This window comes from Rhodococcus sp. P4_C10, assembly GCF_056402135.1.
On sequence record NZ_JBFUHZ010000009.1, the window covers coordinates 169,875 to 254,700 of the forward strand.

89 protein-coding genes and 3 pseudogenes (1 of these 92 running past the window's edge) are annotated in these 84,826 nt (G+C 69.0%); 36 read left to right on the forward strand and 56 right to left on the reverse strand.

The genetic code is table 11. The features are described from left to right. The 4 genes from AC1DWC_RS08065 to AC1DWC_RS08080 all read right to left on the reverse strand — a co-directional run. A protein-coding gene (locus AC1DWC_RS08065) for a TetR/AcrR family transcriptional regulator (RefSeq protein ID WP_477906990.1) crosses the window boundary here: on the reverse strand, nt 1-209 show its start. It extends 400 nt beyond the left edge of the window; the window shows 209 of its 609 coding nt (coding positions 1-209); it begins with the start codon at nt 207-209; the stop codon falls past the left edge of the window. Further along, nucleotides 209-1,453 carry a cytochrome P450 gene (locus AC1DWC_RS08070; protein ID WP_477906992.1) on the reverse strand — a complete coding sequence of 415 codons (1,245 nt, stop codon included), beginning with the start codon at nt 1,451-1,453 and terminating at the stop codon, nt 209-211. Before AC1DWC_RS08070 ends, AC1DWC_RS08065 begins: the two co-directional genes overlap by 1 nt. A 101-nt stretch (nt 1,454-1,554) precedes the next feature. After that, entirely contained in the window at nt 1,555-1,704 is a 150-nt protein-coding gene (locus tag AC1DWC_RS08075) for a hypothetical protein (protein WP_477840258.1), read from the reverse strand. A gap of 194 nt (nt 1,705-1,898) precedes the next feature. After that, entirely contained in the window at nt 1,899-3,431 is a 1,533-nt protein-coding gene (locus tag AC1DWC_RS08080; protein WP_477906994.1) for a SpoIID/LytB domain-containing protein, read from the reverse strand. Between the two features lie 186 nt (nt 3,432-3,617). On the opposite strand from AC1DWC_RS08080, the gene AC1DWC_RS08085 reads away from it, so the two are divergent. After that, a complete protein-coding gene (locus tag AC1DWC_RS08085; RefSeq protein ID WP_477906996.1) occupies nt 3,618-5,879 on the forward strand; it encodes an N-acetylmuramoyl-L-alanine amidase in 2,262 nt (753 codons plus the stop codon). Nucleotides 5,880-5,962: 83 nt separating this feature from the next. Here the strand turns inward: AC1DWC_RS08085 and AC1DWC_RS08090 are convergent, their stop codons facing one another. The 3 genes from AC1DWC_RS08090 to AC1DWC_RS08100 are packed head-to-tail and all read right to left on the reverse strand — an operon-like array spanning nt 5,963 to nt 8,513. After that, entirely contained in the window at nt 5,963-6,796 is an 834-nt protein-coding gene (locus tag AC1DWC_RS08090) for an HAD family hydrolase (RefSeq protein WP_477906998.1), read from the reverse strand. A gap of 54 nt (nt 6,797-6,850) precedes the next feature. Beyond that, complete coding sequence (locus AC1DWC_RS08095) at nt 6,851-7,636, reverse strand: polysaccharide deacetylase family protein (RefSeq protein WP_477907000.1); 786 nt, start codon at nt 7,634-7,636, stop codon at nt 6,851-6,853. Between the two features lie 55 nt (nt 7,637-7,691). Beyond that, nucleotides 7,692-8,513 (reverse strand): COG4705 family protein, encoded by an 822-nt coding sequence (locus AC1DWC_RS08100; protein WP_477907002.1) that lies wholly within the window; start codon nt 8,511-8,513, stop codon nt 7,692-7,694. 67 nt (nt 8,514-8,580) lie between these two features. Here AC1DWC_RS08100 and AC1DWC_RS08105 point away from each other — a divergent pair. After that, a pseudogene (locus AC1DWC_RS08105) lies at nt 8,581-10,031 on the forward strand (sensor histidine kinase). On the opposite strand, the gene AC1DWC_RS08110 reads toward AC1DWC_RS08105, so the two are convergent. The 6 genes from AC1DWC_RS08110 to AC1DWC_RS08135 form a co-directional block, all read right to left on the reverse strand. Then, complete coding sequence (locus tag AC1DWC_RS08110; protein ID WP_477907004.1) at nt 10,004-10,681, reverse strand: response regulator transcription factor; 678 nt, start codon at nt 10,679-10,681, stop codon at nt 10,004-10,006. The pseudogene AC1DWC_RS08105 and the gene AC1DWC_RS08110 sit on opposite strands and share 28 nt — an antisense overlap. 215 nt (nt 10,682-10,896) lie before the next feature. Beyond that, the gene (locus tag AC1DWC_RS08115) at nt 10,897-11,331 is read right to left on the reverse strand and encodes a DUF6632 domain-containing protein (RefSeq protein ID WP_477907006.1); all 435 of its coding nucleotides are present in this window, start codon (nt 11,329-11,331) and stop codon (nt 10,897-10,899) included. Nucleotides 11,332-11,856: 525 nt separating this feature from the next. Further along, nucleotides 11,857-12,528, reverse strand: coding sequence for a class I SAM-dependent methyltransferase (locus tag AC1DWC_RS08120; RefSeq protein ID WP_477907008.1), 672 nt, complete (start codon nt 12,526-12,528; stop codon nt 11,857-11,859). 81 nt (nt 12,529-12,609) lie between these two features. Further along, nucleotides 12,610-13,653: an alpha/beta fold hydrolase gene (locus AC1DWC_RS08125; RefSeq protein WP_477907010.1), complete on the reverse strand. Its 1,044-nt coding sequence runs from the start codon at nt 13,651-13,653 to the stop codon at nt 12,610-12,612. 217 nt (nt 13,654-13,870) lie between these two features. After that, nucleotides 13,871-14,518 (reverse strand): SanA/YdcF family protein, encoded by a 648-nt coding sequence (locus AC1DWC_RS08130; protein ID WP_371851146.1) that lies wholly within the window; start codon nt 14,516-14,518, stop codon nt 13,871-13,873. A 23-nt stretch (nt 14,519-14,541) separates the two neighbouring features. Further along, a complete protein-coding gene (locus AC1DWC_RS08135; RefSeq protein ID WP_477907012.1) occupies nt 14,542-15,300 on the reverse strand; it encodes a lysophospholipid acyltransferase family protein in 759 nt (252 codons plus the stop codon). Nucleotides 15,301-15,432: 132 nt separating this feature from the next. Here AC1DWC_RS08135 and AC1DWC_RS08140 point away from each other — a divergent pair, with 132 nt between their 5' ends. From AC1DWC_RS08140 to AC1DWC_RS08155, 4 genes are all read left to right on the forward strand, one after another. Beyond that, nucleotides 15,433-16,980, forward strand: coding sequence for a Rieske 2Fe-2S domain-containing protein (locus AC1DWC_RS08140; protein ID WP_477907014.1), 1,548 nt, complete (start codon nt 15,433-15,435; stop codon nt 16,978-16,980). A 303-nt stretch (nt 16,981-17,283) separates the two neighbouring features. Beyond that, nucleotides 17,284-17,550, forward strand: a complete 267-nt coding sequence (locus AC1DWC_RS08145) for a hypothetical protein (protein WP_477907016.1) — start codon at nt 17,284-17,286, stop codon at nt 17,548-17,550. Between the two features lie 174 nt (nt 17,551-17,724). Continuing rightward, nucleotides 17,725-18,876 carry a 3-ketosteroid-9-alpha-monooxygenase, oxygenase component gene (locus tag AC1DWC_RS08150; protein WP_477907018.1) on the forward strand — a complete coding sequence of 384 codons (1,152 nt, stop codon included), beginning with the start codon at nt 17,725-17,727 and terminating at the stop codon, nt 18,874-18,876. Nucleotides 18,877-18,879: 3 nt separating this feature from the next. After that, on the forward strand, nt 18,880-19,104 hold the full coding sequence (locus AC1DWC_RS08155) for a hypothetical protein (RefSeq protein WP_477907020.1): 225 nt from the start codon (nt 18,880-18,882) through the stop codon (nt 19,102-19,104). 73 nt (nt 19,105-19,177) lie between these two features. Here the strand turns inward: AC1DWC_RS08155 and AC1DWC_RS08160 are convergent, their stop codons facing one another. Both AC1DWC_RS08160 and serS read right to left on the reverse strand, forming a co-directional pair. Then, entirely contained in the window at nt 19,178-19,573 is a 396-nt protein-coding gene (locus AC1DWC_RS08160) for an ankyrin repeat domain-containing protein (RefSeq protein ID WP_477907022.1), read from the reverse strand. 74 nt (nt 19,574-19,647) lie between these two features. Then, nucleotides 19,648-20,907 carry a serine--tRNA ligase gene (gene serS, locus AC1DWC_RS08165; protein ID WP_072844458.1) on the reverse strand — a complete coding sequence of 420 codons (1,260 nt, stop codon included), beginning with the start codon at nt 20,905-20,907 and terminating at the stop codon, nt 19,648-19,650. Nucleotides 20,908-21,010: 103 nt separating this feature from the next. Between serS and AC1DWC_RS08170 the strand changes: the two genes are divergently transcribed. From AC1DWC_RS08170 to AC1DWC_RS08180, 3 genes are all read left to right on the forward strand, one after another. Continuing rightward, a complete protein-coding gene (locus tag AC1DWC_RS08170; protein ID WP_477907159.1) occupies nt 21,011-22,162 on the forward strand; it encodes a septum formation family protein in 1,152 nt (383 codons plus the stop codon). A gap of 1 nt (nt 22,163) precedes the next feature. Further along, nucleotides 22,164-22,514, forward strand: coding sequence for a metallopeptidase family protein (locus tag AC1DWC_RS08175; protein WP_072844457.1), 351 nt, complete (start codon nt 22,164-22,166; stop codon nt 22,512-22,514). A gap of 82 nt (nt 22,515-22,596) precedes the next feature. After that, complete coding sequence (locus AC1DWC_RS08180) at nt 22,597-23,226, forward strand: TetR/AcrR family transcriptional regulator (protein ID WP_477907024.1); 630 nt, start codon at nt 22,597-22,599, stop codon at nt 23,224-23,226. A gap of 60 nt (nt 23,227-23,286) precedes the next feature. On the opposite strand, the gene AC1DWC_RS08185 is transcribed toward AC1DWC_RS08180, so the two are convergent. After that, on the reverse strand, nt 23,287-24,069 hold the full coding sequence (locus AC1DWC_RS08185; protein WP_477907027.1) for an enoyl-CoA hydratase: 783 nt from the start codon (nt 24,067-24,069) through the stop codon (nt 23,287-23,289). 245 nt (nt 24,070-24,314) lie between these two features. Here AC1DWC_RS08185 and AC1DWC_RS08190 point away from each other — a divergent pair, with 245 nt between their 5' ends. The 5 genes from AC1DWC_RS08190 (at nt 24,315) to AC1DWC_RS08210 (ending at nt 29,072) form a co-directional block, all read left to right on the forward strand. Continuing rightward, the gene (locus AC1DWC_RS08190; RefSeq protein WP_477907029.1) at nt 24,315-25,118 is read left to right on the forward strand and encodes a crotonase/enoyl-CoA hydratase family protein; all 804 of its coding nucleotides are present in this window, start codon (nt 24,315-24,317) and stop codon (nt 25,116-25,118) included. Nucleotides 25,119-25,212: 94 nt separating this feature from the next. Then, on the forward strand, nt 25,213-26,406 hold the full coding sequence (locus AC1DWC_RS08195; protein WP_477907032.1) for a thiolase family protein: 1,194 nt from the start codon (nt 25,213-25,215) through the stop codon (nt 26,404-26,406). 29 nt (nt 26,407-26,435) lie between these two features. After that, nucleotides 26,436-27,197 (forward strand): 3-hydroxyacyl-CoA dehydrogenase, encoded by a 762-nt coding sequence (locus AC1DWC_RS08200; RefSeq protein WP_072844451.1) that lies wholly within the window; start codon nt 26,436-26,438, stop codon nt 27,195-27,197. 25 nt (nt 27,198-27,222) lie between these two features. Next, nucleotides 27,223-27,894 (forward strand): TetR/AcrR family transcriptional regulator, encoded by a 672-nt coding sequence (locus AC1DWC_RS08205; protein ID WP_477907034.1) that lies wholly within the window; start codon nt 27,223-27,225, stop codon nt 27,892-27,894. A gap of 20 nt (nt 27,895-27,914) precedes the next feature. After that, nucleotides 27,915-29,072, forward strand: a complete 1,158-nt coding sequence (locus AC1DWC_RS08210) for an acyl-CoA dehydrogenase family protein (protein ID WP_477907036.1) — start codon at nt 27,915-27,917, stop codon at nt 29,070-29,072. Between the two features lie 253 nt (nt 29,073-29,325). Here AC1DWC_RS08210 and AC1DWC_RS08215 read toward each other — a convergent pair whose 3' ends face one another. Continuing rightward, nucleotides 29,326-29,634 (reverse strand): hypothetical protein, encoded by a 309-nt coding sequence (locus AC1DWC_RS08215; RefSeq protein ID WP_477907038.1) that lies wholly within the window; start codon nt 29,632-29,634, stop codon nt 29,326-29,328. A 450-nt stretch (nt 29,635-30,084) separates the two neighbouring features. On the opposite strand from AC1DWC_RS08215, the gene AC1DWC_RS08220 reads away from it, so the two are divergent. Next, nucleotides 30,085-31,086: an LLM class flavin-dependent oxidoreductase gene (locus tag AC1DWC_RS08220; RefSeq protein WP_477907040.1), complete on the forward strand. Its 1,002-nt coding sequence runs from the start codon at nt 30,085-30,087 to the stop codon at nt 31,084-31,086. 97 nt (nt 31,087-31,183) lie between these two features. Beyond that, the gene (locus tag AC1DWC_RS08225) at nt 31,184-31,780 is read left to right on the forward strand and encodes a TetR/AcrR family transcriptional regulator (RefSeq protein ID WP_477907042.1); all 597 of its coding nucleotides are present in this window, start codon (nt 31,184-31,186) and stop codon (nt 31,778-31,780) included. Between the two features lie 30 nt (nt 31,781-31,810). On the opposite strand, the gene trxA is transcribed toward AC1DWC_RS08225, so the two are convergent. The 6 genes from trxA to AC1DWC_RS08255 form a co-directional block, all read right to left on the reverse strand. After that, on the reverse strand, nt 31,811-32,134 hold the full coding sequence (gene trxA, locus AC1DWC_RS08230) for a thioredoxin (protein ID WP_477907044.1): 324 nt from the start codon (nt 32,132-32,134) through the stop codon (nt 31,811-31,813). A gap of 50 nt (nt 32,135-32,184) precedes the next feature. Continuing rightward, nucleotides 32,185-33,180: a thioredoxin-disulfide reductase gene (gene trxB / locus AC1DWC_RS08235; RefSeq protein ID WP_477907046.1), complete on the reverse strand. Its 996-nt coding sequence runs from the start codon at nt 33,178-33,180 to the stop codon at nt 32,185-32,187. Nucleotides 33,181-33,593: 413 nt separating this feature from the next. Then, entirely contained in the window at nt 33,594-34,694 is a 1,101-nt protein-coding gene (locus tag AC1DWC_RS08240; RefSeq protein ID WP_477907048.1) for a nuclear transport factor 2 family protein, read from the reverse strand. A 15-nt stretch (nt 34,695-34,709) separates the two neighbouring features. Next, the gene (locus AC1DWC_RS08245) at nt 34,710-35,567 is read right to left on the reverse strand and encodes an aspartate/glutamate racemase family protein (protein ID WP_477907050.1); all 858 of its coding nucleotides are present in this window, start codon (nt 35,565-35,567) and stop codon (nt 34,710-34,712) included. Nucleotides 35,568-35,756: 189 nt separating this feature from the next. Next, entirely contained in the window at nt 35,757-37,415 is a 1,659-nt protein-coding gene (locus tag AC1DWC_RS08250) for a long-chain-fatty-acid--CoA ligase (protein WP_477907053.1), read from the reverse strand. A gap of 389 nt (nt 37,416-37,804) precedes the next feature. Further along, nucleotides 37,805-38,734, reverse strand: coding sequence for a TetR-type transcription factor C-terminal domain-containing protein (locus tag AC1DWC_RS08255; protein WP_477907055.1), 930 nt, complete (start codon nt 38,732-38,734; stop codon nt 37,805-37,807). A 390-nt stretch (nt 38,735-39,124) separates the two neighbouring features. Between AC1DWC_RS08255 and AC1DWC_RS08260 the strand changes: the two genes are divergently transcribed. The 3 genes from AC1DWC_RS08260 to AC1DWC_RS08270 all read left to right on the forward strand — a co-directional run bounded on the left by AC1DWC_RS08260 (nt 39,125) and on the right by AC1DWC_RS08270 (nt 40,612). Next, entirely contained in the window at nt 39,125-39,493 is a 369-nt protein-coding gene (locus AC1DWC_RS08260; RefSeq protein WP_477907057.1) for a nuclear transport factor 2 family protein, read from the forward strand. Between the two features lie 184 nt (nt 39,494-39,677). Then, nucleotides 39,678-40,247, forward strand: coding sequence for a VOC family protein (locus AC1DWC_RS08265; RefSeq protein ID WP_477907060.1), 570 nt, complete (start codon nt 39,678-39,680; stop codon nt 40,245-40,247). A gap of 5 nt (nt 40,248-40,252) precedes the next feature. Further along, a complete protein-coding gene (locus AC1DWC_RS08270) occupies nt 40,253-40,612 on the forward strand; it encodes a nuclear transport factor 2 family protein (protein ID WP_477907160.1) in 360 nt (119 codons plus the stop codon). A gap of 101 nt (nt 40,613-40,713) precedes the next feature. On the opposite strand, the gene AC1DWC_RS08275 is transcribed toward AC1DWC_RS08270, so the two are convergent. The 16 genes from AC1DWC_RS08275 to AC1DWC_RS08350 form a co-directional block, all read right to left on the reverse strand. After that, complete coding sequence (locus AC1DWC_RS08275) at nt 40,714-41,493, reverse strand: IclR family transcriptional regulator (RefSeq protein ID WP_477907062.1); 780 nt, start codon at nt 41,491-41,493, stop codon at nt 40,714-40,716. After that, complete coding sequence (locus AC1DWC_RS08280) at nt 41,490-43,079, reverse strand: long-chain-fatty-acid--CoA ligase (protein WP_477907063.1); 1,590 nt, start codon at nt 43,077-43,079, stop codon at nt 41,490-41,492. Before AC1DWC_RS08280 ends, AC1DWC_RS08275 begins: the two co-directional genes overlap by 4 nt. After that, a complete protein-coding gene (locus AC1DWC_RS08285) occupies nt 43,073-44,221 on the reverse strand; it encodes an alpha/beta hydrolase family protein (RefSeq protein WP_477907066.1) in 1,149 nt (382 codons plus the stop codon). Before AC1DWC_RS08285 ends, AC1DWC_RS08280 begins: the two co-directional genes overlap by 7 nt. A 2-nt stretch (nt 44,222-44,223) precedes the next feature. After that, nucleotides 44,224-44,799 carry an NADPH-dependent FMN reductase gene (locus AC1DWC_RS08290; RefSeq protein ID WP_477907068.1) on the reverse strand — a complete coding sequence of 192 codons (576 nt, stop codon included), beginning with the start codon at nt 44,797-44,799 and terminating at the stop codon, nt 44,224-44,226. Next, nucleotides 44,796-45,572, reverse strand: a complete 777-nt coding sequence (locus AC1DWC_RS08295; RefSeq protein ID WP_477907070.1) for an ABC transporter ATP-binding protein — start codon at nt 45,570-45,572, stop codon at nt 44,796-44,798. Before AC1DWC_RS08295 ends, AC1DWC_RS08290 begins: the two co-directional genes overlap by 4 nt. After that, nucleotides 45,565-46,374 carry an ABC transporter ATP-binding protein gene (locus AC1DWC_RS08300; protein WP_477907072.1) on the reverse strand — a complete coding sequence of 270 codons (810 nt, stop codon included), beginning with the start codon at nt 46,372-46,374 and terminating at the stop codon, nt 45,565-45,567. The genes AC1DWC_RS08295 and AC1DWC_RS08300 overlap by 8 nt, the downstream gene beginning before the upstream one ends. After that, a complete protein-coding gene (locus tag AC1DWC_RS08305) occupies nt 46,371-47,378 on the reverse strand; it encodes a branched-chain amino acid ABC transporter permease (protein ID WP_477907162.1) in 1,008 nt (335 codons plus the stop codon). Before AC1DWC_RS08305 ends, AC1DWC_RS08300 begins: the two co-directional genes overlap by 4 nt. Before the next feature lie 120 nt (nt 47,379-47,498). Then, nucleotides 47,499-48,380 carry a branched-chain amino acid ABC transporter permease gene (locus tag AC1DWC_RS08310; protein ID WP_477907074.1) on the reverse strand — a complete coding sequence of 294 codons (882 nt, stop codon included), beginning with the start codon at nt 48,378-48,380 and terminating at the stop codon, nt 47,499-47,501. 300 nt (nt 48,381-48,680) lie between these two features. Beyond that, nucleotides 48,681-49,889, reverse strand: a complete 1,209-nt coding sequence (locus tag AC1DWC_RS08315; RefSeq protein WP_477907075.1) for an ABC transporter substrate-binding protein — start codon at nt 49,887-49,889, stop codon at nt 48,681-48,683. Between the two features lie 341 nt (nt 49,890-50,230). Beyond that, the gene (gene phtC / locus AC1DWC_RS08320; protein WP_477907077.1) at nt 50,231-50,956 is read right to left on the reverse strand and encodes a 3,4-dihydroxyphthalate decarboxylase; all 726 of its coding nucleotides are present in this window, start codon (nt 50,954-50,956) and stop codon (nt 50,231-50,233) included. Next, on the reverse strand, nt 50,953-52,155 hold the full coding sequence (locus tag AC1DWC_RS08325) for an NAD(P)/FAD-dependent oxidoreductase (protein WP_477907079.1): 1,203 nt from the start codon (nt 52,153-52,155) through the stop codon (nt 50,953-50,955). The genes phtC and AC1DWC_RS08325 overlap by 4 nt, the downstream gene beginning before the upstream one ends. Next, on the reverse strand, nt 52,152-52,349 hold the full coding sequence (locus tag AC1DWC_RS08330; protein ID WP_031940479.1) for a ferredoxin: 198 nt from the start codon (nt 52,347-52,349) through the stop codon (nt 52,152-52,154). Before AC1DWC_RS08330 ends, AC1DWC_RS08325 begins: the two co-directional genes overlap by 4 nt. Nucleotides 52,350-52,389: 40 nt before the next feature. Continuing rightward, nucleotides 52,390-53,172 carry a 3-(cis-5,6-dihydroxycyclohexa-1,3-dien-1-yl)propanoate dehydrogenase gene (gene hcaB / locus AC1DWC_RS08335; RefSeq protein ID WP_477907081.1) on the reverse strand — a complete coding sequence of 261 codons (783 nt, stop codon included), beginning with the start codon at nt 53,170-53,172 and terminating at the stop codon, nt 52,390-52,392. Next, nucleotides 53,169-53,480 (reverse strand): hypothetical protein, encoded by a 312-nt coding sequence (locus AC1DWC_RS08340; RefSeq protein WP_072844410.1) that lies wholly within the window; start codon nt 53,478-53,480, stop codon nt 53,169-53,171. Before AC1DWC_RS08340 ends, hcaB begins: the two co-directional genes overlap by 4 nt. Next, nucleotides 53,477-54,064, reverse strand: coding sequence for a 3-phenylpropionate/cinnamic acid dioxygenase subunit beta (locus AC1DWC_RS08345; protein ID WP_477907083.1), 588 nt, complete (start codon nt 54,062-54,064; stop codon nt 53,477-53,479). The genes AC1DWC_RS08340 and AC1DWC_RS08345 overlap by 4 nt, the downstream gene beginning before the upstream one ends. A gap of 2 nt (nt 54,065-54,066) precedes the next feature. Next, on the reverse strand, nt 54,067-55,494 hold the full coding sequence (locus tag AC1DWC_RS08350) for an aromatic ring-hydroxylating oxygenase subunit alpha (protein ID WP_477907085.1): 1,428 nt from the start codon (nt 55,492-55,494) through the stop codon (nt 54,067-54,069). A 398-nt stretch (nt 55,495-55,892) separates the two neighbouring features. Between AC1DWC_RS08350 and AC1DWC_RS08355 the strand changes: the two genes are divergently transcribed. From AC1DWC_RS08355 to AC1DWC_RS08365, 3 genes are all read left to right on the forward strand, one after another. After that, on the forward strand, nt 55,893-56,201 hold the full coding sequence (locus AC1DWC_RS08355) for a PE family protein (RefSeq protein WP_477907086.1): 309 nt from the start codon (nt 55,893-55,895) through the stop codon (nt 56,199-56,201). A 24-nt stretch (nt 56,202-56,225) separates the two neighbouring features. Continuing rightward, the gene (locus AC1DWC_RS08360) at nt 56,226-57,491 is read left to right on the forward strand and encodes a PPE domain-containing protein (protein WP_477907088.1); all 1,266 of its coding nucleotides are present in this window, start codon (nt 56,226-56,228) and stop codon (nt 57,489-57,491) included. 125 nt (nt 57,492-57,616) lie between these two features. After that, nucleotides 57,617-58,294 (forward strand): ESX secretion-associated protein EspG, encoded by a 678-nt coding sequence (locus AC1DWC_RS08365; RefSeq protein WP_477907164.1) that lies wholly within the window; start codon nt 57,617-57,619, stop codon nt 58,292-58,294. Here the strand turns inward: AC1DWC_RS08365 and AC1DWC_RS08370 are convergent. From AC1DWC_RS08370 to AC1DWC_RS08390, 5 genes and pseudogenes are all read right to left on the reverse strand, one after another. Continuing rightward, nucleotides 58,292-59,473: pseudogene (locus tag AC1DWC_RS08370) on the reverse strand (lipase family protein); the annotation flags it as partial. The gene AC1DWC_RS08365 and the pseudogene AC1DWC_RS08370 overlap by 3 nt on opposite strands. 187 nt (nt 59,474-59,660) lie before the next feature. Next, nucleotides 59,661-60,275, reverse strand: coding sequence for a TetR/AcrR family transcriptional regulator (locus tag AC1DWC_RS08375; protein WP_477907090.1), 615 nt, complete (start codon nt 60,273-60,275; stop codon nt 59,661-59,663). 94 nt (nt 60,276-60,369) lie between these two features. Then, the gene (locus AC1DWC_RS08380) at nt 60,370-61,035 is read right to left on the reverse strand and encodes a histidine phosphatase family protein (protein ID WP_477907092.1); all 666 of its coding nucleotides are present in this window, start codon (nt 61,033-61,035) and stop codon (nt 60,370-60,372) included. A gap of 1 nt (nt 61,036) precedes the next feature. Continuing rightward, nucleotides 61,037-61,957 carry a prephenate dehydratase gene (gene pheA, locus AC1DWC_RS08385; protein WP_477907094.1) on the reverse strand — a complete coding sequence of 307 codons (921 nt, stop codon included), beginning with the start codon at nt 61,955-61,957 and terminating at the stop codon, nt 61,037-61,039. A gap of 16 nt (nt 61,958-61,973) precedes the next feature. Further along, entirely contained in the window at nt 61,974-62,708 is a 735-nt protein-coding gene (locus tag AC1DWC_RS08390; protein ID WP_477907095.1) for a hypothetical protein, read from the reverse strand. 108 nt (nt 62,709-62,816) lie between these two features. Between AC1DWC_RS08390 and AC1DWC_RS08395 the strand changes: the two genes are divergently transcribed. The 3 genes from AC1DWC_RS08395 to AC1DWC_RS08405 are packed head-to-tail and all read left to right on the forward strand — an operon-like array spanning nt 62,817 to nt 65,880. Beyond that, nucleotides 62,817-63,602, forward strand: a complete 786-nt coding sequence (locus AC1DWC_RS08395; protein WP_477907097.1) for a DUF2470 domain-containing protein — start codon at nt 62,817-62,819, stop codon at nt 63,600-63,602. A gap of 37 nt (nt 63,603-63,639) precedes the next feature. Further along, nucleotides 63,640-64,452, forward strand: a complete 813-nt coding sequence (locus AC1DWC_RS08400) for a CPBP family intramembrane glutamic endopeptidase (protein WP_072844601.1) — start codon at nt 63,640-63,642, stop codon at nt 64,450-64,452. Nucleotides 64,453-64,470: 18 nt separating this feature from the next. After that, nucleotides 64,471-65,880, forward strand: coding sequence for an LCP family protein (locus tag AC1DWC_RS08405; RefSeq protein WP_477907100.1), 1,410 nt, complete (start codon nt 64,471-64,473; stop codon nt 65,878-65,880). A 16-nt stretch (nt 65,881-65,896) separates the two neighbouring features. Here the strand turns inward: AC1DWC_RS08405 and AC1DWC_RS08410 are convergent, their stop codons facing one another. Beyond that, complete coding sequence (locus AC1DWC_RS08410) at nt 65,897-66,313, reverse strand: LLM class flavin-dependent oxidoreductase (RefSeq protein WP_477907102.1); 417 nt, start codon at nt 66,311-66,313, stop codon at nt 65,897-65,899. A gap of 209 nt (nt 66,314-66,522) precedes the next feature. Here AC1DWC_RS08410 and AC1DWC_RS08415 point away from each other — a divergent pair, with 209 nt between their 5' ends. Together AC1DWC_RS08415 and AC1DWC_RS08420 are read left to right on the forward strand one after the other, a co-directional pair. Continuing rightward, nucleotides 66,523-67,065 carry a ferritin gene (locus AC1DWC_RS08415; protein ID WP_477907103.1) on the forward strand — a complete coding sequence of 181 codons (543 nt, stop codon included), beginning with the start codon at nt 66,523-66,525 and terminating at the stop codon, nt 67,063-67,065. Between the two features lie 162 nt (nt 67,066-67,227). Beyond that, a complete protein-coding gene (locus tag AC1DWC_RS08420; RefSeq protein WP_072844384.1) occupies nt 67,228-67,776 on the forward strand; it encodes a ferritin in 549 nt (182 codons plus the stop codon). Here the strand turns inward: AC1DWC_RS08420 and pdxR are convergent. Next, entirely contained in the window at nt 67,773-69,230 is a 1,458-nt protein-coding gene (pdxR, locus tag AC1DWC_RS08425; RefSeq protein ID WP_477907106.1) for a MocR-like pyridoxine biosynthesis transcription factor PdxR, read from the reverse strand. The genes AC1DWC_RS08420 and pdxR overlap by 4 nt on opposite strands. Before the next feature lie 50 nt (nt 69,231-69,280). On the opposite strand from pdxR, the gene AC1DWC_RS08430 reads away from it, so the two are divergent. Further along, on the forward strand, nt 69,281-69,739 hold the full coding sequence (locus tag AC1DWC_RS08430) for a carboxymuconolactone decarboxylase family protein (RefSeq protein WP_477907108.1): 459 nt from the start codon (nt 69,281-69,283) through the stop codon (nt 69,737-69,739). Nucleotides 69,740-69,828: 89 nt separating this feature from the next. On the opposite strand, the gene AC1DWC_RS08435 is transcribed toward AC1DWC_RS08430, so the two are convergent. From AC1DWC_RS08435 to AC1DWC_RS08450, 4 genes are read right to left on the reverse strand one after another with little or no spacing between them, the layout of a single operon-like run. Continuing rightward, complete coding sequence (locus tag AC1DWC_RS08435; protein WP_477907109.1) at nt 69,829-70,743, reverse strand: DUF5926 family protein; 915 nt, start codon at nt 70,741-70,743, stop codon at nt 69,829-69,831. Nucleotides 70,744-70,766: 23 nt separating this feature from the next. Then, a complete protein-coding gene (locus AC1DWC_RS08440) occupies nt 70,767-71,531 on the reverse strand; it encodes a glycerophosphodiester phosphodiesterase (RefSeq protein WP_477844043.1) in 765 nt (254 codons plus the stop codon). After that, on the reverse strand, nt 71,528-72,538 hold the full coding sequence (locus AC1DWC_RS08445; protein WP_477907111.1) for a DUF4328 domain-containing protein: 1,011 nt from the start codon (nt 72,536-72,538) through the stop codon (nt 71,528-71,530). Before AC1DWC_RS08445 ends, AC1DWC_RS08440 begins: the two co-directional genes overlap by 4 nt. Further along, nucleotides 72,539-72,883, reverse strand: coding sequence for a rhodanese-like domain-containing protein (locus tag AC1DWC_RS08450; protein WP_477907113.1), 345 nt, complete (start codon nt 72,881-72,883; stop codon nt 72,539-72,541). A gap of 241 nt (nt 72,884-73,124) precedes the next feature. On the opposite strand from AC1DWC_RS08450, the gene AC1DWC_RS08455 reads away from it, so the two are divergent. Beyond that, a complete protein-coding gene (locus tag AC1DWC_RS08455; RefSeq protein WP_477907115.1) occupies nt 73,125-74,054 on the forward strand; it encodes an LLM class F420-dependent oxidoreductase in 930 nt (309 codons plus the stop codon). Nucleotides 74,055-74,090: 36 nt separating this feature from the next. Here the strand turns inward: AC1DWC_RS08455 and AC1DWC_RS08460 are convergent, their stop codons facing one another. The 3 genes from AC1DWC_RS08460 to AC1DWC_RS08470 all read right to left on the reverse strand — a co-directional run bounded on the left by AC1DWC_RS08460 (nt 74,091) and on the right by AC1DWC_RS08470 (nt 76,708). Next, on the reverse strand, nt 74,091-74,687 hold the full coding sequence (locus AC1DWC_RS08460; protein ID WP_477907117.1) for an Rv1733c family protein: 597 nt from the start codon (nt 74,685-74,687) through the stop codon (nt 74,091-74,093). A gap of 144 nt (nt 74,688-74,831) precedes the next feature. Continuing rightward, on the reverse strand, nt 74,832-75,542 hold the full coding sequence (gene msrA / locus AC1DWC_RS08465; protein ID WP_477907119.1) for a peptide-methionine (S)-S-oxide reductase MsrA: 711 nt from the start codon (nt 75,540-75,542) through the stop codon (nt 74,832-74,834). Continuing rightward, the gene (locus AC1DWC_RS08470) at nt 75,491-76,708 is read right to left on the reverse strand and encodes an acyltransferase family protein (RefSeq protein WP_477907166.1); all 1,218 of its coding nucleotides are present in this window, start codon (nt 76,706-76,708) and stop codon (nt 75,491-75,493) included. Before AC1DWC_RS08470 ends, msrA begins: the two co-directional genes overlap by 52 nt. Nucleotides 76,709-76,966: 258 nt before the next feature. Here AC1DWC_RS08470 and AC1DWC_RS08475 point away from each other — a divergent pair, with 258 nt between their 5' ends. The 4 genes from AC1DWC_RS08475 to AC1DWC_RS08490 all read left to right on the forward strand — a co-directional run bounded on the left by AC1DWC_RS08475 (nt 76,967) and on the right by AC1DWC_RS08490 (nt 80,155). Beyond that, nucleotides 76,967-77,590 (forward strand): superoxide dismutase, encoded by a 624-nt coding sequence (locus tag AC1DWC_RS08475; RefSeq protein WP_477907121.1) that lies wholly within the window; start codon nt 76,967-76,969, stop codon nt 77,588-77,590. A 101-nt stretch (nt 77,591-77,691) separates the two neighbouring features. Then, a complete protein-coding gene (locus AC1DWC_RS08480; protein WP_477907124.1) occupies nt 77,692-78,549 on the forward strand; it encodes an SMP-30/gluconolactonase/LRE family protein in 858 nt (285 codons plus the stop codon). Nucleotides 78,550-78,656: 107 nt separating this feature from the next. Beyond that, nucleotides 78,657-79,184: a peptidase gene (locus tag AC1DWC_RS08485; protein WP_477907126.1), complete on the forward strand. Its 528-nt coding sequence runs from the start codon at nt 78,657-78,659 to the stop codon at nt 79,182-79,184. Between the two features lie 266 nt (nt 79,185-79,450). Then, nucleotides 79,451-80,155 carry a TMEM165/GDT1 family protein gene (locus AC1DWC_RS08490; protein ID WP_477907128.1) on the forward strand — a complete coding sequence of 235 codons (705 nt, stop codon included), beginning with the start codon at nt 79,451-79,453 and terminating at the stop codon, nt 80,153-80,155. Nucleotides 80,156-80,214: 59 nt separating this feature from the next. On the opposite strand, the gene AC1DWC_RS08495 is transcribed toward AC1DWC_RS08490, so the two are convergent. Both AC1DWC_RS08495 and AC1DWC_RS08500 read right to left on the reverse strand, forming a co-directional pair. Further along, nucleotides 80,215-80,910 carry a hypothetical protein gene (locus AC1DWC_RS08495; RefSeq protein WP_477907130.1) on the reverse strand — a complete coding sequence of 232 codons (696 nt, stop codon included), beginning with the start codon at nt 80,908-80,910 and terminating at the stop codon, nt 80,215-80,217. 338 nt (nt 80,911-81,248) lie between these two features. After that, nucleotides 81,249-81,998 carry a hypothetical protein gene (locus AC1DWC_RS08500; RefSeq protein WP_477907132.1) on the reverse strand — a complete coding sequence of 250 codons (750 nt, stop codon included), beginning with the start codon at nt 81,996-81,998 and terminating at the stop codon, nt 81,249-81,251. A gap of 735 nt (nt 81,999-82,733) precedes the next feature. On the opposite strand from AC1DWC_RS08500, the gene AC1DWC_RS08505 reads away from it, so the two are divergent. Beyond that, nucleotides 82,734-83,174: a PPOX class F420-dependent oxidoreductase gene (locus tag AC1DWC_RS08505; RefSeq protein WP_477907133.1), complete on the forward strand. Its 441-nt coding sequence runs from the start codon at nt 82,734-82,736 to the stop codon at nt 83,172-83,174. Between the two features lie 7 nt (nt 83,175-83,181). Beyond that, nucleotides 83,182-83,535, forward strand: a complete 354-nt coding sequence (locus AC1DWC_RS08510) for a TraR/DksA family transcriptional regulator (protein ID WP_477907135.1) — start codon at nt 83,182-83,184, stop codon at nt 83,533-83,535. 77 nt (nt 83,536-83,612) lie between these two features. On the opposite strand, the gene AC1DWC_RS08515 is transcribed toward AC1DWC_RS08510, so the two are convergent. After that, complete coding sequence (locus AC1DWC_RS08515; protein ID WP_477907137.1) at nt 83,613-84,107, reverse strand: MarR family winged helix-turn-helix transcriptional regulator; 495 nt, start codon at nt 84,105-84,107, stop codon at nt 83,613-83,615. A gap of 73 nt (nt 84,108-84,180) precedes the next feature. On the opposite strand from AC1DWC_RS08515, the pseudogene AC1DWC_RS08520 reads away from it, so the two are divergent. After that, nucleotides 84,181-84,826, forward strand: a pseudogene (locus tag AC1DWC_RS08520) (FUSC family protein); the annotation flags it as partial.

Consider the following 84,826-nt stretch of genomic DNA (forward strand, 5'->3'; position numbering starts at 1 on the left):
CGGCGGTTGTCGAAGTACCGGTACAGCGTTGCCCGCGAACACCCCGCCGCCTTCGCGACCTCGGCCATGCCGGTGGTCGCGACGCCCCGCCGGACGAAGAGCTCCGCGGCGGCGTCGAGGATCCGTTCCGCCGCGATCTCGCTGCGCTCCTCGCGGAGCCACGGCGAGGCGGGGCTCTCGGAGGCGGTCAGGGCGTCGGGGCCAGCCATCAGCTCACCGAGAACGGCACGTGGGTGGGCCTGCGCACGTAGTTGCCGGGCGCGTACTCGACGGCGTCGATGTCGACGGTGAAGTCGGGGTACCGGCTCAGCAGTTCCTCGAGCGCGACCCGGGCCTGCATGCGGGCTGCGGCCGCACCGAGGCAGTGGTGGCTGCCGTGGCTGAAGGTCATGATCTGACGCGGGGCACGCAGCACGTCGAACTCCTCCGCATCCGGACCGTAGGCACGCGGGTCGCGGTTTGCGGACCCGTAGACCAGCAGTACCTTACGGCCCGCCGGGATGGCGACGCCGCGGCCGTCGACATCGACGGTCACGTCCCGGGTGGTGGTGCGGGCCAGCCCCTGCACGGGCGAGGTGAGACGCAGCAGCTCCTCGACGGCGTCGGAGATCCGGGACGGGTCCTCGAGCAGCAGCGCGCGCTGGTCGGGCCGCTGGGTCAGCAGCTGGACGGCGCCGCCCAGCATCCCGGTGGTGGTGTCGTTGCCGCCGGTGACCATGGTGAACGCGAACCCGAGGATGGATAGCAGCCCGGAGATGTCGCCGTCCGCGCCGACCCCGGCGTCCACCAGGTGCGAGATGGTGTCGTCCCCGGCCTGCCCGGCCGCGGACTCGGCGCGTCGACGCTCGATCAGGCCGCCGAAGTAGCCCATCAGGTCTCCCACGGCGGCCGCCGCGTCGAGGGTGTCGCCGGTGGCGGTGGCCGCGACGATCGAGTCGGTCCAGCCGTCGAACCGGTCACGGTCCTCGGCCGGGACACCCAGGTAGTGCGCGACCACCATGCTCGGCAGCGGCTTGAACAGCGTGGTGACGATGTCGCCGCCGCCGGCCGCACGCAGCCCCTCGAGGCGCTCGACCACGAACTCACGCACCGCCGGCTCGACGGAGTTGACCTGCCGCGGGGTGAACCCGCGCGCGACGAGGCGACGGAAGTCCGTGTGCTGCGGCGGGTCCTGCATGACCAGCGGCGGGTTGTCCCGCATGCCGATCTTGTCCAGCTCGCCGTACTGGGTGGTCAGCCCGTCCGCGGAGGAGAAGGTCTCGTGGTCGCGGGCGGCGGCGAACACGTCCGCATGCCGGGTGAGCACCCAGTAGTCGTCGCCGGGCGACTCCTCGGGCACCACATGGTGCACGGGGTCGTGCTCACGCAGCGCCGCGTACATGCCGAACGGGTCCCGCCAGGACTCCCCGGACGGCGGCACATAGGCGGCCCGACCGGACATAGTTGTCGTCATGTGTCGAGAGTGAGACAGATGCCATTGTTTGTCAACGACGAGTTTCGGCAGGATCTCCCCCGGTTTCCGGGGGAGATCCTGCCGAAAATGTCAGAACCGACTCAGTCCGTCATGCCGCACGCGATCCAGTTCCGGATCCGCCAGATGACGTTGTACAGATTCCACGGCGCCACGTCGTAAACGTCCCACCGCTGGCCGACATGGGCGGTCCACTCGGGGAGCTTCGAGCAGCACACGCGGTGTCCGAACATGCGAAAGAGACTGTTGCAGAATGCAGCACGCATCGAGATTCCTCTCGTCAGTCGCCGGCCCCGGATCGGGGCCAGCGTTGGTGCGCGCTCATGGGTCAAACGGTAACACCCTTGGCTCCAACGTAATTCGGCAGGATCTCCCCCGGTTTCCGGGGGAGATCCTGCCGAAGATGCCGTTCAGGAGAACCGAGGCGTCAGCCGGCGCTGCCCGTCCCGGGCAGCGTGGAGCCCAGCACGCTGGCGTCGATCACCTGCGCCCCGGTGGTCGGGGTCCAGACGATGGCGCCGTGCGTGAACATCCGGAACTTGCCCGCCTCGTCGGGCATTGCCATCTCGGGGCCGATCGGCGCTCCGAGCACGCCGTTTGCGCCGCCGAGCTCGGCGTACTTCTTCTCGATCTCGGTCGGCGTCGGGACCTCGGGCGCGGCGTCGTCGGGCGCGGCCTGGCGCCCGTCCGGCGGGGCGACGGGTGCCGCCGGGGCCGGGACCAGGCCCTCGGTGATGGTGAACCAGTCGGACTTCAGCCCGAGCTCCCTTCGGGCGGCATTACCGTCGACGTCCACCGTCTTCTCCGAACCGACCACCCTCATCCCGGTGACGCGCCCACCGTCGGCGCCGAGTCCGTTGCGCGAGGTGACGGTCGCCGACTGCAGTTCGCCGACGCCGAACGCCTCGGCGATGTCGCCGGCGGTGAGGACCTGCGTCCAGTCGTGGACCGGCGCCGATGCGTCACCCTTGTCCTCCACTGCGGCGAACACGCCGCCGGCACTGAATCCTCCTGTGGAAGCGGAGAACTCGGCCGCAATCGGGTTGCCGTCACGAACCAGCGCGCGGCCCGCCGTGGAGCGCACCGCCTCGGTGGTCCGCGGGTCCTCCTTTGTCGAGCCGGGGTAGACCTGGCAGTCCTGGGTGTCGCAGGTGTCCGCGTAGCCGTACCGGTGCTCGGACGCAGCATACGACCGAGCCGCAATTACCTGGGCGCGCAACGCTTCTGCTCCTCCGGTGTCCGCCCACTCGGGCTTCGACTCGGCGGGCACCACGCCCAGCAGGTAGTCCTCCAGGTCGACGTGATTGACCACCCTCGGCTCCGCACCCTCCAGGGCTACACCGAGCGAACCTCGAAAACTGTTGCCGCCACACAGTTTCAGGTGCTGCTCCGCCGGACGGTCCGCGGCGAGGTCGACGGGGTCCACCCAGGGATGGTCCGTCGCGCCCTGCCAGAGCACCTCCCCCTCGCAACCCTTGGTCACGGCCACACTCGCGCCGCCGCCGGGAGTCGCGGTGAGGTGCGCGACCTCGCCGGGCGCCACCGGGCGACCGGCGACGTTCATGCCGGCGTCGGAGTACACGTTCAGCCCCTGCCCGTCCAGGCCGACGAGTCGCACCGTGATCGGCCGCTGCGGGATGCCGTCCAGCGGGGTGCCGCCGTAGTAGTGGTCGATGATCCGTTCCGCGGCCCAGCCCTGCTCGGCGGCGTAGCCGTAGGCGCCCCACTGCCCCATGCCACGCCCGTGGCCGTGGCCGTGGCCGACCACGGTGAACGGGGTGTCCGCCGCGACGGCCTCGGTGACCGCGCCCGCGGTCCCGCGGGCGGCGACGATGCCGACCCCGGCCCCCACCACCAGCGCGGGTGCGACGCCCAACGCGAGGGCGCGCGCCGCGAAAGGCCGCCATCCGGCACGTATCGGGCGGCCCATGATGAACTTCTTGCGACGGGTAATGGCCATGTTCCGGTCTCCTCATCGACTGAGACGAGCATCAAGTCTCAAGCTAAGGTTGAGCCTTAGGCTATCTGTGGCTAGTGTGGCAAGAGTGGTCAGCAATGGCAACAGCTGTCACTCAAGCAACATTCGCAACACAAATGCAGGGTTCGGGGCCTCGAGCAGGTTCAGCGAAACAACGAGGGAGTCGTCTTGCCGCACCGCCGATCGAAGCCGTCGATCATCCTGGGGACGGTTGCCGCCGTAGCTATCGCGAGTCCGCTCGCGGTCTGGGGCGTCACCAGCACCTCCGGGGTCCGGTCGACCACCGAGTCCACCCAGTCCGTGCCGACCGAGATCGCGGAGGTCGTCCTCGCGCAGGTCCCCGACATCGTGATCCCGCTCAAGGAGCTGACCGGCCTCGACCTGCCCGACCTGCGCCTGTCCGACCTGAAGAAGCTGCCGCTCCCGCCGCTGCCGACGGAGATCGCGCTCCCGCAGAACCTGCCGCTGCCCGAGGGGCTGACCCTGCCCGAGAAGATCACACTGCCCGCCCTGCCGGTGCCCGCGCCCGCACCGGGCGACATCGCCGAGCAGGTGCCCCCCGCTCCCGCCCCGGCCGCACCCGCGCCGACGTCGGAGCAGGAGTTCGGCACCGCGGTCAAGGAAATCAGCCGCGCCACGCCCTTCAGCATGATCGCGCTGACCTCGGACCTGGGTGCCACCGCGGCCAAGGTCCGCGCGAAGCTCGCGGACGGCTCGTGGGGCCCGTGGTTTGCCACCGAGCAGGTGGACTCACGCAAGAACGATCGCACCCAGGGCGGGAAGACCGGCACCGAGCCGGTGTTCGTCGGCCAGACCACCGCGGTGCAGGTGCTGGTCACCAAGGCCGCGCAGGCCCTGGCGGCACTGCCCACCTCCGGCACCGCCGAGGCGCCGGCGCCCGCGGAGCTGCTGCCCAACCTGCTCACCCCGGTCGACCCCGCCAAGCCCGGCGACCCGGCGCCGGCCGCGGTCGGGTTCGCCCCGGCCGCCCTGAACACCCCGCTCCGTGCGCAGGAGCTCGCGCCGGCACCGGAGCCCGCGCCGGAGCCCGCACCGGCACCGGCACCGGAAACCGCTCCCGCACCCGCCTCCACCCAGGCACTCGCGGACGCCGTCACCGCCGTGCTCATCCAGCCCGGTTCCGGCAACGCGGACGCCGAGCTCGGTGACATCGCCTCGCCGCTCGGGGGTTCCGGGCCGAAGGTGATCACCCGCGCGCAGTGGGGCGCCGACGAGGGGATCCGCTGCGACCGACCCAGCTACGACGACTCCCTCGGCGGCGCGGCGGTGCACCACACCGCGGGCAGCAACGACTACACCAAGGCCGAATCCGCCGAGATCGTCCGCTCCATCTACGCGTACCACGCGCAGACCCTCGGCTGGTGCGACGTCGGGTACAACGTGCTGGTCGACAAGTACGGCCAGGTCTTCGAGGGCCGCGCCGGCGGGCTCGACCGGAACGTGCAGGGCGCGCATGCCGGCGGGTTCAACGAGAACACCATGGGCATCGCGATGATGGGCGACTTCTCCACCGTCACCCCGCCGCAGGCCACTGTCGACGCCGTCGGCAAGTTCCTGGGCTGGCGGCTCGCCAAGGCCGGACTGGATCCGACCGGTCGCACCACTATGTACTCCGAGGGCACCGAGTTCACCCCGTACGGCCAGGGCCAGGCCGTGGACCTGCCCGTCATTTTCGCGCACCGCGACGTGGGCAACACCAGCTGCCCGGGCGACGCCGGCTACGCGAAGATGAACCAGATCCGCAGCATTGCCAAGGCCAACTACGGTGGCGGGGGTGGCGTGCTGGCCGTCGCACCGGAGAAGCCGGCGGGCAATGCCGCCACGTCCGGGAACACGCAGACCGGCACCCAGCCCGACGCCCAGGCCCCGACGATCGACACCGGGTCGGTCGAGCAACTCGGCACGCTCGTCGGTGAACTGCTCAAGCTCACCGACCAGTCCCCGATCGCCCAGAAGTGGATCTCGGAGGGCGGCGAGCTCGGTCGACTCGGGGCCTCGCTGAGCGGGATCCTGTCCGCGAAGGCCGGGAACTCGCTCGTGAAGTTCGACAACGGAGCCATCGCCACCTCCCCCAACGGCGGGGTGTGGACGGTGCTCGGCAAGATCTACGAGACGTGGAACCAGAGCGGCCTCGACGGCGGGGCCCTCGGGCTCCCGGTCAGCGACGAGTACGTGGTCCCGGACGGTATGCGCGCCGACTTCGAGTACGGTTCGCTGATCTTCAACCAGATCACCGGCATCGTCACCACGGTGCTCAAGACGTACAACGAGACCTACGCGAATTCCTACGCCGGGCTGCCGGCGGCGGACGCGGCGGCGCAGGTGCCGGCGGCGGCCCCGGTACCCGAGGCGCCCGTTCCCGCTCCGGCCCCCGAGGCACTGGCCCCGGCTCCGGCCCCGGTCGGCTGACCGACGCTCACCGCACCACCCGCATCAGACCGGCTGCCCTGCAGCCGGTCTGATGCGTTGTGACGCAAGAAAGTTCGCCGGGATCAGTTCGCCCACCAGCGTTCGAGCACCCGCGCGACACCGTCCGCGGAGTTCGACGTGGTGACCTCGTCGGCCGCGGCGATCGCGTCGGGGTGCGCATTGGCCACCGCGACGCCGTGCCGGGCCATCGAGAGCATCGGTACGTCGTTGGGCATGTCTCCGAACGCGACGATCGCGCCGCCGTCGATGCCGAGCCGGCTCGCCAGCGCGGACAGCCCGGACGCCTTGGTCACCCCGGGCGCGGACAGTTCGATCAGCCCGTTGTTGGTCGAGTAGGTCAGGTCCGCGCGACCGTTCAACAGGGGGGCGAGCCGCTCGACCATGTGCGAGCTGGCGATCCCTGGCAGCCGGATCAGCAGTTTCACCGCCGGGTACGCCACCACCTCGTCGTCGGAGACCTCGGTGTCGTCGGGGTTGAGCCAGGCGTGCTCGTAGTCGGGCGAGCTGACGAACTGCGGCGTGGCCGCGTCGTGCGCGGTGGCACCGATCCGTTCGGCGGCGAGCCCGCAGCCCGGCAGCGCCGACTTGGCGAGCTCGGCCACCCAGGTCAGGGTCTCCACGGACAGGGTCTCGGCGGCGAGCACCCGGTCGGTGGCGCTGTCGTAGAGCACCGCGCCGTTCGCGCACACCGTCATCGGCGCCATGCCGAGGCCGTCGACCACCGGTGCGATCCAGCGTGGCGGCCGGCCGGTGGCCAGCACGAACGGCACCCCGTCCGCGACGGCCGCGTGCACCGCGGCACGGGTGCGGGCGCTGACCATCTCGTCGTCGTCGATCAGGGTGCCGTCTACGTCGCTGGCGATCAGGAGGGGCTTGGGGTATCCGTTGTCCTGCACCAGACCCATCTTGCCGCACCGACCCGCGCGCGGCCGGACGGCCGGACGGGCCGGCTACCGGGACCGCAGCAGCACGTCGTTCAGGGTGACCATCGCCAGATTGCGCTCCCGGACGATGTCGACCAGCCGGGGGTAGACGTGTGTGACCGCGGGATGGTTGGCGTGCCCGATGACCACGGCCTGTGCGGTGAAGTACTTCCGGGCGCACTCGAGCAGGTAGTCCTCGGTGATCACCGAGGAGTCCGACAGCGATCCGTACCAGAGCGTCGGGGTGCTGTACCCGAGGTCGGCGGCCACCGAATCGACCGCCGCGTTGTGGAATCCGTACGGCGGCCGGAAGAACGGTGTCCCATCCACTCCGAACTGCTTCCGCAGGAAGGTCTGGGTCCGCCGCAACTGGTCGGCCACCGCCGAGCTCGAGAGCTTGGTCAGGTCCGGGTGGTCCCACGTGTGGTTGCCGAGCTGAATCTGGCCGGAGTCAACCAAGGGGCGCAGCGCATCCCGGTGAATCGTCCACGAGTCGTAGGACGCGGTGACAAAGAAGGTGAAACGGGCGCCCGTGTCCCGGGCGAACCGTATGTACGCCGCGACCACCTCCGGGTCGGTGCCGTCGTCCACGGTCAACGCGAGGTTGGCGCCCGGTCCGGGCAACGCCGTGAGCGTGCCCGGCGGGACCGCCACCCGCGCCGAGGCCGCGGGCGGTCGACGCAGCTCTGGCGCGGCCGGGCCTGGAGTCGCGGACCCTTGCGCGGGCAACGCGGCGTCGTCGTCCGTCTCGCCGGCGACCGCGGACGCGCATCCGGCCAGGGCGCCGACGGCTCCCGCCGCCAGCAGCGTCACGAATCTCCTTCTGCTGAGCGTCATCTCAAGGACTCGGGCCGCGGCGACCGGTCGATCACAGCCGGTCGTCCTCCGGCACCCGGGCGCCCGCGTCCGGGTCCGGGTCGCCGAGGTCGACGACCTCGGGCAGCCGGTCCGTCCCGGTGACGGTCAGGAATGCGACCAGGGCCACGATGACCACCAGGTACAGCACCGTGGTCCCGGTGGCACCGAGCCCCAGCCCGCCGTCGTCACGATCCTGGGTCAGGTAGTCGCCGATCGACGCACCGAGCGGCCTGGTCAGGATGTAGGCGGCCCAGAACGAGACCACCGCACCCATCTTCAGCACGTAGTGGCCGGCCGCCACCGCCGCGATCAGCGCCGCGAACAGGAACGCCGAGAGCAGATAGCCGAGGTCGAACTGCTCCGCCACCAGGTCACCGGCGGCGGTACCGAGCGCGAAGGTGAAAAGGATTGCCGCCCAGTAGAACCCTTCACGCCTGGCGGTGTAGATGGTGTGAATCGACAGGGTTCGTTCGCTGGCGTACCAGGCCCCGAAGGTCGCGGCGAGGGCAAGTGCGAACACCACGACCGTCAACTCGAGCGGCACCCCGAGGTTGTCGACCAGGTTGTCCGTGATCAGGGTGCCGACAACGCTCACCAACACGACAGTGAGCCAGTAGATCCAGGGCACGTAACGCGGCGCCCGGAACTGCAGGTACAGCACGGCGCCCAGTAGGACCGTCATCACCGCCGTGGTGCCGGCGAGCCCTAGCCCGAGGTCCGCGTTCAGGGAGTCGGCGGCGGTCTCGCCCACCGTGGTGGCCAGGATCTTGATGATCCAGAAGTAGACGGTGACCTCGGGAACCTTGCTCAGCAGTCGCGTGGCGGTCGGCATGGGGTGAGAGTCGCAGGCGCGCGCTGTGAAAGCGCTGAGACGGGAGTTCACCTGGCACGCTGGAGGCATGACGCCTGATCGACTCGAGCCCGTGCGCCGACTCGACACCGTCCGCAGGCTCAACCCGGCGCGCTGGACCGTACGCGCCCGATCCGCAGTCGCCGCGGCGCTGGTGGTGGCGGTCTGCCTCGCCGCGGCCGGCGCGCTGCTGCTGGTGGTGCTGTTCCGGTCGCTGGAGCATTCCGCGCAGAACGCGGCGGCGGCGCGGGCCGCGCAGATCGCGGGCCAGCTGCGCAGCGAGACGCCCGCCGAGCTCGACCCGTCCCTGCTGTCCACCGACGGCCAGATCGGCGTGGTGCAGGTGACGGATGCCGGCGCCGCCGTCCTGGCCGCCTCGAACGGCGCGCCCGCGGACCCGCTGACCACCGCGACCCTCGACCCAGGGCAGTCCGGTGAACTGGGGCGGGTCGAGAATGCCACCGAGCAGTTCGACTACTGGGTCGTGGGCCTCGGGGCCACCGCAAACGGCGGGGGGCCGGTCACCGTCCTGGTGGGCGCGGACCGTGAGCCCGTCGAGGGCGTGGTCGAGAAGGTCGCGCTGCTGCTCGTGGCGGGGTCCCCGCTGGTGATCGCGCTCGTGGTGGTCGGCACCTATCGCCTGGTCGGCGCCGCGCTGCGGCCGGTCGAGGACATCCGGGCTCGGGTGGCCTCCATCTCCGCCTCGGACCTCGCCGACCGCGTCCCCGTCCCCGCCTCCCACGACGAGGTCGCCCAGCTGGCGTCGACGATGAACGCAATGCTCGGCCGCCTCGAGGCCGGCCAGGCAACGCAGCGGCGCTTCGTCTCCGACGCCTCCCACGAACTGCGCAGCCCGCTGAGCACCGTCTCCGCGGCGCTAGAGCTCGCCCAGGGTCGTCCCGACCTCGTCGACACCCAACTGATCGACGAGTCCCTGCTACCCGAGACCGGCGCATGCACCACCTGATCGAGGACCTGCTGCTGCTGGCCCGGTCCGACGAGGCAACCCTGACCCTGCAACAGGTGGACGTGGACCTCGACGACCTGCTGTTCGACGAGGAGGTGCGGCTTCGCGGCAGGCCCGGGCTGCTGACTCAGTCGCGGATCTCTCCGTGCCGGGTCACCGGTGACCGCGCCGCGCTGAGCCGGGCGGTGCGCAACCTGGTCGACAACGCCGCCCGGCACGCGCGCACCGTCGTCACCCTGGAATGCCACGCGGACTCCGGTTCCGCGGTGCTCACGGTCGCCGACGACGGCCCCGGGATCGCCCCCGAGGACCGGGCCCGGGTGTTCGAGCGGTTCGTACGGCTCGACCCCACCCGCAGCCGCACTTCCGGCGGGACGGGGCTGGGCCTGGCGATCGTCGATCAGATCGTTCGCGCGCACCACGGCACGGTCACCGTCGGGGAGTCCAGTGACGGCGGGGCGTTGCTGACCGTGACTCTGCCACTCGCGCAACAGGATTCGCTTGGTCAGTCGTCCGGGTCGACGAGCCGGTAGCCGACGCCCCGGATCGTGTCGATGGTCACGGTGCCGAACGGCGCGTCGATCTTGCGGCGGATGTAGCCGATGTACACCTCGACTACGTTGTCGTCGCCCTCGTAGTGGCTGTCCCAGACCGATCGCAGGATCTCCGTCTTGCTGACCACGTCGCCCTTGTGCCGCAACAGGAATTCGAGCACACCGTACTCGCGCGGGGTCAGCGTGAGCGGCACGTCGCCGCGGGCCACCCTCCGGCGCGCGGGGTCGAGGGACAGGTCCCCTGATCGCAGGACCACCGGGCGCTGCGGCGCGCCCCGCCGCACCAACGCGCGCAGCCGGGCCAGCAGCACCACGAAGGAGAACGGCTTGGTGAGGTAGTCGTCGGCGCCGAGGTCGAACGCGTCGGCCTGGTCGTACTCGCCGTCCTTGGCGGAGAGCATCAGCACCGGCGTCCACACCTCACGGGCGCGCAACTCCCGCAGCACCTGGTAGCCGTGCATGCCAGGCAGCATGATGTCGAGGACCACCACGTCGAAGTCGCCGGACGCGGCCAGTTCCAGACCTGCGTAGCCGTCGCGCGCGACGTCCACCACCAGGCCCTCCGCGGTGAGTCCGCGTCGCACGGTCTCAGCCAGCCGGGCCTCGTCCTCCACCAAGAGAATTCGCATCGCACCTCCGCACAGAGTGTCGACCTTGCACCATTGGACCCCATCGTGCGGCCGTGCCGGGAATCGTGCTCAGCGTTCTCACAGCGGCGCATGCAATGGTGCGATCATGCCCGACACCCGCGAGCACCGCCGCAGGCCGCGGCGCAGTTGACGCTGTTCCGAGCCTCGAGGGGTTGGTGTTTCGCAAGCTCACCTACGTCGGAGTCACCGGCACCTCAGGACTGAGCACCGGCCACGGGGTTCGTACGGCGGTCGGGAGGTAGTTGCTTCAGACCGGATGACACTACGAGGACGGACAGCACGATGGCCGCAAGAAGCAGCGCCAGGACATCTCCCCACAGATGTCCCATGTGGTCGCCGCTGCCGAAGGATTGCACCGCCATTATCGCGGCGTGGACGACGCTCGAGCATACGGTGAACCAGATCAGGCTGATGTTGGCCTCGGGACGTCGCGCCGCGTTCCAGAGGAAAATGCCCAGCGTCGCGTACAGGCCAACGATCATCATGAAGTAGTCGGACTGGTAGGGAGCACCGAGATGCCATGCCCACCCCGTCGGCCACACCACAGCGAGCGGATAGAGAAGAAGCATCACCGCGCCAAAGACGACGAGCGCGATCTGGAGAAGTCTGTAGCTGTATGAGGACACCATTGCGCGCTCCAACAGGTATGGGCTCCGAGCAGGTCCTGTTCCTCGGACCCCTGAGGCGATCGTGGAATCAAACTACGAGGCGTGGGCCCGGATCAGTTCCGAGACCCGACGGCCCAACTTGCGGTGGTACTGCTCGCCCTGGTCAATAGCAGCCGGATGTAGCGGCCGCATCGGCTGCAGCGCCGTACTGTTGCCAGGCGGAGACGGTCTGTGGAGCATTCGCCCCGTACACGGCTTCATTGACCGTCGCGGCGTCGTAAGAGCGTCGCACCTGTGAGATCAACGCGGCGCATTGCCGCGGCCTAGCTGCCGCGGTTGGGGCGGTGAGGATTCCGATCCCTCCCGCGAGAGCCGCAATGGTCAGCGCACTAGCCGTAACTCGACGAACGAACATGTCCTTCTACCTTTCTCTTGTTGGTTGCTTCGAAAGCAGAGCGGGAAACAAACACGATCCCGTCGCGGGATCTCGCCGAACCTGCGTAGGCGTTGGCCCGTTTGGCCCGGCGGAGTCGGCGACCGTTCAGATCACCGAGTAGCGCGTCCCACCACGATCGGACGGACGATCGACGGCATGCCGCGCCACACGGCATCGTCGGCTGCGATGGTGAAGCCGCAGTCGCGCATCAGCTCCCCGGTGGCGCGGTTGCAGCGGCAGCCGCCCGCAAAGTGTCGCCACGGTGTGAGCAGAAGATCCTGGCACGCCGCGAGGAACCGCGAGCTCGCACGCACATGTTCGATGAACAGCAACTGCCCATCCGGGCGGAGCACGCGTGCGATCTCGCGAAGCGCGAGTTCGGGGTCGTTGACGGTGCACAGGACGAGCGTCGAGACGACGGTGTCCACGGACGCATCCGCGAGCGGTAGACGCTCGGCGGGCGCGTCGACGATCCGCGCGACGCGCCCGTGCCGCTGCAGGCGACGCGCGAGGCTTCGGCGCATCCCAGGCTCGGGTTCAACGAGCACGAGCTCGGCGATCCCGTCGGGATAGTGCGCGATGTTCAGCCCGGTCCCGGCGCCGATCTCGACGACGCGCCCGCGGGCGCCGCCCAGGAGCGTGCTCCGCCGGCGGCGCATGCCTGCGATCTCGCCCAGCCAGAGAAACGGGTCGTACGCCAGGGCGAAAATCCGCAGCCACGCCGCTGACGGCGGGCTCGCCTGGAGTTCGTTGCTTGATTCGATGCTTGCGTTCTCGGTCATGTGGCCAAACGTACGAGTGACCGCATGTTGCACGCATCGCTCAGCGCGGCCATCTTCTGCAGATGGCCCGTTCCGGCCATCTCACAAGAGTCCGAGACGCGCGGCCTCCGCGACGGCGGCCGTCCGTGAGGTGCGGCCCAGCTTGCGGCGGATATTCGCAACGTGGCGGTGAACGGTGTGCGGGCTCAGCACGAGCTGCTCGGCGATCTCGCGATCGCCGAGACCGCGAGCGACGCAGGCGAGGATCTCACGCTCGCGGCTGGACAGTAGGACCGATTCCGGCTCGCTCGCATGGTGCGGCGACGGCTGCGCCGGTGCCAGCGCTTGGCGGCACGCGCGGACCACGGAATCGGTGTCGTCGTGCCAGGGGAAGTGCGCGCTTCCCGGCAGCGGGATGAATGTCGCGCCTGGAATGGCGGCCGCGACCTCACGCCCGAGCCGGAACGGCACAGCGCGGTCGCCACGACGATGCACAACCAACGCCGGCTGGCGGACGAGAGGGAGGTGCGCGCGTACGTCAAGGCGATAGACCAGATCCAACAGCGCGGCAGCGGTTTCGGCGGTCGCCGCCTCCCGCTGCAACCGTGCGAAGAGTTCGCGCTCCGCAGAGTCGGCACCACCGAGGAAGATGTCACTGAGCAGGCGCGAGCCGAGTCCCCAGTGCGCACGCACCGCCGCCAGGATCGCGTCCCCCACGCCCGGAGCTGTCAGCGCCGCACCGTCGGGGTACGACCCGTACAGCACCAGGTGCTCGACGCGCTCCGGAAATGCTGCGGCAAATGCGATGGCGGTGCAACTCCCAGACGAGCCGCCGATGAGCGACACGCGCTCGAGTTCGAGCTCGTCCAGAAGCGCGCGCAACGTCGCAACTTCCCCACCGAGACTCAGATCCGAATCGTGCAAAGTGCGGTCCGACATGCCCACGCCGAGCCGGTCGTAGCGGATCAGTGTGTAGCCAGTCGCGACTCCCTCCCAGAATCGCCGAAAGCCCACGCCCTGCCAGTCGAGCTCGAGGTGACTCACCCACCACGCCGGAGCGACGAGCGGTGGACCGTCCCCGCGTATCTCGTACGCCAGGCGGCGGGCGCCGAGGGGGAGGAACCGGATCTCGGACTTCTCCAGCATCGCCCGAGCCTACGACGTCCGGCTGAGCAGCGAATCAGAAGAAGCACTACCAACCCACCGCACCCCAACGGCCTTGAACGGAACTACTGCAGCCATTCCGACGGGCTGGATCGTGGCGTCCGGCGGGATCCGTCCTCGCCGGACGCCTCCTCCGACCGGGCGTTTTCTTCCTCGTCGACCGCGAAATGCTCGCCGAGTCGACCCTCGTGCCGCCTACTCAGTCCGCCAGCACGCGTTCGAGTGCGTCGTCCGGGGGCGATCCCACCTTCGGCGGCCGGTTCGAGAGCATGTCGGCGACGGCCTTCGGCCTGGCGAGCCACTCCCGCGCGGTGTTCCTGGCCACGGTGATCGTCCGGCAGTCGCAGTCGCCCTTGACGCCGTCGGCATCGATCCCGGCGTGCCGGCACAGCGCCACCGCCCGGGAGACGTGGTTGCCCTGGCTGACGATCAGCGCCTTGCGCACCCCGAACGTCTGCGCGGCACGGGCGCAGGTGTCGTAGGTGTCCAGCCCGTAGTCGTCACCGACGATCAGGCTGCGATCGACGCCGCGGGCCACCAGGTAGTCGGTCATCGCGGCGATCTCGTTGCCGGAGGTGCCGTTGGCGTCGCCGGAGACCAGCACCGCGCGCGCCTTCCCCTCCCGCACCAGCCGGGCCCCCACGTCGAGGCGGCCGGCCAGGAAGGACATCGGCTTGCCGTCGGCGACCTTGGCGCCGAGCACGATCACCACCGGGGCCTCCGGCGCGTCTCCGGGTTCGTGCACGTGCCCCGCGGAGGCGACCCCGATCCAGGCCATCGAACCGAGCACCACGACCGCCAGCAGTGCCACCCCCGACGCGGCGACGCGCACCAGTCGCCGGCGCACCGGCCTGCCGTCGGCCGAGCCGGTCAGGAGCCGTCCCGCGGCGACTGCGCCCGGCGCGCGGCCTTGGCCTCCGCGTCCGCCGCGTCCATCCGGTTGGCCTCCTCGAGCGTCGGCGCGCTGCCGCCGAGCCGGGCCGGCACCCAGTACTCCCCGGCGGGGTGCTCGTAGTTCTCCTGCAGCGACGTCAGCAGCTCCGCCATGACGGCGTGCAGCGCGGCGGTCAGGTCGGCGGCAGGCTCGAACGGCGCGATCGGCGCACCGACCGCGATGGAGATCGGAGTGTTGGTGCGGCCCAACCGCTTCGGGTGCCCCTTGGTCCACACCCGCTGAGCGCCCCAGATCACCACCGGGATGATCGGCACGTCCGCCTCGAGGGCCATTCGCGCCGCGCCGGACTTGAAGTCCTTGAGCTCGAAGCTGCGGCTGATGGTCGCCTCCGGGTATACGCCGACCAGCTCGCCCCGGCGCAGGTCGTCGACGGCGGCCCGGAACGAGTCGGCGCCCGCGCCCCGGTCCACCGGGATGTGCTTGAGCGTGCGCATGATCGGCCCGGAGATCTTGTTGTCGAAGACCTCCTTCTTCGCCATGAAGCGGATGTACCGCTTGACCTTGCGCACTGGCAGGCCTGCGTACGTGAAGTCCAGGTACCCGGTGTGGTTGACGGCGATCACCGCCCCGCCGTGGGGCGGGATGTGCTCCGCGCCGGTGACCGTGAACTTCAGGCCCTGGGCGGCGAACATCGTACGAGCGATGCCGATGATCGTTCTGTAGACGGGTTCCACGATTGCCGAGCCTAGCGGTCGGGCAGCTCCGCTGCCTGTGCGCCTTTTTGGTGACTGGGGCCACCGGAAAGGCGCACGGGCGGCGCAGCCGCCTACCCTTGAGGCGTCGAATCATCCGTAGGAGGCATACCAGTGCAGGTCACGAGCGTCGGACACGCCGGATTCCACATCCAGACCGAGGCGGGATCGATCCTCTGCGACCCGTGGGTGAACCCCGCCTACTTCGCGTCGTGGTTCCCCTTCCCCGACAACACGGGGCTGGACTGGGACGCCCTCGGCAATGTCGACTACCTGTACGTCTCGCACCTGCACAAGGACCACTTCGACCCCGAGACGCTGAGCAAGCACGTCAACAAGGACGCGACGGTGCTGCTGCCGGACTACCCGGTGCCGGACCTCAAGCGCGAGCTCGAGAAGCTCGGCTTCCACAAGTTCTTCGAGACCGCGGACTCCGTCAAGCACACCGTCACCGGGCCCAAGGGCGACCTGGACGTCATGATCATCGCGCTGCGCGCCCCGGCCGACGGCCCCATCGGTGACTCGGGCATCGTGATCTCCGACGGCACCACCACCTGCTTCAACATGAACGACGCCCGCCCGGTGGACATGGACGTGCTCGGCGAGCAGTTCGGCAAGATCGACATCCACTTGCTGCAGTACTCGGGCGCGATCTGGTACCCGATGGTCTACGACATCCCGTCGCGCACCAAGTCGAACTTCGGCAAGCAGAAGCGTCAGCGCGGCATGGACCGCTGCCGCAGCTACATCGAGCAGGTCGGCGCCACCTGGGTGGTCCCGTCCGCCGGCCCGCCGGTGTTCCTGGACCCGGAGCTGCGCTACCTCAACGACGACCGCGGCGACGAGGGCAACATCTTCCCCGACCAGATCGTCTTCCTCGAGCAGATGCGCCAGCACGGCAACAACGGTGGCCTGCTGATGATCCCGGGGTCGACGGTGGACCTGAGCGGCAGCGAGCTCACGCTCACGCACCCGATCCCGGACGCCGAGGTCGACAAGATCTTCTCGGACAAGGCCGCCTACATCGAGGACATGGCGCAACGTCTGGCGCCGGTGCTGGCCGCCGAGAAGGCGACGTGGGCGCCGGCCGAGGGCGAGCCGCTGCTCGCGCCGCTCAAGGCGAAGTTCGAGCCGATCATGGCGCAGTCGGACCTGATCTGCGACGGCATCGGCTACCCCGTCGGCCTGGTGATGGGCGAGGAGACGGTGGTCCTCGACTTCCCGAACCGGACCGTGCGCGAGCCGATCGAGGGCGAGGGCAAGTACCGGTACGGCTTCCGGATCGCGCCCGAGCTGGTGCGCACCGTGCTGCGCGACGACGAGCCGGACTGGGTGAACACCATCTTCCTGTCCACCCGCTTCGAGGCGTGGCGGGTCGGCGGCTACAACGAATTCCTCTACACCTTCTTCAAGTGCCTGACCGACGAGCGCATCGCGTACGCCGACGGCTGGTTCTCCGAGGCGCACGACGACTCCTCGTCGATCGAGCTGGGCGGCTACGAGATTCAGCGCCGGTGCCCGCACCTGAAGGCGGACCTGTCGAAGTTCGGCGTGGTCGAGGGCAACAACCTCACCTGCAATCTGCACGGCTGGCAGTGGGACCTCGAGACCGGACGCTGTAAGACCTCGAAGGGACACGAGCTGCGCTCGACGAAGCTGTAGTCCCGAGGCCCCGCACCCGATTTCGGGTGCGGGCGCGGAACGCGGCAATTCTCGAATCGGCTGCGTGTATCGGGAATTACGCCGGGCGCCGCGTGGTTGCAATGGAACACGGCTATTCGAGGCGCGCCATGTCCACGGCCACCGCTTTGCGGGCGAGCGGGCGATCGCGAAGACCGACGGCACCCCGGTCGCGAGCATGACGGAAGCCTTCCGGAAGGCTGGGCGGCGGCGACTGGCACTTTCGTCGGCGATACTCGTGCCACCACGCGTCGACCCTCCTTCCTCGAGAGGAAGGACGAGGCAGTGAAACTCGCGACTACCTGGACATTCGGACTCCTGACCGCCGCCGCCGTGGTCTTCGGCGGATTCGGCGGCGACTGGTCCGCGAATGCGGCCGGACCGACCCCGTGCCCCGTGGTGCCGGTTCAGGCCGACGACCCTGACGACGACCACGAGCGACAGATGCGGGAGCAGGACCAGCGGGAACGCAACCAGGATCTCCGGGAACGGAGGGACGGAGGCGTGCCGCGTCTGTGCCTGCCCTACGAAGGCAGCTCCGCCGTCGCCTGAGTCGTCGAACCCGGCTGAGCGAGGAACTTTCCCGGACCGCTCCCGGGCGGGTGACGTGGTCCGGCTTGCGGCTGCCGTGTGACTGTCGTCTCATGTAGCGAGACGGGCCGCCCCGAATCCGTCTGTCTCTGACCCACTGGGCTGACAGAGACCCCACCGGGAGAGGACGACACCATGACGACCGTGACGACCGACGTCGACGAGGTTCGGGAGATCGAGGGCGGTGCGGCGCCGCAGCGGTTCGCCCGCGGCTGGCACTGCGTCGGCCTGTCCCGGGACTTCACCGACGGGGAGCCACATGCCCTCAACGCCTTCGGCACCAAGCTCGTCGCCTTCGCCGACAGCGCCGGCGAGATCAAGGTCCTCGACGGCTACTGCCGGCACATGGGCGGTGACCTGAGCCAGGGCACCGTCAAGGGCGACTCCATCGCCTGCCCGTTCCACGACTGGCGCTGGGGTGGCAACGGCAAGTGCACCGCGATTCCCTACGCCCGCCGGGTTCCGCCGCTGGCCCGCACCCGGGCCTGGCCGGTACTCGACCAGGACGGTCTGCTGTTCGTCTACAACGACCCCGAGGGCAACCCGCCGCCCGAGGAGGTGCGCCCGCCCCGCATCCCCGGCGCCCTGGCAGACGACTGGACAGACTGGAAGGGCTTCAAGCAGACGATCGTGCACACGAACGTGCGCGAGCTCATCGACAACAACGTCGACATGGCGCACTTCTTCTACGTGCACGGCTCGTTCCCGACGTTCTTCCGCAACATCTTCGAGGGCCATGTCGCCGCCCAGTACATGAACGGCGTCTCCCGCGACGACATCCGGCCGCCCGCCAAACCCGGCGAGCCGCGGGTGCTCGGCAACTCGTCCGCCGCCGCCTACTACGGCCCGGCCTTCATGATCGACGAATTGACCTACCACTACGAGGGTTTCGACTCCGAGGCCATCCTGCTCAACTGCCACTACCCGATCGATGCAAACACCTTCGTGCTCACCTACGGGGTGATCGTGAAGTACTCCGAGCACCTCTCCCCCGAGGCCGCGGAGAAGCTGGCCACAGGGATGAGCACGTTCATCAACAAGGGCTTCGAGCAGGACGTGGAGATCTGGCGCAACAAGACCCGGATCGACAACCCGCTGCTGTGCGAACAGGACGGTCCGGTCTACCAGCTGCGCCGCTGGTACGAGCAGTTCTACGTCGACGTCGCCGACATCACCCCGGACATGACCGACCGGTTCGAGTTCGAACTGGACACCACCCGGCCGGTCGAGTCGTGGAAGCGGGAGGTCGAGGAGAACCTCGCCCGCCGCGCGGCCGCCCAGGGCTGAGCCGTGCGGCCCGTGCAGTGCCGCGAGTGCGGGGTCACCGTGCTCGTGCAGAAGTTCAGTTGGGAGCACACCGAGGTGCAGTGGACCGAGGAGGCGGTCGCGGCCTGCCCGGTGCTGGCACCGCTGGCCGACCGGAGCGGCATCGCCACGCTGACCGGCGGCTGCGAGGCGATGCGGTCCTCGATCCGGGAGGCCGCCGTGGAGGGCCTTTTCGGCGACCTCGACTGAGCGGAAGCACCCGAACGGGCGGTTACCGGTTCGACCTCTCGACGGTTGGTCCGGCAACCGCCCGTTCGGCGAGCTATGCCCCGCCGAACAACGCGAGGTAGTCCTCGCGGCCGAACATCTTCGCGCTGTCGACCGCCGTGGGGTGCCCGGCGTTCGGGTCGGCGCCGGCCGCGGCGAGTGCCCGCACCACCGCCTCCTCGCCCTTGAAGATCGCGCCCGCGACCGGGGACTGACCGCGGCCGTTGAGCCGGTCGACGTCCGCGCCCCGCTCGATCAGCACCTGCACCGCCTCGGCGTGGCCGTGGTACGCGGCGAGCATCACCAGCGTGTCGCCGGTGCCGTTGGTGAGGTTCACCGGGACGCCCGCGTCGAGGTAGGCGGCGAGGGTGGCGGCGTCACCCGCTCGGGCCGCGTCGAAGACTCGCTGCGCGATCTCCTGCAACTGGGGGTCGATCGGTTCGTCCGTCATGTCGGCCGAAGCTACCCTGCCCCGCGCCGCACCACCCGTCGACGGGCCCAGTCTCCGTGACCTACCGGTGACGGCTACGGGGCGCGCAGGACGTCGGTGCCGACGAACGGCTGCAGCGCCGCGGGCACCCGCACGCTGCCGTCGGCCTGCTGGTGGTTCTCCAGGATCGCGACCAGCCACCGGGTGGTGGCCAGCGTGCCGTTGAGGGTCGCGGCGGTCTGCGGCTTGCCGTTCTCGTCGCGGTAACGCACCGAGAGGCGTCGGGCCTGGAAGGTGGTGCAGTTCGAGGTGGACGACAGCTCGCGGTAGGCCTGCTGGGTGGGCACCCAGGCCTCGCAGTCGAACTTGCGCGCCGCGGAGGAACCGAGGTCGCCGCCGGCGACGTCGATCACCCGGTACGGCACCTCGATGGCGGCGAGCATCTCGCGCTCCCAGGCCAGCAGCCGCTGGTGCTCGGCGTCCGCGTCCTCCGGCCGGCAGTAGGTGAACATCTCGACCTTGTCGAACTGGTGCACGCGGATGATGCCGCGGGTGTCCTTGCCGTAGCTGCCCGCCTCGCGGCGGAAGCAGGAGGACCAGCCGGCGTACCGCTTCGGCCCCGACGCCAGGTCCAGGATCTCGCCCGAGTGGTAGCCGGCGAGCGGCACCTCGGAGGTGCCGACGAGGTACAGGTCGTCCGCCTCGAGGTGGTACACCTCCTCGGCGTGCTGGCCCAGGAAGCCGGTGCCCTTCATGATCTCGGGGCGCACCAGCACCGGCGGGATCATCATGGTGAACCCGTTGGCCATCGCCTTCTGCGCCGCCAGCTGCAGCATGCCGAGCTGCAGCATCGCGCCGAACCCGGTGAGGAAGTAGAACCGGGCGCCGGAGACCTTGGCGCCACGCTCCATGTCGATCAGGCCCAGCGACTCGCCCAGCTCCAGGTGGTCCTTCGCCTCGAAGTCGAAGGTCGGGAGCTCACCGACGGTCTCGAGGGTGATGAAGTCGTCCTCGCCCCCGGCGGGTGCGCCCTCCTGCACGACGTTGGAGATCGCCCGCTGCGCCGCGTCGAGGGCGGCGTCCGCCTCGTGCTGCGCGGCCTCGGCGTCCTTGACCTTCTGCGCCAGCTCCTTGGCCCCCTCGAGCAGGGCGGGACGGTCCTCCGGGGCGGCCTGGCCGACCTTCTTGCCGAGCGCCTTCTGCTCGGCCCGCAGGTTGTCCCCGGCCAGGACTGCTGCGCGGCGCGCCTCGTCGGCGGCCAACAGCGCGTCGACCAGGGCCGGGTCCTCCCCGCGGGTGCGCTGGGACTCACGGACGACGTCGGGATTCTCGCGCAGGAACTTGAGGTCAATCACGCAGCAGACCCTACTTGGTCGGCGCCGGCGGCGATCGGGACCCGCGGGGACGGCCGCCGCGCGGGCGCCTGAGGTTCGGCCGCCGCCGATGCCAACGGGCATGATGGAGGTGATGTCCGACGAATCCACACCCGAGACCCCGAGCGCCGACCCGACGGACGGCCCCCAGGACCGCGCCGAGGCCGCAGCGCCGGCGGACGCGCCCGCCGACGCGACGGCGGACAACCCCCAGCAGCGGTACATGTCGGCCAGGACGACCCGGCGCGTGCTCGCCGCAGTCGCACTGGGCGCGGTACTCGCCGCCCTGGTCACCGTGGTGTTCTCCGGCGGTTTCAAGAGCGAGACCGAGCTGATCAGCCACCCCAGCACCGGCGGGCCGATGTCCACCGGCGCGGTGGCGGGCACGGCGTTCGGCACCGCAGCCGTCGGCGACTGCCTGACCTGGACCAAGGACGACGCCAGCGACCTGTCGAAGGTGGACTGCTCTGCCAAGCACCTGTTCGAGGTGGCCGCCGAGGTGGACCTGAGCGTCTTCCCCGGCACCGAGTTCGGGCCCGGCTCCCGGTTCCCGGGCGTGCTGCGTTTCTCCCAGCTGCGCGACGAGCACTGCGCGCCCGCGGTCAACGAGTACCTCGGCGCCCGGTACGACCCGCACGGCAAGTACAGCGTCGGCCTGATCAACCCCGGCGAGGCCGGCTGGGCGGCGGGCGAGCGCACGGTGCGCTGCGGTCTGCAGAACTCCGGCACCACCGGCACGCTGCAGCCGATCACCGGGACGGTGTCCGGCCAGGACCAGTCCAAGGCGTGGCCCGCGGGCACCTGCATCGGCATCAACCAGAACGTGCCCACCGACCCCGTCGACTGCGCCGAGGCGCACGCCTTCGAGGCGATCTCGGTGGTCGACCTGGGCGCGAAGTTCCCGGACGGGTTCCCGTCCGTCGAGGACCAGGACAAGTACCTGGAGGAGACCTGCACCCAGGCGTCGAACGAGTACCTCGGCGCCGACGGGCTGCGGAACAAGACCCTCACCCTGTTCTGGGACAACCTCGACCTGACCAGCTGGCTGGCTGGCAGTCGCAAGGTGAACTGCTCCGTCGGCAAGGAGGTCGACACCGGCGGCTTCGCGTCGATCGTGAACTCCACGAAGGGCGACATCCTGATCAACGGCGCGCCGCCCGTCGCGCCGCCGCCCCTCCCGGAAGGCCGCTCCCTGCCCACCCCGCTGCCCGGCGCCGGCCCCGCACCGGCCGGCTGACATGCCGGTACGTATGACCGAGGCCGCCTTCGAGGAACTGGTCTCCGAGGCGCTGGACCTGATCCCGCCCAAGCTCGCCCGGGCCATCGACAACGTCGTGGTGCTGGTCGAGGACCGCGACCCCGAGGATCCCGGACTGCTCGGGCTCTACCAGGGCATCGCCCTGACCGAGCGGGACAGCCACTACGGCGGCTCGCTGCCCGACACCATCACCATCTACCGCGAGGCCCTGCTCGAGGTGTGCGAGAACGAGGAGCAGGTGGTCGAGGAGGTCGCGATCACCGTCATCCACGAGATCGCGCACTACTTCGGCATCGAGGAGGAGCGGCTGCACCAGCTCGGCTGGGGCTGAACCGGTCGCCGCAACGGGACGGGGATCCGGTGGCCGGTACCCTTACCGCGACAACCTGGCGATCGAGACGTTTGGTAGGACAATGGGTGAACCCGCCGGCGAGCCGGCTCAGCACGATGCCGCCGGCGACTGGCGCCAGATGAAGGACGTCGAGCTGACCCCGATCCTCTCGGCGTCGCTCGACGCCTTCTACGAGCTCGGCTACCACGGGACGACGGTGCGGGAGGTGGCCCGCCGGGTCGGGGTGACGGTTCCGGCCCTGTACTACCACCACGACAGCAAGGAAGGTTTGCTGATCGCGCTGCTCGAGTTGTCGACGGCCGATGTGCTGGCGCGGGCGCACGACGCCGATGCGGCCGGTGGTGACGATCCGGTCCAACGGCTCGCGAACGTCATCGAGGCGATCGTGTTGCGGATGACGAACCGGGCCCGCCTCGCGTCACTCGAGGGCGAGGTGCGGTACCTGAGTGCGGAGAACCGGCAGCGGTACCGTGCGGTGCGCAAGGGCATCGAGGAAGTGGTCCTCCGGATCGTCCAGGACGGCACGGCCAGTGGGGCCTTCGATGTCGACGATCCCGCGGAGACCACACGCGCACTGCTCGGCATGTGCCAGTCCATCCCTCGCTGGTACCACGCGGAGGGCACCCTGTCGCCCGAAGAGGTCGCGAAGAAGTACGTCGCGATCGCGATGAAAACCGTTGGGGCGCACTAGGCGGCTCCGCCGCCCGCGAGTCCTTTCGGCCCCGGCGGACCGGAAGGACTCGGAGGGCCGTCAGCGACCGAAGACCGCCGGCCGTTTGCCCAGGAACGCGTCGACGCCCTCGGCGAAGTCGGCGGCCGCGAGCAGCTCGAGCTGGCCGGCCCGTTCCCGGGCGAACGCCGGGTCGAGCTGCCCGAGGGTCGCGTCGTTGATCGCGGCCTTGGTGGCCACGAACGCGTCCGACGGTCCGTCGACGAGCGCCCGGACGAGGGCCTCCACGTCGTCGGCGAACGTCGCGTCCGGGAACACCCGCGCGATCAGACCCGCGTCGAGCGCGTCCGCGGCGGGCAGACGCTCGGCGAGCAGCGCCATCCGCATCGCGCGGGCCCGGCCGATGGACGCCGCGACCAGCGCGGTCGCACCGCCGTCGGGCATCAGGCCGATCTTGGTGAACGCGAGCAGCAGGTAGCTGGACTCGGCGGCGACGGTCAGGTCAGCGCCGAGGGCGAGCGAGACCCCCACCCCGGCAGCCGGGCCGTTGACGGCCGCGACGACGGGGCGCGGGAACGCGCGCAGAGCGGCGACGAGCCGGTTGGCGGCGTCGATGGTGGACGGGTCGGGCGGTCCGGACAGGTCGCCGACGGTGGACAGGTCGGCGCCGGTGCAGAACGCCCGGCCGGCGCCGGTGAGCACGACGGCACGGACCGCGCGATCACCGGCGTGCTTGTCCAGGGCGTCGGCTGCGGCATCGAGGGTCTCGGTGGTGACGGAGTTCATCCGGGCGGGCCGGTTGACGGTAATGCGCAGGACGCCGTCGGCCAGGCCGACGAGGACGTCGTTGGTGTCGGTGCTCATGAACTGTCCTTCTCGGGGAGTCAGGATCGGAAAGTGAGCGCCACTTTGCCGGTGGCGCTGCGGGATTCGAGGCCGCACAGCAGCGTCGGCACGGCAGCGTGCCGCGGTCGTTTTCATCTGTACCAGACCCCACTGAGCGGTCGCTAGCCAATGTCATCCGTTGACCACCTCCCGGGTAGCGTGATAGTTGTCTTAGCGAGCGTTCAGTAAATCAATTTCGCAGAAGATCCCCCGAGGAGCAACCCATGGCCGACGAGTCGACCACCGCGCCCGAGCCCGCGGCGCTGTACGAGCGCCGAGGCAGCGTCGCGATCATCACCCTCAACCGCCCGCGCGCACTGAACGCCGTCAACGCGGCGCTCTCGACAGCTGTCGGGACCCTGCTCGAACAGGCCGACTCCGACGACGAGGTTCGGGCCATCGTCCTCACCGGCGCCGGGCGGGCCTTCTGTGCCGGCGCGGACCTGAAGGCGCTCGGCAGTGGCGCCCCCCTCGACGCCGACGGCCACCCGGAATGGGGTTTCGCGGGCTTCGTCCAGCACTGGGTGAGCAAGCCGACGATTGCGGCGGTCAACGGGTTCGCCCTCGGCGGCGGCACCGAACTGGTGCTCGCGTCGGACCTGGCGGTCGTCGACGAACAGGCACAACTGGGGCTGCCGGAGGTCACGCGCGGGTTGTTCGCCGCGGCCGGCGGCGTGATCCGCCTGCAGCAGCAGGTCCCCCGCAAGGTCGCCCTCGAACTCGCGCTCACCGGCGCGCCCATCACCGCCGCTGACGGCCTGAGACTGGGTCTGGTCAACCGCGTCGCGCCCGCCGGCACCGCCCTCGAGGTCGCCCTCGAACTCGCCGAGAGCATCGCCGCGAACGCGCCGCTGGCCGTGCGCGAATCGAAGTCGATGATCCACCGGACGGCTTCCGACTCGGACTGGGAACAGGACGTGTGGGACCGGAATGCCGAGGCCGTGAAGCTCGTCTTCACCAGCGCCGACGCGCAGGAAGGCCCGAAGGCCTTCGCCGAGAAGCGCCCGCCGGTCTGGCAGGGCCGCTGACCACCTCCCGATCTCGGCCCGGTGCTCCGCTGAGCCCCTGCCTCCGGGGCGCCGGGCCGCACCACCTTCCTCCCTCCCTCGAAAGGTTCCCCTCATGACCAACGCTGTCATCGTCGACGCCGTCCGCCTCGCATCCGGACGAGGCAAGCCCGGCGGCGCGCTGTCCGGGACCCATCCCGTCGAGATGCTGTCCCACGTGCTGCGCACCCTCGTCGACCGCAACGGCCTCGACCCCGCCCAGGTCGACGACGTCATCGGCGGCTGCGTCCAGCAGGTCGGCGAGCAGGCCCTCAACATCTCCCGCACCGCGCTGCTCGCCGCGGGCTTCCCGGAGTCCGTGCCCGCCACCACCATCGACCGCCAGTGCGGGTCGAGCCAGCAGGCCGCACACTTCGGCGCCCAGGGCGTCATCGCCGGCGCCTACGACATCGTGATCGCCTGCGGCGTCGAGTCGATGAGCCGTATCCCCATGGGCACGTCCTCCATGGGCCAGGACACAGCCGGCGCCGGCATTGCCGCCCGCTACCCGGAGGGCCTGATCCACCAGGGCATCTCCGCCGAACTGATCTCCGCGAAGTGGAAGCTCGACCGCGAGGCCCTCGACGCGTTCTCCGCGCAGTCGCACCAGCGCGCCGCCGCAGCGGCCGCCAACGGCCTGTTCGACAAGGAGATCGTGCCGATCACCGTCACGAACGCCGCCGGCGAGACCGTCACGCACACCGTCGACGAGACGGTCCGCACCAGCACCACCGCCGAGGGCCTGGCCGGCCTGCGTCCGTCGTTCCGCACCGACGAGTTCGCGGCCCGGTTCCCCGACGCCCCGTGGCAGATCACCCCGGGCAACTCCTCCCCCTTCACCGACGGCGCCTCCGCCGTGCTGATCATGAGCGAGGAGATGGCGAACAAGCTGGGGCTCACCCCGCGTGCCCGGTTCCACTCGTTCTCCGTGGTCGGCGACGACCCGATGCTCATGCTCACCGCCCCCATCCCCGCCACCCACAAGGTCCTGGCCAAGGCGGGCCTGAGCATCGACGACATCGACGCCTACGAGGTCAACGAGGCCTTCGCGCCGGTGCCGTTGGCCTGGGCCCACGAGTTCGGCGCCGACCCCGCCAAGCTCAACCCCCTCGGTGGCGCCATCTCCCTCGGTCATGCACTCGGGTCCTCGGGCACCCGACTGATGACCACCCTGCTCAACCACCTCGAGGCCACCGGCGGACGCTACGGCCTGCAGACCATGTGCGAGGGCGCCGGCATGGCCAACGCCACCATCATCGAACGACTCTGAGACACACCACTTCCCGAAAGGAACACCACATGATCGTCAACGACAGCGTCGCCCTCGTCACCGGCGGCGCCTCCGGCCTCGGCCTGGCCACCGCCAAGGCCCTCCTCGCCGACGGCGCCCAGGTGGTCATCGTCGACCTCCCCAGCTCCAACGGCGAGGTCGTCGCCAAGGAACTCGGTGACCGGGTGCGCTTCGCCGCGGCGGACGTCACCGACGAGGCAGCCGTCACCGCCGCCCTCGACCTGGCCGAGTCCCTCGGCACCCTGCGAGTGCTGGTGAACTGCGCCGGCATCGGCAACGCCGTCAAGACCGTCGGCAAGCAGGGTGCCTTCCCTCTCGACTCCTTCACCAAGATCATCAACGTCAACCTCGTCGGCACCTTCAACGTGCTTCGCCTTGCCGCCGAGCGCATCTCGAAGACCGAGCCCATCGACGGCGAGCGCGGCGTCATCATCAACACCGCCTCCGTCGCCGCGTTCGACGGCCAGATCGGCCAGGCCGCGTACTCCGCCTCGAAGGGCGGTGTCGTCGGCATGACCCTGCCGATCGCCCGCGACCTCGCGTCGCTGCTGATCCGCGTCGTCACCATCGCACCCGGCCTGTTCAAGACCCCGCTGCTCGGCTCGCTGCCCGAGGCCGCACAGGCCTCGCTCGGCCAGCAGGTGCCGCACCCGTCCCGTCTCGGCGATCCGTCGGAGTACGGCGCCCTGGCCGCTCACATCGTCTCGAACCCGATGCTCAACGGCGAGACCATCCGTCTCGACGGCGCCATCCGCATGGCCCCGCGCTGACCCACACGTGATCGAGGAGGGGCCGATGTCTGCACCGCCCGAAACCATCACCAACTGGCGGGAATTCGAGCCGATGCAGCTCGGCCCCATCCTCGACCACGCCCTGGATGCCTTCCACGAGAACGGCTTCCACGGCACCACGGTCCGCGACCTGGCCCGTCGAGTCGGGGTAACGGTGCCCGCCCTGTACTACCACCACGAGAACAAGGAAGCGGTTCTCGTGGCGTTGCTCGACACCGCGGTCCGCGACCTGATCGACCGCTGCGTCGCCGCGGTCGCCGACGGCGGTGACGATCCGGTCCTGCGCTTCGCCTACTTCTTCGATGCGGTGGTGCTGAACATGACGCACCGCTCCCGACAGTCCGCGCTCGACTCCGAGCTGCGGCACGTCGCGCCGGAGAACCGCCGCAACTACGCGGCGACCCGCAAGAGGCTCGAACTCATGGCCCTCGACCTGGTGGCGGACGGCGTCGACCGGAAGGTCTTCGTCGTCGACGACATCCCGGAGACAGTGCGTGCGCTCCTCGGCATGGGTCAGTCGATCGCCCGGTGGTTCCAGATCGACGGGCCTTTGACGCCCGACGCTGTCGCCACCCGCTACACGGCCATCGCCCTGCGCGTCGTCGGCCATCCCCCGCTTCCTGACATCCCCTACCGCTCGGCAGACGACCGGGGAACCCGCACCGTCGACGCCTGATCCAGCAAGGAGCAAGGACAATGCAGCGCAACCACTTCGAATCCGATCACGAGGACTACCGCGGCACCGTCCGCGAGTTCCTGGCCCGCGAGGTCGAACCCCACTACCTGCAGTGGGAGGAAGACCGGCTGATCGACCGAGGGTCCTACGTCGCCGCGGGCAAGTCCGGCATCCTCGGCCTCGGCGTCCCCGAGGAGTTCGGCGGGTCGGGTGTCACCGACTACCGGTTCCGGCAGGTCGTTTCCGAGGAGATCGCCCGCACCGGCACCACGTCGTTCGGGTCCAGCCTCTCCCTGCAGGACGACATCACGATCCCCTACATCCTGCACCTGGGTACCGCGGCACAGAAGGATCGCTGGCTGCCGAGCATGGCCGCCGGCGAGGTGATCGGCGCCATCGCGATGACCGAGCCGGGCGCCGGTTCCGACCTGCAGGGCGTCAAGACCACCGCGGTCCGGGACGGCGACGAGTGGGTGATCAACGGCCAGAAGACCTTCATCACCAACGGCATTCACTCCGACCTGGTGATCGTCGTGTGCCGCACCGACCCGAACGCCGGATCGAAGGGCTTCTCGCTGATCGTCGTCGAACGCGACACCCCCGGCTTCAGCCGCGGACGCAAGCTGCACAAGGTCGGGCTCGCCGCGCAGGACACCGCCGAGCTCGTCTTCGAGAACGTCAGGGTGCCCGCAGAGAACCTGCTCGGCACCGAGGGCCGCGGCTTCATCCACCTGATGGAGAACCTGCCGCTGGAGCGGATCGGGATCGCCGTCGGCGCCATCACCGCCGCCCGGGCCGCCTACGAGTGGACCAAGAGCTACGCGTTCGAGCGCAAGGCGTTCGGCAAGCCGATCGGCGACCTGCAGAACTCGCGGTTCGTGCTCGCCGAGATGCTCACCGAGATCGAGGTCACCGAGTCGCACATCGACCGCTGCGTGATCGCCCTGAACGCAGGCGAACTGACCGCCGTCGACGCGTCCAAGGCGAAGTGGTGGGCCACCGAGCTGCAGAAGCGGGTCGTGGACCGCGGAGTGCAGCTGCACGGCGGCTACGGATTCATGATGGAGTACCCGATCGGCCGCGCCTACGTCGACACCCGCATCCAGACGATCTACGGCGGCACCACCGAGATCATGAAGGAGATCATCGGACGGGACATCGCCGCCGAGTTCCGGTGACACGAATTCTCTGAACCATACCGGCGGGCAACCTGCTTGGAGGGAGATCGCCCGACTTCCGCTACTCCGACTCGCTCGGCGTCGAGGCAAACGGCAACGTCTGCCCTAGTTCTCAACAACCAAGCGGCCCTGGTCTGATGGAGCCTCTGAGCCCGTACATCCGGCAAGCAGCGGTTCCACTGGGCGTGCACACGGCGACCTGCCATGTGCACGCCCAGTGCTCGCTGTCGGCCTGTCCGGCGCCCAGGACTCGTCAGTAATGCTCGATGTGGGCCCGGATCGCTCCGTCGGCTCGCACCCAGCCCTTCCCTCGCGCGTACTCCCGCATTGCCTGGAAGCCGGCCCGCCAGTCGTCACCGGCACCATCCGCATCGGCCAGTCGTGCGACGGCCGCAGCGGATATCCAGGCATTCCCGCCGACTGTCTCCCCCACCGATGCAGCCTCGAGAGCCTCTCCTACCCGAACGGTCGCGTAGTCGGCCGGCGCACGCACCGCAAAGCCGGTGAAGGTGTCCCGATTCTCCAACCGAACGGCACCGAACTCGTTTACCACCAATTGCATAACTGGTCCTCAATCCTGAGTGTGCTGGGACGGCAGGGACTTTCCTGCCGAGGTTCGTTCGCTCCCGGGGTCTCACGACTGCCTCCGACTACGAGACGCGGCTCCCGGAGGGCCCCGAAGGGGACGATGCGTGCGCGACTCCAGGTCAACCTTCTTCGAAACTCAAGTGGCGGAGCCAACTTCAGCGACCGGAGCGTCATCCCGCGCCACGACGCACCCCAAACCCTCCAACCCGCTGCCCTTCGCCCCGCTATCCGCGACTCCCGGGACTGCGAGTCCGGACCCCGAACATACCCCGACTCGAGAGTCCCAGCGTCCTAGCGCCTTTCGGCATCCTCCACCCGCGCGACCTTACCCGCAAGACCTTCACTCCAGGTCTTGACGCGACACAAAACTAAAACTAACGTCACTTTTAGTTATTGTGACTCGCACCACCGGAAGGAACATCACATGGAACTGGGCGTCATGAGCCTCGGCGACCACCTGCCCAACCCGCACACGGGGATTCGCACTTCACAGGGCGAGCGTCTGCGCTCCGTCGTCGACAGCTCGGTGGAAGCGGAGAGCTTGGGATTCTCCATGATCGCGCTGGGAGAGCACCACTTCAACGACTACATCATCTCTTCACCGCAGCTCATGCTCGCTGCAATTGCCGAGCGCACCGAGCGGATCCGGCTGGCCACTGCCGTGACCCTGCTGGCCACCTCGGACCCCGTCCGCGTGGCAGAGGATTTCGCAACGCTCGACCAGCTGTCCGGAGGTCGGGCCGAAATCGTCGTCGGACGCGGCATCAACCCCGAAACCTATGCGGCATTCGGCGGCCTGGACCCCAAGCAGGGCCACGCCATCATGAGCGAGAAGGTCCAGCTGCTGGATCAGCTCTGGAACTCGAAGGAGCCCTTCAACTGGTCCGGCGAGTTCCGCGGACCGCTCGAGAACGTACAGCTCAAGCCCTCACCGCTCGCGAGCGCACCCCGCGTGTGGATGGGCACCGGCACCACCGAGGAGTCCGTCCGACGCACCGCCGCACAAGGGCTACCGCTGATGCTGCCGAGCATCTTTGCCCGCATCGATACCTGGGGCCCGCTCGTGAAGATCTACCGCGAGCTCATGGAGGAGCAGGGCAAGCAGGCGATGGTTGGCTCCTGCAGCTACGTTCACGTCGCACCTGACAGCCAGGCCGCACGCGAGCAGTGGCGCCCCTACTTGACCGGGTATGTCACGTGGGCACGCCAACTGCTCGGCAACAAGTCCCCCGTGAACTACGAGGAACTGATCGAGGGAACGGCTATGTGTGGCAGCCCGGAAGAGGTCCTCGATCGAATGGGCACGTTCAAGGAGACCATAGATCCCGACATCCACCTCGCCGCCTTCGACTGCGGTGCACTCCCGCACGAGATGCTCATGGACACGATGGCGCTGTTCGCCGCCGAGGTCATGCCCAAGCTGTAAGTGCATCCCCGTCAGCGATATCGATACAATCGAGGCCTACAGCGACAAGATCAAAGGGGCCATCAAGGTGCACACAACGAGTACCGGGCACCAGCACGTGGGCACGAAGGGGCAGCAGACCGCACAGCTCATCAAGACCGCTGCACGCACCGTCTTCAAGCGCGACGGCTATCTCAATGCCAGGATGACCGATATCGCTGACGAGGCCGGCAAGTCTCCGGCCACGCTCTACAACTACTTCGACAACAAGCGGGAGATCCTCCACGCGATGTTGGAGGACTTCTTGAACCGCGTCCTCGATCAGGGGAACCCTGATCCGCAGGGCGTGTACACCTCGGAATCACTGAGATCGGCCATCGCCGTGTTCTGGCGCACCTACACCGAGTTCCTTCCTGAACTGGTCGGAATCACGCACGCTGCCTCGGTCGAGGACGAGTTCCTGCAAGCGTGGATGCAGATTCGCGAGGTAGGCGTCAAACAGATTGCCGGACGAGTCAAAGTGCTTCAGCGAGAAGGGATGGTGGATCCGAAGCTGGATCCGTACGTCACCGCATCAGCACTCTCCTCCATGCTCGAACACAGTTGTTATCTGTGGCTGGGCATGGATGTACAAGGGATTGGGCGACCTGGGTCGGATGACGAGGCGATCGACACCCTCACCTACCTGTGGTCGCGTGCGCTGGGAATCGAATGACCTGCGATTCCGTAGTGCGTACGGGGTAGGTCAGAGAACGTCCGCGAGTTCCCCGAGCAGCGCGGCCTTGCCCTTCGCACCGACGATCGTATTGACCGGCTTGCCACCCTTGAACAGGATAAGCGTCGGGATCGACTTGACCTGGAAGTCGCGGCCGGAGGCCGGGTTGGCATCGATGTCGAGCTTCGCGATGGTCAACTTCTCACTGTTCTCACCGGCAATTTCCTCGAGAACCGGGGCAACCATCTTGCACGGGCCGCACCACGTAGCCCAGAAATCGACCAGAACAGGCTTGTCACTTGCCAGGACGTCCTGCTTGAAGGAATCGTCGGTGATGGTGACGGTATTCGACACGGTTACTCCTCGAGGTTTGGGAACGAGCGTAAAGGTAAAGCGATCAGAGGTCAGGGAGCGCCGACGACATCGACACTGTGCCCGGCAGCGTCGAGCGTGTTGGCGGTGATGTCCCCACGATCGGCAAGCCAGCGTTCGGCATCGATCGCCGCGGAGCATCCGGTGCCGGCAGCGGTGATGGCCTGACGGTACGTGTGATCGACCAGGTCACCGGCAGCGAACACGCCGTCGACGGAGGTCGCGGTGGAACCCGGGGCGACGCGGACGTAGCCGGCGTCGTCGAGTTCGACCTGGCCCTTGACGAGTTCACTGCGCGGATCGTGACCGATGGCGACGAACATGCCCGTGATGTCGAGGGTGGAGGTTTCACCGGTGACGGTGTCGCGGACCTCGAGGCCGGTGACACTGTTCTCGCCGAGCACCTCGACGGGTTCGGTGTTGGTCAGGAAGCGGATCCTCTCGTTCGCCTTGGCGCGTTCGAGCATGATGCGTGAGGCGCGGAACTCCTCGCGGCGGTGCACGAGGGTGACGGAGCGGGCGAAGCGGGTGAGGAAGGTGGCCTCTTCCATTGCGGAGTCGCCGCCGCCGACCACGACGATGTCCTGGTCGCGGAAGAAAAAGCCGTCGCAGGTGGCGCAGGCGCTGACGCCGCGGCCGAGGAGGCGTTCTTCGCCGTCGATACCGAGGTAGCGGGCGGCTGCGCCCATGGCGAGGATGATTGCGTGCGTGGCGTAGGTTTCGCCGTTCGCGGTGACGGTCTTGATCGGTGCGCTCAGGTCGATCGCGTCGACGTCTTCGGTGCGGATGTCGGTCTCGAAGCGCCGGGCCTGCTCACGCATCTGGTCCATGAGGTCGGGGCCCATGATTCCTTCGCGGAATCCGGGGAAGTTCTCGACCTCGGTGGTGGTCATGAGGGCGCCACCGAATTGGGTTCCCTCGAACAGAAGGGGCGCGAGCTCAGCGCGCGCGGTGTAGACACCAGCGGTGTATCCGGCGGGGCCGGAACCGACAATGATGACGTCATGGACCGTGGACGGAGTGGTCATGCGGGCCTCTTTCAGGGAGCGGCATGAGGGAAGTTCGGGCGGTCCGCACGACACCGACGGAGTCGCGAGCTCGTCACATCAGATTTGACTCATCCGAACGAGTTGCCCAGCAACATCATTCGACCTTCCGAAATGCTGACACACTCTCGGATGAACGGTGCCCGGCTTCCCGGAATCTTCGGCTGTCTGTGGTGACCCACACTACCGCTATAGCGAGCGCTAAGTAATAACTCCATGACAGAGGGAGGCCGACGTGGCCGCCCAGCGGGGCAACAAGATGCCGAACGCTCTACCGAGATCATGAAAGAGATCATCGGTCGCGAAATCGCGAAGAACTGACGAAGGCCCTGAAAACGAATGAGCGCCGGTGGTTCACCGGCGCTCATTCGTTGCACGTCAAAGCAATACGACAATCAGTTCAGTAGCGCGGCTATCACCGGAAGTGATGCGTCGGCATCTCCACGCTGGCCTCGCATGCTCGACGGGGTTTGAGCCAGCGAGCCTTCCGCGACGCCGTGGTCATGACGCCACTCGACAAAGGTTCGGTGCTCGACCATGCGCCAGCGACCGTCACGGCGCTCGAATCGATCGATGTATCGACCACCTGCGACGCCCTCGTAATCCTCACTTCGTCCGTCCCAGAACGTAGTTGAAGGAGCAGTAGACGGAACTCGGTGATAGGCGGTGACGTAGGTTTCCACTTCGGCGACGTCACCGTCGAAGGAAAACAGCATGTTGCCCGTCTGATGATGGGTCCGCTCGAGGGAGCCCATCGATACCCGCGCGTTCTCTACCATCTTCTGCCAAGGCAGCTCGTTTCCGATGAAGACAGTTTTCCCGTCCTCATGGAATACGCTCGCCATCAGTTCCCATCGGTTCCGATCCACTGCGTGGCAGAAGCGGTTGACAACATCGGCGATTTCCGCACGGTCGACAAGCCGACTGGCGTCTACTCGACCGAGATCGTCTGTGCGCCAAGCCTCGACTACCGATCCCGAGATCCCCTCCTCTCGCTGTCCCCTCGCCTGGCCAGAGACAGCAGCAAGGCCGCCTTCTCGCGATGGACGGTGATTGCGCCACTCCGTGAGCAGGCGCCGGTCCGCAATCCGCCAGCGACCGTCGCGGAGTTCGAATCGGTCGATATAGCGAGCGCCGAGCATGACTTCGTACGCCTCACCCGTGCCACCGAAACCACCACCGACAGGCGCATCATGCGGAATGGCATGGAATGCCGTCACATACGTCTCGACGTGTGCGACGCTCCCCTCGAAAGCAATCATGATGTTGCCGACCTGGTGGTGCGTCGCCTCGACCGGCTCGAGAAGTGCGGAGCCTTGTGCGACGAATTCGCGCCAGCTTCCGCCGATCGATGACAATCGGCAGGTTGCGTCCTCGTGGAAAACCGAGTCCATCAACCACCAACGCCGACGATCCGTCGCATGGCAGTAGCGGTGGATGACGTCTTCGATTTCGGCTCGGGCAGCTACTGATTCGAGTGTGTACGCAGTGCTCATGTATCTCTGCCGCTCCTACGCTTCGGCGGGCACGTTTGCCGGCAGATCGCACGAAGCAGTGCCGTCGTCATTGAGGACACAAACCGGGCAGTCGTCCTGATCGGCGCCGAGCGCACCGTCCGCCGCCTGAACCATCTCGGCGAAGAGCTCCTGACGCTCCGATCGCGGCACCCGCGGATCCCGCGCCGGGCGCAAGCCGAGCTCGATCAGCGTCTCGAGCTGGCGGTAGCCGGCCGTCGTCGGGTCCACGATGGGGACGCTCGAGCGGGCAGCGAGGATCTCGGCGACCGGGCTCATGCAGTTGCACCCAAGGATGACCGACTTGGCGCCGTCCTGCACTGCGAGTTCGATCTCGGCAAGGATGCGCTCGACAATGTCCTCGCGTCCGGCCTTCATCTGGGTGAGGAAGTTGTCTTCATCAGCCAGAGTGCTCTGCTCAGCGTGGGTTGAGACGTAGCGTACCGAGATGCACTGCCGTCCAACAGGATTATCGCGCAGGAGACGCTCGTAGACGAAGTCCATCGTCTCCGGCCAGATCGTGACGATGCTGAACTTCTCGCCGAGAGCGGCTGCTGCCAGCAGGCTTGCCTCACCGCTACCGACCACCGGGACATCGGAGGCGGCGCGCGCGGCTGCCAGGCCGTAGTCCGGAACCCCGCCGATCAGAACTCCGGCGCACCCGTCGCGAGCGGCCCGCATGGCAGCCTCCGCGTAGACGACATCGGAGAGCAGGAGGTCGACCGCGTCGATCGGGGTCACTCGGATCTCCGTGAACACCGACTCGACGGAGTACCCGGGCGCGATCAGGCGATCGGGAACCGGGCTCTTCTGCTGGCCGGTCTTCATTTCGAGACATGCGATCCACTTGGTCAACTGAGTCTCCTTGACTTCGAGGTGATTCGAGTCACTTCCAGCGACTCCTGTGAGGAGGCTATCAGAAAGTGTTTCTACTACGAAGAAGGAAAATCCCTGCCTCGAAAGGCCGGAAAGACTTGCACAACACACAGATACAGCAAATCCCGAGCAGTGCGACAATCGCACTGCTCGGGCCTGAGGACAGAACTACGCGCCTCGGTAGAGGTCCCCGTGCTGAACGCGCATGACCTTCTTGTCAAGCTTTCCGACACTCGTACGCGGAAGCGCGTCGACGTACAGAATCGTGTCGGGGAGTTGCCATTTGGCGAACGCGCCGTGAAGCAACTCGTGGATCTCGGCGAGCGCAACTTCCTCTCCGTCCGTGGTCACCATGATCACGACCGGACGTTCCTGCCATTTCGGATGCTCGACACCGATCACCGCCGCCTCGGCCACCCGAGGATGGGCCGTGATCGCGTTTTCCATGTCGATCGACGAAATCCATTCGCCGCCACTCTTGATGACATCCTTGAGCCGGTCCGCGAGCTTGAGGTAGCCGTTCTGATCGATGGTCCCGATATCGCCGCTTCGCCAGTAACCGTCGAGGAACCTGTCGGCGTCGTCATCAAGCCTGTGGTACCGCGCGGTGATCCACGGTCCCCGCAGCAGGACCTCGCCCTTGCTGTTGCCGTCGTGCGGCAAGTCGTTGCCCTCCGGATCTACGATCCGCACATCGACACCGCCCGCGGGAAGACCCTGATAGCGCTTGATGCTCCACCATTCTTCCTCCGTCACCTTGCCCTGCAAGGTCACCTTGCGGCCGTAGTTGACGAAAGCCATCGGCGCAGTCTCGGTGGCCCCGTACGCATGGATGAAGTCAGCACCGGTCAAGTCGTAGAACCCACGCATGAGCGAGAGTGCGGGCTCGGTGGCGCCGGACAGCAGTCGGGTGCGACTGAAGTCCGGTTTGACGTCGAGCGTCTCGATGTAGTCGAGCATCGGCTGGAAGATCGCCGGGGCGCCGTTCGCGACCGTCACGTTCTCGGCGATCATCACGTCCGCCAACATGTCAGTGTCCGCTGCCGAATAGCGGCCGGGCAGAACGATCTTGGCCGCGACGTAGACGGCAGACTGCGGAAGACCCCAGGACTGGCTGTGGAACATCGGCGTGATCAGCATGACCGCGTCGGCGGCGCTCATCCCGTAGGACGAGGCCTGTGTCAGGGTGTGCAGGTAGATCGCTCGATGCGAGTAGTACACGCCCTTCGGCCGGCCGGTGGTGCCGGTCGTGTAGCAGGCGCTGTAGGCGGAGCTCTCGTCGATCATCGGCCAGTCGATCTCCGGGGACGCCTTCGCCACCAGGTCCTCGAGATGACGGACGTTCGGCAACGTGGTGGCGATCTCCGAGAGAGGTTTGTCGGACATCACCACCCAGGTAACCTCCGGCGCAAACGGCGCCACCGACTCCGCGACGCTCAGCAGGCTCTCGTCCACCAGGACGACAGACGCGCCACCGTGGGTGGCGACATACCCAACGTCCTCGGGTGCCAGGCGCAGGTTCATCTGCAGCATTACCGCTCCGGTGCCCGGGATGGCCCAGTAGAGCTCGAAATGCCGCTTGCTGTTCCAGTCCAGGATCCCCACCACATCACCGGGTTTCACGCCCAGGTCGGTCAGGGCGTTGGCAATCCGCTTGATGCGCGCGTAGGCGTCGCCGTAGGTGTAGCGGTCCCATCCCCCGTCGCCGGTGCGATAGACGATCTCGCGCTCCGGGTAGTTGCGGGCCGCGTGACGGATCAGCGTGGTCGTGTTGAGCTGATACGAGTCGTCATTCGTCGACGGGTGCCCCTTGACAATCGCGGTCAACTGCGCGCTCCTCGGATCCGGCCAGTTCTACTGGCTACAGCTGTTCTACTGGCGACAGCGGAGGTGCCGGTTGCTGACCCACTCGCGCGTGACCCGCATGCTGCGGAACCAGTTTCGCCGGGACACTGCTCACGCCCACCGATGCGACCGAGGGCCCTGACCACGATGTGGGATTCACACACCTGCACTCGCTACCTTGGCTTGTTTCTCCGCGGGACTGACAACCCAGACACCGCATCATTCTGCAATGCAGAACATCTCTCTGCTTCAGAGTTGCACGGGCCGACAACGTAAGTCAAGGGTACGAGGCACAAAAGCTGCAGCCGTCAGGAAAGGCACAGCGTGGAGGACTTCAGCGGCGATCCAGGAGATCACCTGGCGTTGAATCGTCAGTCCCGCGAACCCGGGACATCGGTCGAGCCAGCACCAACCATGGCCAGCGCGAGGTCCGTGTACTCCCGTGCGATCTCGTGCGGCGACTGACCGATCCCCGGCCGGTACCAATCGGCCACGGCAACGCACATCGTGACGATCGCCGTGGCCGTCGACGACGCCGGCACGGTTCCGACCCGCCCCGCATCACGGCAGGCCTCCACGGCTGCCTGCACAATGCCCCGGACCTGCGTCCGTGCCTGGAGGTGTAGCGATCGGCCGGACTCGTCGAGCGACCGTAACTCAGTGGACGCGAGCACCGCCGAGGCCTGACGGTATGTGTGGAAAAGGATCACGCACTCGACGAGGTTCGCCAACCGTTGATCGGGTGAATCCGCTTCGGCGTCTGCAGCCACGCATCGGCTTGTCAGCTCGGCCATCGCGCCTTGCAGCAATTCAGTGAGCAGAACGTCCTTGCTCTCCACGTGGTAGTAGACGCCGGCCATCGACAAGCCGCACCGGTCGGCGATCATCCTGACGGTGGCAGCGTGGTAGCCGACCTCCACAAAGACATCCAGCGCCGTTCGAAAGACCGGAGGGAGGTCCAGCGGCTCGAAGTCTCGCCAGTCGTCGAACAGTGGGCCGGCGGGCTCGGGCGGACGCAGATCCAGCGGCACCTCGAGCGCGGCCGAGAGAGCCTGCAAGCGCTCATGACCCGGCAGACTCTTCCCGTTCTCGAACTCACTCAGAGATGACGGGCTCATGCCGACCAGCTGAGCAAGCTGCCGGAGCCCGACCTCGCGCTCGATACGCGCGGCGCGAATCCTGGCACCCAGCCCTTCCCCACCGATTCGACCCGACCGCTCCATGAGCACCACGGTATCCCGCCGACACGCGATCACCCGGGCTGGACAGCCACCATCTACAACGATGGTCTGTCCGGTCATGTAAGTCACTCCGACACCCCCTCCCCATTTCTGTCACACAGAAGCAATCTCTGAGTGAGGGGTGGCATGGCGAATGGATCGTCGTCGATAGCACGGACACCCATCCGTTCGAAACTTAGCGATCGATAGGTCTTGACGAACCGAACAGACGGCAATACGGTCTTCGTGAGACATCCGAGCGATGCGCGTCACAGCACGAGACGAGTGCGAGCCGGCAGCCGCAGAACCCAGGAGTGGGACCACCTGCGCGCCGTCGATCCACCTCTTCAACTCAGGCGACATCCCGCTCGAGTACGCAGCCCGGACCCGCAAGTTGCGCAACACCAACATCTCTCATGCCCCCGTAAACAAGCTCAGCGCCGGCGACGGCACCTGGTTAGGAGCACTCCAATGAGCGACATCCTCGAGTTCGCGGACCAGTTCTTCAACGCCGTCTCGAACGGCGACATCGACGCGGTGGCCGGCTTCTACCGCGACGACGTGACCGTCTGGCACAACTTCGACAACCTCGACCAGTCCCGCGAGGACAACCTCGCGACCCTTGCGGGAATCTCCGGCCGCTATGACGCCTTCGGCTACGAGGACATCCGCCACACCGCCCTCGAGGACGGCTTCCTCCGTCAGCACGTCATCAAGGCCACGGTCGGGAAGAAGACCGTAAACGTCCCCGCGGTCCTGCGCGTGTACGTCGAGAGCGACAAGATCCACCGCATTGAGGAGTACTTCGACCGCGGCCAGCTCAGCGCCGTGTTCAGCTGACCCGGCCCGCAGTCGGCCTCCCATTCATCTGGTTCCACCTGGTGACACCGGGCTCCGGTCACCACGACGATCACCCACCGTTCGCAACTTAGCGATCGATAGATCTTGACTAGCCGAACGCTCGGACCTACCGTCGAGCCGAGAGCCCGGCGAGATGGCAGACACACAGCGAGGAGAATGTGACATGACAAACACGGAATTCGAACTAGGTGGCGTGTGCCACCTGGCGCTGGTGTGCCAGGACATGGAGCGCACCGTCGACTTCTACACCAACATCCTGGGCATGAAGCTGTCCATGACGCTCTCCCTGCCCGGTGGCGGCCAGCACTTCTTCTTCGACATGGGCGGCGGCCAGTTCATCGCGTTCTTCTGGTTCGCCGACGCTGCCCCGCACGCCCCCGGCATCGCGGCGCCCGCGGCCATCCCCGGTATCGGCAAGGAAATCGCGTCGGCACACGGCTCGATGAACCATGTCTCGTTCAAGATCCCGCTCGACAAGTTCGACGAGTACAAGGCCAAGCTCGAGGCCAAGGGTGTGCAGACCGGACCGATGCTCAACCACGACAAGTCCGAGCGCGGGATCAGCTTCGAGGACAGCGACTCCACCTTCGTGCGGTCGATCTACTTCTTCGACCCGGACGGCATCCTGCTCGAGTTCGCGGCGTGGACCCGCGAGCTGCGCGAGGACGACGTCGCACACGCGCCCCGGACCGCGGACGGCGGCCTCGGCGCCCCCGTTGGAGCAGCCAAGTGAGCGAAATGCTCGAGCTCGCAGACAAGATGTTCACCGCCCTCAGTCGAGGCGATATCGCCGTCCTCGACGAGATCTACCACGCGGACGTGAAGATCTGGCACAACTGGGACAACGCCGAGCAGTCCCGTGAGGACAACCTCCGCATCCTCTCGGGCATCCCCACCCGCTACGACGACTTCGGCTACGACGAAGCCCGCTGCGCCGCCCTCGAGGACGGCTTTGTGCGCCAGCATGTCATCCGGGCGACCATCGGGGACAAGACCGTCAAGGTCCCCACCATCTTCCGGGTGTTCGTCGACGGCGGCAAGGTCCGCCGCATCGAGGAATACCTGGACGCCGGCGAACTTCGCAAGGTCTTTGCCTGAATATAGACGCGATCAAGGAAAGCCCCGCCGATCGATTCGATCGGCGGGGCTATTTCCATGCATTACCCTTGCCGCGCAGGAAGATTCGTTCTATTCCGAGATCACAGGAAGAACGCGGCGACCTCGTCCACCGCCTGGGCCAGTGCGGCGGCGATCTCCTCGCGGGTCACGTCAGACATCCGACTCTTGGGCGTGGAGACGGTCAACGAATAGTGCGCCCCGCCGTACTCGCCGAGCGAGACCGACACCGACGCAACTTCGTCCTCGGACTCCTCGTCGCTCGTGGCGAACCCGACCCGGCGGACCTCCGCGAGCTGGCGCAGCAGAACCGACCGCTTGGTGATCGAGTGCGAGGTCAGGCCCGTCAACTTCTCCTTGGGGTAGAGCTCGCGCACCCCACTGTCTTCCAGCGTGGCGAGCAGCGCCTTGCCCGACGACGTGCAGTGCGCAGGCATGGTCATGCCCATGCGGGACCCGACGCGCACCGCCCGAGCACTCTCGACCGAGTCCACGAAGGTCACCGTGTTCCCGTCGAGCCGGGCCAGATGAACCGTCTCACCCAGGCTGGCCGAGAGCCGCTCGAGCACCGGATGCACCCGCGCCCGAACGTCGGTCTGGCGCAGGACCGCGAACGCTATCGTCGTCAGGGCCGGGCCCGGCTCGTAAGCCCGCGAGCCCTCGACCTGACGAACGAACCCGCGGTACTGCAGCATCGCCAGTAGCCGGTGCGCAGTCGACGAGGCCACCGAGAGATACTCGCTCACCTCGGTCAGCCGGATGCTGCGACGATCGCCGAGCAGCAACAGGATCCGAAGCGCGTTGTCGACAGACTCGATCGGGTACTGCGGACGATTCGGAGGTGCATCTTCCTTTGCAGTCACGCAGGTAGGGTAACGGCAGGGATGCGCAACACGTTCTTGGTGACCTTGCCCGAGGCGTTTCGCGGCAGCGAATCGACCACCACGAGGTCAGTCGGCAGCTTGTAACGAGCCAACCTTTCCCCGGCCCAGGCGCGCAACTCCTCGATGGTCAGATCCGCCGCACCCTGCTTCAGCGCGACCACCGCGACCGGGGTCTCGCCCCAGGTCTCGTGCGCCCTGCCGATCACGGCAACCTCGGCGATGTCGGGGTGGCCGGCCAGTGCGTTCTCGACCTCGGCGCAGTAGATGTTCTCCCCGCCGGAGATGATCATGTCCTTCGCGCGGTCCACGACATAGATGAAGCCCTCGTCGTCCATCCGCACCAGGTCACCGGAGTGGAACCAGCCGCCGGCGAAGGCCTGCGCCGTCGCCTCCGGGTTGTTCCAGTACCCGGACATGAGCCCCGGGCCGCGGTAGACGATCTCCCCGACCTCACCGGGCTGCACATCCACCATGTCGGGGTCGACGATGCGGGCCCAGACCCCGGGCACCGGGCGCCCGACGGAGCCGAGCTTTCGGCGCGAGTCCTTGGCCTCCAGCACGCACGTCACCGGGGACATCTCGGTCTGCCCGAAGAGCGCGAGGCTCGCCGCGCCCGGCAGAACCTCGCCCATCTTGCGGAGCAGGGTGTCGCTGGCCGGCGCCGCACCCCAGGAGCTGACACGGAGCCTGGACAGGTCACGCGGCACCCGCTCCTGCTCGTCGCAGACCGCCTGCCACTGAGTGGGTACGAGGAACGTCGACGTGACCCGCTCGCGCTCCGCGACGTCGAGGAGGGCGCCCGCATCGAAGGAGACGCTGGGCATGACGACCATCGTGGCGCCCATCAGGATCGCCGGCGCCACCAAGCCGAGGGTGCCGATGTGAAACAGCGGCGCGGCGCAGAGGCTGACCTCGTCGTGCATTTCGAAGCGGAACGCCATCACGTTCGTGGCCGCCTGCGCGGCCAGGTTGCGATGTGTCAGCACGGCGCCCTTGGGGCGTCCGGTGGTGCCCGAGGTGTACATGAGCAGCGCAGGCTCCGACTCCTCGGTCACGGCGATCGAGGCGCCCGAACCGGGGTGGGCCACGAGGACGTCGTACGGCGTTGCGCCGCCAGCACTCTCGTCGATGCCCTCACCGACCTGGAAGACCAGGACCTGGCCCTCGGCCTCCGCGGACGCGGCGATTCCGGTGGCGCTCGTCTGCTTGTCCACGAAGAGGACGACAGACCCGCTGTCGTCGAGTGTGAACGCCACCTCGCCGACGCTCAGCCGGAAGTTGATCGGCACGGCAACAGCACCGATCCGGTTGGCGGCGATGATGATCTCGATGTACTCGGCCTGGTTGCCCATCAGCAGCGCAACGCGGTCGCCGCGGCCCACGCCGCGCTCGGCGAGTGCGGCAGAGACGGCAACCACTCGCTGCTGAAGCTCCGCCCAGGTGATCCGGCGGTCGCCGAACACAATGGCCGGGAGGTCCCCGCGCTCGAAGGCGTGCCGTGCAACCTGGTTGACCCAGTGCTGCTTGCGTGCGAGCCCCAGCTCGTCGTTCTCGGTGCTCACCACTGCGCCTTGGGGAAGCGCTCGGCGATCCAGTCGCACATGACCTCGGCGACCTTCTCGCGGGCGCCGGCCGGCTCGACGAAATAGTGATCGCCCGGCAGGTCCTTGCGCTGCTTGTCGGTGCTGGCGATGGCGTTGTACAGCGCGTCCGCATCGCTGGGGAACACGCCCGTGTCGCCGTCGGGGTTGATGACAAACGCAGGCACAGTGATCTTCTCCATGTGCATTTCCGCGCGGCACTGGGATTCTTCGAGACTCCACATGTGCAGCCAGTTCCGCAGCGTGCTCCCGGCGCCGATGCCGCGGTCGCCGCGATTCGCCACGGCAGTCGAGCCGCGGTAGCACTCGCCCGCAGGCCGACTGCTCGGCTCCAGCGTCGCGTCGACCATGCGGGGGTCCGCCCAGGTACGCGGAACACCGAAGTGCCGGTCGAAGTAGCCGGCGGCCGTGACCCGGGCAAGCTCTTCCCGGGCCCACGCGGTGATCCGGTGGTTGCGAGCAACCTGCGCAGCACGGTATCGCTCGATGAACTCCTCGGAGTACGGCGGGCCGTTCTCGGGGTTGAACAGGTCGAGTTCGGGGTCGGTCAGCGTCGGGTCGTTCTCGTCTACGACGGCCGCGTCCAGCCACGAGGTCAGCACATCGGGCCGGCCGCCGTGCGCGGCGAGGGAGATGTAGGCGTCACCGGGGATGAGCTCGTCGATACCCAACGCCGGTTCCATGTCGCGGGCGGGACGGATGCACGACTCGACAGCTTGCGCCTGGTAGGCCGCCATCAGCGACCCGCCACCGGAATTACCAAGCAGGACAACCTGATCCACACCTGCATGTTCCTTCAACCAGCGGACGCCCACGCCGATGTCGACCAGGGCCTGGTCGAGATTGAAGAGCTCCTCGTAGCCGCGGTACCGGGTGTTCCAGCCCAGGAATCCAACACCGCGCTCAGCCATGAACTCGGCGACGTAATGCTCGGAAAAGTCAATCTGGTAATGCGAGGCGATCATCGCGATGCGCGGCTTCTTGCCGGCCGGCGTGTAGTAGATCCCCTGGCACGGGTAGCCGCCGGCCCCCGCGCGCTTCGCGCCCGGGGACTCGCTGCTGACAAATTCCTTGTGGACGGTCGGGCTGGTGGTAGCGCCGGACATGGTTAGACAACCTCGTATTCATTGAGACTTGCGTATTTCTTCAGGTGCGTAAACATCAAATCGACCCGTTCGAGGACGATTGGATCCGTCAGCCGGCCTTGCTCGTCAAAGTGATTGGGCGCGAAACTGAGGAGAATCTCGGGCCCCGGCAACACCGGGGACCGCGAGAAGACGAAGGTGTGACGCAGTTCGAACTGGCTGCGCGCTGTGCCGAGGCGACCGGGCGTCGCGCCCATGAGCGCCACCGGCTTGCGCTCGAGCGCCGAACTGCCGAGCGGCAGCGAGAGCCAGTCGAGCGCGTTCTTCAGGACGCCGGGGACGCCGCCGTTGTATTCCGGCGTGGCGATGACCACGGCATCGGCGGCCGCAACTTCCGCGCGCAGCGCATGGACGCTCTCCGCCTCGTTACCGATGTGATCCTCGTTGAACAACGGAATGTCGCCCAGCAGCTCCGTGATCCGCAAATCGACATCGGCGGGTGCCAGTTTCGCCGCCGCTTCGAGGAGCTTGCGATTCCACGAATCTCGGCGGAGGCTGCCGGCGATTCCACAGACAACAAAACGATCGTCACTCATCATGCAGCTCCCAGATAGGCCGCGACGACTGCCTCGTCGCGGATGACCTCGGCGGGCCTGCCGAGGGCGATTCTATGACCGAAGTTGAGGACACAGACGCGGTTCGAGATGCCCATGACCATCTTCATGTCGTGCTCGACGAGCAGGATGGCCACGCCGAGGTCCCGGTTCACCTGCACGATGGTCTCGGTCATCTCGGCGGTCTCGTCGTGGTTCATACCCGCGACGGGCTCGTCGAGCATGATCAGCCGCGGTTCCATCGCCAGCGCTCGCGCCAACTCGATGCGCTTCTGCGTGCCGTGCGGCAGCGATCCGACGGGGGTGTCGGCCAGATGCTCGATCTGCATCAGGGCCGCGACCTCGCGAACCTTCTCCTTCGCGGCCTTCTCCTCGCGCGCAGAGCGGCCCAGCCACAACATGTTCTCCAGGGCCCCCGCGCGCATCGCGTTGTGCCGCGAGAGCAACAGGTTGTCCAGCACTGTCATGGCCGGGAAGACCTCCACGTTCTGGAAGGTCCGGGCGATGCCCTTCTTCGCGATCTTGTGAGCCGGCATCCCGAGGATCTCCGCGCCCGCGAAGCGCACCGAACCGGACTGCGGTGCGTACACGCCGGTGATGCAGTTGAACAACGAGGACTTGCCCGCACCGTTCGGACCGATTACGGAGAACAGCTCGCCCTCGGCGATCGAGAAGCTCACGGCATCAATGGCCTTCACACCGGCAAAGCTCAGGGAAAGGTCCTCGACCTCCAACAGGTCGGCACGCGTCTCAGACATGCTGGATCGCTCCTTCGGTTTCGATTCCCGTGGCCGGCGCCGCAGGCGCAGGCTCGGCTGCGTCCACAGCCGACGCGCCCAGGTAGAGTTCTGCGATTTCCGCGTCGCCGCGCAGGTCCTCCGCCTTGCCCTCCTTGACCACGCGGCCGCCTTCGAGGACATATCCGTATTGGGCAATCGCCATCGCCATTGCCGCGTTCTGCTCGACGAGCAGGATGGATGTGCCTTCCCTGTTGATGTCGACGATCACGTCGCGGACATCCTCGACAATTTTCGGCGCCAAACCGAGGCTCGGCTCGTCGAGCAGGAGCACCTTCGGCTGGGACATCATCGCCCGCCCGATCGCGAGCATCTGCTGCTCGCCGCCCGAGAGGTAGCCGGCCTTGCGCGCCATCAGGTCGCCCAGACGCGGGAAGTGGTGCAGCACCCGCTCCCGCGCCTCGAGTTCCTGTGCCTTGCGATAGCGCCGGACGTATCCGCCGCTCGCGAGGTTCTCGGCCACGGTCAGGCCGGGGAACACCTGCCGGCCCTCGAGCGCCTGCGCAAGCCCCGCCTTTACGCGCTTGGACGAGCGCTCGTTGGTGACGTCTCTACCGAGCAGTTCGACCTTGCCCGCGGCGACGACGCCGCCGTGGACGCCGAGCAGACCCGAGACCGCGCGCATCAGCGTCGACTTGCCGGCACCGTTGGGCCCGAGGAGGCTGACGATCTGGCCCTGGGGAACCGTGAGGCTCACGTCCTCGAGCGCCAGCGAGGCTGCACCGTAGCGGACGCTGAGGCTGTCAATGATCAGCGAGTTCATTTGCTACCTCCGGAGACTCGGGCTCGGATCCAGTCGACAGGTCGTTTGAAGAGCGCGACCAGACCCTTGGGCTCGAAGATGAGGACCAGCACGATCACGAGGCCGTACAGGAACTGCGAGAGCAGGGGCGCCGTGATGCCGCCGTCGGCGCTCGCATCCTTCGAGACAAACGGAAGGTACGGCGAGACCACGTTGACCATCTCAGGCATCGCCTTGATGAAGAAGGCGCCGAGAATCGCGCCCGCGACCGAGCCCATACCGCCGATGACGACCATGGCGATGAAGTCGACGGAGACCATCATCGTCCACTGGCTCGGCGTGAAGTAGCCCATGTAGGACACCAGCAGCGCGCCGGAAACACCTGCGAGGGCCGAGGAGACAACGAAGGCGACGACCTTGGTCCTGGTCACAGGAATCCCGGCGACGCCTGCGGCGATGTCCCGGTCTCGGACCGCCATGAAGGCGCGACCGAGCCGCGAGCGCTTGAGGTTCCAGGTCAGCACGGTGACGATGAGCAGCACTGCCAGCGCGAAGTACCACCAAGCCTGGAACGAGGTCAGGATCTCCTCGCCTCCCGACGACCGGTAACCGTCCAGCAAGTCCTGCCCATTGATCTCGACCGCAGGGGCCGTCCGACCATTGACACCACCGCTCATACTGGTCCAGGTCTCCCAGACGTACGTGCCGATGAAAATCAGGGCCAACGTCGCAACCGCCAGGTAGAGCCCGCGGATGCGCACTGCCGCAGGACCGACGAGGGCACCAGCAAGTCCGGCAACCACAGCGGCTGCAGGCAACCACACCCAGACCGGCAGTCCCACATCGACTCCCAGCCAGGCTGAGGTGTAGGCACCGATCGCCATGAATACCGCGTGGCCCATCGAGATCTGACCGGCAAATCCGGTGATGACCTGCATGCCGAGGGCGCCGACTGCCGCAATCAGCGCGAAGATTCCGACGCCCATCCAGAGGTCGGACTGCACGACCCAGGGCACCAGCAGCATCGCCACGACCCACACCGCAACCCACACACGCGTGCTTCGCTTCTTGGTCCGCACGACGTCGGCCGGACCACCTGCGGTGTCGTCGTCGACGGGTGCGGGTTCGAGAGTTGTTGTCATCGGTCAGACCCTTTCAACGCTTTTACTGCCGAAGAGTCCGTACGGTCGGACCACCAGCACGGCGAACATGACGATGTAGGGCAGGACCTCGTGCAGTCGGCCGCCCCCGATGTCCGACAGGTAGTAGGACCCCATCACCTGAATCAGGCCGACGATCAAACCTCCGACGATCGCGCCGACCAGCGAGTCCATGCCACCGATCACGATCGCGGGGATGGCAAGCAGCGCCACGATTCCCAATGACGGCGAGACGACCCGGGGGAAGGACGCCAGGAAGACGCCGGCCACCACGGCAAGGAAGGCCGCGAGTCCCCATGAGAGGGCGAACATCCGCCGTACGTCTATTCCCTGTGCGAGCGCCGCCTCCTGATGACTGGCCGTCGCGCGGAGCGCCAGTCCGTACGGGGTCTTCTGGAAGAAGTAGGCCAGTCCGGCGAGGACCACAACAGAGGTGCCGATCGTCACGATGCCACTCCAAGGCAACACCACGGAGCCGACATTCACTGTGCCGGAGCCGACAGGGCCCGCCGAGCCGTGTGTGCCGACGCCCCAGATCATCAGGATCGCCTGGTGGAGCATGATCGAGATGCCCAGTGTCGCGAGCACGACGGTGGTCACGGATTTGCCAACCATGCGGCGGAGGAAGACCGCCTCGATCAGGACCCCGAGGACCACGACGATGACGGCCGCGATGACGAACGCCAGCCCCCAGGGCAGGAAGGCCATCAAGGCCAACACGCAGTAGGCGCCCAGCGCCACGATCTCGCCGTGGGCGAAGTTGAAGGTGTGTGAGCCCTTGAACATGATCACGAACCCGAGGGCGATCAGTCCGTAGACCATTCCCAGGGCAATGCCCTGGAAGCCGAGCTGCAAGAAGAGAGACATTTCCCCTTCTACTCCTTTGGTCGAACATTTTGTGGCACTTGGGATCTAAGATGAGCGATGTGTGCTCGTGTGACGTCGAGGCGCTCGCCGTTCCGAGGAAGCGGGCACCTCGACGCTCGGCCAGAAGCCGTTCTCGGCGCCTTCGCCTCGTCGGTGGCCTTGAAGTGTGCGACCGAGATCGTCGTCCCGGCGGCATCCACACGAATCATCCGTGTCCCGTCTGACATCCACGACTTGGCACACATCGCATCAGCACTGTCGACTCAGATCAGATCGGCCGGATGGCGCAGTCCCCCACCGTCAGAAACCGTTTGCCTCGCCCCAGGCGCGAGCCTGATCGGTCTCGGCCCAGTCAGTGGTCGGGATCAGCAGGCCCTCGGCGTTGATGCTGTTCATCCGGCTCTGGTAGCTGACGACCGAGTCGCCGGTGCCCAGGTTGACGGCAGGCAGGATGCCACCGAAATCGACGTCGAGATCCTTGACCGCCGCCAGCACGCCTTCTCGCGTGAGATCCTTGTTCTCACAAGCCTTCTCGAGCACCGCCACGGTGGCCACACCGCTCAGCCAGCCGGCGACCTGGAAGTTGCTCGGCTTCTCGTTCGGCGCATACTGCGCCAGGGCGGCATTCATGTCCCTGATGCCCTGGACGTCGTCGTTCAGGGCGCCGTAGCTGGCAGAGATGAAGTAGTTGTCGGTCAGGCCCGCGAGCGGCTTGGCCAGCGCAGCATTCCAGGAGCCCGAGTATCCGACCCACATCGGCTTGAAACCGAGCTGGGAGGACTGACCGATCAGGCCGGGGGTCTGGGCCATCGTGTTGGCCAGCAACACAACCTGGGCACCGGAGTTCTTCAGCTCGGTGGCCTGGGCGGTGAAGTCGTTGTCGGTGGGGCTGTACGTCGGGCTGGAGACGACCTCCACGCCGGGGATTTCCTTTGCGGCGAACTTGACCGCGTCCGCGTACGACGTGCCGTATTCGTCCGCAGCCGCGAAGACCCCGACCTTGAGCGGGTTGGCGGCGCTCGCACCAGCCTTCTGCGCGGCCCACACGAGGCCGTTGATCAGTTCCACCTCGAAGGGCGGGGTGTAGATGGAGACATCCTCGAGCTTGAGCGAGGACGAGTTGAGCGAAGCGGAGTAGGTCAGGATGTCGTCCTTGGCGATGCTGTCCTTGATGGCCATCAGCTGGGCCGTGCCCATCACCTGCGGGATCATCACAACCTTGTTCGAGATGGCGCGGTACTGCTGGGTGGTGACCTGAGGGTCGAACTTGGTGTCCATCTTGTGCAGGACGATCTGGCGGCCGCAGATTCCACCAGCGGCGTTGACCTGATCCAGCTTGATCTCCAGGCCGATCGAGCCCGAGGTTGCCGCCTGGGCGATCGGGCCGGAGTAGTCGGTGAGAATTCCGAGATTGATCTCGGTATCGCTGACGCCCTTCCCGGTCTTGACGCCGTCCGCACTTGCGGTGTCGCCCCCGGCCGACCCACCGCAGGCGGTCAACGTGAGCATCGAGGCGATTGCGAGGGCTGGAACAGCCTTCCTCAGCATCTTCAGTACGTCCCTTCGGATTGTGACCTGACCCACACCGAAAGGGTGGTCTTGAGCATTGAACATGCTTATCGATCGCTAGTCAAGCACTTGACTAGCGATCGATAAGTACAAACTGCAATCGCCCGACCTGGACTGATACGCAAGACTTGCAGTGTGCAGAGAGCATTTCTGCCGATGGCGCCGGCCTGGGACGCGTGGGGTGGCATACCCCATCGGCAACGAAGCTGCACTGGACTCGGTGATGGTTTCCGACAATTCGCCGACATGAGAACGGACGAACGGCACACCACCCGAGGCGCCTAGTCGAGCCGGGACACCTCGTGGCGCCAAGCCGCGCCCAAATTGAGACCAGCACCTAGGTTCGGCAAGTCCGCCAGATCCTCGGCACCGATCGGCACCAGCGTGCCGCCCGCCGAGACGATGGACAACGACAGCGAGGCGATCACGTCGACAGAGATGGCGCGAAGAACCGCCTCCTGCACCGACGCGCCGGTGGACGTGAGGCCATGGCCGCGCATGAGCACCACCGGTCGATCACCTAGGGAATCGGCCACATCGTCGCCCAGGGTAGGGTTGTGAATCAAAGCGGCCCTGGGGAATACGGGCACTCCGCCGTGTGCCAACACCGCTCCCGGGATGTCGTAGGCCCCGACGATGGGCAGGATGGGCAGCCCCGCGAGATCGGCGGCTACGACATTGTGCGGGTGCGCGTGAACCACAGAGGTGACATCCGGACGGCGCATGAGAATCCGGCTGTGCAGCGGCAACTCGTACGGCACGGTGTAGCCGCCGTCCAGTTCACCGGCAGCACCCGGCTCACCGGTGAACCCCACCAGGCGGATGTCCTCGGGAGTGGTGTGCAGCAGCCCGCGCTCCTGCGGACCCCGACAGCGGATCAGCATCCGCGACTCGTCGATCCGGAAGCTGATGTGCCCCAAGATCCCCGGGGCCAGCTGCCGGGCGGCGAGCACCCGGCAGCCCTCGGCGACCAGCGCCCGGAGCTCGTCGAGTTCCCCGGGTGTCATGCCTGCACCGCCGTGCCGGCGATCTGTGCGTGGACCTGGTCGGCCGGGCCGCCGGCGGCGATGGTGCGCCGCAGCTGGACCGAGGCCTTGGGCCAGTTCACGGTCAACCCGCCGCTGGCCCGCCCGTCCGCGTCCTGCCAGATCGCGGCAAGCCGGAAGGGCTCCGACTGCTCCACGACGACCGGGGTGCCCGTGATGTCGCGGGTGCCGAACAGCTGGATCTTCCAGTCGTACTGGTCGCTCCAGACGTAGGCCACCGGGTCGTGCGGGACGAGGGCATCGGGTGCGAAGATGTTGTGCGCCACGCAGTTCGCTTGCTCCACCGCGTTGGTCCAGTGCTCGACTCGGGCCGCCTTCTCCTGCCGCGGCTGGTACCACCGGGCGATGTCGCCGACGGCGAAGATGTGCTCGGCACCGGCCACGCGGCCGTACTCGTCGCACTCCACGCCGTCGTCCAGCGCCAGGCCCGAGGACTCCAGCCAGCGTGTGTTCAGCAGCGCGCCGATACCGACGACGACGGCGTCCACGCGGATCCTCGTGCCGTCGGAGAGTTCGGCCCGCATGCCACCGTCCACCTGCTCGAGGCTGGATACCGTCGTGCCGAAGCGCGTGTCCACCCCGTTCGCGCGGTGCAGCTGTGAGAAGAGCTGTCCCAGCTCATCTCCGACCACCCGCGCCATGGGCGTGAGGGCCGGGTCGACGATCGTGACCTCGATGCCCTGCTTGCGGGCGAGCGAGGCCACCTCGGCGCCGATGAATCCGGCTCCGACGACCAGCAGCCTGTTCGCGCCCCGCAGGCTCACTCGCAGCGCGCGGGCGTCCGCGATGGTTCGGAGCACGTGCACGTCGGGACCAGTCCACGGCGATGGCCGCGCGGCCGCGCCGGTGGCGATGACCAGCTCCTCGTAGCCGAGGACAACCCCGTCGTCCAGCACCACCTGATTGGCCTGCGGCCGCAATTCGACTGCAGCCCTGCCCAATACAAGCTCGATGTCGAGCTTGCGCGCCTCCTCTGCGGTGAGCAGTGGAACGTGTGCGTCGCCGTCGAGCGGGGCCTTGGACAGCGGCGGCTTGTCGTACGGCAGATGCGACTCGGCCTCGACGACCGTCACGGCCCCGGCGTAGCCCTCATTGCGCAGCGCGCGGGCCGTGCGGATGCCGCCGACCGAGCCGCCGACGATGAGAACCCCGCCGCTCACTCGTCCTCCAGCCAGAGGGCGTTGGCCGGGCAGCTCTTCGCCGCGGTCTCGACCCGCTGGCGGTCGGACTCGTCCACGCGGGTCTTGAGCAGTACCACGAGGCCGTCGTCGTCCATGTCGTAGACGTCGTCAGCCGCGACCACGCAGTTCGCGTAGCCCTGGCACAATTCGAGGTTCGCCTTGAGAATTGCCATTTGGAATCCTTCCTTCAGTAGGTCGCGCGGAACACGGCGCTCAGACTTTGATGCCCATACCGCCGTCCGAGTGGACGACGCGGCCGGAGATGCCACGCGACCGTTCGGAGGCGAGGAATACGTAGCTCCAGGCGTGGTCGAGGCCGTCGAGCGCGACGCCCAGCGGGTTGCGGCCCGCGAGTTCCTTCGCCCGGTCCGGCCCGTCGAGCCGGTTGTCGGTCAGGCCCAGCGTCGAGAGCCCGCTCAGATCGGTCCCCAGGGTGCCGCCGGGGGCCACGCCGTTGACGCGGATGTCCGGCGCCAGCTCGTACGCAAGGGTGGTGACCAGCCCGCGCACCGCGAACTTCGACGAGACATAGAGCGTGCCGCCGCGGCCCGGGTAGTACGCCGAGGTCGACTCGGTGAGCACGATGGAGCCGCCCGACTCGCGCAGCGCGGGTATCGCCGCCTTCACGCTGTGCAGGTGCGACTTGACGTTGACGGCGAACATCTCGTCGAACGCCTGGTCCAGCATGTCGGCGTCGATGCTCTCGAGCTTGCGGTAGAAGTCGAAGATGCCCACGCAGTTGACCAGGACGTCCAGCCCGCCGAAGCGGTCCAGGACCGCCGACACCGCGGCGTTGTTGGCCGCCGCCTTGGTGGCGTCGCCCTGCACGACCTCGACCTCGGGGTGCTCGGCCGCGAGGGCCTCGCACTTCGCCGCGTCGAGCTCGAGCACACCGACGCTGGCACCCTCCGTGAGGAAGGCGTCGACCACGCCACGCCCGATGCCCGAGCCGGCCCCGACGATCAGTGCGCGCTTGCCGTCGAGCCAGCCGGTCACGAGGCGTCCTCGGTGGCGATGAGCGACTGGAACGGCTTGCCGACCATGGCCGAGAGCGTCGTCTCGTTCTGCCAGGTCAGCGCCTCCAGCTCGAGCGCGTCCAGGGTGATCCACTGACCGGACTTCGGCGACTCGATGAGCAGCCGCACGCCGTTGCGGGTGTGCACCTTCGAGATCCGCATGTCCGAGAACTCGTTCGCGATGACGATGGTCTCGCCGTCGCGCTGGTCCTGCAGGACACCGAGCCGCGAGTTGGCCCGGGCCGCCGCCGCGGCGTCCTCCGCCTCGCCCTCCCAGGAGAGCTTCACAGGAACACCGCCAGGTTCTGCATGCGCAGCACGGACTCGTCGGCGGCGATGTGCCGGCGGGCGAGCCGCCAGACGCCGTCCTCGAGACGCAGCAGGTCGACGCGCCCGACCGAGAGCAGCGAGGGCTCCAGCACGTCGCCGCGGCTGCGGAACAGCAGGACGGCCGACTCCACGACGAGCTCGTTCTCGTTCTCGGTCGCGAAGGTGCGGACGTTGGACAGGTGGTGGCGCAGGCGCGAGGGGGGGTCCTCTGCCCAGGCGTGGCCGGTGTCGAAGCGCGCGACGCGGCGGCTCAGCGAGTACTTGTCCTCGTCGAAGTGCGCCATGTCCTTGGCCGTGTCATAGCCGGTACCCAGCGCCGTGGTGACGCGGATCGGCATGAAGTAGTGGATGTCCTCGGAGAGGGTGTCCAGCCAGGCGTCGTAGTCCTGCCGGTCGAGGATGTAGGTCTCCTCCACGAGCCAGCGGTGCGCCGTCAGATGCCGCTGATCGTCGAACGCCAGCGAGGGACCCACTGCTGCGGTCTTCGACGCGGCCTGGCCCAGCGGAGAGCTGGCGGAGTCGATGGGGATGTAGGTGCTCATGGTTACGCCTCCACCTTCTCGCTGCCGCACTGCGCCGCCGTCTCGCTGCTGCACTCGCCGTCGACCTGGGGAGCACCGACGTGGATGTTGGCCGGCACGGGCGCCGGCTTCTCCAGGTAGTCGGCCCACTCGTTGAGCAGGTGCCGCTGGTTGTATTCGCCGTAGCCGACGTGCGCGACGCCCGGACCACAGAACTCGTCCTCGGTCAGGGGCTGCACCACTGGGCTGTCGTCGTGCAGCATGCCCATGCGACCGTTGAGCAGCAGACGGCGGGCCATCGAGCCACCGGCGGTGTTGGTCAGGGAGACCCAGTTCTCGACGTCATCCTGCTCGAACATGCCGCTGGAGCCGAAGCACATCAGGTAGGCCTTGTAGGAGAGCTTCTTGAACTCCTCCGGGGCCTCCTTGTCGACGACGAACCAGGACAGGACCTCGGTCTCGTCGGCGCTGATGGGCTGCCACTGACGGATGGAGATGAAGGGCAGGACGTCGTCGCCCTCGGCGACCTTCGGCCAGTTGTGGACCAGGCTGATGTTCGGGAACACCGAGGCGGCAGAGATCATGAAGCCGTCTCGCCCGATGACGTCGACCTGCTCCTGGGACCACTGCTCCTTCATGCGCTCGACCATTTCGTCGGGGTAGCCGACGTAGTTCATCTTCTCTTCGAAGGTTCCCGGGGGCAGCTTGTACGTGGTGCCGCCACCCTTGCCGGCCCAGTACGTGTTGCCGTCCTTGCGCTTCTCCGCCTTCGGTTCGCGGAACAGGCCGATCTCGACGACGCTCGTGTGGGTCTGCGGCGTGTGGTACATGTCGCCGGCGAAGTTCTCGGCGCCGATCTTCCAGTTCGCCTTGACCCGCCAGCGCTGCGGTCCGCGGACCTCGACGCCGCTGGCGCTCTGCTTGGTGTAGTAGTCGAGGTAGAACTTGAAGTCGCCGAGGAAGTCCTCGAGCGGCTCGGCGTCCGGGTCCATCGACACGAAGATCAGCCCGTTGTAGATGCCCAGGCTGGGCGCCGGCAGCAGTCGCTGTCCCTTGCGCGCGAAGCCCTCCTCGCCGCCGTAGGCCTCCTTGTGGAACGGCATGCCGACGATGCGACCGTCGTTCTTGTAGGACCAGCCGTGGTACGGGCAGCGGAAGTGCGAGGCATTGCCCTGCTCGGCGCGGCACACCTGCATGCCGCGGTGCAGGCACATGTTGAACATCGCGTGGATCTCGCCGGACTGGTCACGGCTGACGATGAACGAGTTGTCCATGACCCGGCGCACGACGTAGTCGCCGGTCTGCGGCAGCTCCGACTCGTGGGCGACGAACATCCACGCCCGGCTGAACAGGCGCTCCTTCTCCGCCTCGAAGACCTCGGCGTCGTTGTAGATGTGGGCGGGGAGCATGCCCCGCCGGACGTTGGCGAGGACGTCGGCCGCATCACGCATGGGACCTCACTTCAAGAGAAAGTTTCTGGTTTACAGAAATTGATTCTGCACCGCGACTCCGATTGAGTCAACCACTCTTCCAACGGCGAGCGGCGTGGATCCGGTCGGACCCGAGCCCCGGGCGCGCACCCGACGCCGGCTGCGCGCGGGGGCCACCTACGCAGCAGCAACATCCAGCGCCCCCCGAGGCCCCGGCGCTGGAACGGTGACGCGCGATTCCGGGGCGAAATCGGCCACTCGACGGCGTCCGGCCACGTGCCCTTCATCCATTTCCAGCCCTGTACAGAGCGTGGGAGTTCCGGTCTGAATCCGACAGTGCCTCCCGTGGAACCGCGCCTCCACCCTGCGCGTCCAATCTCCTGACGGACCCTTTCCGCGAGCCCCAGGAGGCCGAGACCATGCCAGGTCACGTGTACGTCTCACCCGACGCGCTGAACTCCGCCGCCGCCCAACTCGAGGCCCTCGCGCAGCGTCTGCGGTCCGCGCTCGACGCCAACGCCGCCGCCCTGCACCTCGCACCCGCCGGCAGCGAGGAGGTCTCCACCCTGGCCGCAGCGGCCTTCAACTCGGTCGCGGACGGCTTCCTGCCCGCCGCGGCGACGGGGATCGCCGAACTCGTAACCGCCGCGGCCACCCTGCGCGGGCACGCCGCCGAGTACGCGGACCTCGACCGCGCCTTCGGCGCCGCGCTCGACGCGGGCGCCTGAGCACCGACCCGAGGAGACACCGACATGACCCTGGGATTCACCGGCGTGGTCTGGCTGCCGCGTGGTGCCACCGTGAACTCGACCTCGCTCAACGCCGGCGTCGGCCCGGTCGCGCTGACCGCCGCGAGCGCCGCCTGGACGGCGCTGTCGGCCGCCCTGACCGACGCGACCCTGACGATGACCAGGGTGGTGGCCGAGCTGGGCGTCGGCTGGGAGGGCCTCGCCGCCGACGCCGCGCTGGCGAAGCTGGTGCCGTTCCACGCGTGGACGCAGGAGGCGGGCGCACTGGCCGCCGTCACCGCGAGCAAGGCCGGCGCCGAGGCCACCGCCCACACCGTCGCCCGGCTCGCGATGCCCAGCATCGCCGAGATCGCGGCGGTGAAGACCGCAAAGGTGTTGGCGCACACCGTCGGCGGGCCGCTGGTCGGCGCGGGCGCCGCCGCGGAGGCCGCGGACCGGGCCATGGATGTGCGGGCCGGGCTGGTGATGGAGGCGTACGAGGCCGCGTCGACGGCGGCAGCGTCGCCCCAGTCCTTCACTCCCCCACCACCGTTGACGAACGGCCCACGGGCCTCCGGCGGCGACGGACCGGCAGCGGCGACCGCCGGCAGTGCGTTCGACGACTTCCGGACCACCCCGGCCGGGGCCGCGGTGGCGGCCGCGCTGGCACAGGCGCAGAACCCGGCCGTGGTCGGCGCGGCGTCGCAGGCCGGCTCGATCGCGGGGTCCGGCCTGGGCGCCGCGACCTCCACCGCCACGTCCCTCGCACCGAACGCGGTCTCCGCCCTCGCCGGCGGCGTCACCGGACCCGGTCCCGGCGCCACCGGTCGTGGCGAGGGCACCGGCGGGCGCGGCGAGGGCGGCCCTCGTGGCGGCCACGGCGGACCGGGGTCGACGGCGACCCGGGCGGTCGGGTTCAGCGGACGTGGATACTCCGGCAGCGCAGGTCATTCCGGCAGCGCAGCCGATGCCGACGCGTCGGGGTACTCCGGAGGCGCGGCATCGGCCGGGGGCAGCAGCCAGCTCGGCGGCGGGGCGGCCGGCGGGGGCACCGGCGCCGGCACGACACCCCTACCCGACGCGTTGCGCCCGGACCAGTCGCGCGCCGACACGGCCGCGGCGTCGGCCCGCGGCGGGCCGGTGGGGGCACCGATGACCGGCGCCGCCCGCGGGGCCGGCGAGGACGAGCTGCACCACACGCCCGACTACCTGCGCGGGTTCGAGCACTTCGGCGACGGCCGGGTGGTGATCCCGTCGGTGATCGGCGCGGACCCGGACTTCTCGTCGTGATCGAGACGCCCGCGGTGCTGACCTCCGGCGCGGTGCTCGCGCCCGCCGGGCTGCACTCCGCGACCGTCACCCTCGACGAACTGGGCCTACTGGTCCACCTGCTGCGCATCGACGAACTGCCGGTGGTGCTGGACGCGTCATCGCGATTCGATACCGCCGCGGCCCGCGACGCCGCCTTCGTCGGGGCGGCCCGGACCCTCGCCGACCGCGGCCTGCTCGACCACGGCGACCCGCACCCGGACCTCGCGGACCGACTGCGGACCCTGGCCCGGCCGGACCGGGAGATCGCTCTGCGCCGCTATACCGGCGACAGCGTCGACCGACTGTGCGTGGCGCTGGGCCCGCTAGGCGGGGTCGTGGCCCGCCGTGAGGAGAACTCCGTTGTGCTGCAAACCTGTTCAGTTCCGATTCGGGACATCCTGTGCGGCACTGCGGGTTTCGCGGGCTTGATGATCAGACCCGTCAACGCCGTCACTGCGGGGCTCGTCGAGGCGCTGTCGGACTGCGCGGACCCGGCTGCGACCGCCCGGAAGCTCGCCGCCCTCGGCGTCGGGGCCCGCGAGGCCGGGGTGCTGGCCGCGGCGCTGGCCACCTGCCTGGCGCGCACCGAGATCGTCGCGATGCGCCACGCGGACGGCCGGTCCGCACCGCTGGGCGCACCGGTCGCGGTGATCGACACCGACCACGGCCGGATCCTCGGCACCTCGAGCGCCGCCACCGACGGCACTGCCTGGTCCACGCTCGGACCGGGCGGCGACGCCCGGGTCCGGCAGGCCGTGGGGGCCCTGGTCGGCGAGGTCTGACCTCGCCGACGGCGTGCTGTCCGCCTCCGACGCCGGCACCGTCCCGAGGTGGTCGGTCGGGTAGGTGCGGAACGCGAGGTCGACGTTGTTCGCGGCGAGGTCGGCGGCCAGCTTCAGCGTCAGCGGGGCCGGGACGTCGATGTCGTTCAGGCCCTGGCCGATGAAGACCGGCCGGTCGTAGCCGTCGGTCGGCACGGTGAGGATCTTGCGCGCCGCGGCCGTGAAGGCCGGTGTGTCGATCGACCTGGACAGCAACTGACCCAGCGAGACGTCGGCGTACTTGGTCCGGGCCTCCGCGTAGCAGATGTTGTTCTCGACGTCGTCGAGGATGGTGCGACCGAGCGGGCTCAGGTACGAGTCGACGTCGACGTCCGGTCGGGCCGCACGCAGGCCGTCGAGCGCGTTGGCGATGTACACGGTGGTGCCCTTGAGCGGCAGCTTCGGGAACGCCGGGCCGCCGAGCGGCAGCAGGTTCTCGATGTTCGACGGCACCCCGGTGGCGACGGCGCCGAGGTAGTCGAGCTCCGGCGCGTACGAGGTCGCCAGGTTCGCAGTGAACATCGTCGCCTGGCCGCCCTGGGACTGGCCCATCGCGACCCACTTGGACGAGAGGCCCGGCTCGACGGAACGGGCGGCCCGCACCATGTCGACGACGCTGTGCGCGGCGGAGCGACCGTCCAGGTAGGGATGCACGCCCGGGGTGCCGAGGCCGACGTAGTCGGTGGCCACGACGGCGTAGCCCTGGTCCAGCCAGTGCCTGTAGGACCGGACGCTGCGCTCGTTCAGTGGGTTCGCCGACGGGGCGCACTGGTCCGCGACACCGGTGGTGCCGTGGGCGAAGGAGATGACCGGCCAGCCGCCCTCCGGTGCCGTGCCCTGCGGCAGGTAGACGGTCCCGGTACTGAGCATCGGCCTGTCCTGCGGCCCCTGCGACCAGTAGGTCACCAGCGAGGACTTCGCGGCACCCGGCAGCTGCCGGTCGGCCGGCTGGTCCTGGACCGACGTCACCGTGCCCGGCCGGTCGGCGGCGACGGGAGCGGCGGCGGCCGGGGCAGCCAAACCGGCCGCGACGGCCAGGCACAGGCCCGTGCTCACCAGCGCGGTGCGTAGACGACGGGTCAACTTGATCTCCTCACGAGTGTGCGCCCGGTCACCAGGCGGACCGGGCACACCGACCATAAGTTAGACCTACCATCTGGTCAATCAATCGCTTCGGGCCGGCGCGACCGAACTCAGGCCGACACGAGCGCGGCGTCGCGCACGGACCTCATCGCCCGGCTCCACGGAACCAGCTGGTCGAGGACCGGCGCCGATTCGTGCGGCCCTTACCGACGGCGGACTCTGGTAGCCCGCCACGTGGCGGGAGTCAGACTGCCTTTCCCGCGGTGGACCGCCAGGAACGGGCGTAGATGTCGATGGTGTCGACGAACAACAGGAACGACCGGTCCACACGGTCCCGATCACCGGTGGCCAGCAGGTCCAGCAGCAGCCCGCGGATCTGGGCGAGGATCAGGGTTGCCGTGTCGGCCACCCGGTCCGGCGGGCAGTCCGCGCGGCGCAACCCCACCTCGAGCGCGGCCAGCCACTCGCCGACGAAGTGCTCGAGGAACCGCTCGAAACGCGCCGGATCCAGCAGCGCCTGGGCGTAGATCTCGAACATCAGCCGGAACCGGGGCAACACTTCCGGTGCGGTGCGGGCGACCCACCACCCCTTGAGCAGCTCCACCGGGTCGTCGCCCTCCGCGCCCAGCGCCATCGGGATCGACCCTTGCCGGAGGTTCTCCACGACCGCGCTGAGCAACTCTTCCTTGCTGCCGAAGTGGTTGAGCAGCGACGCGTGCGAGACCCCCGCCGCCTGCGCCAGCGGCCGGATCGACTGCTCGCCGACGCCGTTCGCGATCACGTAGTCGGTGACCGCCGCGAGCAGCTCCTCACGCCGCCCTGCGTATCGCAGGGTGCGCTTGTCAACTCGCTCCGTCACCGCTTCAGAATACGCATCGACCAGCCCGAATGGTCCGCTTGACCCGACCGGCGGCACCCCCGTCGGTCAAACGCATGACAGGCGCGCCGAGCGGTCAGCCCATGGGATCGTCGGGCACCACGGGGGCGAGATCGAACGGGGGCAGCACTGCGCCCCAGCGCACACACTGCCAGCCGCCGCCGGCGGTCGGCACCAGCTCGACGGTCTGGGTGTTGTCCAGGTGGGTACGCGCGGAGAACGTGCCGTCCATCCCGGCGAGGTACCCGGCCACCAGCCGGATCGCCGCGCCGTGGCTGACCACCAGCACGTCGCCCCCGGCGTCGGGCGCCTCGAGGAACTCCCGGCGCAGCGCGCTCAGCACCGGGACGTAGCGCTCGAGGACGTCCTCGCCGGACTCGCCGCCGGGGATCCTCGCCGCCAGGTCGCCGGCATGCCAGGCGTGGAAGACCTTGGCGAAAAGCTCGTGGGAGGCGCGGTCGGCCCGGTCCTCGAGGTCACCCGCCTGGGCCTCGTGAATCCCCTCGCGCACCTGCACCGCGACGCCCGACGCCCGCTCGACCCACCGAGCGGTCTGCCTGGCGCGCAACGCCTCCGAGGCCACCACGGCCAGCGGCGAGGTACCGACGAGCCGGCTGCCGAACTCCCGCGCCTGCCCCTCGCCGACCTCGGTGAGCCGGGCTCCGGGCAGCCGGGTGTCCAGCCGCAGGCCCACGTTGGCCTCCGTCTGGCCGTGCCGGACCAGGATCAGCTTGCCCGCCATGTCACTGCTCCCCGTCCGGTTCGCCCGCGCCGATCCGGCGCAGCCACTGACTCGCCTCCTCGTCCGACGGCGGACGCTGCCCGCCCGGCGTCGCCGCCGGCCACGACCCGAGGAACCGGACCGTGTGCTTGCGGTGCAGGGCCTTGAGCGCCTCCGCGACGGCCGCGTCCTCGAGATGACCGATGCAGTCCAGGAAGAACCGGTAGGTGCCGAACTCGATGCGCGTCGGCCGGGACTCAATCCGGGTGAGATCGATTCCACGAGTGGAGAATTCGGACATTGCACCGACCAGGGAGCCGGGCTCGTTGCTGAGCTGCAGCACCACCGCGGTGCGGTCGGCCCCGGTCGGCGCGGGGGGCGGCGCGGGCCGGGTGACCAGGACGAACCTGGTGCGGGCGCCGTCGACGTCGGCGACCGAGGCGGCCAGCACGCTCAGACCCAGCCGCTCGCCGGCCAGTGCGGTGGAGACCGCCGCGTCGGCCAGGCCCGCGGCCACGTCCTCCGCGGCGCCGGCGTTCGAGGACGCGGACTCGAGCCGCACGTCCGGCAGGTTCCGTTCGAGCCAGAGCCGCACCTGAGCCGAGGCGACGGGGTAGGCCCGGATCGTGCGCACCTGGTCGAGCGTGGTGCCAGGCCGGCCGACGATGGTGAAGCGCACGTCGAGCTCGGTCTCGGCGACGATCTGCAGCCGCTCCCCCGACGCCAGCGCATCCATGGTGGGCGGGACCGGTCCCTCCACCGAGCTCTCGATCGGCACGACCGCCGCGTCGACGACGCCGTCGCGGACGCGGTCGAGAGCCGCGGGCGGGCTCGGGGCGGCGATGCGCTCGACCGGGCCGTCGAAGGCGCCGTCCTTCTCGAACTTGGCCAGAGCCATCTCGGTGAAGGTCCCGGATGGTCCGAAGTAAGCGATGCGTGGCACGGGTCCAGGCTACTGTTCAGCCCTTCAGGTCTGCCGCAATCCCGTGCTCGAAGAGGTACGACTCGGCCTCCGCCGCGTCGTCGACGGCGACACCGACCAGCACCTCACGCACGGCCGCGGCCGCGGCGGGGCTGAGCGCGGCCACCGGAMCCGGGTCGGCCGCGGCGAAGGCGGCGGCGATGTCGTCGCCGCGCAGCGCCGCCACCGTGGCCGCGAGCACCGCCACCACCTCGGCGCCGGTGCGGGCCCGGGCCACGAAGCCGGCGTCCGAGTGCGCAAGGACGGCGAGGAAGTCGGCGACGTCCTCGGCGGCGGCACCCGCGTCGAGCCCGGGATGCGCCCCGGCGTCGGCGATCCGCGCCGCGGACTCGGCGGCCCAACCGCGGGACTGGTCTCCGCGTGCGACGAAGACCGCGAGCCGGGCGGACAGGGGCTTCGGGTCCCCCTGGGCGAGGGCGACGACGTCGTCGAGTTGGTCTGCGCTGCAGTCGATCTCGAAGCGCGACGGCCGCGACGGCGAGGCGGGAAGCAGGTCCGGGTCGGCGTCCAGGCGCACGCATACCGGCTCGTCGGGAACCTGGGCCGGCACGGCCAGCAGGGCCCCCGCCGCGATCACCGGCGGCCCGAACAGGGCGCCGCGGCGGCGGGCCCGGACGGCGTCGACGTCGACGCAGACCTCGAAGAGCAGCCCGGCGAAGGGCGGTTCCGGGTCGCGCGGGGCAGGCGGTTGCAGCGTGAGCAGGGTGGACACGCCCCCAACGGTAATCGGCGGCGACGGCCCTTGCGTTCCGCGGCCACCCTCCCGTAACTTAGGCATGGCTAACCTACTGTGATGCCGGTAACCGAAGGGATCCCGCCGATGAGCACGCCAGAGATCACGCTTGGCCCGTCGACCGCGGAGAGGGTGCGCAGCGCCTGCGCCCGCGCGCACCAGGCGGTCCTCGCCATCGACGGCAGCGACCCGGTCGTCGTGCCGGTCCAGCACCTGCGGGCGGGCGGCGACGTCGTGCTCACCGTCCCCACCAGCTCCGCCGCCACCGCGCTGGCGTGGCAGGCCTCCCGGGCCGGGCTGCCGGCCGTCCTCGAACTCACCGACCGGGCGCCGCTCCCCCTGCGGGAACCGGTGCGCTCGCTGGTCTGGCTGCGCGGCGCGCTGCACTCCGTGCCCCCGGAGGCCTCGCGCGCGCTCGCCGCCGCCGTCGCCACCGACCACCCCGACCCCGGACTGCTCGACGTCGGGCACACCACCACCCTGCTGCGCCTGGTGCTGGACTCCGCCGTCGTCGCGGACAGTCACGGCGCCGAACCGGTCCCGCTGGACGACCTGCTCGCGGCCCGTCCCGACCCGTTCTGGGAGATCGAGGACCACTGGCTCGAACACCTCGAGGCCGACCACGGCGAACTGGTGGACCTGCTCGCCCGACGGCTGCCCCGGCACCTGCGCGGCGGCCGTGTCCGGCCGCTCGGCCTGGACCGGTACGGCATCCGGTTGCGGGTGGAGGACACCGGCGCCGAGGGTGGCGCCACCCACAACGACGTCCGACTCTCCTTCGGCGACCCGGTCGACGACGCCGCCGCGCTGAGCCGGGCCCTGCGACGGCTCGTCGGCTGCCCCTTCGTCAACGGCCTGCGCGCCCGGCACTGAACCGGCCGGCCGGCCTCGGTCGGCTACCGTGGCCCGGGTGACCAGGCTCGACGAATGGCTGCGGCCGAACGCCCCCGCTCCGTCGGAGCCCGCGCCGACGCCCGAGCAGCGCCGGGCGCTGTGGTTCGAGATAACCGTCGTCCTGCTCGTCACCTTCGGGCTCAGCGGGCTGTCCGGCATCCTGTCGCTGACCGAGGACGCACTCGCCCCCGGCGTCCTCTCCGACCAGACCGTCGCGCTCAACGTCACCCAGTCCACCGTCGGCTGGATCGACCTCGGCCGGCAGCTGCTCGGCATCGCCAAGCTGTGTGCGTGGGCCGCACTCGGGCTGTACCTGCTCTGGCGCAGCGGCCTCGGCCCCGCCCGGATCGGCCTGCCCGCCCGGCCGGACTGGCGACGCGACCTGCTGCCCGGCGTCGGGCTCGCGGCGCTGATCGGGCTGCCCGGCCTGGCGCTGTACCTGGTGGCGAACGCCCTCGGCGCCAACCTCACCGTCGTGCCCAGCACCATCGACGACCACTGGTGGCGGCTGCCCGCACTGGTGGCATGGGCGTTCGCCAACTCCGCCGCCGAGGAAGTGCTGGTCGTCGCGTACCTGATCTCGCGGCTGCGACGGCTCGGCTGGAGCGAGAACCGCTCGCTGCTCGCGTCCGCGGTGCTGCGCGGCAGCTACCACCTCTACCAGGGCCTCGGCGGCGGGCTGGGGAACGTGGTGATGGGCCTGGTGTTCGGCCGCTACTGGCAGAAGACCGGCCGGCTGTGGCCGCTGGTCGTCGCGCACTGGCTGATCGACGCGGTCGCGTTCGTCGGGTACACCGCGCTGCGCGGCCACGTGTCCTGGCTGCCCTGACCCGTAGAGTCGTTTCACGTGAACGGCGACCGTCCCCAGCAGCGAGACCCCCGCGACCCCCACGCGGGTCGCGCTGGAGCCCCGCGCCCGCAGGTGCCGCCGAACCAGCCGCCGCGCCGAAACCCGCCGCCGAACTACCCGCCGCCCCGTCCCCAACCGCCGTACCGCGGCGCCCCGGCCGACCCTGGACCCGAGGGCACCCAGGTGATCCGGCGCGATGGCCGCGCGCAGCCCCCGCAGGCCTGGTCACAGCCGCCGGCCGGCGGTCGCCCGGCGGGCCCGCCGCAGCAGCAGACCCACGCCTACCGACCGGCCGCCGGGTCGGCGTACGCCCCGACGCAGACGCCGCAGCGCCACCCCGGCGCGTCCGGGCAGCCGGGTCGCCCCGGCACCCCGGTACCACCACCCCCGCGTCGCGACCAGCCCGCGCCGCCGGCCCCGCCGCAGCGGCCGCAGAACCCCGCGCGGGCCCGCCGGCGGCCGCCGCAGTGGGGGCGCCGCATCGGCCTCGTCCTGCTGGCCCTGGTGGTGCTCGTCGGCGGTTCCGTGCTCTACCTCGACCGCGGGCTGAACCGGATCGACGCACTCGCCGGCTACCCGGGTCGGATCGCCGACACCCCGGGCACCAACTGGCTGCTCGTCGGCTCCGACAGCCGCGAGGGGCTCACCGCCGACCAGGACCGCGAACTGACCGCGGGGGGTGACATTGCGGGCAAGCGCACCGACACGATCATCGTCGTGCACGTCCCCGAGAGCGGGGCCGCCACGATGGTGTCCATTCCGCGCGACTCGTACGTGAGCGTCCCGGGCATGGGCAAGGAGAAGATCAACGCCGCCTTCAACAACGGCGGACCGCAACTGCTGGTCCAGACCGTCGAGGAGGCCACCGGGCTGCGGATGGACCACTACGCGGAGATCGGCTTCGGCGGATTCGCCGACATCGTCGACGCCCTCGGCGGGGTGAACCTGTGCGTGCCGTACCCGATCGACGACCCGCTCGCCGGGATCAACCTGCAGGCCGGCTGCCAGGACCTCACCGGCGCCCAGGCGCTCGGCTTCGTGCGCAGCCGCGCGACGGCCCTCGCCGACCTGGACCGGATGAACAACCAGCGGCTGTTCATGGCCGCCCTGCTGAAAAAGGCCACCGGCCTGACCACCCTGCTCAACCCGCTGCGGATCTGGCCGCTGGTCACCGAGACGGCCGGCTCGCTGCAGGTCGACGAGGGCGACCACCTGTGGAACCTGGGCGGCCTGGCCTGGGCGATGCGCGGCGACCTGGTCACCACCACCGTTCCGGTCGGCGGGTTCGAGGACGTCGACGGCTCCGGAAACGTGCTGCTGTGGGACCGCGCGCGGGCGTCGCAGTTCTTCGAGGCCCTCGCGAACGACCAGCCGGTCCCGCCCGAACTGCTGACGTCGGGCCCCTGAGGTCGTTGGCCGCGTGTCAGGGTGCGAGGTGTTCGGCAGCGAACGCCCGCACCGCGTCCTGTTTCGCCTCGAGCGGGCAGTCCATCGGCAGCCCGCGCATCGCCCACGGCACGACGGTCACGTCGGTGACGCCGACGGCCGCCAGCTCGGCGTAGCCGTGCGTGGCGACCCCGGACGCCTGGACCTCGAACGGCCGGTCCGCGGTACCGAACTCGGCGCGCAGCTCGCCGAGCCGCACGATCGTGGCGGCGAGTTCCTCGAACGGCATGAGAGCCGAGGTCCAGCCGTCGCCGACGCGCGCCGCCCGGGCCAGCGCGGGCGCGGAGTGCCCGCCGACGTACAGCGGTACCCGGCGCCCGGGCGCCGGGCTGATCTGCAGCCGGTCGAAGTCGAAGAACTCGCCGTGGTGCTCGACCATCCCGCCGGCGAGCACCTCGCTCAGTCCAGCGGGATCATGGCCACGGCCAGTGAGAACTTCATGACCCCAGACTGGGTGCCGGCCCGCGGCCCATCCCGCGCCCGTCCCACCCACCGGAACCGCGATCGCGGCGCCGGTCGCCCCTCGGCCGGGACGCGGTGGCGTGCACCGCCTTCCGCGACCGGTCCACCGACGGGCGGCCGTCCGGCGGTAATCTGTGCGCCATGACCACCCGAGAGCGCAGCGAATTCCACGATCTCCTCCGCGAACAGATTCGCAACGAATTCACGGCCTCGCAGCAGTACGTAGCGGTCGCGGTGTACTTCGACGGAAATGACCTCCCTCAGCTCGCCGGGCGCTTCTACAAGCAGGCGACCGAAGAACGCAACCACGCGATGATGATGATCCAGTACCTCCTCGACAACGACCTCGAGATCAAGATCCCCGGGATCGACGAGGTGATCACCGAATTCGGCTCGGTCCGGGAGCCGGTCGAGCTCGCGCTGAACCAGGAGCGTGGCGTCACCGACCAGGTCACCAAGCTCGCGCGCACCGCCCGCGACACCGGCGACTACCTCGGCGAACAGTTCATGCAGTGGTTCCTCAAGGAGCAGGTCGAGGAGGTCGCCTCGATGACCACCCTGCTCGCCATCGTCGACCGGGCGGGCGACAACCTGTTCAACGTCGAGGAATTCGTCGCCCGCGAGATGAACTCGACCCCGCCGAAGGACGGCATGTCACCTCGGCCCGCCGGCGGCGGCATCTGACCCCTCGCGAAGTCGAGGCGACAGCGGCCTGACCAGGCGACGTCATTCGAATCGCCCACAATAAGGCTCACATAATTAAGGACGAACTTAATTAGGGAATACTTCCCTCAATAAGGTTCGACTTGGATGACACTTTGCCCTGACCAGCTATATCGTCGCCCGATGGCGAATTCCACAGAGACTGACAGGTCCAAGTTCCACGCGTTGCTCCACGACCAGATTCGCAACGAATTCAACGCGTCGCACCAGTACATCGCGACCGCGGTCTACTACGACAATTCGGATCTGCCTCAGCTCGCCAAGCATTTCTACTCGCAGGCGGTGGAGGAACGCAATCACGCGATGATGATCGTCCAGTACTTCCTGGACCGGGAAATCACGGTGGAAATGACGGGCGTCGACAACGCCAAGTCGCGGTTCGCGGACACCCGCGAGCCGATCGCGCTGGCCCTGCAGCAGGAGCGGGCGGTCACCGAGCAGATCATCCAGCTCGCGAGCACCGCCCGCGAGGAGGGCGACTACCTCGGCGAGCAGTTCATGCAGTGGTTCCTCAAGGAGCAGGTCGAGGAGGTCGCCTCGATGACCACCCTGCTCGCCATCGCGGACCGCGCCGGGAGCAACCTGTTCGACCTCGAGAACTTCGTCGCCCGCGAGATGAGCAGCCCGAAGGACGCGGCCGGCGCGCCGTCCGCCGCCGGCGGCACGATCTAGACCTCGCCCCCGCCCGGACCGGGCTCGAACTGGACCCCGGCCGTCGCCAGCACCCGGCACAGCACCTCGAGGGCGCCGGCGAAGGCGTTCTCCGGCGACGCGCCGTAGCCGACCACCACCCCGTCCCGCGGCGGGGTGGTGGCGTCCGGGTGCCGCAGTTGCGACAGTGGCCCCAACGCGAGGCCCGCCGCGGCCGCGGCCGCCAGCACGCGCCGCTCACTGCCCGGCGGCAGGTCGACGACGGCGTGCAACCCGGCCGCGATGCCCGAGAGCCGCACCGCCGGCGCCCGTTCCGCGAGCATCGCCACCAGTCGGTCGCGGCGACCGCGATAGCGTGCCCGCATCAGTCGGACCTGCCGGTCGTAGGAGCCGCTCGCCAGGAAGTCGGCGAGCGCCAACTGGTCCGGCACGCTCACCCACCGCTCCCAGACGCCCTTGGCCTCGACCACCCGGTCCACGAGCCGGTCGGGCAGCACCATCCAGCCCAGCCGCAACGCCGGCGACAGGCTCTTGCTGACCGAACCGAGGTACGCCACCCGGTCGGGGTCGAGATCCTGCATCGCACCCACCGGCTGCCGGTCGTACCGGAACTCCCCGTCGTAGTCGTCCTCGAGCACCAGTCCATCGACGGTGCGCGCCCAGTCCATCACCGCCGCACGACGTTCCGGATGCAGCGGCCCGCCGATCGGGAACTGGTGGGCCGGCGTGAGCAGCACCGCGGCTGCCCCCGACGACACCAGTTCCCCGACCCTCGCCCCGTCCTCGTCCACCGTCAGCGGCACCGTGCGCAGGCCCGCCTCGGCGAGCAGGCCGCGGTGCACGTGCAGCCCGTACGACTCGACGGCGACCGTGCCCGACCCTGCCCGCACCACCGCGGGGGACCGGGCCAGCACGGACCCGATCAACGTCAGCGCGTGGGCGGTGCCCGCACACACGACTATCCGGTCGGGGTCTGCCCGCACCCCGCGTGCCCGGGACAGGTAGTCCGCCAAGGCAATTCGCAATTCCGGGCGGCCCCGGGGATCGCCCGGGCCGAATGCCTCGCTCGGCGCCGCGGTCAGCGCACGCCGGGTGGAGGCGATCCAGGCGGCGCGGGGAAACGAGGCGGGGTCCGGCGACCCCGGCATCAGGTTGTGCGCCGGCGACGGCGCCGCGACAGGTCGGCGAGGTCCCCCGGCCGTCGCGCTGACCGCGCGCGGTGCGACCCGGGTGCCCGAGCCCTGCCGGGCGGTGAGCCAGCCCTCGGCGACGAGTTCCGTGTACGCGTCCGCCACCGTGTTACGGGCGACCCCGAGGTCCGCGGCCAGGGCTCGCGACGGTGGCAGCGCGGCTCCCGGAGCCAGTCGGCCCGACCTGATGCCCTCGCGGAGGGCGGCGGTCAGCGCGGACCGCACGCCGCCCCGGCCGCGGAGGTCCAGATGCAGGTCCAGCCCGGAATTGGCCCACGAGTTCACTCCCAGATTGAACCATTCTGACGGACCATTCCGCGCCTACAGTCGAATCCATGACCACACCCGAGCACCCGCAGCGAGTCAACTTCTTCAAGAACGCCCCCGAGGTCTACCAGGCGATGATCGCCCTGGACGCCGCGGCCAGGAAGGGCCTCGACCCGGTCCTCGCCGAGCTGGTGGTCACCCGCGCCTCCCAGATCAACCACTGCGCGTGGTGCATCGACATGCACACCGCGGACGCCCGGAAGGTCGGCGTCAGCGAGCAGAAGCTCTACCTCCTCAACGCGTGGGAGGAGATGCCGGGCCTGTACACGGAGCAGGAGCGGGCCGCGCTCGCCCTGACCGAGGCCGTGACGGTACTGACGGACGGCTTCGTGCCCGACGACGTCTACAACCGGGCCGCGGCGCACTTCGACGACGCTGAGCTCGCCCAGCTGATCGGCCTGATCCTCTCCATCAACGCCTGGAACCGGATCGCGGTCACCACCCGGCGCACGCCCCCGATCCGCTGAGGGCGGTCGGACGCCACCGTGCGGAAAGCACGACGGGCGCCGCGCGTCGGAGGACGTAGCGGCGCCCGTCGGGCTTTCGTGGTGTCGGGTCAGCGGAGCGTGATCTGGCGACCGCGCAGGCCGTCGCGACTGCGCCGCTCCTCCGAGGTCAGCGGGGCGTCGACGGCCAGCGCCTGCGCGAGGCGGTCGCCGAGTTCCGCGGTGGCCGGGGCCCATTCCTGGGCGTGCTTCTCGCGGTCGAGGTCGAACACCGGCACCAGCAGGCCGTGCGTCCGGAACGAACCCGCGTAGCGCGAGCCCTCACCGAGGTGCAGTCCGCCGGACGCGTGCACCCGGGCCAGCGCCAGCATCAGCTGGTCCTCGTCCTCGGGGCGCACCCAGCGCAGGTGGGCCTTCTCGCCGGCGTCGACCCACCAGGCCGCGACCACGCCGTCGGCGTCGAGACGCGCGGACGGCATGATCACCTCGTTGGCCCGCTCGACGGTCGCGGCGACCTCCGGTGCCGGCGTGACGCCCTCCGGGATCCACCAGTTGAAGTCCTGGTACACGGTGATGTCGAGGGCCGCGCCCGCATCGATCACGTCGGCCAGGCCCGGGCCGTCGGCGCCGACGGTCGCGGCGGTGAGCGACTCGCCGGGCGTGGCGGTGGCCGCCCACGACGCGGCGGCCACGAGGTCGGCCCCGAGGTCCGCGGAGTGCGCCTGCACCTGCATGCCGACGAAGCCGGTGGCGGAGTCCGTCTCGTCCCGGACCAGGGCTGCAACGGCGCCGGGCAGCACGGTCGCGACCACGACGGCGCGGTCGGCACCGGTCATCGGCAACGGCGCGGTCGCGGACGGGACGAACTCGCGCATCGCGACGAGATCGCACTCGGCGGCCAGGCCCTCGAACGGCCGGGACACCACTGTCGCCGCGGCGCTCTCCTGGGCGGCGCGCCGCTCGGCGAGCTTGGCCGCGCGGTTGCTGTCGGGCTTCGGACCACTGTTTCTTTTGCTCTTACCCACGTCCGGAAACCTACACGCCCGTGTTACCGCGCGAGCCACTCCTTGGTACGGCCCGGATGGTTGGTGGCGATCCAGCCGACCCCGAGGTCGCGGCACAATTCCACGTCCTCGCGCTCGTCGACGGTCCAGCAGTAGGTGGCCCGGCCCGACGCCGCGGCCCGGTCCACCAACTCGGGGTGTTCGCGCAGGGACTTGATCGACGGCCCGACGGCGGTGGCGCCGACGGTGGTCGCCGCGCCGCCGCCCAGGTAGCGCGACGACTCGCCGAGCAGCACCGTCGGCAGCAGCGGCGCCGCCCGCCGGACCCGCCACACCGCACTCGCCGAGAAGGACATCACCACGGCCCGCGAGTGGCTCGCCGACGCGGGCGCGGACAGCCCGAACCGGGACAGCTCGGCCAGCAGCTTGCTCTCCACCAGGCCCCCGTACCGGACCGGGTGCTTGGTCTCGATGAACAGCTTGGTCGGCCGGTCGCGGAAGTCGAGGACCAGGGTGATCAGCTCCGCGAGGGTCAGCAGCCCGGCGGGTTCGCCGTCGGTGCCGAAGTCCAGCGCGTTGAGGTGCTGCAGCGTCATCTCACTGACCAGCCCGGTGCCGGAGGAGGTGCGGTCCACCCGGCGGTCGTGCACGCACACGAGGTGGCCGTCCCGGGTGAGCCGGACGTCGCACTCGAGCCCGTCGGCGCCCTGTTCGAGGGCGAGTTCGTACGCGGCGAGGGTGTGCTCCGGCCGGGCGGCCGACGCGCCGCGGTGCGCGACGACGAGGGGGCCACGCCGGTCCGGGCTCACCGCGCGCCCGCTTCCGCCAGGACCGGTTCGGCCGCGACGGGTGGTGCATCGTCCGGCGCCGCGACACTCTCGGCCGGCGACGCCTCGGGCACCGCGACCACCCAGCGGGTCAGGGCCCGCGGCCGCCCGGTGAGACCGAGCCCGTCCACGCGGCGCATCACCGCCAGCGTCGCGACCGCGACCGCGACGGCCACCACGTCACCGAGTGCGGCCAGCAGCACCCCGTTGGCCTGCGCCTGCACGGAGTCGTGCGACCGCCACACCAGGTTCACCGCCAGCAGCACGCCACTGCTCGCCCACAGCCCCCACCACAGCCGAATCAGGTTCCGCGTCTTCGGGTTCCGGTCGGCGACCTCGTGCAGGTACACCCCGGGCAGCACCAGGTTCACCCCGGGCACCAGGCAGCCGGCGACTACCGCCGCGGGCCGACGCGGATCGCTCCGACCGGCCGCGGCGTAACCGGCGGCACGGGTCCGCAGCAACCACGCCACCGAGGCCGCGGCCGCGGCCAGCGCCAGCAGCGGCGCCATCACGCCGGCCGCGCCGACCAGTCCGTCCGACACCGCGAGGACGGTTGGGTCGATCAGGGTGGTCCGGTTGCGCAGCAGCAGGCCGTACCGGAAGAGCTCGGCCAGGGCGGCCACCGCGAACAGCACGGCGGCGGTGACGAGCAGCGTCGGGGCCAGGTCGGCCATCCGCTCCTGACGCCCGTACCCGGGCCCCTCGGGCTCGGCGGGCGGCGGGTCCAGCAGGCCCCACCGGGGCATCTCACGGTACGACGGCGGCGAGGGGTCGGCCGCCCCCTGCCCGGCCCCCGCCGCAAGTCGTCGGGCCGCGGCGCCGGGACGGCGGGCGACCCAGCGGAAGTTGCGCCGCGACGGCGGCTCGGGGCGGGCCGGGTCGGTCGGGGAGAGCAGCACCCCGTGGCAACGCGGGCACCACTGCGACGGCCGGCCGGCCACCGGCCATCGGGCAGCGCACCGGACACAGACCTGGACGGCGCTCATCTAGTAGATCTTCGCCGAGCGGCCGTCGTCCGCGGTCAGCGGCCGCCCGGTGTGCTGCCAGGCGACCATCCCGCCGGAGACGTTCACGGCGTCGTAGCCGATCTGGTTGAGGTACGTGACCACCTGGATCGACCGTCCGCCCTGCCGGCACACCACGTACACCTCGGCGTCGATGTCGATCTCGTCCAGCCGGGCAGGGACGTCGAGCATCGGGATGTGCAACGCGCCGGGCGCATGACCGTCCGCCCACTCGTAGTCCTCGCGCACGTCCAACAGGACCGCGACGTCGTACGGATCCGCGGGCACCTCGCCCACCTCGACAGAGGGCACGTCACCAAAGCTCACGTGGTCGATCTTGTCACGTTCGCGGCGGCCGCGGCGGCCGACTCCGAGAAGGTTGTGCACACCCTGGGGATCAACCCCGGACGGCGATATCCACAGGGCCTACCACGGCATTTAGTCAAAATGTGACTCAGGACACAAGTTGTCCACCGAGTTATCCACAGTTTCCACAGGCTTGTCCACAGATAGTGCACAACCCTACGAAAATGGGTGGGGACCACCGGCGTACGGCACCCTGTACGGCATGGAGCTGAGAATCTTCACCGAACCACAGCAGGGCGCCACCTACGAGCAGTTGCTGCGGGTCGCGCAGGCGGCCGAACAGCTCGGGTACGGGGCGTTCTTCCGGTCCGACCACTACCTGGCGATGAACGTCGACGGCCTGCCCGGGCCCACCGACGCCTGGATCACCCTCGCCGGGCTCGCCCGCGAGACCTCGACCATCCGGCTCGGCACACTCGTCACCTCCGCCACCTTCCGGCACCCGGGTCCGCTGGCGGTGTCCGTCGCACAGGTCGACGCGATGAGCGGCGGCCGCGTCGAGTTCGGTCTCGGCGCCGGCTGGTACGAGGAGGAACACCTCGCCTACGGCATCCCGTTCCCCGGCGTGAAGGAACGCTTCGACAAGCTCGAGGAGACCCTCGCCGTGGTCACCGGCATGTGGCGCACGCCGGTCGGCGAGAAGTTCTCCTACGACGGCGCGCACCACCGCATCCTGGACTCGCCCGCCCTGCCCAAGCCGCACCACCCCGGGGGGCCGCCGATCGTGATGGGCGGCCTCGGCAAGAGGCGCACCCCCGCGCTGGCCGCGCGCTACGCCGACGAGTTCAACCTGCCGTTCGCCTCGGTGGAGGACTCCGCGACCCAGTTCGAGCGGGTGCGTCAGGCCTGCCGTGCCGTCGAACGCGACCCGGCCGGCCTGGTCTACTCCAACGCCCTGGTGCTGTGCTGCGGCCGCACCGAGGCGGAGGTCACCGCACGGGCCGGGCGGATCGGACGCGAGGTGGCCGAGCTGCGCGAGAACGGGGCCGCCGGCTCGCCCGCAGAACTCGTCGACAAGATCGGCCGGTACGGCGAGCTCGGCGCGACCCGCATCTATCTGCAGACCCTCGACCTCGACGACCTGGACCACCTGGAGCTGGTGGCCACCGAGGTGCTTCCCCAGCTGCGCTGAACTCCGGGCGCCCCCGCCAGTCGGTCGGCGGGGGCGTCAGTGGGCGGGGGCGTCGCCCAGGAAGAGCGCCAGTTGCCGGGTCCACTGCAGGTCGCGGCGGCGGTTCAGCATGCCGTTCCCGATCGCCACGCCGGCCCCGGCCAGCAGCATCACCATCACCCAGCTGAACACCGCGACGGTCACCGCGGAGATGGCGGCACCGGCCTCGGTGACCGGCTCCGCCGCCCGTGCGCCCGACCGGTCGACCCAGATGTCGACCGGCGAGCCCGCGGGCGTGCCCGCGGGCACCGTGAGGTCGCCGCGATGCGTGCCCTCACGCCAGTCCCACGTCGCCGAGACGGTGCCGAGCGAGGCCGCGTCGAGGTCCGCGCCCGCCCGCCAGCCGGTCGCGTCCTCGAGGGTGGTGGCGGTGACCTGGCGCAGGTCGTGCGCCTGCTGCTGCGCCAACGCGCTCTGACTCTCGTCGGTTCGGACACCGAGCCACACGGCCACCGGGACCAGCACGATCCCCAGCATCACCAGTCCGACCGTGAGCGCCGCCTCGAGCCGGTCCGAGCGCCGGACCAACGAACCGGGTTCGCGCCGCAGCATGACCAGGGCCAATGACAGCCTCCCGTGCACCACCTGCGACATCCGACCCGGCCCTCACCTCTGGACACTGCCCCGACGGGGACTCCTGTCGTCCACAGTCGTACGTGGTGAGACCAAGATCAAGTACCTGCGGGCACCGTCACATTTCATGCGGAGTCGGAACGGATCGAGTATGTCGGGCTCAGGTCACTGCGGCGGCAGGATGTCCGTCTGCGCCGGCACCTCGTCCTGGGGCAGCAACCCGACCGGGCAGCTGACGCCCGTCGCATGGACGGGGCAGTAGCCGCCGGGGTTCTTTCCCAGATACTGCTGGTGATAGCCCTCGGCGTAGTAGAACGTGCCGAGCGGCGCGATCTCCGTGGTGATCGCCCGGTATCCCGCCTCGGACAGTCGCGCCCCGAAGACCTCGGCCGTCGCGCGCGCGGTCGACGCCTGCGACTCGTCGGCGGTGAAGATCGCCGACCGGTACTGGGTGCCCTGGTCGTTCCCCTGCCGCATGCCCTGGGTCGGGTCGTGATTCTCCCAGAAGTGCGCGAGCACCCCCGCGTAGGAGATCACCTTCGGGTCGAACACCACCAGCACCACCTCGGTGTGCCCGGTCCGCCCCGAGCAGACCTCCTCGTAGGTCGGGTTCGGCGTGTAACCGCCCGCGTACCCGACGGCGGTGCTGTACACCCCGGCGAGCTGCCAGAACTCCTTCTCCGCGCCCCAGAAGCAGCCCATCCCGACCACCGCGGTCTGCATGCCGGCCGGGAACGGGGGCACCAGCGGGTGACCGTTGACGAAGTGTGCGTCGGGTACCGGCATCGGATCCTGCCGACCGGGCAGCGCCTGGTCCGCGGAGATCAGGTGGGATTTTGCGGACGCGTGGCTGAGGATGTCGTCATACCAGGACATGCTGCGATATTACTCGCGGTCGGCCGGGCGTCCCCGGACGATTCGCCGCCGACGGACGACTCGAGGCCCGCCGACGGCTCGGGACCGGCCGCCGCGGCGGTCGCCGACCGCGGACCCCAGATCCGGGCGGCGAGGTCGCCCACCCAACGCCCGCCGGGCACCTCCACGAACCGGTACATCGCCTCGGATGCCAGTGCGGTCACCAGCAGGAACGCCAGCACCGCGCCGGTCTTGCCCACGTGCCCCACGGTGAGCTCGTAGACCCGGTACAGGATCAGGGTGTGCAGCAGGTAGATGGCGTAGCTGCGGGTGGCAACCCAGCGCACCACCGGCCACCGCCCCGCCGCCCCGTCGAACCGGGCCAGGGCCAGCACCGCGGCCGTGACCACCACGATCGTCCACAGGTAGCGGTCGCCCGACCAGTACACCCGGATGTCGGTGGCCAGGCGCACCACCTCGAACTGCGCGATCATCGCCACCACCACCCAGCGCCACGACGCCAGCCGCGCCCAGCCCAGATAGATGATCTGCCCGATGAACAGCGCAGGCAGGGTGGCCGCGACCTTGCCGAGCATCGGCACCGAGTACGGCTGCGGCACGAACTGGTTGTAGAGCAGGACCAGCGCGCAGAGCGCCGAGCCGAGGATCGGGACCGCGACGGGGACGGCGCGCAGCAGCGGTCGGGCGGCGGCGAGGTAGAGGTAGAAGATCACCTGCACCACCAGCGTCCAGACCACGCCCAGCACCGCGACCTCGGGCTTGAGGAAGAAGCCGCCGAGCACGAAGCTCAGTGCCACCTGCGAGTTGGTGACCGTGTCCTGGGGGCTGAACATGCCGTTGACGCCGAGCCGCACCAGCACCACCGCCAGCGCGATCGCGACCCACAGCCCGGGCAGCAGCCGACCGACCCGATTGAACAGGAAACGGCCGGGGGTCTGCCGGGCCGCCGAGGCCGTGAGCATCAGACCGGTCAGCATCATGAAGACCGCGACGCCCAGGAAGGACAGGTGCTGGTTGAGCCCGCCGTCGTCGACCAGGGTCTCGTAGACGACGTCGATCAGCCACCAGCCGGTGCCCAGGTCGTCGATGAGGTACAGCGAGATGTGCGAGTAGAGGACGGCGAGGACCGCCAGGGCCCGAAGAAGGTTTGCGCCCCCGAAGTTGATCCGCGAGGCCGGCGCGGGCGCCGTCGCGAGAACCTGTTGCTGTCGGGGCACCGCCAGAGTTTAAGGTTCCGTTCATCTCTTGGACGAATCCCGGACGATGTCTCCCGCGTCACTGACCGGCCCCGACGCCGCCGCACGGGTGCTCCCGACCGCGGGCGGCGGTTGCGGACGGTGTACGAATGGGATTGGGTTACAACCCAGAAGCACCAAAGCAAGGTACACACCGGGCGTTCGCGCGCCCGTAAGGAAGGGACCCCCGTGTCTGTCTACTCGCTGCCTGAACTGCCCTACGACTACGCGGCACTCGAGCCGCACATCTCCGCGAAGATCATGGAGCTGCACCACAGCAAGCATCACGCGGCCTACGTCGCCGGCGCCAACGCGGCCCTCGAGAAGCTGGCGGAGCTGCGCGCGTCCGACACGCTCGCGCCCGTCGTGAACCTGCACGAGAAGAACCTGGCGTTCCACCTCGGCGGCCACACCAACCACTCGGTGTTCTGGAACAACCTCTCCCCCGAGGGTGGCGACAAGCCGGAGGGCGAGCTGGCCGCCGCGATCGAGGACCAGTTCGGCAGCTTCGACGCGTTCCGCAGCCACTTCTCGGCCAACGCCAACGCCATCCAGGGCTCCGGCTGGTCCATCCTGGCCTGGGACTCCATCGCCCAGCGGCTGATCATCGTCCAGCTGTACGACCAGCAGGGCAACATCTCCATCGGCCTGACCCCGCTGCTCATGCTCGACATGTGGGAGCACGCCTTCTACCTCGACTACCAGAACGTCAAGGGCGACTACGTCAACGCCTTCTGGAACATCGTGAACTGGGCCGACGTGTCCGCGCGCTTCGACCGCGCCCGCACCCAGACCGCCGGTCTGATCGTCTAGTCACAGCCGTCACCGACTCCGCCGCGTCCCGCTCGTCCGGGTCGCGGCGGAGTCGTTTTCCGGTGGGGTCGTTTGACCGCCGTGGTCGTATTGTTGAGAGCGTGACTGTGACCGCGGACACACTCGTCGAAGGACTCACGTTCCCCGAGGGCGCGCGGTGGCACGAGGGCCACCTGTGGTTCTCCGACACCCACGCCGGCGAAGTGCTCGCGTACGACCCCGCCACCGGCGCCCTGAACACCGTGGCCGAGGTTCCCGGCCGCCCCGCGGGACTGGGATTCCTGCCCGACGGCCGCCTCCTGATCGCCTCCACCCGCGACCGGCTGGTGCTGTGCCGGGACCCCGGCGGCGCGCTGTCCGTCTACGCCGACCTCTCCGGCATCGCCGTCTGGCACCTCACCGACATGTGCGTGGACCGCCGCGGCCGCGCGTACGTGGGCAACAGCGGCGACGACAGCACTCCCCCGGCCCCGCCGCGGCCCGCCGACCTCGCGATGGTCGAGCCCGACGGCACCGTGCACGGGGTCGCCACCGACATGATGTTCGCCAGTGGCATGGTCGTGACCGCCGACGGCGGCACCCTGGTGGTCGCGGAGACCCGCTCGACACCGGGACGCCTGACCGCGTTCACCGTCGAACCCGACAGCAGCCTCGCCCAGCGCCGCGTGCTGGCCGAGTTCGAGACCGGCATCGCCCCCGAGGGGCTCGCCATCGACGCCGAGGACGGCATCTGGGTGGCGTCGCCGTCCGGGGGCGGCGAGGTGCTGCGGGTCGACGCGGCCGGGGTCGTCACCGACCGGCGGGTGGTGTTCGACTCCCACGCGGTGGCGCTCGGCGGCGCCGACGGCCGTGACCTGTTCGTATGCACCTGCGAGACCCCGATCCCGGAGGAGGCCGAGGCGGAGCGGTCCGGTGCGATCCGGCTGCTCCGGGTGGAGGTGCCGGCGACACAGTACTGACCGATCTCCCCGCCGCGGCGCCCGAGTTGTCTGGTTGCCGCGGTCGGCGCATCCTGGAAGTAGCCGGGCATGGCCCGGGTGCGCGATCCGGGATCGAGGGGGCGGGCATGAGCAGAAACGAGTACATCGGAGTCTCGCCCTTCCACTCCGCGGGTTCGTTGCGGGGGTTCGTCATCTCGGGCCGGTGGCCGGAGACCACCAAGGAGTGGGCGCAGCTGCTGGTGTTCACCGTGCGCATCGCGTCGGTGCCCGGATTACTTTCCACCTCAACGGTTTTCGGTGCCCACGAGGAGCTCCCAGAGAACCCGGCACCGGACATGGTCGGCCTGGTCGTCGCCGCGGGTCCGGTGATCGGCAAGTCCGCGGTCACGCCGGGCTGTTTCGCGGACCACCAGCCGCCGGCGTTGCTGATGCTGCACCCGCCGTCGGAGACGCTGCCGTCGCTGCCCGAGTGCGTGGGTGCGGCGTCGGGCTGCGTCCTGCTGCCGGGGCTGCCGTACCTGGGACTCGACCACCGGGCGGCCTGGGTGGAGGCCGAGCCCGACGGCACCGTGACCTCGATGGTCAGCCGGGTGAGCCTGGACCCGAACTGCGACCCCGACACCGCCGTTTTGGCGATGCTGCTCGCCGCCTGACCCCTCCCGGAAGTTCAAAGTTCGGCTCCCCAAACTTGTTGTGCGCTTTGTGGTTTCGCAGAGTCGCCGGTAGGCTCGACAGCAACGAAGGGGAGTAGCCCCCAATCGAGCAGTCGACATACTGGCAGGCGCCGAGCATCGGCCAATGCCCGGCTGCCCGAACCGGCACCGCCGGTGGGCGAGACCTTCGGCCGTCGACGCACCCGCGTCGGAGGCCGGAGGAAGGTCCCCAACATCCTCCGAATCGAACGAAACGGAGGATCCACGTGCTTGCCGCCCTGCTGCTGAGCTTCGGCGTCATCTTCGTCGCCGAGCTCGGCGACAAGTCCCAGCTGATGGCCATGGCGTTCGCCCTGCGCTACAGGTGGTGGGTCGTGATCGGCGCCATCACCGCCGCGACCACGGTGGTGCACCTGGTCTCGGTCGCCGTCGGCCACTACCTGGGCGCGGCCCTTCCGACGAACCTGATCAGCATCGTCGGCGGCATCGCGTTCGTGGGCTTCGCGGCATGGACGCTGCGCGGCGACAGCCTCACCGACGACGAGCAGAACAAGGCCGCACGGGTCGGCACGTCGGCGTTCCTCGCGGTCGCCTCCGCCTTCTTCCTCGCCGAACTCGGCGACAAGACGATGCTCGCGACCATCACCCTCGCGGCGGACAACGACTGGGTGGGCGTGTGGATCGGCTCGACGGTCGGCATGGTCGCCGCCGACGCCCTGGCGATCGTCGTCGGCGCCGTACTGGGCAAGCACCTGCCGGAGCGGTTCATCCAGCTCGCCGCCGCGACCCTGTTCCTGGTGTTCGGCGTCATGCTGCTGCTCGACGGCCTGTTCCCCGGTTCCCCGGTCGGCCCGATCGCCGCCGGCGTGATCCTCGCGGTCGCCGCGGCGGCGGGCGGGGTGCACTACGTGCGGTCCCGGCGGGCAGTCGCTGTACCCGCCGAGGGGACTCGCGAACCCCTCGACAGGTAGCGGGGTCAACGACGGGTCCGCCCGCCGCCGCGCCACCCGTGGGCGACGCGGCGCGACCGCTAACCCAAGCTGCCGAAACTGAGATCCACGGGGATGACCCGCGTGGTCCCCGTCGCCATCCACCCCTCCGACGCCGGGACGCCGGTGCCGGTGAAAGTGACCCCGCTGGTGCCGTCGGCGACGAGTTCGGTCGCCTTGTAGGAGGCACGGACCGTGACCTGGCCGGAGACGAAGCCTCCGCCGCTGCGCTCCCTTGTCGCGACGGTCCAGCCGCCGGCGGGCGCCGTGACCGTGACGTCGCCGGTGACGTGGTCCACCACCGCGGTCGAGTCCGGGCTCGTATAGATTGGCGCCTCCGGATAGAAGTTGGGCGTGTAGGAGTAGAGCGAAACTCCGACGAATTCGAAGCCCTTCGGGGCATGGAACGTAACGCTCGCCACCGCGGCATCGGGGAGGGAGGCCTGGGGTCCGGCGTCCCCGACGCGGAAAGTGGCACTCAGCCAGGCATTCTGACCCACCACCAACTCGTCGGTACCGGAGAAGCTCATTCTGAAGTCGCCGACCCGCTGCTCGGCGGCCCAGAACGTGTCCCTGTCGCAAGCAATGTCGCCGGGGCTGTAACGGTCACACGGCCGGACCCCGGTGCTGCCGGTGGACACCGCCCCTGCGCCTCCCACACCCACCGTCGCCCCACCCGCGACGATCGCGAGCGCCGCGAGCATCGATCCACCCGCACGCACAAGATGTCGACCCATTGACACGAACTCCCTCCGTGCCGGGGACCCGACGAACCCAGTGCCCGCCCTCACCCCGGCAGCCTGCCAAGACTAGGTGCGAAACAGGCTCACCACCGAGGAATCAGAAGACCGGTTTGCGCAGGTCACAGCGTTAAACACCACTCCGAACGGCCCGGCCCGGGCTGGCCTCGCCACCGTGTCGCCCATCGGCGACGTGCCGACGGTGGCCGCTGAGTGGAGCTGCACGAGACTCACGATCGCCGCCGTGGCGTGGTGCCTCCACTGGGCACGGTCCCTCGACACCGATGCCCTACCGGCCGAGGAGACTTGCGAGCCGCTCGACCGGTAGGCAGACGTCAGGAGCCGGTACTGCCCGTGCCACCGGAACCCGGGACGACTCGAGTCGTGCCCTCTGCCACCCATCCCTCGGACGCGGGGACGTGGGTGCCGGTGAAGGTGAATCCGCTCGAGTCGGCCACGAACCCGTCGGGAGCCTTGTAGGTGAACTCGAGCGCGACGCTCCCGCCCTCGAACCTGCCCCCGTTCCGACCCGGATTGAGCGCCCAACCACCGGCCGGTGCCGTGACGGTGACCTCCCCGCCATCGGGATCCACCGTCACCGTCGAGTCGAAGTTCACAGTCGGGCCGGGAGGCGTCTCTGTGGGCGTGTAGCCCGTCACCTTCACACTGACGAACTCGAATCCGCTCGGCACGTGATGAGTGACGCTCGTGACATCGACGTTCTCTGCCGGCGCGGTGACCTCGAACGCCGCTTCCTGTGCCACGACGACCGCAGTGAACGTGGTGGTGGCCCCCGGGTCCACTTCCTCGGGTCCGTAGTACACGCCGTGATAGTTGCCGAGCATCCCGTCGTCCCGGAAACCATTGCCGTAACACCCGCGGTCAGGGAACCCCCAGTCCATCGACGGCAGGCAGGGGCGAATCAGGTTCTGCAGGATCTCGTCCGCCCACCACGGCCCCTGATCCGAACTCCCGACGCCGACCACGGCGCCGGTCGCCGCACCGGTTCCGGCCACCACGCCACCCGCGACGATGCTCAGTGCCGCGAGTACCGCCCCACCCGCACGCACAAGATGTCGACCCATTGACACAAACTCCCTCCGTGCCGGGGACCCGACGAACCCAGTGCCCGCCCCGCCCCGACAGCCCGCCAAGACTAGGGGCGAAACCGACTCACCGCCGCGGAACAAGAAGAACAGTCTGCGCAGGTCACAGCGTTATACACCATACCGCCGGGGCTCTGGCCCGGGCACGCCTCGCCACCGTGCCGCCCACGCCGTCGCGCCCCCTACTGCCCGGTGACAGGATCGACCAACACGGTCGAGTCCAGGACACCATCGACCCCGGACCCACCGCCGCCGGCGGGTGACCGGCGACCTTTACACCCGCGAACTCGAGGCCTGCCGGAGGATGACGCTCGTGACATCCACGTTCACCCCTGTGCGGCGACGTCGGAGGTGATTCTCGAACCAGAACCACGCGCGACCAGTATCTGAACCTGCCAAACCCTCCGAAATCGGTTGCAACCCAGGCATTTCCCTTCGCCGCCCTGCCATCCGAATCCGGGACGGTGCTGGCGGTGAACGTGAGGCCGCTGAAGCCGTGACGACCCGCGTCGATCACCTTGTAGCGCGGCTTCCCTGGGGCATCCCAGTCGCAGGAGGCAACCTCCGCCCCCACGAACTCAAGACCTTCCGGCGCAAGGAGTTTGACCGTGCGGACCTCCACGTCAGGAATCGGACCTTCGGCTGGCCCTTTGGCGCAACGGACGCAACGGGGACACTGGAAGTGTCTCGACGACGCCCACGGGAGGGTTGGACATGCCCGAACCGATGCCCCCGGACCCGATCGCGGCCGCGAAGGTGGTGTTGCTGCAGACCCGCAAACGCGACGGCAGCTGGGTCGACACCCCGGTGAACATCGCGGTGGCCGGGTCCCGGGCCTATTTCCGAACGCCCGGCCGCTCGTCGAAGAACAAGCGGCTGCGTAACTTCCCCGACGTTCGTCTGCGGCCCTGCACGTGGTCGGGCAAGCCGACCGGACCGGAACCCGTCGCGGCCACCGCGCGGCTGCTGTCCGGAGCCGACGCCGCCGCCGCCGCGCGGGCGATCGACCACCGGTTCCCGGTCCTGCAGCGGGTTTTGGTGCGGGCAGCCCACAAGGTGTTGCGTACCCCGACCCTGCACTACGAACTGACCGGCTTCCGCGCACCCCGACAACCGTCGGGTACCTGGTATCGGAACCGTACGGTTCCATGTTGAACCAGGCATGACGCTTCCCGAATCAGGCACCGCCTCGCCGCGTCAGCGGATCGTTGCCGGCCGCGCCGAGACCGCGCACCGCATCGACTTCCTCGCCGCCCGGCTCGACGAGATCATCGAGGGCTCGCACCTGACCACCGACGACGACGAGCACGACCCGGAGGGCGCGACCATCGCGTTCGAACGCGCCCAGACCGCGTCGCTGCTCGCCGAGGCCCGCCGGGACCTCGACGAACTCGCCGACGCCGAGCGCCGCCTCGATGCGGGGACCTACGGCGTCTGCGAGAAGTGCGGCCACCCGATCAGTGACGAGCGACTGGACGCGTTACCCGCCGTGCGGCGCTGCATCGCCTGTGCGTGATCGGCCAATCCTGAGGTTCGATACCGGCAGCGGTGAACCCGAGCCCACCCGCCTGGATCGAACCGAAATTCGCCCGCTCAGCGGTCGGCGACGGCCGAGATCCGTCGCAGCAACGCCGAGAGTGTCTCGCGGTCGCCGTCGTCCAGCCCGGCGAGCAGCTGCCGGTCCAGTTCGAGGCGCCGCGGGAACTGCTCGTCCACCAGCGCGCGGCCGGCGTCGGTCAGCTCGAGCAGTACCACCCGGCCGTCGCGCTCGTACGGCCGGCGCCGCACCAGGCCCTGCGCGACCAACCGGTCGGCGTGCTTGGTGGTGGCGGCGCCGCTGACCATCGTCACCGCGGTGACCTCGCTGGCCCGCAGCGGCCGTCCGCTGCGGGCCAACGCCCCCAGCACGTCGAACTCCGCCCGCGTGACCCCGCTCGGCGCCAGCATGTGGTCGAGCCGGGCCAGCGCCTGCGCGCCGATCCGACTGATCCGGCCGATCACCTCGACCGGCGACAGGTCCGCGTCCGGGTACGCCCGGGCCCACTCGCCGCGGACGCGGTCCACGAAGTCGTCGTCGGTCGTACCCATGCGCACATCGTAGCGACGAGCCCAATTCTATTTCACACTTAATTTACCGGTGAAATATATGTACCCTGGGGAGGTGCCCGACTCCCCCACCACTCCCACCGCCCGACCCGGCCACCTGCGCCGGTCCGGCGACGCGCTGGCGCACGCGGTGTCCGCCGCCGCCTGGCGCGGCGCCCTCGAGGTCCGTCCCGCCGACGCCACCGTGGCTCCTGCCGTGCGGGTCGGGATCGCCGCCGCGGTGACGCTCGTCGCGGGCGGCCTCCTCGGCGAGCCCACACTGGCCGGGATCGCCGCCCTGGGAGCACTGACCTCGGCGTTCTCCCGGCACGAGCCGTACCCGAGGCTGGCCGCGAAGCTGTCCGTCGTCGGCGTCAGCCTGGTCTCGTTCGTCGCCCTCGGGGCGGTCGCCGGTGTCGTCGGCCTCGCCACGGGCTGGCAGATCGCGCTGCTGTCCGCGGCCGCGGGCCTGGCCTCGTTGGTCCTGGGCGCGTTCCGGATCACCGGCCCGGGCGCGGTCATCTTCGTCTTCGCCGCCATGGCCGCGGTCGGCTACACCCACACGGCCGCGGACATGGCGGCGATCACCGTCGCGGTCCTCGCCGGCGTCCTGGTGGGCTGGGCTGCCGCCCTGGCACCCGCGGCGTTCCTGCCGATGGGCGCCGCCCGCCTGGCGACGGCCCGGGCACTGGCCGCGGTGGCCCGGCTCGACGGCCCCGGAC

Coding starts and splice junctions, on each gene's coding strand:
- AC1DWC_RS08190 (WP_477907029.1), top strand. CDS start 24,315: ATGGCCGACGAGTCGACCACCGCGCCCGAGCCCGCGGCGCTGTACGAG.
- AC1DWC_RS08380 (WP_477907092.1), bottom strand. CDS start 61,035: ATGGCGGGCAAGCTGATCCTGGTCCGGCACGGCCAGACGGAGGCCAAC.
- AC1DWC_RS08445 (WP_477907111.1), bottom strand. CDS start 72,538: ATGAGCGCCGTCCAGGTCTGTGTCCGGTGCGCTGCCCGATGGCCGGTG.
- AC1DWC_RS08110 (WP_477907004.1), bottom strand. CDS start 10,681: ATGCGAATTCTCTTGGTGGAGGACGAGGCCCGGCTGGCTGAGACCGTG.
- AC1DWC_RS08205 (WP_477907034.1), top strand. CDS start 27,223: ATGTCTGCACCGCCCGAAACCATCACCAACTGGCGGGAATTCGAGCCG.
- AC1DWC_RS08290 (WP_477907068.1), bottom strand. CDS start 44,799: ATGATGAGTGACGATCGTTTTGTTGTCTGTGGAATCGCCGGCAGCCTC.
- AC1DWC_RS08255 (WP_477907055.1), bottom strand. CDS start 38,734: ATGACCGGACAGACCATCGTTGTAGATGGTGGCTGTCCAGCCCGGGTG.
- AC1DWC_RS08500 (WP_477907132.1), bottom strand. CDS start 81,998: ATGGGTCGACATCTTGTGCGTGCGGGTGGGGCGGTACTCGCGGCACTG.
- msrA (WP_477907119.1), bottom strand. CDS start 75,542: ATGTCCTGGTATGACGACATCCTCAGCCACGCGTCCGCAAAATCCCAC.
- AC1DWC_RS08080 (WP_477906994.1), bottom strand. CDS start 3,431: ATGGCCATTACCCGTCGCAAGAAGTTCATCATGGGCCGCCCGATACGT.
- AC1DWC_RS08185 (WP_477907027.1), bottom strand. CDS start 24,069: ATGAGCACCGACACCAACGACGTCCTCGTCGGCCTGGCCGACGGCGTC.
- phtC (WP_477907077.1), bottom strand. CDS start 50,956: ATGACACCCGGGGAACTCGACGAGCTCCGGGCGCTGGTCGCCGAGGGC.
- AC1DWC_RS08315 (WP_477907075.1), bottom strand. CDS start 49,889: ATGCTCACGTTGACCGCCTGCGGTGGGTCGGCCGGGGGCGACACCGCA.
- AC1DWC_RS08075 (WP_477840258.1), bottom strand. CDS start 1,704: ATGTTCGGACACCGCGTGTGCTGCTCGAAGCTCCCCGAGTGGACCGCC.
- AC1DWC_RS08240 (WP_477907048.1), bottom strand. CDS start 34,694: ATGAGCACTGCGTACACACTCGAATCAGTAGCTGCCCGAGCCGAAATC.
- AC1DWC_RS08170 (WP_477907159.1), top strand. CDS start 21,011: ATGGAGGTGATGTCCGACGAATCCACACCCGAGACCCCGAGCGCCGAC.
- AC1DWC_RS08270 (WP_477907160.1), top strand. CDS start 40,253: ATGCTCGAGCTCGCAGACAAGATGTTCACCGCCCTCAGTCGAGGCGAT.
- AC1DWC_RS08100 (WP_477907002.1), bottom strand. CDS start 8,513: ATGCCGACCGCCACGCGACTGCTGAGCAAGGTTCCCGAGGTCACCGTC.
- AC1DWC_RS08215 (WP_477907038.1), bottom strand. CDS start 29,634: ATGCAATTGGTGGTAAACGAGTTCGGTGCCGTTCGGTTGGAGAATCGG.
- AC1DWC_RS08455 (WP_477907115.1), top strand. CDS start 73,125: ATGGAGCTGAGAATCTTCACCGAACCACAGCAGGGCGCCACCTACGAG.
- AC1DWC_RS08195 (WP_477907032.1), top strand. CDS start 25,213: ATGACCAACGCTGTCATCGTCGACGCCGTCCGCCTCGCATCCGGACGA.
- AC1DWC_RS08180 (WP_477907024.1), top strand. CDS start 22,597: ATGGGTGAACCCGCCGGCGAGCCGGCTCAGCACGATGCCGCCGGCGAC.
- AC1DWC_RS08160 (WP_477907022.1), bottom strand. CDS start 19,573: ATGACGGACGAACCGATCGACCCCCAGTTGCAGGAGATCGCGCAGCGA.
- AC1DWC_RS08395 (WP_477907097.1), top strand. CDS start 62,817: ATGAGCACGCCAGAGATCACGCTTGGCCCGTCGACCGCGGAGAGGGTG.
- AC1DWC_RS08295 (WP_477907070.1), bottom strand. CDS start 45,572: ATGTCTGAGACGCGTGCCGACCTGTTGGAGGTCGAGGACCTTTCCCTG.
- AC1DWC_RS08260 (WP_477907057.1), top strand. CDS start 39,125: ATGAGCGACATCCTCGAGTTCGCGGACCAGTTCTTCAACGCCGTCTCG.
- AC1DWC_RS08495 (WP_477907130.1), bottom strand. CDS start 80,910: ATGGGTCGACATCTTGTGCGTGCGGGTGGATCGATGCTCGCGGCGCTC.
- AC1DWC_RS08345 (WP_477907083.1), bottom strand. CDS start 54,064: ATGAGCACCTACATCCCCATCGACTCCGCCAGCTCTCCGCTGGGCCAG.
- AC1DWC_RS08460 (WP_477907117.1), bottom strand. CDS start 74,687: ATGTCGCAGGTGGTGCACGGGAGGCTGTCATTGGCCCTGGTCATGCTG.
- AC1DWC_RS08485 (WP_477907126.1), top strand. CDS start 78,657: ATGAGCAGAAACGAGTACATCGGAGTCTCGCCCTTCCACTCCGCGGGT.
- AC1DWC_RS08220 (WP_477907040.1), top strand. CDS start 30,085: ATGGAACTGGGCGTCATGAGCCTCGGCGACCACCTGCCCAACCCGCAC.
- AC1DWC_RS08355 (WP_477907086.1), top strand. CDS start 55,893: ATGCCAGGTCACGTGTACGTCTCACCCGACGCGCTGAACTCCGCCGCC.
- AC1DWC_RS08120 (WP_477907008.1), bottom strand. CDS start 12,528: ATGACCGAGAACGCAAGCATCGAATCAAGCAACGAACTCCAGGCGAGC.
- AC1DWC_RS08070 (WP_477906992.1), bottom strand. CDS start 1,453: ATGACGACAACTATGTCCGGTCGGGCCGCCTATGTGCCGCCGTCCGGG.
- AC1DWC_RS08360 (WP_477907088.1), top strand. CDS start 56,226: ATGACCCTGGGATTCACCGGCGTGGTCTGGCTGCCGCGTGGTGCCACC.
- AC1DWC_RS08150 (WP_477907018.1), top strand. CDS start 17,725: ATGACGACCGTGACGACCGACGTCGACGAGGTTCGGGAGATCGAGGGC.
- AC1DWC_RS08200 (WP_072844451.1), top strand. CDS start 26,436: ATGATCGTCAACGACAGCGTCGCCCTCGTCACCGGCGGCGCCTCCGGC.
- AC1DWC_RS08515 (WP_477907137.1), bottom strand. CDS start 84,107: ATGGGTACGACCGACGACGACTTCGTGGACCGCGTCCGCGGCGAGTGG.
- AC1DWC_RS08310 (WP_477907074.1), bottom strand. CDS start 48,380: ATGTCTCTCTTCTTGCAGCTCGGCTTCCAGGGCATTGCCCTGGGAATG.
- AC1DWC_RS08300 (WP_477907072.1), bottom strand. CDS start 46,374: ATGAACTCGCTGATCATTGACAGCCTCAGCGTCCGCTACGGTGCAGCC.
- AC1DWC_RS08125 (WP_477907010.1), bottom strand. CDS start 13,653: ATGCTGGAGAAGTCCGAGATCCGGTTCCTCCCCCTCGGCGCCCGCCGC.
- AC1DWC_RS08175 (WP_072844457.1), top strand. CDS start 22,164: ATGCCGGTACGTATGACCGAGGCCGCCTTCGAGGAACTGGTCTCCGAG.
- AC1DWC_RS08115 (WP_477907006.1), bottom strand. CDS start 11,331: ATGGTGTCCTCATACAGCTACAGACTTCTCCAGATCGCGCTCGTCGTC.
- trxB (WP_477907046.1), bottom strand. CDS start 33,180: ATGACCACTCCGTCCACGGTCCATGACGTCATCATTGTCGGTTCCGGC.
- AC1DWC_RS08265 (WP_477907060.1), top strand. CDS start 39,678: ATGACAAACACGGAATTCGAACTAGGTGGCGTGTGCCACCTGGCGCTG.
- AC1DWC_RS08285 (WP_477907066.1), bottom strand. CDS start 44,221: ATGTCCGGCGCTACCACCAGCCCGACCGTCCACAAGGAATTTGTCAGC.
- AC1DWC_RS08510 (WP_477907135.1), top strand. CDS start 83,182: ATGACGCTTCCCGAATCAGGCACCGCCTCGCCGCGTCAGCGGATCGTT.
- AC1DWC_RS08505 (WP_477907133.1), top strand. CDS start 82,734: ATGCCCGAACCGATGCCCCCGGACCCGATCGCGGCCGCGAAGGTGGTG.
- AC1DWC_RS08330 (WP_031940479.1), bottom strand. CDS start 52,349: ATGGCAATTCTCAAGGCGAACCTCGAATTGTGCCAGGGCTACGCGAAC.
- AC1DWC_RS08210 (WP_477907036.1), top strand. CDS start 27,915: ATGCAGCGCAACCACTTCGAATCCGATCACGAGGACTACCGCGGCACC.
- AC1DWC_RS08350 (WP_477907085.1), bottom strand. CDS start 55,494: ATGCGTGATGCGGCCGACGTCCTCGCCAACGTCCGGCGGGGCATGCTC.
- AC1DWC_RS08305 (WP_477907162.1), bottom strand. CDS start 47,378: ATGCTGCTGGTGCCCTGGGTCGTGCAGTCCGACCTCTGGATGGGCGTC.
- AC1DWC_RS08420 (WP_072844384.1), top strand. CDS start 67,228: ATGGCGAATTCCACAGAGACTGACAGGTCCAAGTTCCACGCGTTGCTC.
- AC1DWC_RS08430 (WP_477907108.1), top strand. CDS start 69,281: ATGACCACACCCGAGCACCCGCAGCGAGTCAACTTCTTCAAGAACGCC.
- AC1DWC_RS08415 (WP_477907103.1), top strand. CDS start 66,523: ATGACCACCCGAGAGCGCAGCGAATTCCACGATCTCCTCCGCGAACAG.